This is a genomic window from Aeromonas finlandensis, assembly GCF_000764645.1.
Taxonomy (GTDB): Bacteria; Pseudomonadota; Gammaproteobacteria; order Enterobacterales; family Aeromonadaceae; genus Aeromonas; species Aeromonas finlandensis.
In genome coordinates, this window is sequence record NZ_JRGK01000031.1 from 1 (window position 1) to 114,652 (window position 114,652).

General features: G+C 58.3%; 112 protein-coding genes (1 of these 112 cut by a window edge). 51 read left to right on the plus strand and 61 right to left on the minus strand.

Annotated elements, in window-relative coordinates:
* Positions 1-193 precede the first annotated feature (193 nt).
* The 13 genes from ybgF to ruvA form a co-directional block, all read right to left on the minus strand.
* Positions 194-997 (minus strand): tol-pal system protein YbgF, encoded by an 804-nt coding sequence (gene ybgF, locus LD28_RS0103580; protein WP_033135652.1) that lies wholly within the window; start codon positions 995-997, stop codon positions 194-196.
* Between the two features lie 158 nt (positions 998-1,155).
* Positions 1,156-1,680, minus strand: a complete 525-nt coding sequence (pal, locus tag LD28_RS0103585) for a peptidoglycan-associated lipoprotein Pal (protein WP_033135653.1) — start codon at positions 1,678-1,680, stop codon at positions 1,156-1,158.
* A gap of 49 nt (positions 1,681-1,729) precedes the next feature.
* Positions 1,730-3,055, minus strand: a complete 1,326-nt coding sequence (tolB, locus tag LD28_RS0103590) for a Tol-Pal system beta propeller repeat protein TolB (protein ID WP_033135654.1) — start codon at positions 3,053-3,055, stop codon at positions 1,730-1,732.
* Between the two features lie 95 nt (positions 3,056-3,150).
* On the minus strand, positions 3,151-4,284 hold the full coding sequence (gene tolA / locus LD28_RS0103595; protein WP_033135655.1) for a cell envelope integrity protein TolA: 1,134 nt from the start codon (positions 4,282-4,284) through the stop codon (positions 3,151-3,153).
* Between the two features lie 5 nt (positions 4,285-4,289).
* A complete protein-coding gene (gene tolR, locus LD28_RS0103600; RefSeq protein ID WP_005354757.1) occupies positions 4,290-4,736 on the minus strand; it encodes a protein TolR in 447 nt (148 codons plus the stop codon).
* The gene (gene tolQ / locus LD28_RS0103605) at positions 4,736-5,428 is read right to left on the minus strand and encodes a protein TolQ (protein ID WP_033135656.1); all 693 of its coding nucleotides are present in this window, start codon (positions 5,426-5,428) and stop codon (positions 4,736-4,738) included. Before tolQ ends, tolR begins: the two co-directional genes overlap by 1 nt.
* Positions 5,418-5,825 (minus strand): tol-pal system-associated acyl-CoA thioesterase, encoded by a 408-nt coding sequence (ybgC, locus tag LD28_RS0103610; protein ID WP_033135657.1) that lies wholly within the window; start codon positions 5,823-5,825, stop codon positions 5,418-5,420. Before ybgC ends, tolQ begins: the two co-directional genes overlap by 11 nt.
* 105 nt (positions 5,826-5,930) lie before the next feature.
* Positions 5,931-6,242 (minus strand): cyd operon YbgE family protein, encoded by a 312-nt coding sequence (locus LD28_RS22100; protein ID WP_075113178.1) that lies wholly within the window; start codon positions 6,240-6,242, stop codon positions 5,931-5,933.
* Entirely contained in the window at positions 6,229-6,345 is a 117-nt protein-coding gene (cydX, locus tag LD28_RS22105) for a cytochrome bd-I oxidase subunit CydX (protein WP_005304933.1), read from the minus strand. Before cydX ends, LD28_RS22100 begins: the two co-directional genes overlap by 14 nt.
* Before the next feature lie 14 nt (positions 6,346-6,359).
* A complete protein-coding gene (gene cydB / locus LD28_RS0103625; protein WP_033135659.1) occupies positions 6,360-7,496 on the minus strand; it encodes a cytochrome d ubiquinol oxidase subunit II in 1,137 nt (378 codons plus the stop codon).
* An 11-nt stretch (positions 7,497-7,507) separates the two neighbouring features.
* The gene (locus LD28_RS0103630; RefSeq protein WP_033135660.1) at positions 7,508-9,064 is read right to left on the minus strand and encodes a cytochrome ubiquinol oxidase subunit I; all 1,557 of its coding nucleotides are present in this window, start codon (positions 9,062-9,064) and stop codon (positions 7,508-7,510) included.
* 934 nt (positions 9,065-9,998) lie between these two features.
* Positions 9,999-11,009 (minus strand): Holliday junction branch migration DNA helicase RuvB, encoded by a 1,011-nt coding sequence (gene ruvB, locus LD28_RS0103635; RefSeq protein WP_033135661.1) that lies wholly within the window; start codon positions 11,007-11,009, stop codon positions 9,999-10,001.
* 8 nt (positions 11,010-11,017) lie between these two features.
* Entirely contained in the window at positions 11,018-11,632 is a 615-nt protein-coding gene (gene ruvA / locus LD28_RS0103640; RefSeq protein WP_033135662.1) for a Holliday junction branch migration protein RuvA, read from the minus strand.
* 260 nt (positions 11,633-11,892) lie between these two features.
* Between ruvA and LD28_RS0103645 the strand changes: the two genes are divergently transcribed.
* Positions 11,893-13,902, plus strand: a complete 2,010-nt coding sequence (locus LD28_RS0103645; RefSeq protein ID WP_033135663.1) for a methyl-accepting chemotaxis protein — start codon at positions 11,893-11,895, stop codon at positions 13,900-13,902.
* A gap of 72 nt (positions 13,903-13,974) precedes the next feature.
* On the opposite strand, the gene lysE is transcribed toward LD28_RS0103645, so the two are convergent.
* Together lysE and LD28_RS0103655 are read right to left on the minus strand one after the other, a co-directional pair.
* Positions 13,975-14,583, minus strand: coding sequence for an L-lysine exporter (lysE, locus tag LD28_RS0103650; protein ID WP_033135664.1), 609 nt, complete (start codon positions 14,581-14,583; stop codon positions 13,975-13,977).
* A gap of 201 nt (positions 14,584-14,784) precedes the next feature.
* On the minus strand, positions 14,785-15,561 hold the full coding sequence (locus LD28_RS0103655) for a helix-turn-helix transcriptional regulator (protein ID WP_033135665.1): 777 nt from the start codon (positions 15,559-15,561) through the stop codon (positions 14,785-14,787).
* Positions 15,562-15,623: 62 nt separating this feature from the next.
* Between LD28_RS0103655 and LD28_RS22110 the strand changes: the two genes are divergently transcribed.
* From LD28_RS22110 to LD28_RS0103685, 6 genes are all read left to right on the plus strand, one after another.
* Complete coding sequence (locus tag LD28_RS22110; RefSeq protein WP_081959406.1) at positions 15,624-16,262, plus strand: acyl-homoserine-lactone synthase; 639 nt, start codon at positions 15,624-15,626, stop codon at positions 16,260-16,262.
* 222 nt (positions 16,263-16,484) lie between these two features.
* The gene (locus LD28_RS0103665; RefSeq protein WP_033135667.1) at positions 16,485-17,384 is read left to right on the plus strand and encodes a LysR family transcriptional regulator ArgP; all 900 of its coding nucleotides are present in this window, start codon (positions 16,485-16,487) and stop codon (positions 17,382-17,384) included.
* A 100-nt stretch (positions 17,385-17,484) separates the two neighbouring features.
* The gene (locus LD28_RS0103670; protein WP_033135668.1) at positions 17,485-19,521 is read left to right on the plus strand and encodes an exoribonuclease II; all 2,037 of its coding nucleotides are present in this window, start codon (positions 17,485-17,487) and stop codon (positions 19,519-19,521) included.
* Positions 19,522-19,766: 245 nt separating this feature from the next.
* Positions 19,767-21,407 (plus strand): sensor domain-containing diguanylate cyclase, encoded by a 1,641-nt coding sequence (locus LD28_RS0103675; RefSeq protein WP_033135669.1) that lies wholly within the window; start codon positions 19,767-19,769, stop codon positions 21,405-21,407.
* A 4-nt stretch (positions 21,408-21,411) separates the two neighbouring features.
* Positions 21,412-22,515: an EAL and HDOD domain-containing protein gene (locus tag LD28_RS0103680; RefSeq protein ID WP_033135670.1), complete on the plus strand. Its 1,104-nt coding sequence runs from the start codon at positions 21,412-21,414 to the stop codon at positions 22,513-22,515.
* A gap of 65 nt (positions 22,516-22,580) precedes the next feature.
* Positions 22,581-23,180, plus strand: coding sequence for an HAD family hydrolase (locus LD28_RS0103685; protein ID WP_033135671.1), 600 nt, complete (start codon positions 22,581-22,583; stop codon positions 23,178-23,180).
* Between the two features lie 140 nt (positions 23,181-23,320).
* Here LD28_RS0103685 and hfq read toward each other — a convergent pair whose 3' ends face one another.
* Complete coding sequence (gene hfq, locus LD28_RS0103690) at positions 23,321-23,680, minus strand: RNA chaperone Hfq (RefSeq protein WP_005335772.1); 360 nt, start codon at positions 23,678-23,680, stop codon at positions 23,321-23,323.
* Between the two features lie 176 nt (positions 23,681-23,856).
* On the opposite strand from hfq, the gene LD28_RS0103695 reads away from it, so the two are divergent.
* Genes LD28_RS0103695 through LD28_RS0103705 form a run of 3 tightly spaced genes read left to right on the plus strand, consistent with a single transcriptional unit; the run spans position 23,857 to position 27,336 of the window.
* Entirely contained in the window at positions 23,857-25,128 is a 1,272-nt protein-coding gene (locus tag LD28_RS0103695; RefSeq protein ID WP_033135672.1) for a paraquat-inducible protein A, read from the plus strand.
* Positions 25,121-26,770 carry an intermembrane transport protein PqiB gene (gene pqiB / locus LD28_RS0103700; RefSeq protein ID WP_033135673.1) on the plus strand — a complete coding sequence of 550 codons (1,650 nt, stop codon included), beginning with the start codon at positions 25,121-25,123 and terminating at the stop codon, positions 26,768-26,770. Before LD28_RS0103695 ends, pqiB begins: the two co-directional genes overlap by 8 nt.
* Complete coding sequence (locus LD28_RS0103705) at positions 26,767-27,336, plus strand: PqiC family protein (RefSeq protein ID WP_033135674.1); 570 nt, start codon at positions 26,767-26,769, stop codon at positions 27,334-27,336. Before pqiB ends, LD28_RS0103705 begins: the two co-directional genes overlap by 4 nt.
* 172 nt (positions 27,337-27,508) lie before the next feature.
* On the opposite strand, the gene rlmD is transcribed toward LD28_RS0103705, so the two are convergent.
* On the minus strand, positions 27,509-28,861 hold the full coding sequence (gene rlmD / locus LD28_RS0103710) for a 23S rRNA (uracil(1939)-C(5))-methyltransferase RlmD (protein WP_033135675.1): 1,353 nt from the start codon (positions 28,859-28,861) through the stop codon (positions 27,509-27,511).
* 582 nt (positions 28,862-29,443) lie between these two features.
* On the opposite strand from rlmD, the gene LD28_RS0103715 reads away from it, so the two are divergent.
* Positions 29,444-31,168 (plus strand): proline--tRNA ligase, encoded by a 1,725-nt coding sequence (locus tag LD28_RS0103715; RefSeq protein WP_033135676.1) that lies wholly within the window; start codon positions 29,444-29,446, stop codon positions 31,166-31,168.
* A 92-nt stretch (positions 31,169-31,260) separates the two neighbouring features.
* Here LD28_RS0103715 and LD28_RS0103720 read toward each other — a convergent pair whose 3' ends face one another.
* The 3 genes from LD28_RS0103720 to LD28_RS0103730 all read right to left on the minus strand — a co-directional run bounded on the left by LD28_RS0103720 (position 31,261) and on the right by LD28_RS0103730 (position 33,150).
* Positions 31,261-31,941 (minus strand): SDR family oxidoreductase, encoded by a 681-nt coding sequence (locus tag LD28_RS0103720; RefSeq protein ID WP_033135677.1) that lies wholly within the window; start codon positions 31,939-31,941, stop codon positions 31,261-31,263.
* Positions 31,942-31,972: 31 nt separating this feature from the next.
* On the minus strand, positions 31,973-32,605 hold the full coding sequence (locus tag LD28_RS0103725) for a TIGR04219 family outer membrane beta-barrel protein (RefSeq protein ID WP_033135678.1): 633 nt from the start codon (positions 32,603-32,605) through the stop codon (positions 31,973-31,975).
* A 95-nt stretch (positions 32,606-32,700) separates the two neighbouring features.
* On the minus strand, positions 32,701-33,150 hold the full coding sequence (locus LD28_RS0103730) for a copper chaperone PCu(A)C (protein WP_033135679.1): 450 nt from the start codon (positions 33,148-33,150) through the stop codon (positions 32,701-32,703).
* 90 nt (positions 33,151-33,240) lie between these two features.
* Between LD28_RS0103730 and LD28_RS0103735 the strand changes: the two genes are divergently transcribed.
* Entirely contained in the window at positions 33,241-33,990 is a 750-nt protein-coding gene (locus tag LD28_RS0103735; protein WP_033135680.1) for an enoyl-CoA hydratase-related protein, read from the plus strand.
* 18 nt (positions 33,991-34,008) lie between these two features.
* Here LD28_RS0103735 and LD28_RS0103740 read toward each other — a convergent pair whose 3' ends face one another.
* Complete coding sequence (locus tag LD28_RS0103740) at positions 34,009-34,437, minus strand: DUF2753 family protein (RefSeq protein ID WP_033135681.1); 429 nt, start codon at positions 34,435-34,437, stop codon at positions 34,009-34,011.
* Between the two features lie 284 nt (positions 34,438-34,721).
* Here LD28_RS0103740 and LD28_RS0103745 point away from each other — a divergent pair, with 284 nt between their 5' ends.
* Positions 34,722-35,381 (plus strand): CatB-related O-acetyltransferase, encoded by a 660-nt coding sequence (locus LD28_RS0103745; RefSeq protein WP_033135682.1) that lies wholly within the window; start codon positions 34,722-34,724, stop codon positions 35,379-35,381.
* A gap of 102 nt (positions 35,382-35,483) precedes the next feature.
* Here LD28_RS0103745 and LD28_RS0103750 read toward each other — a convergent pair whose 3' ends face one another.
* Positions 35,484-36,185 carry a ParB-like protein gene (locus tag LD28_RS0103750; protein WP_033135683.1) on the minus strand — a complete coding sequence of 234 codons (702 nt, stop codon included), beginning with the start codon at positions 36,183-36,185 and terminating at the stop codon, positions 35,484-35,486.
* Positions 36,186-36,368: 183 nt separating this feature from the next.
* Between LD28_RS0103750 and LD28_RS0103755 the strand changes: the two genes are divergently transcribed.
* Together LD28_RS0103755 and LD28_RS22115 are read left to right on the plus strand one after the other, a co-directional pair.
* Entirely contained in the window at positions 36,369-37,973 is a 1,605-nt protein-coding gene (locus tag LD28_RS0103755) for a peptide ABC transporter substrate-binding protein (RefSeq protein ID WP_033135684.1), read from the plus strand.
* A 129-nt stretch (positions 37,974-38,102) separates the two neighbouring features.
* Positions 38,103-38,402, plus strand: a complete 300-nt coding sequence (locus LD28_RS22115) for a hypothetical protein (RefSeq protein ID WP_081959407.1) — start codon at positions 38,103-38,105, stop codon at positions 38,400-38,402.
* A 94-nt stretch (positions 38,403-38,496) separates the two neighbouring features.
* Here the strand turns inward: LD28_RS22115 and dusA are convergent, their stop codons facing one another.
* The 5 genes from dusA to LD28_RS0103785 form a co-directional block, all read right to left on the minus strand.
* On the minus strand, positions 38,497-39,549 hold the full coding sequence (gene dusA, locus LD28_RS0103765; protein ID WP_081959409.1) for a tRNA dihydrouridine(20/20a) synthase DusA: 1,053 nt from the start codon (positions 39,547-39,549) through the stop codon (positions 38,497-38,499).
* 507 nt (positions 39,550-40,056) lie between these two features.
* Positions 40,057-40,923, minus strand: coding sequence for a patatin-like phospholipase family protein (locus tag LD28_RS0103770; RefSeq protein WP_033135686.1), 867 nt, complete (start codon positions 40,921-40,923; stop codon positions 40,057-40,059).
* 208 nt (positions 40,924-41,131) lie between these two features.
* A complete protein-coding gene (gene cfa, locus LD28_RS0103775) occupies positions 41,132-42,280 on the minus strand; it encodes a cyclopropane fatty acyl phospholipid synthase (RefSeq protein WP_033135687.1) in 1,149 nt (382 codons plus the stop codon).
* Positions 42,281-42,631: 351 nt separating this feature from the next.
* On the minus strand, positions 42,632-43,342 hold the full coding sequence (locus tag LD28_RS0103780; protein WP_033135688.1) for a CBS domain-containing protein: 711 nt from the start codon (positions 43,340-43,342) through the stop codon (positions 42,632-42,634).
* Positions 43,343-43,374: 32 nt separating this feature from the next.
* Positions 43,375-44,598, minus strand: coding sequence for a CynX/NimT family MFS transporter (locus LD28_RS0103785; protein WP_033135689.1), 1,224 nt, complete (start codon positions 44,596-44,598; stop codon positions 43,375-43,377).
* Positions 44,599-44,747: 149 nt separating this feature from the next.
* Here LD28_RS0103785 and LD28_RS0103790 point away from each other — a divergent pair, with 149 nt between their 5' ends.
* From LD28_RS0103790 to LD28_RS0103830, 10 genes are all read left to right on the plus strand, one after another.
* The gene (locus tag LD28_RS0103790) at positions 44,748-45,530 is read left to right on the plus strand and encodes an AraC family transcriptional regulator (protein ID WP_033135690.1); all 783 of its coding nucleotides are present in this window, start codon (positions 44,748-44,750) and stop codon (positions 45,528-45,530) included.
* Between the two features lie 266 nt (positions 45,531-45,796).
* A complete protein-coding gene (locus LD28_RS22835) occupies positions 45,797-46,213 on the plus strand; it encodes a pyridoxamine 5'-phosphate oxidase family protein (RefSeq protein ID WP_156120097.1) in 417 nt (138 codons plus the stop codon).
* 301 nt (positions 46,214-46,514) lie between these two features.
* A complete protein-coding gene (locus LD28_RS0103795; protein ID WP_033135691.1) occupies positions 46,515-47,423 on the plus strand; it encodes a metal ABC transporter substrate-binding protein in 909 nt (302 codons plus the stop codon).
* Positions 47,424-48,239: a manganese/iron ABC transporter ATP-binding protein gene (locus tag LD28_RS0103800; RefSeq protein ID WP_420911698.1), complete on the plus strand. Its 816-nt coding sequence runs from the start codon at positions 47,424-47,426 to the stop codon at positions 48,237-48,239.
* A gap of 10 nt (positions 48,240-48,249) precedes the next feature.
* Positions 48,250-49,107 carry an iron/manganese ABC transporter permease subunit SitC gene (sitC, locus tag LD28_RS0103805; RefSeq protein ID WP_033135692.1) on the plus strand — a complete coding sequence of 286 codons (858 nt, stop codon included), beginning with the start codon at positions 48,250-48,252 and terminating at the stop codon, positions 49,105-49,107.
* Positions 49,104-49,952 (plus strand): metal ABC transporter permease, encoded by an 849-nt coding sequence (locus LD28_RS0103810; RefSeq protein WP_033135693.1) that lies wholly within the window; start codon positions 49,104-49,106, stop codon positions 49,950-49,952. The genes sitC and LD28_RS0103810 overlap by 4 nt, the downstream gene beginning before the upstream one ends.
* Before the next feature lie 530 nt (positions 49,953-50,482).
* Positions 50,483-51,856: an AmpG family muropeptide MFS transporter gene (locus LD28_RS0103815; RefSeq protein ID WP_033135694.1), complete on the plus strand. Its 1,374-nt coding sequence runs from the start codon at positions 50,483-50,485 to the stop codon at positions 51,854-51,856.
* Positions 51,857-52,441: 585 nt separating this feature from the next.
* Positions 52,442-52,900, plus strand: coding sequence for a zinc uptake transcriptional repressor Zur (zur, locus tag LD28_RS22120; protein ID WP_005335805.1), 459 nt, complete (start codon positions 52,442-52,444; stop codon positions 52,898-52,900).
* Positions 52,890-53,351: a chemotaxis protein CheX gene (locus tag LD28_RS0103825; protein WP_017411205.1), complete on the plus strand. Its 462-nt coding sequence runs from the start codon at positions 52,890-52,892 to the stop codon at positions 53,349-53,351. Before zur ends, LD28_RS0103825 begins: the two co-directional genes overlap by 11 nt.
* A 4-nt stretch (positions 53,352-53,355) precedes the next feature.
* Positions 53,356-53,586, plus strand: coding sequence for a hypothetical protein (locus LD28_RS0103830; RefSeq protein ID WP_033135696.1), 231 nt, complete (start codon positions 53,356-53,358; stop codon positions 53,584-53,586).
* Between the two features lie 87 nt (positions 53,587-53,673).
* Here LD28_RS0103830 and brnQ (LD28_RS0103835) read toward each other — a convergent pair whose 3' ends face one another.
* The 3 genes from brnQ (LD28_RS0103835) to LD28_RS0103845 form a co-directional block, all read right to left on the minus strand.
* Positions 53,674-55,005 (minus strand): branched-chain amino acid transport system II carrier protein, encoded by a 1,332-nt coding sequence (gene brnQ, locus LD28_RS0103835; protein ID WP_081959411.1) that lies wholly within the window; start codon positions 55,003-55,005, stop codon positions 53,674-53,676.
* A gap of 412 nt (positions 55,006-55,417) precedes the next feature.
* Complete coding sequence (gene brnQ, locus LD28_RS0103840) at positions 55,418-56,722, minus strand: branched-chain amino acid transport system II carrier protein (protein WP_033135759.1); 1,305 nt, start codon at positions 56,720-56,722, stop codon at positions 55,418-55,420.
* Between the two features lie 191 nt (positions 56,723-56,913).
* The gene (locus LD28_RS0103845; RefSeq protein WP_033135698.1) at positions 56,914-57,624 is read right to left on the minus strand and encodes a tRNA1(Val) (adenine(37)-N6)-methyltransferase; all 711 of its coding nucleotides are present in this window, start codon (positions 57,622-57,624) and stop codon (positions 56,914-56,916) included.
* A 118-nt stretch (positions 57,625-57,742) separates the two neighbouring features.
* On the opposite strand from LD28_RS0103845, the gene srmB reads away from it, so the two are divergent.
* Complete coding sequence (srmB, locus tag LD28_RS0103850) at positions 57,743-58,966, plus strand: ATP-dependent RNA helicase SrmB (RefSeq protein ID WP_033135699.1); 1,224 nt, start codon at positions 57,743-57,745, stop codon at positions 58,964-58,966.
* 286 nt (positions 58,967-59,252) lie between these two features.
* Here the strand turns inward: srmB and LD28_RS0103855 are convergent, their stop codons facing one another.
* The 4 genes from LD28_RS0103855 to rnr all read right to left on the minus strand — a co-directional run bounded on the left by LD28_RS0103855 (position 59,253) and on the right by rnr (position 63,627).
* Positions 59,253-59,708 carry a GNAT family N-acetyltransferase gene (locus LD28_RS0103855; protein ID WP_033135700.1) on the minus strand — a complete coding sequence of 152 codons (456 nt, stop codon included), beginning with the start codon at positions 59,706-59,708 and terminating at the stop codon, positions 59,253-59,255.
* A gap of 204 nt (positions 59,709-59,912) precedes the next feature.
* Positions 59,913-60,485, minus strand: a complete 573-nt coding sequence (locus tag LD28_RS0103860; RefSeq protein WP_033135701.1) for a Crp/Fnr family transcriptional regulator — start codon at positions 60,483-60,485, stop codon at positions 59,913-59,915.
* A gap of 2 nt (positions 60,486-60,487) precedes the next feature.
* Positions 60,488-61,237, minus strand: a complete 750-nt coding sequence (gene rlmB / locus LD28_RS0103865; RefSeq protein ID WP_033135702.1) for a 23S rRNA (guanosine(2251)-2'-O)-methyltransferase RlmB — start codon at positions 61,235-61,237, stop codon at positions 60,488-60,490.
* Positions 61,234-63,627 carry a ribonuclease R gene (rnr, locus tag LD28_RS0103870; protein WP_033135703.1) on the minus strand — a complete coding sequence of 798 codons (2,394 nt, stop codon included), beginning with the start codon at positions 63,625-63,627 and terminating at the stop codon, positions 61,234-61,236. Before rnr ends, rlmB begins: the two co-directional genes overlap by 4 nt.
* Positions 63,628-63,761: 134 nt before the next feature.
* On the opposite strand from rnr, the gene LD28_RS0103875 reads away from it, so the two are divergent.
* Positions 63,762-64,784, plus strand: a complete 1,023-nt coding sequence (locus LD28_RS0103875) for a GGDEF domain-containing protein (RefSeq protein ID WP_033135704.1) — start codon at positions 63,762-63,764, stop codon at positions 64,782-64,784.
* A gap of 125 nt (positions 64,785-64,909) precedes the next feature.
* Here LD28_RS0103875 and ompA read toward each other — a convergent pair whose 3' ends face one another.
* Together ompA and LD28_RS0103885 are read right to left on the minus strand one after the other, a co-directional pair.
* Positions 64,910-65,953 carry a porin OmpA gene (gene ompA, locus LD28_RS0103880; RefSeq protein WP_033135705.1) on the minus strand — a complete coding sequence of 348 codons (1,044 nt, stop codon included), beginning with the start codon at positions 65,951-65,953 and terminating at the stop codon, positions 64,910-64,912.
* A 266-nt stretch (positions 65,954-66,219) separates the two neighbouring features.
* Positions 66,220-67,245 (minus strand): SGNH/GDSL hydrolase family protein, encoded by a 1,026-nt coding sequence (locus LD28_RS0103885; protein WP_033135706.1) that lies wholly within the window; start codon positions 67,243-67,245, stop codon positions 66,220-66,222.
* Between the two features lie 254 nt (positions 67,246-67,499).
* Between LD28_RS0103885 and LD28_RS0103890 the strand changes: the two genes are divergently transcribed.
* Positions 67,500-67,886, plus strand: coding sequence for a YgiW/YdeI family stress tolerance OB fold protein (locus LD28_RS0103890; RefSeq protein ID WP_033135707.1), 387 nt, complete (start codon positions 67,500-67,502; stop codon positions 67,884-67,886).
* 85 nt (positions 67,887-67,971) lie between these two features.
* On the opposite strand, the gene mltC is transcribed toward LD28_RS0103890, so the two are convergent.
* From mltC to mutY, 3 genes are all read right to left on the minus strand, one after another.
* On the minus strand, positions 67,972-69,075 hold the full coding sequence (mltC, locus tag LD28_RS0103895) for a membrane-bound lytic murein transglycosylase MltC (protein ID WP_033135760.1): 1,104 nt from the start codon (positions 69,073-69,075) through the stop codon (positions 67,972-67,974).
* Between the two features lie 118 nt (positions 69,076-69,193).
* Positions 69,194-69,466, minus strand: coding sequence for an oxidative damage protection protein (locus tag LD28_RS0103900; RefSeq protein WP_033135708.1), 273 nt, complete (start codon positions 69,464-69,466; stop codon positions 69,194-69,196).
* Between the two features lie 8 nt (positions 69,467-69,474).
* Entirely contained in the window at positions 69,475-70,527 is a 1,053-nt protein-coding gene (gene mutY / locus LD28_RS0103905; protein WP_033135709.1) for an A/G-specific adenine glycosylase, read from the minus strand.
* Between the two features lie 237 nt (positions 70,528-70,764).
* Between mutY and LD28_RS0103910 the strand changes: the two genes are divergently transcribed.
* The gene (locus tag LD28_RS0103910; RefSeq protein ID WP_033135710.1) at positions 70,765-72,003 is read left to right on the plus strand and encodes a multifunctional CCA addition/repair protein; all 1,239 of its coding nucleotides are present in this window, start codon (positions 70,765-70,767) and stop codon (positions 72,001-72,003) included.
* A gap of 119 nt (positions 72,004-72,122) precedes the next feature.
* On the opposite strand, the gene LD28_RS0103915 is transcribed toward LD28_RS0103910, so the two are convergent.
* Positions 72,123-73,721: a BCCT family transporter gene (locus tag LD28_RS0103915; RefSeq protein ID WP_033135711.1), complete on the minus strand. Its 1,599-nt coding sequence runs from the start codon at positions 73,719-73,721 to the stop codon at positions 72,123-72,125.
* Positions 73,722-73,730: 9 nt separating this feature from the next.
* Positions 73,731-74,258, minus strand: a complete 528-nt coding sequence (locus LD28_RS0103920) for a hypothetical protein (RefSeq protein ID WP_033135712.1) — start codon at positions 74,256-74,258, stop codon at positions 73,731-73,733.
* Between the two features lie 163 nt (positions 74,259-74,421).
* Here LD28_RS0103920 and LD28_RS0103925 point away from each other — a divergent pair, with 163 nt between their 5' ends.
* The gene (locus tag LD28_RS0103925; RefSeq protein WP_033135713.1) at positions 74,422-74,901 is read left to right on the plus strand and encodes a MarR family winged helix-turn-helix transcriptional regulator; all 480 of its coding nucleotides are present in this window, start codon (positions 74,422-74,424) and stop codon (positions 74,899-74,901) included.
* Positions 74,902-74,972: 71 nt separating this feature from the next.
* On the opposite strand, the gene LD28_RS0103930 is transcribed toward LD28_RS0103925, so the two are convergent.
* The gene (locus tag LD28_RS0103930; protein ID WP_033135714.1) at positions 74,973-75,554 is read right to left on the minus strand and encodes a YjaG family protein; all 582 of its coding nucleotides are present in this window, start codon (positions 75,552-75,554) and stop codon (positions 74,973-74,975) included.
* Between the two features lie 162 nt (positions 75,555-75,716).
* On the opposite strand from LD28_RS0103930, the gene LD28_RS0103935 reads away from it, so the two are divergent.
* On the plus strand, positions 75,717-76,661 hold the full coding sequence (locus LD28_RS0103935; RefSeq protein ID WP_033135715.1) for a D-2-hydroxyacid dehydrogenase: 945 nt from the start codon (positions 75,717-75,719) through the stop codon (positions 76,659-76,661).
* Positions 76,662-76,742: 81 nt separating this feature from the next.
* Here LD28_RS0103935 and mepM read toward each other — a convergent pair whose 3' ends face one another.
* Entirely contained in the window at positions 76,743-78,080 is a 1,338-nt protein-coding gene (mepM, locus tag LD28_RS0103940; protein WP_033135716.1) for a murein DD-endopeptidase MepM, read from the minus strand.
* A gap of 260 nt (positions 78,081-78,340) precedes the next feature.
* On the opposite strand from mepM, the gene LD28_RS0103945 reads away from it, so the two are divergent.
* A complete protein-coding gene (locus LD28_RS0103945) occupies positions 78,341-79,639 on the plus strand; it encodes a LapD/MoxY N-terminal periplasmic domain-containing protein (RefSeq protein WP_033135717.1) in 1,299 nt (432 codons plus the stop codon).
* Entirely contained in the window at positions 79,636-80,577 is a 942-nt protein-coding gene (locus LD28_RS0103950) for a TAXI family TRAP transporter solute-binding subunit (RefSeq protein ID WP_033135718.1), read from the plus strand. Before LD28_RS0103945 ends, LD28_RS0103950 begins: the two co-directional genes overlap by 4 nt.
* Here the strand turns inward: LD28_RS0103950 and LD28_RS0103955 are convergent.
* Both LD28_RS0103955 and znuA read right to left on the minus strand, forming a co-directional pair.
* Positions 80,572-81,246 (minus strand): transglutaminase-like cysteine peptidase, encoded by a 675-nt coding sequence (locus tag LD28_RS0103955; protein ID WP_033135719.1) that lies wholly within the window; start codon positions 81,244-81,246, stop codon positions 80,572-80,574. The two genes, LD28_RS0103950 and LD28_RS0103955, sit on opposite strands and share 6 nt — an antisense overlap.
* 67 nt (positions 81,247-81,313) lie before the next feature.
* Positions 81,314-82,309 (minus strand): zinc ABC transporter substrate-binding protein ZnuA, encoded by a 996-nt coding sequence (znuA, locus tag LD28_RS0103960; RefSeq protein ID WP_033135720.1) that lies wholly within the window; start codon positions 82,307-82,309, stop codon positions 81,314-81,316.
* 93 nt (positions 82,310-82,402) lie between these two features.
* Here znuA and znuC point away from each other — a divergent pair, with 93 nt between their 5' ends.
* A complete protein-coding gene (znuC, locus tag LD28_RS0103965) occupies positions 82,403-83,167 on the plus strand; it encodes a zinc ABC transporter ATP-binding protein ZnuC (RefSeq protein ID WP_033135721.1) in 765 nt (254 codons plus the stop codon).
* 21 nt (positions 83,168-83,188) lie between these two features.
* Positions 83,189-83,968 carry a zinc ABC transporter permease subunit ZnuB gene (gene znuB / locus LD28_RS0103970; RefSeq protein WP_033135722.1) on the plus strand — a complete coding sequence of 260 codons (780 nt, stop codon included), beginning with the start codon at positions 83,189-83,191 and terminating at the stop codon, positions 83,966-83,968.
* A 130-nt stretch (positions 83,969-84,098) separates the two neighbouring features.
* On the opposite strand, the gene LD28_RS0103975 is transcribed toward znuB, so the two are convergent.
* The gene (locus LD28_RS0103975; protein WP_033135723.1) at positions 84,099-84,989 is read right to left on the minus strand and encodes a LysR substrate-binding domain-containing protein; all 891 of its coding nucleotides are present in this window, start codon (positions 84,987-84,989) and stop codon (positions 84,099-84,101) included.
* A 91-nt stretch (positions 84,990-85,080) separates the two neighbouring features.
* Here LD28_RS0103975 and LD28_RS0103980 point away from each other — a divergent pair, with 91 nt between their 5' ends.
* Entirely contained in the window at positions 85,081-85,938 is an 858-nt protein-coding gene (locus tag LD28_RS0103980; RefSeq protein WP_033135724.1) for a DMT family transporter, read from the plus strand.
* Positions 85,939-85,942: 4 nt separating this feature from the next.
* Here the strand turns inward: LD28_RS0103980 and LD28_RS0103985 are convergent, their stop codons facing one another.
* Positions 85,943-86,530: a uracil-DNA glycosylase family protein gene (locus LD28_RS0103985; protein ID WP_033135725.1), complete on the minus strand. Its 588-nt coding sequence runs from the start codon at positions 86,528-86,530 to the stop codon at positions 85,943-85,945.
* Positions 86,531-86,629: 99 nt separating this feature from the next.
* On the opposite strand from LD28_RS0103985, the gene rarD reads away from it, so the two are divergent.
* Positions 86,630-87,520 carry an EamA family transporter RarD gene (rarD, locus tag LD28_RS0103990; protein ID WP_033135726.1) on the plus strand — a complete coding sequence of 297 codons (891 nt, stop codon included), beginning with the start codon at positions 86,630-86,632 and terminating at the stop codon, positions 87,518-87,520.
* Here rarD and LD28_RS0103995 read toward each other — a convergent pair.
* Positions 87,502-88,236: a substrate-binding periplasmic protein gene (locus tag LD28_RS0103995; protein WP_033135727.1), complete on the minus strand. Its 735-nt coding sequence runs from the start codon at positions 88,234-88,236 to the stop codon at positions 87,502-87,504. The two genes, rarD and LD28_RS0103995, sit on opposite strands and share 19 nt — an antisense overlap.
* Before the next feature lie 44 nt (positions 88,237-88,280).
* On the opposite strand from LD28_RS0103995, the gene LD28_RS0104000 reads away from it, so the two are divergent.
* Positions 88,281-88,625: a GIY-YIG nuclease family protein gene (locus LD28_RS0104000; RefSeq protein WP_033135728.1), complete on the plus strand. Its 345-nt coding sequence runs from the start codon at positions 88,281-88,283 to the stop codon at positions 88,623-88,625.
* 91 nt (positions 88,626-88,716) lie between these two features.
* Here LD28_RS0104000 and pspG read toward each other — a convergent pair whose 3' ends face one another.
* From pspG to LD28_RS0104020, 4 genes are all read right to left on the minus strand, one after another.
* The gene (pspG, locus tag LD28_RS0104005; RefSeq protein WP_033135729.1) at positions 88,717-88,935 is read right to left on the minus strand and encodes an envelope stress response protein PspG; all 219 of its coding nucleotides are present in this window, start codon (positions 88,933-88,935) and stop codon (positions 88,717-88,719) included.
* A gap of 48 nt (positions 88,936-88,983) precedes the next feature.
* Positions 88,984-89,190, minus strand: coding sequence for a PspC domain-containing protein (locus tag LD28_RS0104010; protein WP_005335873.1), 207 nt, complete (start codon positions 89,188-89,190; stop codon positions 88,984-88,986).
* A gap of 2 nt (positions 89,191-89,192) precedes the next feature.
* Entirely contained in the window at positions 89,193-89,855 is a 663-nt protein-coding gene (pspA, locus tag LD28_RS0104015; protein WP_033135730.1) for a phage shock protein PspA, read from the minus strand.
* A gap of 209 nt (positions 89,856-90,064) precedes the next feature.
* Complete coding sequence (locus LD28_RS0104020; RefSeq protein WP_033135731.1) at positions 90,065-90,793, minus strand: 1-acylglycerol-3-phosphate O-acyltransferase; 729 nt, start codon at positions 90,791-90,793, stop codon at positions 90,065-90,067.
* A 186-nt stretch (positions 90,794-90,979) separates the two neighbouring features.
* On the opposite strand from LD28_RS0104020, the gene LD28_RS0104025 reads away from it, so the two are divergent.
* Genes LD28_RS0104025 through LD28_RS0104040 form a run of 4 tightly spaced genes read left to right on the plus strand, consistent with a single transcriptional unit; the run spans position 90,980 to position 94,727 of the window.
* Entirely contained in the window at positions 90,980-91,357 is a 378-nt protein-coding gene (locus tag LD28_RS0104025; RefSeq protein ID WP_033135761.1) for a hypothetical protein, read from the plus strand.
* Between the two features lie 52 nt (positions 91,358-91,409).
* Positions 91,410-93,452: a protein-disulfide reductase DsbD family protein gene (locus LD28_RS0104030; protein WP_033135732.1), complete on the plus strand. Its 2,043-nt coding sequence runs from the start codon at positions 91,410-91,412 to the stop codon at positions 93,450-93,452.
* Positions 93,453-93,461: 9 nt separating this feature from the next.
* Positions 93,462-94,205: a DsbA family protein gene (locus tag LD28_RS0104035; RefSeq protein ID WP_033135733.1), complete on the plus strand. Its 744-nt coding sequence runs from the start codon at positions 93,462-93,464 to the stop codon at positions 94,203-94,205.
* Between the two features lie 3 nt (positions 94,206-94,208).
* Positions 94,209-94,727 (plus strand): protein disulfide oxidoreductase, encoded by a 519-nt coding sequence (locus LD28_RS0104040; protein ID WP_033135734.1) that lies wholly within the window; start codon positions 94,209-94,211, stop codon positions 94,725-94,727.
* A gap of 63 nt (positions 94,728-94,790) precedes the next feature.
* On the opposite strand, the gene LD28_RS0104045 is transcribed toward LD28_RS0104040, so the two are convergent.
* Positions 94,791-95,615, minus strand: coding sequence for a LysR family transcriptional regulator (locus LD28_RS0104045; RefSeq protein WP_033135735.1), 825 nt, complete (start codon positions 95,613-95,615; stop codon positions 94,791-94,793).
* A gap of 130 nt (positions 95,616-95,745) precedes the next feature.
* On the opposite strand from LD28_RS0104045, the gene LD28_RS0104050 reads away from it, so the two are divergent.
* The 7 genes from LD28_RS0104050 (at position 95,746) to LD28_RS0104080 (ending at position 102,485) form a co-directional block, all read left to right on the plus strand.
* Positions 95,746-96,624, plus strand: a complete 879-nt coding sequence (locus LD28_RS0104050) for an NAD(P)-dependent oxidoreductase (protein WP_033135736.1) — start codon at positions 95,746-95,748, stop codon at positions 96,622-96,624.
* Positions 96,621-97,361 (plus strand): SDR family NAD(P)-dependent oxidoreductase, encoded by a 741-nt coding sequence (locus LD28_RS0104055; protein WP_033135737.1) that lies wholly within the window; start codon positions 96,621-96,623, stop codon positions 97,359-97,361. The genes LD28_RS0104050 and LD28_RS0104055 overlap by 4 nt, the downstream gene beginning before the upstream one ends.
* Positions 97,362-97,665: 304 nt before the next feature.
* Positions 97,666-97,950 (plus strand): cold adaptation protein ActJcold adaptation protein ActJ, encoded by a 285-nt coding sequence (atcJ, locus tag LD28_RS0104060; protein WP_033135738.1) that lies wholly within the window; start codon positions 97,666-97,668, stop codon positions 97,948-97,950.
* A gap of 26 nt (positions 97,951-97,976) precedes the next feature.
* Positions 97,977-98,507 (plus strand): cold adaptation protein AtcA, encoded by a 531-nt coding sequence (atcA, locus tag LD28_RS0104065; protein WP_033135739.1) that lies wholly within the window; start codon positions 97,977-97,979, stop codon positions 98,505-98,507.
* A 12-nt stretch (positions 98,508-98,519) separates the two neighbouring features.
* Positions 98,520-99,284 carry a cold adaptation protein AtcB gene (atcB, locus tag LD28_RS0104070; protein ID WP_033135762.1) on the plus strand — a complete coding sequence of 255 codons (765 nt, stop codon included), beginning with the start codon at positions 98,520-98,522 and terminating at the stop codon, positions 99,282-99,284.
* An 11-nt stretch (positions 99,285-99,295) separates the two neighbouring features.
* Entirely contained in the window at positions 99,296-100,201 is a 906-nt protein-coding gene (gene atcC / locus LD28_RS0104075) for a cold adaptation protein AtcC (RefSeq protein WP_033135740.1), read from the plus strand.
* Positions 100,202-100,988: 787 nt separating this feature from the next.
* Positions 100,989-102,485 carry a peptide MFS transporter gene (locus LD28_RS0104080; protein ID WP_033135741.1) on the plus strand — a complete coding sequence of 499 codons (1,497 nt, stop codon included), beginning with the start codon at positions 100,989-100,991 and terminating at the stop codon, positions 102,483-102,485.
* 207 nt (positions 102,486-102,692) lie between these two features.
* Here the strand turns inward: LD28_RS0104080 and LD28_RS0104085 are convergent, their stop codons facing one another.
* Positions 102,693-103,115: an ester cyclase gene (locus tag LD28_RS0104085; RefSeq protein WP_033135742.1), complete on the minus strand. Its 423-nt coding sequence runs from the start codon at positions 103,113-103,115 to the stop codon at positions 102,693-102,695.
* A 154-nt stretch (positions 103,116-103,269) separates the two neighbouring features.
* Between LD28_RS0104085 and LD28_RS0104090 the strand changes: the two genes are divergently transcribed.
* Together LD28_RS0104090 and LD28_RS0104095 are read left to right on the plus strand one after the other, a co-directional pair.
* Positions 103,270-104,193 (plus strand): LysR family transcriptional regulator, encoded by a 924-nt coding sequence (locus tag LD28_RS0104090; protein WP_033135743.1) that lies wholly within the window; start codon positions 103,270-103,272, stop codon positions 104,191-104,193.
* Between the two features lie 845 nt (positions 104,194-105,038).
* Positions 105,039-106,034: a hypothetical protein gene (locus LD28_RS0104095; protein WP_033135744.1), complete on the plus strand. Its 996-nt coding sequence runs from the start codon at positions 105,039-105,041 to the stop codon at positions 106,032-106,034.
* A 66-nt stretch (positions 106,035-106,100) separates the two neighbouring features.
* On the opposite strand, the gene parC is transcribed toward LD28_RS0104095, so the two are convergent.
* From parC to LD28_RS0104130, 7 genes are all read right to left on the minus strand, one after another.
* Positions 106,101-108,395 carry a DNA topoisomerase IV subunit A gene (parC, locus tag LD28_RS0104100; protein ID WP_033135745.1) on the minus strand — a complete coding sequence of 765 codons (2,295 nt, stop codon included), beginning with the start codon at positions 108,393-108,395 and terminating at the stop codon, positions 106,101-106,103.
* Between the two features lie 143 nt (positions 108,396-108,538).
* The gene (parE, locus tag LD28_RS0104105) at positions 108,539-110,434 is read right to left on the minus strand and encodes a DNA topoisomerase IV subunit B (RefSeq protein WP_033135746.1); all 1,896 of its coding nucleotides are present in this window, start codon (positions 110,432-110,434) and stop codon (positions 108,539-108,541) included.
* Positions 110,435-110,550: 116 nt separating this feature from the next.
* Positions 110,551-112,560, minus strand: a complete 2,010-nt coding sequence (locus LD28_RS0104110) for an FUSC family protein (RefSeq protein WP_033135747.1) — start codon at positions 112,558-112,560, stop codon at positions 110,551-110,553.
* A 1-nt stretch (position 112,561) separates the two neighbouring features.
* Positions 112,562-113,428: an efflux RND transporter periplasmic adaptor subunit gene (locus LD28_RS0104115; RefSeq protein ID WP_033135748.1), complete on the minus strand. Its 867-nt coding sequence runs from the start codon at positions 113,426-113,428 to the stop codon at positions 112,562-112,564.
* Positions 113,421-113,663, minus strand: a complete 243-nt coding sequence (locus LD28_RS0104120; RefSeq protein ID WP_033135749.1) for a DUF1656 domain-containing protein — start codon at positions 113,661-113,663, stop codon at positions 113,421-113,423. The genes LD28_RS0104115 and LD28_RS0104120 overlap by 8 nt, the downstream gene beginning before the upstream one ends.
* Positions 113,664-113,789: 126 nt before the next feature.
* On the minus strand, positions 113,790-114,413 hold the full coding sequence (locus LD28_RS0104125) for an NUDIX hydrolase (protein ID WP_033135750.1): 624 nt from the start codon (positions 114,411-114,413) through the stop codon (positions 113,790-113,792).
* Positions 114,414-114,415: 2 nt separating this feature from the next.
* Positions 114,416-114,652, minus strand: partial view of a YqiA/YcfP family alpha/beta fold hydrolase gene (locus tag LD28_RS0104130; RefSeq protein ID WP_033135751.1) — the 3' end only. The gene runs 351 nt beyond the window's last position; the window shows 237 of its 588 coding nt (coding positions 352-588); its start codon lies beyond the right edge, outside the window; the stop codon is at positions 114,416-114,418.

Genomic DNA, 114,652 nt, shown 5'->3' on the forward strand with positions numbered 1-114,652 from the left:
CCGACTGAGCTAACGACCCTCACCACGACCAGTTCCGACTGCATTACTGCTTCGGCTCTGACGGCGGCCTATATTACGGATTTAAATTTCCGGTGCAACAGAAAATTCGTAATTTAAATCCGTTTGCTCACTGTGCGTACAAATACGGGCTGTTTTTACAGTAGCGTTACGAAAACAGTGACATACAGCAATGTTACAGCTTGGCCAGACTCTGTTTGGCCAACTGGGCCGGCGAGGTGTTGGGATAGCCCTTGATCACCTGCTCATAGAAGGATTTGGCTTCCGCCTTCTTGCCATCCAGCTGCGCCAGCATACCCAGCTTCAGCAGCGCATCGGCACGCTTGGGGGATTTGCTGTATTTGTTGGCCACGGTCGAGAACTGGGCCGAGGCGCCGGCTCTGTCACCCTTGTTGAACAGCAATTGGCCGAGCCAGTAGTGTGCATTGGGAACATAGCCTGAATTGGGGTACTGCTTGATGAAGCCCTGGAAAGCCGGAATGGCTTTGTCGTAGTTCTTCTCTTTGAGCACCATGTTGACCGCTGCATCGTAGGCCTGATTCTCATCCTGATTGGTTGAGTAATTGGCTGCGGCGGCAGGTGTAGCGGCAGCAGCAGAGGCCGCGGCAGCCGGAGCAGCCTGCTGGCTGCTGGCGACCTTGTCGAGCTCCTGATAGAGCTGACGCTGGCGTTCTTGCGACTGTTCCATCTGGTAGGTCTGCTGCTCCAGCTGACCACGCAGCTCGGAGACCTCCCCCTGCAGGGAGTCGACCTGTTGCTGCAATTCAGCTTGCAGCCGCAGACGGGCATTGAGGGTGCGCTCCAGCAGGGCAACCCGATCTTCCAGGCTACCGGTGGGCACGATGGCGCCGTTGTTGCCGCTAAGGACAACCCCACCACCCGAGTCACCGCCCAGATCGCTGACAGGGGCCGCCGCATGCGCATTCAGAGCAACCAATACGGCCAGCGCAACAACAGCTTGCTTGTACACAGATTTCATTCGGATCAAACCTTAGCGTTTAGTGCAAATAAAACGGCCAGCGCCATAGTCGCTCGCTTATACAGATTTCATTCGGATCAAACCTTGGCGTTTAGTGCAAATAAAACGGCCATCGAAATGGCCGCTTGCATATAAACGAACTTCGTTCGGTTCAAACCTTAGTAAACCAGAACCGCGCGGCGGTTTTTGGCAAAGGCATCCTCGGTGTGGGACATGTCCAGCGGCTTCTCTTCGCCATAGCTGACGATGGAGAGCTGCTCGGCTTGCACACCCAGGGTTTGCAGATACTTGGCAACAGCCTTGGCACGACGCTCGCCCAGGGCGATGTTGTACTCCGGAGTACCGCGCTCATCGGCGTGACCTTCGATCAGGACTTTAACGCTCGGGCGCTCGCGCAGGTAGCTGGCGTGGGCATCCAGCAGATCAGCGTACTGACCCTGGATATCGTAACCGTCGAACGGGAAGTAGATGACGTTGTCACGCTGCAGCGCTTCGAACTTCTGACGCATCTGCTCTTCCGGGGACAACATGCCGTTGGCGCCGCTGGTTTGTACACCGCCCATGCCGTCGGTCATACCTGATTCGGCGCCAGCGGCGTCAGAATCAGAAGAGGAACTACAAGCGGCCAGGGTGAACAGTGGCAGTGCGATGGCCAAACCCTTGAGCAGTTTATTGAGTTGCATGCTATTTCCTTAAACCTTTATAACAAAACAAAAAACAATTGGATTTTTATCAATTCAAGAAGGGCGACCAAGCTGGTGCACGAATTTCACCGCTACTGGTCGGAAGCACAGCCTTGAAGCGACCATCAGTCGACACCAACGCGAGACTCTTACGACCCTGATAGATGGTGGCATAAATGATCATGCTGCCATTGGGAGCCACACTTGGGGACTCGTCAAGCGCGCTCTGAGTCAGGACCAACTGGGCATTGTTTTCCATGTCCTGACGGGCAATACGGTATTGCCCCTGAACACGGGTCACCATCACCATGATTTTGCCATCAGGAGTAATGGATGCACCCTGGTTGGATTCACCTTCCCAAGTCATCCGGCGAGTCATACCAGTCGCCAAATTTACGCTATAAATCTGGGGTTTGCCACCACGTTCAGAGGTGAACAACAAATTTTGCCCATCCGGCAACCAGGAGGGTTCGGTGTCGATCACACGGCTGGTTGTAACACGGGTCAGCTGCTTGCTAGCGACATCAACCACATAGAGGTTTGGCGAGCCATCTTTGGAGAGAACGATAGCCAGACGACGACCATCCGGAGACCACTCCGGCGCCCCGTTGATACCACGGAAACTGGTGATCAGGCTGCGTTGCTGGGTGTAGATATCCTGCACATAAATTTCAGACTTCTGGTTCTCGAAGCTCACGTAAGCCAGCTTGCTGCCATCCGGCGACCAGGAGGGAGACATCAGCGGCTCGCGGGAGCGCAACAGGGTCTTCTCGTTGTAACCGTCGTAGTCAGAAATACGCAGCTGGTACGGGAACTGGGTGCCCTGCTGTACGGAGACGTAAGCCAGACGGGTCAGGAAGGCACCGCGCTCGCCAGTCAGACGCTCATAGACGATATCGGAGATGCGGTGGGCAAACTGGCGCATCTGGGCACCCGGGATGGTGGCCATGCGGCTATCCAGGATGTAACCGTTGCTCTCGCCACCTTGCGCCTTGGCCAGCTGGCCTTTCAGCACATCGACCAGTTCGAAGTTGATCTTGTAGGTGCCGTCACCGACTGCCGAAATGGAACCCACCACCACGGCTTCAACCCCTTGGGAGGCCCAGGGAGCGAAGTTGATCTCACTGCTGCTGCTCGGGGTCTGCGGCATCTGGCCACGGGCCAGCGGCTTGAACTTGCCGCTGCGCATCAGGTCGTTGGAGACCACTTCCGCGATGTCCTGCGGCAGCTGCCCGTTGCCTTCCCACTTGAAGGGAGCGACGGCGATGGGGCGTGCGCTATCAATACCGCCAGTGATGACGATGTCCAAGGCCGCCTGGGCACTCTGGCCCAGCAACAAACAGCCAACCAAAGCAAAAAATACTTTTCTGATCATGGCTTAAATACTCGGTTCCAATATAGATGAGAGGTTAAATTCCTTTCTCGGCGAGAGGTTGCCAACCAGAGGCAAGCAACCTCGTTTTATCACGCTTAGATACTCGGTTCTAACTTCAGGTTAAATTCCTTCAACATCTCGAATGCCGCAGGATCCTTGGGCACTGGCAGTTGATTGGCTTTCAGAACAGCCGCCTTACCGGAACGACAAACCGCCGGGTCACCCTGGCCGTTATCTACCGATATGACAAAGCCGCTGCTCGCAAGACGTACGCCGATAGTACATGTTTTGCCCCGCATGGTGGGATCCAAAATCATATACCGCTCAACAGTGGCCTTGATGAGCGCCGCATATTTGTCGACTTCGCCCTGCGCTGCTGCCGATGCTGCCTGGCTGCGGGCATTGGCCTCAGCCGACAGCTGCTGCTGCATCATCTCTTCCATCTCTTTTTGCAGCTTGGCCTGCTCGGCTGCTTTACGCTTGCGCTCAGCCGCGATCTTGGCCTGCTTGTCGGCCTCAGCCTTGGCTTTCTTCTCTGCGTCAGCTTTTGCCTTTTTGTCAGCCTCTTCCTTGGCCTTCTTCTCGGCATCGGCTTTGGCTTTTTTCTCAGCTTCGGCCTTGGCTTTCTTCTCGGCTTCGGCTTTAGCCTTCTTGTCGGCTTCCGCTTTCTTGGCCTTGGCTTCTGCCGCCTTGGCCTTCTCTTCGGCCTCTTTCTTCTCTTGTTCCTTTTTCTTCTTCAGCGCCAGCGCCTTGCTCTCGGCTTCCGCCGCTTTACGCTCGGCTTCGGCCTTCTTGGTCTTCTGCTCTTCCAGCTTGCGGGCTTCCTCGGCTTTTTGGGCCTTCTCTTCCGCCTGCTTCTGCTCGGCAACTTTCTTCTGCTTCTCGGCCTCAGCCTTGCGGGTGGCCTCTTCGGCCTGCTTGCGCTTGGTCTCGGCGATGCGAAGCTGCTCCTGTTTCTGAGCCAGCTCACGCTTGGCGAGATCCGTGTCTTCCTTATCCTTCTCTTTCTCTACCTTCTGAGGCTTGGGCTGAGATTTCTGCTGCTGGATCTGCTTGGCCTGTTCGTTGAGGAAATTTTCATCGAGCATGACGGCATTGACGATCTGCCCCTTCGATTCGGGTCGTTTCGGTTTGCTGAAATCGAGCCCGACAAACAGGATGATGCCGATGATCAGGTGCAGCAGAAACGACGCGATGAGATAACCGGAAATACCACGCTTCACATCCATCTCCGTTAGTTCACCGGATCTGTCATCAGGCCAACCTGAGGCACACCCGCTTTCTTGAGGGCCACCATCAACAGGATCACCTCTTCGTAGCGCACGGCCTTGTCACCCGCGACCACCACGGGGGCATTCTGGTTGATCGCCAGATAGCCCATGGCTTTTTCGGTGATGTATTGCTGCATCGCCTCTGGCGTGCCGCTTGGCACCGGCTCATCATCGGCTTCGCCAGCCTTGATGACATACTCGCCTTCGGTATTGACGCTGACGATGAAGGGCGGCTTGGCATCTTCCGGCAACTGCTCGGACTCAGCCTGTGGCAGATCCACCTTGACCCCTTGCGTGATCACCGGCGTGACCGCCATAAAGATGATAAGCAGCACCAGCATGACGTCGATATAGGGAACCACGTTGATCTCGGCCACCTTCTTGCGCCGGATCCGCTGATAGGTTTGCATTACTGATCACCCTGCTGCTGCTGTGCAATTTGACGGTTCAGGATGGTGGTGAACTCGTCCATGAAGTTGGCGTAGGCGTTCTCCAGCCGCTCAACCTTGTTGGAGAAGCGGTTGTAGAAGATAACCGCCGGGATCGCGGCAAACAGACCCATGGCGGTCGCGATCAGCGCTTCCGCGATACCCGGTGCCACCATCTGCAGGGTGGCCTGCTGAACCTGACCCAGGGCGATAAAGGCGTTCATGATGCCCCATACGGTACCGAACAGACCGATATAGGGGCTGATGGAGCCGATGGTCGCCAGCACCGGCAGGTTGGATTCCAGATCATCCACTGCACGGGAGAGGGAGACGCGCATGGCACGGTAGGTACCATCCATCACCGCATCCTGACCACGGGCACCGGCCTTGAGCAAGCGGGCATACTCCTTGAAGCCGGAGTAGAAGATATCTTCCATGCCTTCGATATCATCGCGGCGGGAAGAGGACTCCTGATAGAGGCGATTGAGATCAACCCCTGACCAGAAGCGATCTTCAAACTGTTCCGATGCGAGATTGGCAGCCTTGATCGCCTTGGAGCGCTGGATAATCAGCGCCCACGAGACAATAGACATGCTCATCAGGGTCATCATGACCAGTTTTACCAACAGGCTGGCTTGCCAAAACAGGCCAATAAACGAAATTTCAGCGTGCACTTAACAGCACTCCCTTGATTTTTTCAGGTATAGCTACAGGTTTCATTTGCGGATGACTGACACAGGCTATCTGTACCATGGCCTGGGTGACGAGTCGTCCATCAGCCGCCAGGATCTGCTGCGAAAAGCGCAGGGATGCGCGTTTCACTTCAATCACTTGCGTTAATACATTCAATAGTTCATTAAAACGGGCCGCCGAGCGGAAATCGATCTCAGTTCGGCTCACCACGAAGGCATATCCCTCCTGCAGCAAGACGTCCTGTTCGACCCCTTTGGCACGAAGAAACTCGGTGCGAGCACGTTCCATAAACTTGAGATAATTGGCGTTGTAGACGATGCCCCCGGCGTCGGTATCTTCGTAGTAGACTCGCACCGGAAACTCAAAGACTTCCCCCATAACAATCTGTGATCCATTCGACAGTCAGATGGGGGGCTATCATAGCGCAGGGCTGAATAGGAAAGAAGCAGGGGGAGACAGGGAAATCCTGCCTCCCCCCGTTTTTTATGAAAGGAAATATGAATGTGTCAGCCAGAGGCCATACAACAAACTGGGCCAGGCGAGCCAGGGGTTGAACAGCACACGTCCGGGCAGACTTTTCAGATGAAAGCCAAGCCCGTTAAGTACGCCACAACAGACGGCCCACATCAGCCAGGGAGCAAGCCAGTGACCATGCTCGCTGGTATTGGCCGCGATCAGATTGGGGGCCTGTAAAATAGCGACGGCCAACAAGGCCGCCGCGAGTAACATCAACCCCTGCCACGGCTGGCGCTCCAGTGGAGCGGCCAGCCTGGCGAGTCGATCACTTGTTTTCATCGATCTGACGATCCATGTTCTCGGTGTGTTCCAGCCACAGCGCATTGATGATGCCAAATGCACAGGCCAGCAACAGCCCCAGGATCCAGGTGAAATACCACATTGTCAGCGCACCTCTTAATAGAGAGATTGTTGGTTATCTTCGATGTGCTTGTTGGTTACCCGGCCAAACATCTTGATGTAAGTCCAGATGGTGTAACCCAGCACAATCGGTACGAAGATCGCTGCAGCCACAGTCATCACCTGCAAGGTGTTGAAAGAGGCGGTAGCATCCCACATGGTCAGACTCAATGACGGCTCAAGGCTTGAGGGCATCACGAACGGGAACATGGAGAAACCGGCAGTGAGGATGACCCCGGCAATCGCCAGCGAGGAGCTGGTAAACGCCAGCCAGCCGATGTTCATTCTGGCAAACAGCGCAGTCAGCAGGCTCATGGCCAGACCCAGTACAGGGGCAGCCACCATCCACGGATAGAGGGTGTAGTTGTTCATCCAGGCACCAGCCTGCAGGACAACTTCCTTGTTCATCGGGTTGGATACCGCGTCTGTCGCGGCAGCCTTGACGATGACATACCCTTCCATACCGCTTACCCACCAACCCGCGGCAGCAAACAGCACCAGAGTCACCAGTGAGCAGATCATGGCGGCAGTGCGGGAACGCGCCAGCACTTCACCGTCGGTCTTCATCATCAACCAGGTTGCGCCCTGGGTGAGCAGCATGAACAGGCTCACCAGACCAGCCAGAATGCCGAACGGGTTAAGCAGGCCAAAGAAGTTGCCGTGATAGGTCAACATCATGAACTGGTTAAACTCGAACGGAACACCTTGCAGCAGGTTGCCAAAGGCCACACCAAAGACGATGGGCGGAACGGCACTACCGGCAAACAAGGCCCAGTCCCAGTTGCTGCGCCATTTGGCGTCAGCACGCAGCGAGCGGTACTTGAAACCGACCGGACGCAGGAACAGCGCCATCAGCGTCAGGATCATGGCGATGTAGAAGCCGGAGAAGGTCGCGGCATACACCATCGGCCAGGCAGCGAACAAGGCACCACCGGCAGTGACCAGCCAAACCTGGTTTCCTTCCCAGTGCGGCCCCATGGTGTTGAGCATCACGCGGCGCTCGACATCTTTCTTGCCGACGAACGGGAGCAGTGCGCCTACCCCCATGTCGAAGCCGTCAGTGATGGCAAAACCGATCAGCAGTACGCCGACCAGAACCCACCAGATGACACGCAGAGTTTCGTAATCAAACATGGTCACTCTCCTTATGCCTTGATCTGTTCAAAGTGATACTTGCCAGTCTTCAGGCTGCTGGGGCCAAGACGGGCATACTTGAACATCAGGTACATCTCGATAACCAGAAGTACGGTATAGAACAGGCAGATACCAATCAGAGAGAACCAGATTTCAGATGCAGCCAGGTTGGATGCAGAGAGGGAGGTCGGCAGCACCTCTGCAATGGTCCACGGTTGGCGACCATACTCAGCAACAAACCAGCCAGCTTCGATAGCGATCCACGGCAGCGGGATACCCCACAGCAGACCCTTGAGCAGCCACTTGCGCTGGCCGATCTGGTGACGGGCACTGTCATAGAAGGCCATACCAATCAGCACCAGCATCAGCATGCCAACGGCAACCATGATGCGGAAGGCGAAGAACAGCGGCAGTACCTGCGGGATGGAGTCATCCACCGCGGCCTTGATCTGCTCGTCAGTGGCATCGGTCACGTTGCTGGTGTAGCGCTTGAGCAGCAGACCATAGCCCAGATCCTGCTTCACTTCGTCGAAGCGAGCGCGGGTCTCGTCAGACTTGTCACCAGATTGCAGCTTGGTCAGCAGGTCGTAAGCGGTCATACCGTTACGTACGCGCAGTTCGTGCTCGCTCTTCAGATCCTTCAGACCGGTTACCTGACCGTCCAGAGAACGGGTCGCGATAATGCCCAGTGCATAGGGGATCTTGATGGCGTAGTCGGTGCGCATCTCTTCCTGATTCGGAATACCGAACAGGGTAAAGGCGGCCGGAGCGGGTTCAGTTTCCCACTCAGCTTCGATAGCGGCCAGTTTCACCTTCTGCACTTCACCGGTCTCGTAACCGGATTCGTCACCGAGGATCAGCACGGACACGATGGAAGCCATACCGAACGCGGCGGCAATGGCGAAGGAGCGACGGGCAAACGCCACATCACGATTCTTCAGCAGGTAGTAGGAGGAGATACCCAGTACGAACATGGCGCCACAGGTATAGCCAGCCGCCACAGTGTGGACGAACTTGACCTGAGCAACCGGGTTGAGCACCACGTCAGCGAAGCTCATCATCTCCATCCGCATGGATTCGAAGTTGAACTCGGCACCGACCGGGTTCTGCATCCAGCCGTTGGCGACCAGGATCCAGAGGGCGGAGAGGTTGGTCCCCAGCGCCATCAACCAGGTGGCAACCAGATGCTGATGCTTGCTCAGACGATCCCAACCAAAGAAGAACATACCGACGAAGGTGGACTCCAGGAAGAAGGCCATCAGCCCTTCGATAGCCAGCGGGGCCCCGAAGATATCGCCGACATAATGGGAGTAGTAAGCCCAGTTCGTCCCGAACTGGAACTCCATGGCCAGGCCTGTGGTGACCCCCAAGGCAAAGTTGATACCAAACAACTTACCCCAGAATTTGGTCATGTCCCGGTAGATGGTGTTGTTGGTCATCACATAGACAGATTCCATGATCGCCAGGAGAAAGGCCATTCCCAGCGTCAGGGGTACAAACAAAAAGTGATAAAGGGCCGTCGCAGCGAACTGGAACCGCGATAGGTCTACCACATGCTCAGCAATCATGATGTTTCCTCACCGATTATTGGCACGGCTATTTTAAGTTTTAAGGACAAAGCTTCCGTTGGGGGTTATCGAATGGGCCCCATTGAGACGCATCACAACAAAACACGTTCAGTAACCATCAATATTAACAACAAGGCAATACAGGAACACAAATAAAGCTAATGTTTAACAATTGCAAAACAATCAGCTTGAATTTATTCCCGCCTATGATGACCGGGTTTTTATATCACCTTTATTTGATTGAAATCAATGTAAAAGGGCTGGTCATACATGGCCTTGAAAGCCATCTTTAATCTATTTCACGATTATTGGCGCGAGCCGGATCACAAAACATGATAAAGCGTAAAACATTGATTTAAATCAATTTAACAATTTAACATCCCGCCACCCTGTTTAATTTGAAAAGCGTGGATGAGGCTCCTTTTTCCATGTTATCCGGGTCAGGCAATCTGATTCGAAAACTCAATTTAAAACTGCAAAGAATGCATACTCATGCGAACCAATTTCATCAATCAAGACATTAGATAAACTAATTTGAAAAGTGCAATTTTTCTTGTTTGCCCGGGTCGATTCGAACTCCTACAATGCGCCTCGCAGTGAGGGCATACCCTTGGATACAGGCCGGTTAATCTGGGTTCACGGTACGTATTCGACGATCAATTTGAACCTGTCTATTGGAATCGAAGATGAAAAAGTTTGTTGCTAAAACCATCCGTTACTACAAGCTTTCCTTTGTTCAGCTCTATCAACTGAATCGACTCTGAGAGCTCGCGACGGCTCACCTGTTTATTTTCCGGTCTGTGTCCAGACGCACTCACTGTCTGTGAACATCCATCCTGAATTGTCTTTGCCCACCGCATCCGCCGTGGGCTTTTTTTTGCCCGGATAATAAAAAACCGCCTTTGACGGCGGTTTCATATTCAAACGACTGTTTTTACTTCTCATCTGGTCGCTGAAGACCGAAATGAGCATAGGCTCGTGTGGTCGCAATCCGTCCTCTGGGTGTACGTTGCAGATACCCTTGCTGGATCAGATAAGGCTCCAGCACATCTTCGATAGTATCTTTCTCTTCCCCGATCGCGGCGGCCAGATTATCGAGACCCACCGGGCCCCCCATAAACTTGTCTATCACAGCCAACAATAACTTGCGGTCCATGAAGTCAAAACCTTCGTTATCGACATCCAGCATATCCATGGCGCGGGCCGCAATGGGGCCGTCGATCCGGCCATCGGATTTCACCTGGGCAAAGTCGCGCACCCGCCTTAACAAACGGTTAGCAATCCGTGGCGTACCGCGGGAGCGACGCGCGACCTCAATGGCTCCATCCTCCGTCATCTCGAGCCCCAGACAACGGGCGCTACGGGAGACGATATCGGTCAGATCCTTGACGTTATAGAACTCAAGCCGCTGGACGATGCCGAAACGATCTCGCAGCGGACTGGTGAGTGAACCGGCCCGGGTGGTAGCTCCGATCAGGGTGAAGGGAGGCAGATCCAGCTTGATGGAGCGGGCCGCAGGCCCCTCCCCGATCATGATGTCGAGCTGGTAATCCTCCATCGCCGGATAGAGCACCTCCTCCACCACCGGGCTGAGGCGGTGGATCTCGTCAATGAACAGCACATCGTTCGGTTCGAGGTTGGTGAGCAGCGCGGCGAGATCCCCTGCCTTCTCCAGCACCGGGCCGGAGGTGGTCTTGATATTGACCCCCATCTCGTTGGCGACGATGTTGGCGAGGGTGGTCTTGCCCAAGCCCGGCGGGCCGAAGATCAACAGGTGATCGAGCGCTTCGCCCCGCTGGCGCGCCGCTTCGATAAAGATCTCCATCTGTTCGCAGACGGTATCCTGACCGGTGTAGTCAGCCAGCTTCTTGGGGCGGATCGCCCGGTCGATAATGTCATCCTCACGAGCGGCGCTGGCCGAAATGAGGCGGTCTGCTTCAATCATCAACTACCTCACACCAGGCTACGCAGGGATTCACGGATGATATCTTCCACCGACATCCCATCGACGGCGATCTTGCTGACAATCTGGCTTGCCTGCTGCGGCTTGTAACCAAGGGCCACCAGCGCGCTGGCCGCCTCTTCGGTCACATCCGGGGCCCGCAATTCGGGCCCATTGGCTGGCAGGGTGACCATGGCCGGCGAGAAGAGGTCGTGACTGACCCAGCCCTTGAGGCGATCCTTCATCTCCACCACCAGCCGCTCGGCGGTCTTCTTACCGACACCCGGCAGTTTGACCAGGGAGCTTATCTCTTCACGCTCGACGCAGATGACAAACTGGCTGGCAGTCATGCCGGAAAGAATGGCCAGCGCCAGCTTGGGGCCAACCCCGTTGGTCTTGATCAGCTCGCGAAACAGCGCCCGCTCCTGCTTGTGGGTGAAACCATAGAGCAGTTGGGCGTCTTCCCGCACCACGAAGTGAATATGGATGGTCGCCTCCTTGCCGATCTCCGGCAGATCATAGAAGCAGCTCATCGGCATCTGCACCTCGTAGCCAACCCCGCCCACTTCCAGCAAGACCTCAGGGGGCTGCTTTTCAATGACAATGCCTCTCAAGCGACCGATCACGGCTCTCTCCTCACCAATACAGCTATTCGTAAATTGGCTCATAGCATAAAGAATAACTGGATAAGTATCCAGCATAGGGCCTGAAGCAAAGAGTGGTCAGAGCGGCTTTTTATGCAATTAGCCACCATGCTTGATCCCGTGCTACCAGTGCACGGGATATTCCGGCACCAAACAAAACTCTGAGCGGAGCATAAGCCACTAAACTAAATCCGTTCGGAACCAAAATTTGTGCCACTGTCGATACCAAGGAAGGCCATCACATGAAAATTGTTACCACCTCCAATCTGGGGCTTGCCATCTTGCTCGGCTGCACACTGGGCATGGGGGTCGTGGGCTGGTATGGCAGCCAGCGACTGGCTGATCTGCTCTCCTACGTACTGGGGGCCGCCTGGCAGACCGCCGACGGCGCCATGGAAGGCTCCATCGAGCTGGGCCATCAACAGCTTCATATTCAAAAGATGCTCAACGGGACCCCGCTCGACAGCGGCAAACTGAATGAAGCAAAAACAGCAACCGCTGATGCACTGCAGCGGGTCGCTCAGGGAAACCTGATCAATCCGCCAGCCATCACCGCCATGAACCAGCAACAACAGGACTATCAACAGCAGCAAGATGCCTTGCTGACGCTCTATCGCAGCTATACCGATGTGGATCAATCCTTGCGGGACAATGCCGATCGCCTGGCACGCCTGTCGGCCCAGCTGGAGGTGATCGGGGATGGAGCCGTCGAAACGCTGACCCAGTCTCCAGATCAGCCCATCAGCTGGAACGGCGGGCTGGCAACCCGCTGGGAAGCGGCCGACGGCGGCATGGAGGCCAATATCGGCTTTTTACGGCAACTCTATGCGCTGGAGAAGATGCGCAGACTCGGCATTTCAGATGCCATCAATAGCGAGTTGCAAGAAGCCAGCGACTTCTATGAAAGTGCCGTGAGCCGGATGCTGGCCACCGGCCTGTTCGATGTGGATGGCAGCGGCGAATTCAGCGGCCATACCTTGGCAAGCCAATACCGTGAACTGCTGGCGCGCCACAAGCAATTGCTGGGCAACTGGCTGACTGCCCTCGCCAACTACCAGACCCAGCAAGCGATCTATGAAAAGAGCGCAGATCAACTGCAACAACAGCTGATCGATGTCGAAGCCAAGGGCGACGCCACCGTGGAAGATCAGGTGGCACAGCTCAATGAGATCATCAGCCACACCAACACCCAACTTTTCAGCGGCCTGCTCATGAGCCTGCTGATCGTCACCCTCTGCGGCCTCTGGCTGACCCGCAAGCTGGTGACCCCGCTACTGCAGGTGGACAAACGGATGCAGGACATTGCCGCTGGCGAGGGGGATCTCAACGCCCGCATCAACCTGCGGCGGGATGATGAGATAGGTTCGCTGGCCAACAGCGTGGATCGCTTCATCGAGAAATTGCAGAAGATGATCAGCTCCACCATGGACAACAACCAGCACATCAGTGAACACGTTCACACCTCGGTCAACCGGGTCGAAGCGATCAGCCAGAGCAGCCGCCAGACAGCCGAACACGCACTGGCCCTGCACCACGACAGTGAACAGATGGTGCAGGTCGCCACCGGTATCTCGGACAACTGCAGCATGGCGGCCCACAATGCCAACGAGGTGCGCCAGCTGACCACCGAAAGCAGTCAATACGTCGCCTCTGCCAGCGCGGGCATGCAGCGGGTGGTGCAGGAGGTGAGCGAGTGCGCCATCGCCATCAACTCCCTCAAGGAGCAGGCGGGTCAGATTGGCCAGATCATCTCCACCATCAGCAGTATCTCGGAGCAGACCAACCTGCTGGCCCTCAATGCGGCCATCGAAGCTGCCCGCGCAGGCGAGATGGGGCGCGGCTTTGCCGTCGTGGCTGACGAGGTGCGTACCCTGGCCAACCGCACCGCCACCTCCAGCGCCGAGATCAGCCAGGTGATCAGCAGCATCCAGCAGCAGACCGAGACCGCCTACCTGATGATGCAGCGCAACCTCAAGACGGTGGAGTCCGGCATGCAGGACTCCGAGAACACCAAGCAGATCCTGTTCAAGGTGGAAGGCGCCATCGACCAGCTGGCCGACATGGTGCAACAGGTGGCCGTGGCTACCGGTCAGCTGTCACACACCCTGAGCCACTCCTCTGACAAGGTCTCCGGTATCAGCCTGCAAGCCAGAACCGGCGAACAGGAGGCGCAGGAGTGCCTGCAGCTCGCCTCCTCGCTCCATCAGGCCAGCCTGCTGCAACAGCGCCTGCTCTCCCAGTTCCGGGTCTGACCCCCTTCAATAGCAAAGATGCCACTCATGTGAGTGGCATCTTTTTGTTACCGGGCGCTCAACCCGGCAGCCTTAACTTCCTCTGGCCAGCTGAACAGCCAGGCTCAGCATGATGATACCGACCAGCAGATCGATTCCCCGCTGTACCCGTCCACGAGCCAACCAGGGCGCCAGCGCCGCCGCCCCCAACGCCAGCGAGTAGAACCACACCAGCGAGGCAAGCATGGCCCCCGCCGCAAAGGCCGGGCGCAGGGACTCGCTCACCTGACTGCCAAGGGAGCCGAGCAGCATCAAGGTATCGAGATAGACGTGGGGATTGAGCAGCGTAACCCCCAGCGTCATCGCCAGCACGCTTTTGGCCCCCATCAGCCGGGGAGAGTCGGCAAGCCCCTCCCCCTGCCCGTGCCAGGCACTGCGCAGGGAGCGAACCCCGAACCAGCCGAGGAATAGCACGCCACCCCAGGTGAGCAGTGCCATACCAATGGGGTTGGCAGCCAGCAGGTTGGCCCCGCCAAATACCCCGATCCCGATCAGCACCAGGTCACAGAGACTGCAAAGCGTGGCGGTCAGAAGATGGTGATTACGATGAATGCCCCGGCTCAGCACAAAGGCATTCTGGGCGCCGATGGGAATAATCATGGCCAGACCGAGGGTAAAGCCTTGCAGGGTAGTGGCGAGCATAAGAGTACCGTTCAACGTGATGAATGGACGGCACTATAGCGAGGGCTGACGATCCAGAGAAATTCATTGATTTACTAATTGATTCATTTTGCTAATAAGCCGGACTCGCCCCTGCAGGGCTAAGCCCCATCCGAAACCAATAGTCAATAGCAGGATCTGACAATTGAGAGTCCGCCGCTCAGCCCCGAAAATCAGCAGGTTCTATTGCATCAGCTTGGGGAAGTTGGTGACAACCACCTGTTCAAGATTCGGCATCAAGATGCCACTGCTAACCCCCTTGGCAATGGCCTGATAACGATTCATTGAGCCGGTTTTGCGAGTGACCTGATTGAGGTGGTAATTCACCGTACGCTCGGTGATCCCCAAAATGCAGGCGATCTCTCCCGACGTTTTCCCCTCACTGGCCCAGAACAGGCATTCGGTCTCACGATCCGTCAACGCGGCTTGTTGATCCGAATCCCTCAGGCGCACAACCCGAATAGCCGCCTCGAAGATGTAATTAGACATCCAGGAGAGGATGGGCGAGGACTCCAGCAGCAGATCGCTCGAAGCCCGCTCGGACGTGATGAAGGAGAGGATACCGGTCTCCCCGGCGGCACCGTGCAGGGGGAAGGAGATGCCATTGCGCAGCCCGAACTCGGCGGCCAGTCCCATCACATCCATGCTTCCCTCTTGCAGAAAGCGGGCTCTCTCATCGAGGCGGTTCCAGTAGATGGGCAGCGTCTGCTTGCGGGCCAGCTGAATCACAGGATCGCACGCCAGCATGTTGTTATCGGTATAGGTCTGTACCCAAGAGATAGGGCACTGATTAAACAGCACCACTTTGGGTCTTTGCATAGACATCGGAAGGATCAGGGTAAAGCCGTAATAGTCATAACCCATATCGACCGTGAAGCGACCAATCAATCCGGCAAGACGGTCACCATCCGTCACCGAAGTGAAATGTTCCAGATACTCAAACAGTTGCTCTTGTTTCATATGCTAGCCCCCCTGGCCAAGCTTCTGATTATAACGGCGAACAGGCAGAGAGAGAGTTCATAATGTTGGTTTTCAAAGGAAAATTGAGAGATCACCCACGAAACGCCGTAGAGAACGAACTCTATCAATTTCGAAATCGCGTCTTTTCCGACCGGCTAGGCTGGGACGTCGAGTCTTACCACGGTTTGGAACGCGACAGCTTTGACACGCCGGACACTCATTGGGTGCTGATCGAGGATGAACAAGGGGTCTGCGCCTGCATCCGTCTGCTCAGCTGTGCCAACGCCTATATGTTGCCCACCATTTTTCCCACCGCCCTTGCCGGTGAAAGCGCGCCACGCACTCCCTATATCTGGGAACTCACCCGTCTGGCTATCGATGCGACCCGCGCTCCGTGCATGACCAATGGTGTCAGCGAGCTGACCTGCGTACTCCTTCGCGAAGCCTATGCGTTTGCGACAGCCAACGGCATCAAAGAGTTTGTTGGTGTAGCCAGCCTGCCCGCAGAACGCATTTTCCGCCGTCTCGGAATACCAATGGCTCGTCTGGGCCACCGCCAAGCGGTAGATCTCGGTGCGGTGAAGGGTGTCGGCCTGCGCTTCCATCTGGATGAGCGATTTGCTCGCGCGGTCTCGCAACCGCTCATCGGTCACTATCAAACGGATACTCCTCGCTCGCGCGAACTGGCCGCCCAGATATAAAAAATCCCGGGACAACAGACCCGGGATAAAGATGTCGCTACGATCTGCGCAGGGCTGCCCCATGCGGCACCAGAGAGTATCCTCCCTCAATGGCCTGACCACTACTGTCAAAAATCACAGCCGGGGAGATATCGGGTATCCCTTGACCATGAGCCTCCGACCATTGTTGTCCCCACCCGACTGACGTAGAGTCAGCCCTGATGCACCGGGAGGGGAAAGAGGATGAAAGAGCTGGACTACAAACTGCTGCGAGCGCTGGATGCGGTACTGCAGGAGCAGAACTTCGATCGGGCAGCCAAATCGCTGCACCTCACCCAATCGGCCATCTCCCAGCGGATCAAGCAGCTGGAGCAGCAATTTGCCGAGCCGCTGCTCATTCGCAGCCAGCCGTTGCAGGCCACCCCGCTGGGAGAGAAACTGCTGGCCCACTACCGTCAGGTGCAGCAGCTCGAGATCGAACTGGCGGGCGAGCTGGCCCCCGACGAGCCACAAGGGCCGATCCGGATCAGCATCGCCGTCAACGCCGACAGCCTGGCCACCTGGTTTCTGCCCGCCATCGCCCCCTTGTTGCAGCAGCACCCCATCGAGCTCAACCTGCTGGTGGATGACGAGAGCCGCACCCTCGACAAGGTGCGCGAGGGTCAAGCCTTCGGCGCGGTCAGCCTGCACCCCCAGCCGCTGGCAGGTTGCTGCGTCGACGAGCTTGGGGAGATGAACTATCTGCTCACCGCCAGCCCCGCGTTTGTAGCGCGCCACTTCCCCCACGGCCTGACCCGGGAGGCGCTGGCCAAAGCACCGGCGGTGGCGTTCGATCAACGCGATGACATGCATGTGAGCTTTATGAGCCGCCACTTTGGGCTGGAACCCGGTGGCTACCCCTGCCATACCGTCCACTCATCGGAAGCCTTCGTCGCCATGGCCGAACAGGGACTGGCCAATTGTCTCATCCCCGAATTACAGATCAGAGACCAGCTGGAAGCCGGGTCACTGGTCAATCTCAGCCCCGAACACACCTTGATGGAACGACTCTACTGGCACCGCTGGGTACTGGAGAAAGGGGTGCACAAACAACTCTCCTTACGGCTCATCGACCATGCACACAGGTGGCTGAAACCACGCTGAGCAGGCCATTCACCTTGGCTTTGGAGGGGTAAAAACGTATAGTGCTGGGCGATCCTTCATCAGGTCTCCACCCAGGTTTTTCACTTCAGGTTCCTCACTTATGTTCCAAGACAATCCGCTGCTGGCCCAGCTCAAGCAACAAATCCGCGAAAACATCCCGAAGAAAGAGGGTGTTATCCGCGCCTCGGACCGGGGCTTCGGCTTTCTGGAAGTCGATGAGAAGACCAGCTATTTCGTGCCGCCTCCCTACATGAAGAAGGTGATGCACGGTGACCGGGTGACCGCCCTGATCCGCACCGAAAAAGAGAAGGAAGTGGCCGAGCCGGATACCCTGCTGGAGCAGTCCGTCACCCGCTTCGTGGCCCGGGTCAAAATGTTCCGTGACCGCCTCAACGTGGTGGCCGACCACCCGCTGATCAAGGATGCCATCAAGGCCCGCGTCAAGAAGGGTCTGGATGAGAAAGAGTTCAAGGAAGGGGACTGGGTGGTGGCCACCCTCAAGCGCCATGCGCTGGTCGACGGCAACTTCTCTGCCGAGATCATCCAGAAGATCGCCGCCCGGGAAGATCACAATGTGCCCTGGTGGGTGGTGCTGGCACGCCACAATCTGGCTCAGGTCGAACCGGCTGACTTGCCGGAGTGGAGGGTGATCGAAGAGGAGGAGCTGCCCCGCACCGATCTGACCGAGGTTCCCTTCTTCACCATCGACGGCGCCAAGACCAAGGATATGGATGACGCCCTGGCCATCCGTAAGCTGGACAACGGCTGGGAGCTGCTGGTCGCCATCGCCGACCCGACCGCCTATGTGGCCGAAGGGAGCGAGCTGGACAAAGAGGCCGCCCAGCGCGCCTTTACCGTCTACATGCCGGGCCGCAACGTGCCGATGATCCCGCGCACCCTCTCCGACGAGCTCTGCTCCCTGAAAGAGGGCGAGGAGCGCAATACCCTGTGCGCCCGCCTGCACATCGCCGAAGATGGCCTGCTGATGGAGGAGACCGAGTTCTTCGCCGCCCGCATCTGCTCCCACGCCCGCCTCAGCTATGACGACGTCTCCGACTGGGCCGAGCATGGCAAAGCGCTGACCATCGACGCTGGTGTACTGGCCCAGCTGCCGCTGATGAAGGCGATGACCGAAGCGCGCATCGCATGGCGCACCGAGCACGCGCTGGTGTTCCCGGATCGTCCCGACTACGACTTCGAGCTGGGCGAGAATGGTGAAGTGCTGGCCATCCACGTCGAGCCGCGCCGCATCGCCAACCGCATGGTGGAAGAGTCGATGATCGCCGCCAACATCTGCGCCGGTCGCGTGCTGGGCAAGAGCGTCGGTTACGGTATCTTCAACGTCCACACCGGCTTTGACGAAGAGTCCCTCGACGGCGCCATCGACCTGCTGAAAAGTGCCGAGGCCCCGTTCGAGCGTGACGAGATTGCCAGCCTGACCGGCTTCTGCGCCCTGCGCCGCTGGATCGACAACCTCGACACCCGCTGGCTGGATGGCAAGATCCGCCGCTTCCAGAGCTATGCGCTGATGTCCTCCGAGCCGGGCGCCCACTACGGCCTGGGTCTGGATGCCTACGCCACCTGGACGTCACCTATTCGCAAATACGGCGACATGGTCAACCACCGTCTGCTCAAGGCGGTTATCGCCGGCAAGACCCCGGGCGAGCGCCCGAGCGCAGAGCTGACCGAGCATCTGACCGCCTGCCGTCGCCTGCACCGCATGGTGGAGCGCGACATCGGTGACTGGCTCTATGTCCGTTATCTGAAAGCCGATGCAGGCACCGATAAGGTGTTCAACGCCGAGATCATCGACGTGATGCGTGCTGGCCTTAAGCTGCGTCTGCAAGAGAACGGCGCCGTGGTCTTCATGCCCGCCCGTCATATCCTCGACAACAAGGATCGCCTGGAGTGCAACTGGGACAACGGCCGCGTCTATCTGGACAAGACCGAAGTGGTCTACGAGCTGGGCCAGATCATCGAGGTCAAGCTGAGCGAAGCGGTGGAAGAGACCCGCTCCCTCATCGCCAAACCGGCGGTCGCGCTGGTGCCGGGCCCGGCACCGGAAGCGCCGGTTGCCGAGAGTGCGCCAGCCGATAGCAGTGAGACAGCTGCGGACGCTGCCCCCAAGGCAGAATAAGCCGCGCAGAGCAGTCTGCCCGAGAGCCCGCCATCGTGCGGGCTCTCTTTTTTGCCCCCCCCTAACACCCCGCCATTAACGATGCCGCGGCACGCCGTTCTCACCACGATTGGCAGAGCCAGCAGTGAACGCTGCCACGAATAGACCTGAAAGAAACCATTTTGTGCGCTGCCTCTCCTTTTTGACATATTAATCAAAGAGAAATATCTCTATACTCGCTTGGGTACAACCCAAGGGATATTGGTATGCAGGAATGGGACCCGGAACACTTCACCAGCTTCGCCCAGCTATGCGAAGTGAGCCTCGCCACCATCCGTGAAAAGACCGATGCCGAACGCCTTTACCTCTGGCTGAAAGCCCCCGAACCGCAGCTCTACAGCTTTCAGCTGGATCAGGGGCTGACCACGCTGGACCTCGCCCATCTCGAGCAATTGACCCTACCCCACCACCTGATCGACAAGGCGATGGGCAAAGGACAGCTGGTGATCGAGCAGATCACGCCACCGCCAGATCCCGGCGAAAATGTGGAACCCGCCCAGCCGCAGCTGCGCGCCTGCTTTCCCCTCAAACGCCACATGAAACTGGAAGGGGTCATCTATCTGGAGACCCGCCGCCGCATCGACCGCCTCTCCTCCCACCAGCGTCAGGGCATCCAGCTTCTTATCCACTATCTGACCGCCGAATTGAGCAATCACCTGCTCTCCTGCCAGGTCGATCAGGAGCGGGACCAGCGACTACACACCCAGACCGATCTGGTACAGAGTCAGGCGCTGCAAGGCTCCTTCCTCACCATGTTGCAGGCGCTGCACATGGTCAGCGTCACCCTCTCCCGCAGTCGCAGCGAGAACGATCTGCTGCGGGACGCCGTGCAGCTGGCCCGCCAGGAGCTGCAGTTCGACCGGGTCGCCATCTTTCTGATCGAACCTGATGGCAAGACCATGCGCGGCACCTGGGGCACCAGCGAAGAGGGTGAGCTGATGGATGAGCACAACTTCATCAGCCCCATTCCGGATCACCCCACGGTGCAGGAGGCGCTCAAGCGCAAGGATTACGTGCTGGTGCTGGAAGATACCCCCCTCTACTACGAGAAGCAGCAGGTGGGCCGTGGCTGGAACGCCATGGTGTCGTTGTGGGATGGCGCCACCCCCATCGGTTGGATTGCCGCCGACAACCTGCTCTGGCACCGGCCACTCAAGGCCTATCAGAGCGAGATCTTCAAGCAGTACGCCGCCATCCTGTCGCAACTGTTGATCCGCCAGCGCACTCAGGAGCAGCTGGAAACCCTCAACCGCCAGCTGGAAGCCCGGGTCGCCGAGCGCACCATGCAACTGGCCGAGACCAACCGGGCGCTGGAGGAGGCCAATCACCGCCTCTCCCTGCTGTCGCTGGAGGATCCCCTCACCGGCATCGCCAACCGGCGCCAGTGGGACATCACCATGCAACGGGAGTGGGAGTGGGCACGGCGCACCCAGAACCTGCTGGCGGTATTGATGATCGACGTCGACGAGTTCAAGGCCTACAACGACCACTTCGGCCATGCCAAGGGAGATCTCTGCCTGCAACAGGTGGCCCATGTGCTGCGGGATGCGGAGCGACGCGGTACCAATCTGGTGGCCCGTTACGGCGGGGAGGAGTTCGTCATCCTGCTCTGCGCCCCCCAACCCGGTGAGGCCGAACAACTGGCCCGGCGGATCCACGACCGGCTGGCTCAATTAAAACTGCCCCATCCCACCTCGCGGGTTGCTGATTTCATTACGGTTAGCATAGGCTTTAGCTATCTTGTCCCCTCCCAGGACGGAGCATGGCAGACCCTGACCGAACAGGCTGACCAGGCGCTCTACCACGCCAAGTCACAAGGGAGGGCACGCACTCTGGCCTATCGGTGATCCCATGCTGTTGCGTCGCTACCCCATCTTCAATCGTCGCCTGGCCCTGGTAGCCTACGGCATCGACTATCAGCTCAGCTCACCGGCCGAGTGGCCCTCACTGGCCCAACATTGCCGCCTGCTGGCGCAGGGGCGCCAATATCTGGTGCCCTTCACTCATGAACAGCTCGATGAACAGCGCCCCCTGCTGCTGGATCAGGATGCGATCCCGCTGGTTGAAGCATCGAGCGAAAGGTTGCCCAGCTCGTTCCCGGTGCTGGAGCAGTGGCGTGACAGTCGGCGCAGACTGGCGGTGCACGGTGCGACGCGGGATCCGCGCTGGCTTGGTGCCAGCCGCCTGCTGGTGTTCTGGATGGGGGAAGAGGGGATCTGCCAGCCCACCGACCACAAGCGGATGGCGCTGGATATCGAAACCTGGGAGGATTTTCTTCCGCTGCGGGAGGCGGGTGTCGACTTCTTTGCCGGCGGCTTTCTCGCCCGCCCCGAGCTGGTCAACCAGCGGGCCAACCAGCCCGACATGGCGCTGGTACAGCAGATCCTCCAGCTCATTTGCCATGAGGAGTTCTCCTTCGCCCAAGTTGCTCGCTTGCTGGAGCAGGATGCCTGGCTACCCGGTCTGCTGCTCACCTACGTCAATGCCCCCGGCTTCGATCATGCCGCCCCCATCACCTCGGTGCCCCGCGCCCTCTCCTATCTGGGAGAGCAGGAGATCCGCAAGTTCGTGCTGATCAACGGTCTGGCCAGGGTGAGCCAGCATATGCCGGAGGCCTGCACCCGCATGGCCATCGCCCGCGGCCGCTTCTGCGAGTTGATTGCCCTCACCGCCCTCGGTAAAGCGGAGGCAAGCTGGGCCTTTCTGGTGGGACTGGTGCTCGATGGCGCCATGCTGTCGGAACCGCTGATGGCTCACCTGCCAAAGAATGTGAAGCGCGCCATCGAATTGCGGGAAGGGCCACTGTTTCACCTGTTCCAGCTGGTCAGCACCTATGAACAGGGTAACTGGCCCCTGCTGGCGCAGTTGGCGCCCCAATACCAGCTCGATCCGGCCAAACTCACCCCCATCTATTTTCAGGCACAAATGTGGGGGCAAGCGTTTCTCACCAGCTAGGTGATGGCGAGCCGGGGAGCCACTGGCTAGAATGGGCTCCCTTTTTTCAGAGACAGACCCGCACCATGACCCTTTCCGGATTCCAAGGCCTGGTCTTTGACCTTGATGGCACCCTGGTCGACTCCATGCCGCTGCACCTCGCCGCCTGGGAGCACACCGCCCGCGAGTTTGGCTTTCACTTCGATGCCGACTGGTTCTATGAACTGGGCGGCATGCCGAGCCGCAAGATTGCCCTGCTGGTGGCACAGGAGCAACAGCTCCCCCTCGATCCTGTCGACGTGACCCGCTGCAAAACCGCCCACTATGTGGCCAACCTGCACAAGGCGACCGTCTTTCCGGCCATGCTGGCGCTGGTCGAACGCTATCACGGTGTCATCCCGATGGGGATCGGCACCGGCTCACCCCGCGTCAACGCCGAGGCGGTACTGCGCAACACCGGGCTGGATCGCTACTTCTCCGTGGTGGTCACGGCGGACGATGTAGAGCTGCACAAACCCAACCCGGATACCTTCCTGCTGGTCGCCAGCAAGCTGGGGGTCGCGCCGTCAGGCTGTCTGGTGTTTGAAGATACCGGCATCGGCGTACAGGCGGGCGAGGCTGCCGGGATGCAGACCTGCATGGTCAAAGAGGGCAAACCGGTTGGCATAACGGACCGGTTGGCATAACGGAGTAGTGCGGAAAAAAATATCGCCCTGCAAGGGGCGATAACCGGAACCGGCTCTCATACGGGACATGATTGAAAATGAGAGCAGGTTCCGTCAGCCGCTGACGCAGGGCGCGTCAACGGGGAGTGCGGAGCAGACGATTACTCGTTGTTGCCGCCGCCCTGATTGTCGTCATAGCGACCCGGCGCACCGTGGGGGCGCGGCGCCATGGAGACGCGCGGCTTGCGGGCGCGCTGGATGTTCACCTGCGGACGGCCAGTGTGCATGGCGATGGTGGAGATCTTGGCCTTGTAGACCAGCTGCTGGTTGCCATGGGCGTCCGTCAGCAGCACGCTGTACTGATCAAACCCGCTGATGGTGCCTTCCAGCTTGATGCCGCTCACCAGAAAAATAGCAACCTGACTGCGGTTCTTGCGCAACCAGTTGAGGGCAGAATCTTGCCCGTTCCCGAGGGAGAAGGCTTGCTCAATGGTGGAGTAGCTTGGGGATTCAGTTGTCATAAATTATTGTCCCGCTGAAAAAAAGTGGCGTTTGATTGTGCTAAATGGTCACTGGCTTGTCAAAGTCATTCTCACTCCCGCCAGCAATAGCGGCCTCCGGGGGCTGGTCGCTGACCAGTACAACTGCGATAATTGCCAATTCTGGCTCCTCTACGGGCCTTATCTGGGGTTTTATCTTGCATCCGGTTTCACACCAACACCACACCACCTATGTCCATGATGCCACTGCCTGCGAAGAGTGTGACCTGCTGATCCCGGCCACCCCGCTCGAGGTGGGGCAGGCCAGCTGCTGTCCCCGTTGCGGACACACCTTGAGTCGCCACCTGCCACAGCAGGAGTTGCGGCCGATCGCCTACGGGTTCGCGGCGCTCATCATGTTCGTACTCGCCAACGCCTTCACCTTTATGTCCTTCTCGGCCAAAGGGGTGGGTCAGGAGATGACTTTTCTGCAGAGCATCACCACCCTGGTGGATGAGGGCTATCTGTTTCTCGGCGCGGTACTGAGCCTCACCCTGATCGGCCTGCCACTGGTCTACATGGGCTCCATCATGCTGGTGCTGTGGCGAGTCGATAAAGATCTGCACAGCAATGCCCTGCGCTCCCTCGGCCGTCTGCTCTGCCGGATCAAACCCTGGCTGATGGTGGATGTCTTTCTGGTGGGGGTACTCATCTCGCTGGTCAAGCTGATGGGGATGGCCGACATCAAGATGGGGCTGTCGTTCTGGGCCTTCGTCGGCTACACGGTGCTGCTCATCAAGATGATCTCCTCGCTGGATCAGATGTGGCTGTGGCAGCGGCTGTTCGGCCCCACCGCACCGCGGGAGATCGACCCGGACGCGGGCGCGCTGGAATCCGGCCTGGTGGGCTGCCACATCTGTGGCGCCCTGAGCGAGGTGGGCAGCCACAGCTGCTCCCGCTGCGGCGGTCACCTGCATGCCCGCAAGCCGGGCGGCCTGAACCGCACCTGGGCGCTGCTGTTTACCTCCGCCATTCTCTATGTGCCCGCCAACCTCTATCCCATCATGGATACGGTGTTTCTCGGCGATGACAGCCCCTCCACCATCCTTGGCGGCGTGGTGCTGCTCTGGGCCATGGGCTCCTACCCCATCGCGGCGGTGATCTTTTTCGCCAGCGTGGTGGTGCCGCTGGTGAAAATACTGGCGCTATTCTGGCTTTGCTATATGGTGCAGCGCGGCAATGTCACCTCCCCCCTCGGCAAGCTCAAACTCTATCGCATGACTGAATTTGTCGGACGCTGGTCGATGATCGACGTCTTCGTGGTGGCCATTCTGGCGGGCCTGATCCGGCTCGACAATCTGATGACCATCTACCCCGGCCCTGCGGCCGTCGCATTTGCAGGTGTGGTGCTGATCACCATGGTCGCCGCCATGAGTTTCGACTCCCGCCTGATCTGGGATTTACAACAAGGAGAACGCGAACGTGAGTGAGCGTAAAAAAAGGTGGAAACCGGGCTCTGACTTTCTGAGCTCTGCTGCCGCAATCTGGATGGTGCCCCTGCTGGCGCTGTTCATCGGTCTCTGGATGCTGTTCCAGCACTGGTACTCCCAGGGCCCCAGCTTCACCCTGACAGTCGCCACCGCCGAAGGCATCGTCGCTGGCAAGACGGTGATCCGCTCCCGCGAAGTGGATGTCGGCCGCATCGAAGCCGTCGAGCTGAGCGAAGACTACAGCCACGCCGTGCTGAAGGGGCGGCTGAGCAATGCCGCCTCCGGCATGCTGCGCGGTGACAGCCAGTTCTGGGTGGTCAAACCCCGGGTTGGCCGTGACGGGGTCTCCGGCCTCGGCACCCTGCTCTCCGGCGCCTACATCGAGCTCTCACCCGGCAAGAAAGGGCGGGCGCGGGACGAATACGCCATGCTCGACAAGCCGCCGCTCGCCTCGCTGGATGCCAAGGGACTACGCCTCACCCTCAGCAGTCGCGACACCCGCGCGCTGGGGGAAGGCTCCCCCATCAACTATCAGGGCTTCACCATAGGTCAGGTGGAAGAGGCGAAGTTCCTGCCGGAAAAGAGCGAGATGCAGTATCAAATCTTCATCCACGCCCCCTATGACATTCTGGTGAGCAGCAACTCCCGCTTCTGGATGACGCCGGGCTTTGAAGTCTCCATGAGCAGCGAGGGGATGAAGGTGAAGATGGATTCGCTGGAGAGCCTGCTCGACGGCGGCATCACCATGGGTCTGCCACCCGGCTGGGCGCCTGGCGAGCCGGTCAAACAGATGGAAGGGTTCACCCTGTTCCAGGATGAGGCGAGCGTGCTGGCCGGTAGTCTGGATCAGTTCATCGACTACGTCTTCCTGTTCGATGACAACGTGGGTGGCCTGCATCCGGGCGCGGCGGTGCAGTATCGCGGCATCCGGGTCGGTACCGTCATCTCTGCCCCCTACCTCATCGAGGACAAGGGCGTGCAGATCTTCAAGAACCGTCAGATCCCGGTGCTGGCCCGCATCGAGGTGCAGCGCCTCTCCCACCGCTATGCCAAGGCGGAGAAGGATCAGTGGCGTGCCCTGTTCGGCAAGCAGTTCAAGGAGGGGTTGCGTGCCAGCCTCAAGACCTCGAGCCTGCTGACCGGCGGCAAGATCATCGATCTCAACTTCTATCCGGACGCGCCGCGCTTCGAGCAGGCCAAGCTGGCCGGTTATCAGGTCTTCCCCACCGTGCAGGGCGGGCTGGATCAGATCGAGCGCAAGGTGAACCTCATCCTCGACAAGTTTGTCGACATGGACATGGCGGCCACCCTGACCAAGGTCAACGGGTCACTCACGACGCTGGATGGCACCCTGAAGAACATCAGTGCAGTCAGCGCCAACCTGAACAAGCTCACCGCCAAGGATTCTACCCAACAGTTGCCGGCCTCGCTCAACGAGAGCCTCAAGCAGTTGCAGGAGACCTTGCAGGCCTATGATGCCCAGTCGCAGACCAATCAGGACCTGCGTCAGTCGGTGCAGACCCTCAATCAGTTGATGCGCGAACTGCAACCGTTGGTGCACTCCCTCAACGAGCAGCCCAGCTCGCTGATCTTCGATCGCGCGCATCCATCGGACCCTGAGCCCAAGCGAGGCAAACAATGAAAAAAGAGATCCTGACGCTGGCCCTGCTGGGCCTGCTGGCGGGTTGCAGCAGCCAGCCAAGCCTGCACTACTACTCGCTCGATGCCGACAGCCAGCAACCCGTTGCTGCTCCGGCCCAACCGCAGCACCAGCTGGTGCTGCGCCCGGTGGCGCTGGCCAGCCAGCTCGACCGGATCAGTCTGGTCTATCAGCTGGAAGGGCAGGAGCTGCACTTCACCGAGTACCATCGCTGGGCCGGTGCGCTGGACGATCAGCTCAACCAGCTCACCCTCAATGGCCTCTCCACCCGCCTGCCGGGCTGGGTGGTCCGGCAGGATGGCGCCCGCAAGGGACCGGTGCTGACCATTCTGGTGGAGCGCTTTCAGGGCCGTCATGACGGCAGCGCCGTGCTGAGCGGTCGCTGGCGCCTGCTGGCGGAAGATGGCACCGTGCTGCGTGATGCCCCCTTCCGTCAGGAGCGGGTACTGCCGGCCGATGGCTACAACGCACTGGTGAACGAGCTGGGTCAGGGCTGGCAACAGCTGCTCGACCAGATCGCCGCCGAGGTACGCCAGAGCGCCAGCTAATCGCCCATCCGCCGATTGCAGAGATAAAAAAACGACGCCAGCTGGCGTCGTTTTTTTATGGGCGAATGTCAGGCGATGACTCACGCCTTGGCGGGCAGGCTCAGACGGGCAACCGCTTCTACATGCATGGCGTGGAGGGGGAACATGTCAATCGCTCCGCGCCAATGCCCGATCACGCTTTCGCTGGCAAACTCAGGCGAGCGACAGCCTCGACATGCATGGAGTGCGGGAACATATCGACCGGCTGCACCTCGTCCAGCACGAAGCCCTGCTTGACCAGCCAGGCAAGGTCGCGGGCCAGGGTCTGCGGGTTGCAGGAGACATAGACCAGACGACGGGGCGCCATGGCGACCAGGGTCTGCAACACTGCCTTGTCACAGCCTTTGCGCGGCGGATCCAGCACCACCACGTCAGCGGTCACACCCTGCGCGTGCAGCTCGGGCATCAGCAGCTCGGCCTTGCCGACGTGGAATTCGGTGTGCTCGATGCCGTTGAGGGCGGCGTTGCGGCGGGCATCGCTGATGGCGCTCTCCACCGACTCAATCCCCACCACCTTGGCGGCCTTGCCAGCCAGGAACAGGGAGATGGTGCCGATACCGCAATAGATGTCGAACACCGTCTCGTTGCCGGTCAGTTCGGCATACTCGAGGGCGCTGGAGTAGAGCACATCGGTCTGGGTCGGGTTGTTCTGGAAGAAGGAGAGCGGCGAGATCTCGAACTCGAGCTCGTGGATCTTGTCGCGGATCACCCCTTCCCCCAGCAGCACCCGGTTGGTGGCGCCCAGAATGCGGTTGGTGCGCTCATCGTTGATGTTCTGGACCAGGGTAGTGACCGGCAGATCGCTCAGGGCGGTCAGCAGCTCGGCTTCGAACGGCAGCGCCTCGCCCAGGGTCACCAGCACCACCATCAGCTCGCCGCTCTTGAAGCCCTTGCGGGTCATCAGGTTGCGCACGCAGCCGGTGTGGTTCACCTCGTCATAGGCGGCGATGTCATGCTCGCGCATCCAGTTGCGCACGCGAGCATTGAGCTCGACGTGGAGCGAGTCCTGCACCGCACAGTCATCGGCGGTGATGAGATCGTGGGAGTGCTTGCGATAAAAACCGATCTCGGCACCGGCGTCGCAGCCGCGCACCGCATATTGGGCCTTGTTGCGATAGGCGAACGGACTCTCCATGCCAAGGATATCCTTGACCGGCGTGTCACCCAGCCCGGCCTGCTCCAGTGCGCTCTGCACCAGTGCCTGCTTGAGCTTGAGCTGGGCCGGATAGGCCAGCGGGCGCACCTGACAGCCACCGCACTCGGTGTTGGGGCAGAAATCGGCAACCCGATCGGCAGAGGGCTGGAGCAGCTCGGTGACCTTGCCGTGCAGATAGTTCGGCTTGACCTCGGTCAGCTCCACCAGCGCCTGCTCACCGGGCAGCAGACCTTCGACAAACAGGGGGCGATCGAACAGGCGTCCTTTGCCATCTCCTTTGTCGGTCAGTTCCAGGATCTCGATCTGGTGTTGATGTCCCACTAACGGCATGAGCGGCTCCAAAAGTACTAAAAAATGGGGGGTGATGGACGCGGCACAGCCATGCCCATCGAGAAAAGGTGGCAGAGTTTAGCGGAGATCCGGCCAAATTGCAGGCATTAAAAGCCCAATGGTTGTAGTGCTACCCGAGCCAGCTGGCCACGCCCCGATCCAGACCCGCAATGGGAAGCAGGCATGGCGGGGCGATCACCCCGTGGTGGCAGGCGGGCGGCGGCCAGCTCGGGCATCCTTTCAGACCGGCCAACCCTCTTGCAGGGCCTGCGGCGACCACCCACGAGCCAGCCACAGGGCAAATCGGCCGCCATAAATTTAATTTATGGATTTTGCTGAAATGACCCAATTTTAACTTATACCAAGTCAGTGGCGGCCCCCGCAGCCCCGCCGGGTTGCTCTTTGGCCGCCAGCGGGCCACCGCCGATCCTTGCGAGTCGATCCTGCAGAGATTGCACGGCCAAGCCCACCCTTTCCCTGTTGCGGCAAATTTAGCCCTTGGGCCACAACGCCCAGCCTGTTAAAATTCCGCCCTTGAAATTATCCTGGGCCCCGCGCCCGTTCTAGCTAAGGTCTACCGCGATGCGTACCAGCCAATATCTGCTTTCCACTCTCAAGGAAACCCCCTCCGACGCTGAAGTTGTCAGCCACCAGCTGATGCTGCGCGCCGGGATGATCCGTAAACTGGCCTCCGGCATGTATGCCTGGTTGCCAACCGGTCTGCGGGTACTGAAAAAAATCGAGAACATTGTTCGCGAAGAGATGAACAATGCTGGTGCCGTCGAAGTCTCCATGCCGGTGGTGCAGCCCGCCGAACTGTGGCAGGAGTCCGGCCGCTGGGATGACTACGGTCCCGAGCTGTGCCGTCTGACCGACCGCCACAACCGCCCCTTCGTGCTGGGCCCGACCCACGAAGAGGTGATCACCGCGCTGGTGCGTTACGAAGTGAACAGCTACAAGCAGCTGCCGCTCAACCTCTACCAGATCCAGACCAAGTTCCGCGACGAAGTGCGCCCCCGTTTCGGCGTGATGCGTGGCCGTGAATTCCTGATGAAGGATGCCTACTCCTTCCACATCGACAAAGAGTCTCTGGTCGATACCTACGAGAAGATGCACGCCGCCTACTGCAAGGCCTTCACCCGCATGGGTCTGAACTTCCGTCCGGTGCAGGCCGATACCGGCTCCATCGGTGGTACCGGTTCCCACGAATTCCAGGTGCTGGCCGAGAGCGGTGAAGATCTGATCGCCTTCTCCGATACATCAGATTACGCCGCCAACATCGAGATGGCCGAAGCGCTGGCGCCGGCTGGCGAGCGCGCTGCCGCAACCAAAGCCCTGACCAAGGTCGCCACCCCGGCCGTCCACACCATCGACGAAGTGGCCGCTTTCCTGAACGTGGCACCGACCGCCATCGCCAAGACCCTGCTGGTACTGGCAGAGGAAGACGAGCACGGCAAGCAGGCCGTCATCGCGCTGGTACTGCGTGGCGACCACGAGCTGAACGAAATCAAGGCCGAGAAGCTCTCTGGCGTTGCCAACCCGCTCACCTTCGCCAACGACGAGCAGATTAAAGCGGCCGCCGGTTGCGATGCAGGCTCCATCGGCCCGGTCGGCTTTGCCGGTCGCATCATCGTCGATCGCAGCGCCGCCCATCTGGCGGACTTCGTCTGCGGCGCCAACGAGACCGGCTTCCACCTGACCGGTGCCAACTGGGATCGTGACATCGCTACCTACGAAGTTGCCGACCTGCGCAACGTGGTGGAAGGCGACCCGAGCCCGTGCGGCCAGGGCAAGCTGCTGCTCAAGCGCGGTATCGAAGTGGGCCACATCTTCCAGCTGGGGACCAAGTACTCCGAAGCGATGAAGGCGAGCGTGCTGAACGAAGGCGGCAAGTCCGTCACCATGGAGATGGGTTGCTACGGTATCGGGGTTTCCCGTCTGGTGGCTGCGGCCATCGAGCAGAACAACGACCAGTACGGCATCATCTGGCCGGACGCCATCGCTCCGTTCGAGGTGGCCATCGTGCCGATGAACATGCACAAATCCGAGCGTGTGGCCGAGCAGGCACAGCAGTTCTACGCCGAGCTGAAAGCGGCCGGTGTGGATGTGCTGTTCGACGACCGTAAAGAGCGCCCGGGCGTGATGTTCGCCGACATGGAGCTACTGGGCATCCCGCACGCCATCGTCATCGGCGATCGCGGTCTGGACAACGGCGTGGTGGAGTACAAGTGCCGCCGCACCGGCGAGAAGCAGGAAGTGGCCATCAGCGACATCATCGCCATGCTCAAGGCCAAGCTGGGCCGTTAATTCCGCCCTCTTCCCGATATAAAAAAGCGCGCCATTTGGCGCGCTTTTTGTTTCTGTGTGCTGACGACGGCAACCGGATGGCTGGCTTCGCCTCAGGGATTGCGACCGATAAAGAGGTCGGTCACGTGGCAGCTGCTTCTGGCTTCCAGCGCGTCGAGCATATAGGCCGCCGCATCTTCCGGGGTCATGAAGCCACTCGGGTCCACGTGATCCGAGTTGTCCCAGAATTCGCTGCGGATCCCGCTCGGGTAGAGGTTGACCAGCCGCAGTGGCGAGCCTTTCAGCTCGGCGCGCAAGGATTCGAGAAAGCCGCGCATCCCCCATTTGGAGGCGCAGTAGAGGCTCTCGTTGGCCTTGCCCATCTGCGCGGCGGAGGAGAGCACGTTGGCCAATACCCCGCCTTGCTCGCCGATAAGCCGCACCGTCTGCTGGGCCACCAGAATGGTGGAGATAAGATTGCTCTCCACCACCCGGCGGATCTGCTCGGCGGTGTAGACACCGACCGGGCCAAACTCGCCGACCCCGGCGCAGTGGATCACCATGTCGGGCAGGCCGCCCCACTCCACCGCAGCGGCGAAGGCGACGTCGACCTCTTCATGGTGCGCCAGATCGGCAGCAATGCCGATCACCGCGCTGCCGAGCAGTTGCTCCTGCTCCTGCAGTCGCTGATAACGGCGTCCCATCATGGAGACCCGATGGCCCCGCTCAACCAGCCCGATGGTCAGGGCCCGGCCGAGACCAGAGCCAGCGCCTGTCACTATGATGTGGCCCATGATCACTCCTCGTCGTCAGCTGACGCTCAGATTAGAAAGTGAATTCACCACCCATGAACCAGCCGTCTACAGACTGGTCGACGTTGGCGAAGTCGATCTTGGCTTCACGCCAGCCAGCACGCAGCTTGACCGGCACGGAGGAGAACTTGTAGGCACCGCCCAGACGGTAGTCATAGTTGTCCGCATCGTGAGTGCGCAGATCACCGAAGAAGGAGATGCCGGTACCCGGGATCTTCACTTCGCTGCCGGCATAGGCCATCAGGGTGTTTTCGTCATAGCCCTTGCGACCGACGTAGACCTGCTCGCCATCGTAGTGACGACCGGTCAGACCCAGATCGATCTTGAACAGATCGTTGTTGAACAGACGATAGTAGAGGCTCAGATCGTAGGCGGTCAGGTCGTTCTTGAAGTTGCCGCCGGAGGTGCTGAAATCGGAGACTTCAAACTTGGCGTTCGGCAGGAAGATGATGCCGTGTTCCAGTTGCAGATAGCCGTTCCAGTTGTAGCTGTCGTCATAACGGCCATCGGCACTGTTGCCGTAAGCCTGACCACTGCCCTGAGCAGCCCATACATCGGCACCGGCGGCAAAACGCCAGTCGTCAGCGGCCATGGCACTCTGGCTGCACAGAGCCAGTACAAAACCGGCAATCAGCGTCTTTTTCATCACTTCACTTCCTCTTGCATGCATGGAAAAGAGCACTATTTTACTCGGCGCAGCCAAAATACCCAGCGGGAATGCTGAACAAACGACGACAAATGTCAGTGCTTCATATGCTTCATGCCTGCCATCGGCTCAATCGGCTTCACCGGCAGCGACAGATCCAGTTTCTGGCCATCGTCCATGGTGAGGGTCAGCGGCATGGGAGTCTGCTCGGAGAGGGTGCCCACCTCGAACAGCATGATATGGAAGCTGCCGGGCTGCAGCGCCACTTCGCCCTTGGCCGGGATCTCGATGCTCTCGACCTGACGCATTTTCATCAACCCATTCTCGTGCAGGTGAGTGTGCAGCTCGGCGCGTCCTACCGCCGGTGATGCCGCGGCCATCAGCTTGACCGGCTTGTCGGCATCATTCTTGAGCACCATGAATGCGGCGGTGTTGGGAGAGCCCGGCGGCAGCAGTCGCACATAGCCATCAACCGCCTCTACCTTGGCCAGCGCTGGCGCCGTCATGCCCAGCACCAGCAGAGAATAAAACGCACGTTTAAACATGGTTGAAATCCTTTTATGATGTTGTTAAACGGCTCCAAGGTTACCCCAACGGCAACCTTGTTTGCACCTTTCAATAACAAGGATTTAGACATGGCCCCCATTCTCATCGCTGAGCAGCAGGATGGCTTGCTCACCCTGACCTTCAACCGCCCCGACAAGCGCAACGCCCTCAATACCGAGCTGTATGAACAACTGGTTGCCGCGCTGCGAGAGGCGGCGGCCGATGACGCGGTGCATGTCCTGTTATTGCAGGGGCAGCGCGACTGCTTCACCGCCGGTAACGATCTCGCCGACTTTATGGGCAAGAGCGCGCTGGAGCCCGACGACCCCATCCTGCAGTTCCTTCACACTCTGGCCGACTTTCCCAAACCGGTGATCGCGGCGGTCGGTGGCCCGGCGGTGGGGATTGGCACCACCATCCTGCTCCACTGCGATCTGGTCTATCTGGCGGATAACGCCCGTCTGCAGCTCCCCTTTGTCGAGCTGGGGCTGGTGCCGGAGTTCGCCTCCAGCCTGCTGTTGCCGCGTCTGGTGGGTCACCTCAAGGCGGCCGAGCTGTTGCTGCTGGCCGAGGCGATCGATGCAGAGGAGGCGCTGCGACTCGGGCTCGCCAACAAGGTGGTGGCGGCCGATGGATTGCTCGCCTTTGCCCGCGAGCAGGGGCTGACGCTGGCGGCCAAACCGCCCAGGGCACTGCAAAAGAGCAAGGCACTGCTGAAACAAGAGCTCAAACAGGCGGTCCACTTCGTCATCGATCTGGAGGCGCGCGCCTTCGCCCAGGCGCTGCAAGGGGAAGAGGCGCAGCAGCGCATTGCCCAGAAACTCAAACGGCGGGGCTGAGCGGCCGCTCACACCCGGTCAGTTGAGACGAAAACGGCCGATTAGTTCGCAGCCCTGCACCTTGTCCTGTAGCTGGATCAGCCGGGCAATCTCCGGATTGGGATGACGTTTGAGAAAAGCGAGCAGGGCGCCGCGACAGCAGCCCAGTTCGCTGATCAGTGCCTCGCACTCCCGGTTGGGGCATTGCGGCACCAGCGCCGTCACCAGCTCGGAGGCGAGCTTCAAATAGCGCAGCTCATAGGCCGGTTCACCCATCGCCCGCCAAAAATCGGCCAGCCGGTGACAGGTGGCGACCCGCATGGTGGCCAGCTCCGGCAACTCGACCTGGGTCATCTCGTAAACATCCCCCAGCGCCTGCTGATAAAAGCAGATCGCCGCCCCCAGCGAACCAGCCTGCCAGGCTCGCTCCGCCTCCAGCATGTACTGTTGCCAACGTTGTGGTGTCATCTCGCTCTCCCGAGTCCGTCAGAGTGGGAGTGCTATCATGGCTAATTGAGAATAAATATCAACTAGAGAGTGGGGGCAGGATCGCTCCTCACCTTGGCAAACCGGATGCCCGACCTTATGATCGTGCCCTTCCCCCCTTCTTTGGAGCACACCACAATGCGACCTCGTCTCCCGCAGATGCTGGGCTGCTCCCTGCTCTGCGTGCCCCGCATGCTGGTCTGGATCTATTAGCTGCGCTTCATCGAACGCAACCAATCCGATCCATTCAGCAAAGGAGTACCAGGATGAACACCTGCCAGCACTGGTCACAGGTCGAATACCTGCACCTGACGGTGACCAACCCCAACATCTGCCTCAAGGGGCAGCACAGCTACTACTCGGGCGCCTGGGATGGCCCCTTCGAGGAGGTGGTGGTGCGCTACCTCCATGGCGACCGCTTCAGCCGCAGCCCCGATACCGGCTGGGAGCCGCTGTGGCATATCGACCGGCTCCATATCGGCGACTATGTGCAGATTGCCGCCGGGGTGAAGATCATCATGGGGGGCAACCACACCCACAACACCGCCTTTATCAGCACCTATCCGTTTGCCGATCTGGCGGCGCTCAAGCGCAGCTACCGCCCCGCCGGTGATACCCGCATCGGCAACGATGTCTGGATCGGCATGGAGGCGATGATCATGCCCGGTGTCACCATCGGCGATGGTGCCATCATCGCCGCCCGGGCGCTGGTCACCAAAGACGTGCCGCCCTATGCCATGGTGGCAGGCACCCCGGCCAGGGTGGTGCGAATGCGCTTTGACGAGGATGAGATTGCCCGGCTTCAGGCTCTCGCCTGGTGGGATTGGCCAAACGAGCAGGTCAACGCCCTGTTGCCGCTGATCCAGCAAGGGGACGTGGCACTACTGGAGCAGGCGGCCGCCCGCTGGCATCAGCGCCATGGGTGACCACAGCTCACCATCCGTCAAACATCGGACAGCAGAAGGGCGACCCACGGGTCGCCCTCTTTCATATCCGCCATGTTTGAGATGGCGTCATCGCTCATCCGGTCACTGCACCGCTTTGGATTGACTGCACTGCTTGCCGGGATAGCCGGGCAGATCCTTGGCATCGCTGCCACAGGCGAGCCGTTTGGCCTGTTGCAACCGGGCGGCCAGATTGGCGCTGTCCACCGGCATCCACTGCATCTGTTTGCCGAGCCAGCTGGCCCAGGCAAACTCGACAAAATAGACCTGATCGCTCTTGCCAAAGTAGCCCGCATCCTGCAGTAGCCCGGCCAGGGTACGATAGGGGTAGTCGGGCAGCTTGTCGATGCGGGTCGGCAGCTGCTCAGGTGTGAGGGGCTGGCCCTTCTCATCCTTGAGCCAGGCCCAGTGGTTGTTCTGCATCTGGCTCCAGAAGTTGTCTTTATCCTGCAGGCGACCGATCACCTTGACCCGGGCCTGCTTGACCCCCTGTTGCCACAGTGCCTTGGTCAGATGGTGCCTGTCCACCAGCCAGTAACCGCCATCGGGCGCAATCACTACGGGGATCTCTTTCTTTTTCATCAACTTGTCGAGCTGCTTTGCGCTCATGCCAGCCAGGGCGGCCTGCGTTTCATCAACCTGGATCTGGCCAACACCCCCCTGAGTCGGGTGCAAGGCATCGATGCCGATCTCGCACCAGTTGCCCACCGCAGTGTCGCGCTGGCACGGGGCCAACGCCCAGGCGCCCTGGCTCAAAACACAGGCCAGCAATAACCATGCTTTCATCGTTTGATACTCCTCGCCACATTGAACTGCAGGGTCGCCGACAGCTCCCCTCCCCGCGATGGGAGATGAGAGCCGAATGCTGGCGGTCAGACCAGTAAACGGGATATCATGATTTCCCGTCTGTCGGCGACATTTTCTCGCCGAGTTTTCTCCCCGCTTCACACTATTTGAAGGATCCGACCCATGAAAGGATGGAGCCCCTTGCTGGCCCTGTTGGGCTGCGCCGCTGTCCATGCTGCCGATATTCCCGCCGGAACACAACTCGCCGCCGAACAAGTGGTGGTTCGCCACCTCAAGGACGAACCTGCGAGCCTGAGCCCGCTCAAACTGGTCGGCTTGCCCGAATTGCAGGTATTGCGGGATCTGTTCGAGGGGCTGCTGACTCAGGGGCCGGATGGCAAACCGGTTGCCGGAGTCGCTGCGAGCTGGGAGAACAAGGGCAACCAGTTCTTCACCTTCCACCTGCGCCCGGATGCCCGCTGGTCCAACGGCGATCCGGTCAAGGCTGGCGACTTCGTCTACGGCTGGCGCAAGCTGGTCGACCCGAAAGAGGCTGCTACCTTCGCCTGGTTTGCCCAGCTGGCCCGGTTCGACAAGGTGGACGAGATCGTGGCTGGCAAATTGCCCGCCAGCGAGCTGGGGGTCAAAGCTATCGATGACCATACCCTGCAGGTGACCCTCTCCCAGCCGGTGCCCTACTTCCTGAGCCTGCTGAGCCACCCCAGTCTGTCGCCGCTGCATCAGGCTAGCATCGAGCGCTACAGCAACCAGTGGACCCAGCCCGGCAAGCTGGTGGGCAACGGCGCCTTTGTGCTGAACAACCGGGTGGTCAACGAGAAGCTGGAGCTGACCCCCAACCCCTACTACTGGGATCGGGCCCATACCGTGCTGACCCGGGTGATCTTCATACCCATCAATCAGGAGACTGCAGCCACCAACCGCTATCTGGCTGGCGATCTGCACATCACCGAATCCTTCCCCAAGGAGCAGTACGACAAGCTGAAGCAGCAGATCCCGGGTGAGGTCTACACCCCGGAGCAGCTCGGCACCTACTACTACGCCTTCAATACCCGGCAGGCGCCGCTGAGCGATGTACGGGTGCGCAAGGCGCTCTCCTACACCATCGACCGCGCCCTGATCGCCGACAAGGTGCTCGGTACCGGCGAGAAACCGGCCTACCACTTCACTCCGGATGTAACGGCAGGCTTCGAACCCAAGGCCAACCTGCTCTCCGCCAGCACGCAGCCGGATCTGGACAACAAGGCCAGAACACTGCTGAAAGAGGCCGGTTATGGCCCGGGCAAGCCACTCAAGCTGACCCTGCTCTACAACACCGCAGAAATTCACAAGAAGATGGCGCTGGCCATCGCCAGCATGTGGAAGCAGAAGCTGGGCGCCGAGGTCGAGCTGACCAATCAGGAGTGGAAGACCTATCTCGACAGCCGCCAGAGCGGTCAGTTCGAGGTGATCCGCTCCTCCTGGGTGGCTGACTACAACGATCCGTCCGCGTTCCTTGGCCTGTGGGGCTCCCACCACAGCGGCAATATGGCGGGCTTTGCCGATACCGGCTATGACCGTTTGCTGGCTCAGGCGGCCAATACCCGGGATGAGGCGGAGCGCAGCCGCCTGTTCGATCAGGCGGAGTCCATCCTCACAGAGCAGGCCCCCATCGCCCCCATCTACCAGTACACCAATGCCCGGCTGATCAAGCCCTGGCTCAAGGGGTACCCCATCAACAATCCGGAAGATGTGGCTTACAGCCGCCAGCTCTATCTCGTCAAACACTGAGTCAGACCCGCTCGCTGAACCGGACAGGGCCGCCTCGGGCGGCCCTGCTTATTGAGCCCGCACATGCTCAAGTTTTAGGCATGAACTGCCGCCATTCTACTGAATTCCCCCTCTCATCCCCGGTTTCCAATGCGTTATCTGTTCCTGCTCCCCCTGTTGTGGAACCTGCCCGCTCAGGCCAATAACGAATCCCAATGCCAGCAAGAATTTGTCGACTGGATGCTGCACCAGCAGCAACAACTGAGCGATCTCACATCCGACAAGATGACCCGGCGAAGAGCCCAGCGAGCTATCGAACTCGCCCGGCAGGAGCATGAAAAGGCGGGTAGCTTCTGCCAAACCATGCTGCAAATAGAGGAGTATCGCGACAGCGACCCACTCTTGACCCCGAGCGAGGGGGAGATCCATAACGTCCATCCCGCCAGCTGATCCTCACCAGCACCCCTTCCACCCATCAGGCGATGAAGATGAAAAAAGCGCGTCAACTGACGCGCTTTTTGTTGTTCTTGCAGCAGACTGCGGCTTATTCGGCGGTCTCGCTGCTGGCGAACTCCGGCACCTTGGCCATGGCATCCAGCACCACCTGAATACCGGCGCCCGGTTTGCAGGCGTTCTCGCTGAGGTGACGGCGCCAGGCGCGGGCCCCCTGCATGTTCTGGAACAGCCCCAGAATATGGCGGGTCATGTGGGAGAGGTAGTTACCCTTGGCCAGCTCCTGCTCGATATAGGGCAGCATCATCCGCACCACCTCGTGGCGGCTCGGCACGGCATTGTTCTGGCCGAACACCATATTATCCACCTGAGCCAGAATGTAGGGGTTCTGATAGGCTTCGCGCCCCATCATCACGCCATCCACGTGCTGCAGATGCTCAAGGGTCTGCTCCATAGAGGTGACACCGCCGTTGAGGGCGATGGTGAGATCCGGGTAATCCTGCTTGACCCGATAGACGCGGGGATAATCAAGCGGCGGGATCTCGCGGTTCTCCTTGGGGCTCAGGCCGCTCAGCCACGCCTTGCGGGCATGGACGATAAAGGTGTCGCAACCGGCATCGCGCACCTGTTCGATAAAGGCCTGCAAAAATTCGTAGGAGTCCTGATCGTCGATACCGATACGGGTCTTCACCGTCACCGGGATATCGACCACATCGCGCATCGCCTTGACGCAGTCAGCCACCAGCGCCGGTTCACCCATCAGGCAGGCGCCAAAACGGCCATTCTGCACCCGATCGGAGGGGCAGCCGACGTTGATGTTCACCTCGTCATAGCCACGCTCCTCGGCCAGCTTGGCACAGCGCGCCAGATCGGCCGGATTGCTGCCACCCAGCTGCAGGGAGATGGGGTGCTCCTGCTCGCTGTAACCCAGATAATCCCCCTTGCCGTGGATGATGGCACCGGTGGTCACCATTTCGGTATAGAGCAAGGTCTGGCGGCTCATCAGTCGATGAAAGTAACGGCAATGCCGATCAGTCCAGTCCAGCATGGGGGCAATCGAGAATGTCTGGCGGTGGGCAGGCGTGCCTGAGACGGCCTCAGAGCCTGATTTCACGGGGTTTTCACTGATTTGTTGCTGAGTCATTTGCAGGTGTTTCCAGACATTTGTTGATTGGATCTGCCCCATATCTGCCCCCCATTTCATGGGGCAGTTGTACTCCACGAGGTATCTATGGCTGGCTACACAATAGAAATACGTAAGGCCAGCAAAGGCGAGTTACGCTATCGCTGTACCATCAGGGAACATAAAGGCGAAGAGGTAGTATACCGAGAATCCCGGACCTTTGGCAGACAGTCAGACGCCAAGAGCCGGAGAATGCTGAGGGTTGCGATGATCGCGCGAGATGGTTTGCCAGGCCAGGTACCACCCGCCCCCACCATCCGCGAACTGATTTTCCTCTACCGCACCCAACCAGCCATCAGCCACACCACAGGCAGAATTGCCTCGACCCGGTTGCCGATTGCGATATCGCCAAACACAGTACAGCTCTCATCATCACCTTGGGGTCACTCAACAACGTCAAGGGCGGTCACATATATCGTCAGTGGGAACCTGTATTCACCACATTGGCACTTCAGAGACCATTTCGGGTTAAGCGGCCCCCCTTTGACGCTCTCTTCGTGCCCGCAGCAAGCTCTGGCGACCCTGCCAGTAGCCCTGCAGATAACCGGCATCAAGCTTGGCCGGATCCTTGGTGAACCGGGATACAGCAAAGTCACCGGGCGGAGCTATCACCTCGATGGTGCAATCCGCCGGGGGATTGGCAATGAAATCGAGCGCACGGTTGTAGCTATCTGCTCGCATCAACATGGCGTTGGCCAACGCAGGCTGAGTTTTGAGCAACGTTCTCACCATCCAGCAGAATCGCACCGGCTTCTTTCGATAACCCCAGGGTTCGGACAGGATGACCGTGAGCTGGCGGGCGCCCCGGCGATAAGCTTCGATCACCGGAATGGAGTCACTTAGGCCACCGTCCGCCATGGGGCGCCCTTCAACACAGGGGGTATCATGCTGCACCACAGGTAAGGCACAGGTGGCTTTCAGCACCTCATCCATATTGTCATGGTGCACAGGCTGGTAGGCGGCACGGCCCGTCTCCACATCGGTGGTTACCGCATAGAAGGGGATCGCCCGCTCACGTAAGGTATCGAGATCGAGCGGGAAACGATGACAGCTGGTGCGCCACAACCAGTCGATATCCACCAGATCACCGCCTCGGGCAAAGCGCAGTGGATCGAGGAATTGCGAGCTGCAGGCGAGCTCGGTAATGATGTGGTAGCTACGACGGGTCTGCCCGCTCAGGTAGGAGAGCAGGGTGGTCGCACCGGCCGAGACGCCGATGGCAAAATCAAAGGGGAGATAGTTGCTCTCGATGAAGGCATCGAGAACGCCGCTGGCAAAGATGCCGCGCATCGCCCCTCCCTCGACGATAATGGCCGACATATTGCCAGCCGTCATCGCATGCTCCCCAGATATGATTCCCAGCTGGACACGAGTATCCGAAATAGATCGAGTTGCTTGCTGCAATTTATTTTGGTGGAACATTGATAACATCCGTCGATAGATTTGCCATTTACATAGGCGGCCATACGAAGGCCACAGATCATGGGACGAACCATTTTTAAATGGTTGGTCTGGGTTGATAATACAGATAATAAAATCTGATTTACCGAGGCACCCTGATCCCGCCTCTCACTCCCTTCGGACTAAATACAACTTGCCAGAGCTGAATATCCCGAGCCCGAAAAGCACCCGCACATGCATTCAGGTAATAACTGAACATCAGATAAAACCGTTCGCTGTATTTACTTTTTAGTCTCGGCCAACTTTCAACAAAGCGCTCATACCACGCCATCAAAGTACGATCGTAATCTGCCCCGAAATTGTGCCAATCCTCCATAACAAAGTGTTTTTCACTATAGTTAGCAATATGCGCTACAGAGGGAAGGCAGCCATTAGGGAAAATATATTTATTGATCCAGGGGTCAACATTTAAGTCTGTTTTATTGGAACCGATACTGTGTAATAAAAACAGACCATCATCTGCCAGGCATCGCGCCGCCACCGCAAAATAAGTAGCGTAATTTTTGGGCCCTACGTGTTCGAACATACCCACAGAGACGATGCGATCAAATTGTTCATTCAGATCACGATAATCTTGCAGACGAATATCTACTGGCAGACCCGTGCAGTTGTCTTGTGCCAGCTTCTGCTGCTCTTCCGATATTGTAACGCCGACCACTGACACCCCGTAGTGGCTCGCGGCGAAGCGTGCCAGGCCACCCCAACCACAACCAATGTCCAGTAATCTCATCCCCTTCTTGAGCTGCAGCTTCTCACAGATCAGCCGTAGTTTGTCGCTCTGCGCCTGTTCAAGCTGATCTGTATCAGCCCAGTATCCGCAAGAGTATTGCATATAGGGATCAAGCATCTCTTCAAACAAATCATTACCGAGATCGTAATGCTCTTTACCGACCTGCCAGGCTCTCTTGCGAGTTTGTTTGTTAAATATCTTGGCTGACAAGGCATAGATCACATCGCCAAACCGACGAGGCATGCGCTGCTCCAAACCAGCACTCAGGATACGGTCAAACAACATATCGAGTCGATCGCAAGTCCACCAGTTATCCATATAGCTTTCGCCAAGACCCAGTGATCCCTCTTGTAATACTCGCTGGAAAAATAATGGATTAATCACCCGGATATCATATGGGCGACTACCATTGATGGTAATGCCCGCATAACCAAGTAACTCTTCGACAATATTGTAATAACGATCTTTTGTAACATCTAGGGTTGCAACTTGAACCGACATACGACTATTCCTTGACGTATAGGAAATTTAAACAACATTTTCGATTATACGTGTGCCTGATGCTTCCATATGGAAACAAGGCGGTAAATCATCAAACTATAGTTTATTTATATTGCAGACTGGATTGCCATAAAACCTCCGACGTGTAGATAAACACTGACCATCTATTTATTTAAATGCAGCGATACGTTCATATCACTCTCATCGATTTAGCGCATCCAGAGAGTATCAATAGTATCTCTGAGGCGTGAAAGGATAACAGTCGAGTTCTGAACAATTCACTTTCGTGAGGGGCAGAGGAAAATCATCTGCCCCATTATTGTCAAAAAGCATCTACGTAAATATCAGGTATCACCCATTTTTGGGAAGAAAAAGCCCTGTTATTGGCTCTACGAAAACCAGGTGATCCTGCACATCACAGTTGCCAGTCACCTCTTCGATTAGAGTAATCAAAGCCGTTCTTAAATTTTCATCCAAAATAGTTCCATAGATCTCTACGACACCATTTGTGACGTTAACCCTGATACGGCTCTTGGGCGCCCAATGTTGATTGTGTATTCGATGAATTATTTCTTTTTTAATATGATAATCATCAGCATGTTCTGGACTGTGGTCACGGACCAAAATAGTGCGCAGTGCCTTTAAAATGTCTGCGCGGGTAATAATACCGACTAATTTCCCCTCCCTCACCACGGGCACACGCTTGATCTTGTTGCTTTCCATCAAACTGATGACTTCATCAAGTGGCATCTCAGGAGTGACAGTTAACGGTTTGGTGGTCATAACCTCATTGGCATAACAAGCATGACTCTGGACGTACTCTTTAGCGAGTTCTCCCGGGCTATAAAAGAGTTCTTTCCAATGTGGCCGCTTTATCTCCGTCCCTAGTTCACTTCGACGCAGCAGATCGCCCTCGGTAACAATCCCAACCATTACGCCATCACCATTAAGCACGGGTAAGCCACTTATTTTCAAATTGAGGAGTAGACTGACCACCTCAAGAATAGGAGTGTGTTCGTTTACTGTGACGGGTGCAGTCGTCATCACATTTTCAGCGATCATGGTTATCTCCTGACGTTAAGGTTTCCAATTAGTCAACTAGTTGCGTCTAATGAAGTCATCACAGGGAGCAGGCGCGATCTGCCTGCCATATATCCGAATATCATCAGGATCAATGCCAGAACAGCACAACCAGCAAGCGGCAGCGTCCAATTGCCAATCCTGTCGTGGATCATGCCGGCAATAGGAGGGCCAATTGCTGCCAACAGATATCCCACACACTGTGCCATTCCAGATAATGACGCTGCTTGGGTTGAATTGGCTGAACGTAAACTAATAAATGCCAGACCAAGAATAACGCCAGCACCGGTACTGATCCCGAGCAGCACCACCCAGAGCGTTGCAAGGGAAGGAACAGCCATTAATCCAATCAGGCCCACAAAGCCCAGTAAGGCAAACAAGACTCCGAGCGCGCGCTGATCACGAAGCCGGACGAGTACAGGGCCAATGAAGAAACCTGGTACTGCAGTTGAAAGCTGTAACACCCCATGAAGTGAACCCGCTTCGGTCACACTGAAGCCAAGGTGCTGCAACATGGAAGGCAGCCAGGCAACGATGATGTAATAGACAAAAGAGTTAATGCCAAAATAGAGTGAAACCTGCCAGGCCAGCCCCGCTCCCCACACGCCAGTCTTGGGCTGAGTGTTTATAACGCCCGGATTATCTTGCTTAACCTTGTTACGTGTTATTTGTGGTAACCACACCGCCAGCGCAACCAGCGGAAATATCAGGGTAAATAATATAGAGTTCTGCCAACCCGTATGAAAATATTGCGTCAATGGAATAACAGTGGCGGATCCCAGTGCTGCAGCCAGTCCCATAGTTAACGCATAAAACCCTGTCAGACTTGCTGCTTTATGGGGCAAATCACGTTTTAAAATACCAGGCAGCAATACATTTCCTATCGCTATCCCAAGCCCCACCAGCAAGGTACCACCGTATAAACCGGTCAGACCCGCAAAGGAGCGGATACACACACCGAGAGCAATGGTTATCAACGCAAGAAATAACGCCTTTTCCATGCCGATTTTATGTGCCAATCCTGCCGCGCAGGGTGAGAACATGGCAAAAGCCAGCAGCGGCAATGTCTGCAACAGTCCAGCCTGAGCGGCAGTCAACTCAAAGCAGCTTCTAACCATATCCAACAGGGGGGACAAACTCGTGAAAGGGGCACGAAGATTCGTTGCAATAAGCAGTATGCCAGTGATTAATAACAAATTTCTTTTTTTAACAATTGGTGATTCTGGTACTTCACGCATCGTTTACTACTCTAAATTAAATTTCGGAGGCACTATAACCCTTTGTCTTTCTGGCCTTATATCGACATAATAACAATCAATCTCTAAATTTCGCCAAAAGCACTAATTCATGCTTCCATCAGCAAAGAAAAAAGAGGCCATCGCAGCGCATGTCATTGTCCAAGTCATTGAAAAATTTCGATATTGATCTAAATACAAACCCAGTTGTGGCCATGAAGGTTCACTCGGGAGACGGTGATGAAGAGCTCCCATTACATGTGCACAGAAAAGGGCAGCTGATATTGACCCTGCATGGCGGTGTTACCTGTCTTGCGCCCAATGCATACTGGATGGTCCCTGCAAACTGTGCCGCCTGGATTCCAGCAGGGCAGCCGCATAGCAATAGAGTGACAAGTAATGCCAAAGTATTGTTTTTGTATATTGAGCCCAATGTTCCAGGTATGCCGCAGGAATGCTGTACGCTACACATAAGCGCAATGCTGCGTGAGATGATGAAACATTTTGAGAGTTTTTCTCAGGATTACTCCAGTACCAGTTATAGTGCCCAATTTGCCCAGATCATGCTCCATGAACTCACCCTTATGCCTGTTGAACGACTAAGCCTGCCAATCAGTGACAATGCCAAGATAAGACTTCTTGCGGATAGCCTGATGAATTACCCGGGGGATAGAAGCTCGCTTGAAATATGGGCCAGTAGGCTAGCCATGAGTAAACGTACTTTTGAGCGATTTGTCCTGAAGGAAACCGGAATGACGTTCGGAAGATGGCGGCAACAGCTGCAACTTTTGGTGGCTATACGACTGCTTGTCACTGGTAGCTCAGTCCAGAATACAGCCTATGAGCTGGGTTATGACTCGGTCACGGCATTTATTACCATGTTCAAGAAAATGCTTGGAACCACGCCTGGACGTTATCTTGAAAATAAAGAGTGATTATTACTCTGTGATAGCACACCATCAACCAGATTGTCATAATTTAGCGATAATCTGGCGATACTGAAATACAACTCCCCTACGAACACATGCCAAAATCCAGCTACTGGACAGTTGAGTCATAGAAAGACCAATAAGTTCTTAGCATTATATGATGAAGCATGATGGCAGTGTCATCACAGATACTTGACTAAAGTTCCAGGGGGCATCAATGAATGGCGCATTGAAACATCATAAATTACATAGAATATGGATGTTGCTGGACAATGCAGTTAAAGAAAGAACATCTTATAGTTTATATGAAACTCGCAACAGCACCGATAGTCAACACACTAAATTTCAGAACTGTGCTTCTGCATAGCTTTGATAAAGAGCTTGGGGTTATTTCGTTTGTGACGAGCTCGCGTTCACAAAAAAATGGCGTGATAAATAACAACACCCATGTAAGCATGACAGCTATCGATGACACCAATTGTTCCGGAATAGTTTTATCAGGGATTACGTATCCATATCATGATGCAGAACCACTCCCATTGGAACCTGTTGGATATTTTTGTGTTATCAATGTAAAAATAACCAAAGTGGAATGGTTGGAATTTAATTCCGAGCCACAAAAAATAGAATCTTATATGAAAGTGGCCAATGAGTGGATTAGTAGCAATACCGCCCAATCGTTAATGTGATTTTTATGAAAAATAATGAGATGGCTTGTGGTCGATGGAAATACACCATCAGGTGTACCGATAACTATCTCGGAGCCCACCCCTTGCCTATCACACCTCATTCCCCTCAGAAATAACACTTAACATTGCTGACGTTGATTTTGCACACTCGCCCTGTCACAAACAAAGCATTCATTGAATGAATAGAAATATCGATGACTGGCGTTGTCACACCAATTTCACGAGCCTTTCGCCGGGAATAACCCCCCAAACAATATTGATTTTCAGCGCGACAGATTTAATCACCTCATAGGTATGTCATATGCATCCTTCTACCGTCAAAGCGATGATCCTTGGGGTCGCCCTTGGTTCAGCCTGGTCACTTCCTGCCTGGGCCCAGGACAAGCTCAAGGTGATAACCACCTTCACCGTCATTGCCGATATGGCAAAAAACGTGGCCGGAGAAGCCGCAGATGTCAGCTCGATAACCAAACCCGGGGCAGAAATTCATGAATATCAGCCCACGCCCGGCGATATCAAGCGCGCCCAGGATGCACAACTGGTCCTCACCAACGGCCTCAATCTGGAGCTGTGGTTCCAGCGTTTTTACCAGAACCTTCAAGATGTGCCCGAAGTCGTGGTGACTACGGGGATCACCCCGATTGGTATCACCGAGGGGCCATATAACGGTAAGCCGAATCCCCATGCCTGGATGTCGGCCGAGAACGCCATGATCTATGTCGACAATATTCGCGATGCACTGATCAAATATGATTCCCCCAACGCAGATACCTATAAACGAAACGCGGATGTCTACAAAACCAAGATCAGCCAAACCATTGAGCCATTGCGCCAGCAGGTTGCCAATATCCCGACCAACCAGCGCTGGCTGGTCTCCAGCGAAGGCGCCTTTTCCTATCTCGCCCGCGACCTCGGATTGAAAGAGCTGTACCTGTGGCCAACTAACGCCGATCAGCAAGGCACTCCCCAGCAGATACGCAAGGTGGTGGATACCGTGCGCAAGCATCAGATCCCGGCCGTGTTCAGTGAAAGCACCATTTCAGACAAACCGGCACGCCAAATAGCCCGCGAAACCGGCGCTCATTATGGCGGCGTACTCTATGTTGACTCGCTGAGTGCTCCGGACGGCCCGGTCCCCACCTATCTCGATTTGCTGAATGTCACCACCCGTACCCTGATACAGGGGCTTACAGATGGCATGAAGGAGTAAATGATGACGCACACGACAGGTATCGCAGTCTCTGATGTCACCGTCACCTACCGTAACGGCCACACGGCATTGCACGACGCCACCTTTGATGTACCGCGAGGCTCGATTGCCGCACTGGTGGGGGTTAACGGTTCCGGTAAATCCACGCTGTTTAAAGCGGTGATGGGCTTTGTCCACCTCTCCGCTGGCGACATCTCTATTTTGGGAATGCCTACCAGACAGGCACTGGGCCGAAGCCTGGTCGCGTACGTGCCACAGTCAGAAGAGGTGGACTGGTCATTCCCGGTGCTGGTGGAAGATGTGGTGATGATGGGGCGCTACGGGCATATGGGCATGCTACGCATCCCCAAAGCAGAGGATAGACGCCTCGTCACCGAGGCACTGGAGCGAGTCGATATGGCCCAACTCCGGCATAGACAGATTGGCGAACTTTCCGGTGGCCAGAAAAAGCGCGTATTTCTGGCGCGCGCCATCGCTCAACAGGGAGAAGTCATCCTGCTGGATGAACCGTTCACCGGCGTTGATGTGAAAACAGAGGCCAAAATTATCAGCCTGTTGCGTGAGTTGCGCGACGAAGGCAAGACCATGCTGGTGTCGACGCACAATCTGGGCTCGGTGACCGAATTCTGTGACTACACGGTCATGGTCAAGGGCTCTGTGCTGGCAAGTGGCCCGACCAACACCACCTTTACGGCAGAAAATCTGGAGCGAGCCTTTGGTGGTGTGCTGCGCCCCGTCTTGCTGGGCAATCCCGGGGAGAAGGTCGCCACCAGCGATGTGCAACCTTTGGTCACTCGTCGTCTGTCGGCAGGTTAACGGAGGTCTCATGAACGTGCTACTTGAACCCTTTGGCTATGAGTACATGCTAAACGCCATGTGGGTCTCTGCCATGGTGGGAGGGCTATGCGCTTTTCTCTCCTGTTACCTGATGCTCAAAGGTTGGTCGCTGATTGGCGATGCACTCTCCCATTCGATTGTGCCGGGGGTGGCGGGAGCTTATATGCTCGGCGTACCGTTTGCGATCGGCGCTTTTATATCTGGTGGGCTGGCAGCAGGTAGCATGTTGTATCTTAGCCAGCGCACCAAGCTGAAAGAAAATGCCGTTATCGGTCTGATCTTCTCCTCCTTTTTCGGGCTGGGGCTGTTTATGGTGTCCCTGAGCCCGACCTCCGTAAACATTCAGACCATAGTGATGGGCAATATTCTGGCCATCTTGCCCGAGGATATTGTTCAGCTGGCGATCATCGGGCTGGTCTCGATTGTCGTGTTGTTTTTCAAATGGAAAGATCTGATGGTCACCTTCTTCGATGAGAACCATGCGCGCGCCATAGGTTTGCAGCCGGGACGTCTGAAGTTCCTGTTCTTTACGCTGCTGGCCATTTCAACGGTGGCAGCACTACAAACCGTGGGGGCCTTTCTGGTGGTATGTCTGGTGGTAACGCCCGGGGCGACCGCGTGGTTGCTCACCGATCGTTTCCCTCGCCTGCTGCTGATTGCCGTCATCATTGGCAGTCTCACCAGCTTTCTTGGTGCCTGGATGAGCTACTTTCTGGATGGCGCGACCGGCGCCATTATTGTTGTGGCACAGACGTTATTGTTCCTGCTGGCATTTATCTTTGCACCAACCCACGGCCTGCTGGCAAGCCGTCGCCGCGCACGCCAAGTATTGGAGGTGCAGCCATGATGGCCCTGTTGTTTGAGCCACTCCAGTTTGGCTTTATGCAAAATGCGCTGCTCATTTCGCTGGTGGTCGCCATTCCTTGTGCGCTGCTATCGGTATTTTTAGTCTTGCGAGGCTGGGCGCTGATGGGTGATGCCATGAGCCATGCGGTGTTCCCCGGAGTGGTACTGGCGTGGATGGCAGGACTACCACTGGCGGTAGGCGCATTCATTGCCGGACTCGCCTGCGCGGTGGCAACCGGATATCTGAAAGACAACAGCCGGATCAAGCAAGATACTGTCATGGGGATCGTTTTTTCCGGTATGTTCGCCACCGGACTGATCCTGTATCTGGCCGTTAGGCCGGAGGTGCATCTCGACAACATCCTCTTTGGCGACATGCTGGGCATCAATACTGCGGATATGGTGCAAACGGGCATTATTGCGGCGGCGATTATGCTGGTCATCGGCACAAAATGGCGCGACCTCTTGCTTTTTTGCTTTGATTATCAACAGGCACAGGTCTGCGGTTTACACACCCGCTGGCTGCACTATGGCCTGCTGTGCATGGTCGCACTCACCATAGTGGCAACACTCAAAGCCGTTGGGATTATTTTATCTGTCTCCCTGCTTATCGCCCCCGGAGCAATAGCCATATTGCTAACCCATCGTTTTCATATCGCGCTGCTGGTGGCCATGACGGTTGCGGCACTGGTATCGGTGAGCGGTGTCTGGTTGTCGTTCTTCATCGACAGCGCGCCCGCCCCAACCATCGTTGTGCTTTTTGCCGCAGTCTTTATCGTGGCCTTTGTGGTCTCCAGCCTTAAAGCGCGAGCGCAGGAGCAGAAACTGTTCAAAAATGCACAGTGAAGGCATTGCGCAGAAAGTCTGGCACCCTAAATGGTCAAGTCGCACGGACTTGCCAGACACTCAGGGAGTGGAGGCGGTGCTCTTGGATGCGGTCGTCTTGAGCTGATGAGCTCCAATACCGTACCACTCCCGTTAACGTCAAGATCATCGCAACATGGCAACGCGGCTCATCGGCCGGGCCAAAAGGTCAATGGGGATGTGTTGCAAGGCATCTGGTTAACAACGCCGTCCTTCATCTGCAGCAATGGCGAGGGCTTGCGACAAGATACATCAGGAATACGCGTTCGTTGGTGGCAGCAGTGCAGATGTGCTGCACGTACTCGTGGGCATCGATATTATGACGACAGCCCCTGGAGTCAGCCTAAAAGCATTGCTTGTCTGCTGATATAGCCGGTCAACAATATGAAGTTCAAGAGCGGTGTACCGGTAGGGCAAGCGTTAGACAGCATTATTTACAGGCTCGATCTTGTTTCACTTTTGCCAATAACTTCATCAATCTGTCCGGGATGATTAGACCATATATCAGGTAGTTGAACATGATGCGCAAACCAAGCTGGAGAGACTCCCTTGCCTTCTATCTAGATTTTCGGGTGTTTATTCTTTTTGCCATGGGGTTTTCATCGGGTCTCCCATTGTTACTGTTATTTGGAACCCTGTCATTCTGGTTGCGCGAGGCTGATGTCACCCTGACCAATATCGGTTACATGAGCTGGGTAGTGCTGCCCTATGGTTTCAAGTGGTTGTGGTCTCCACTGGTAGATCGTCTGCCGCTGCCGCTGATGTCTACCCTGCTGGGGCGCCGTCGTAGCTGGATGATCTTCTCTCAGATCCTGATCTCCTGTGGTCTGGTGGGTATGGCGTTTTGCGATCCCAAGAGTGGCTTGACCCATCTAGTGTGGTTTTCCCTGCTGGTAGCCTTTGCGTCAGCGACTCAGGATATCGTTATCGATGCCTATCGCATCGAATCGGCACCGGAGAGTCTGCAAGCTGCCATGGCTGCATCCTCGATAGCCGGTTACCGGCTGGCGATGATTACTGCGGGTGCCGGTGCGCTGGCGCTGGCGGCCTGGTTTGGCAGCAACAGCGGATATGACTATCGTGGCTGGCAGATGACCTATCTGGTGATGGCGGCTCTGATGTTGATCGGGATGCTTACTACCCTGTTTTGCCACGAGCCAGATATCGATCTGGAAGGTCAGCATCTGCAGCAGGCAAAACGTAAGTCATTACTGCTGAATAGGGGATGGCCGAATTTGTGGGCGAGTGTGGGAGCCTGGGGCTACGAAGCGGTCTGGTGCCCCTTTGCTGATTTTTTTCGCCGTTATGGTCGTTCCGCGTGGCTGATCCTGGCGTTGATCGCCTGTTATCCGCTAGCCGATGTGGTGATGGCCGTGATGTCTAACAGCTTCTATGTGGATATGCAGTTTAGCAAAACGGAGGTTGCCGTCATTACCAAAGCATTTGGCGTCATCATGACGCTGGTTGGGGCGGGAATGGGCGGAGTGTTGGTCATGCGCTTTGGCACGCTGCGCATTTTGTTTCTTGGCGCGTTACTCACGGCCAGTACCAATTTACTGTTTGTCCTGCTCAATCAGGTGGGTCACAACCTGGAGCTGCTGACAGTGATCATCTCGCTCGATAACCTCTGCTCTGGTATTGGAACTGTGGCATTTTTGACTTATCTCTCAAATATTACCAATGTCGCATTTTCGGCGACCCAATATGCCCTCTTTAGTTCAGTAATGCAGTTATTACCAAAGTTTCTGACTGGTTTTTCGGGGCAGATTGTGGAGCAAGTTGGCTACAGTGCTTTTTTTGTCGGAACCAGTGCATTGGGTTTACCGGTATTATTACTGATTGTACTAGTGACCAAAAAGGTAAAGGACTTATCGAGGGGGGCGTGAATATTTTGTGAGGGGCAGTGTCAATAATTTCGCCACATATACACCACAAACAAGACCCGCATATTTTAATATTTCATTACTCCTCAATTATGGGTTGTCATCTTGAGCTGATGGCCCCAGTAAAATACCAGCTCCGTTACCGTAAAAATGATTACTTCATGCCAACACCAGCTTATCGCCACCATGATCTCTCCGACCGTGTGTGGGCCTTACTCGAACCTCATCTACTGGGCCAAAAGGTCGATTAGGAGGATGCGGGCTTCCAGTTTGACCCCGGCAGTCAATGAACGACGTCATCTTGCCATTAAACACCTCAGGTCATGGTGGCACCTAACATGGAGTCAGGGGTGATCGGACCACGGCATATCCACCCCATAAAAATGAAGATCACGCCTGATAAGGGTTAGAGAAAACATCTCACCACTCCCGCATGGGGCTACTCCGGCATAAAAATCATCCGGGTTGGCCAAAGAAAGGGGCAGTTCTTATCACAACGTGAAGCAGCCCCAGAAAATGAATTTTGTCACCGCGCCATGCGAGGCCCTGTGATAGTATCCGGCTAATAGAAAGGGTATCTGCGCGATCATGAATCAAGACCAACTTTTACAACGAGCCGAGCGACTCTGTATACAGCGAGGGATCCGCTTCACCCCGACCCGACGTCAGGTATTTCGCCTGCTGGCGGCACACGGCAACGCCATCAGCGCCTATGATTTGTTAGCCCAGCTGCAACAAACCGAAGCCAATGCCAAGCCGCCAACCGTCTATCGGGCACTCGATTTTTTGCTCGAACAGGGCTTTGCTCACAAGGTGGAATCTCTTAACGCGTTTATCTTCTGCTGCCACTTCGATCACGCGCACCCGATGCAGCTGCTGATCTGCGACGAGTGCGGGGATGTGGTCGAGCTTCACGATACGGCGATCGATAGCGCGTTTTCCGAGCAGGCCCACTTGCATGGTTTTACTATTACCAATAAGACGATAGAGGCACATGGCCAATGTGCTCGCTGTACGCCCACTGTAGGAAGTCATCATGAAGGCTGATTTTGTAAATCCGTTCCTGCTATCCCTGCTCAATGTACTCTCGACCATGGCACAGCTGGAACTCAAACCCGGCAAACCGAAACGCAAAATGGATGAGCTGGCGCGCGGCGACGTCTCCGGCCTGATCGGCATGGTCGGCCCACAGACCCGTGGTTCCCTCTCCATCAGCTTCGAGAAGGGGCTGGCGCTGGAGATCATGCGCCGCATGCTGGGGGAAGCCCCTGCTTCCATCAACGAAGAGGTAACCGACATGGTCGGTGAAATCACCAACATGGTGACTGGTGGTGCCAAGCGGATGCTGGGTGAGAAAGGTTACGAGTTTGACATGGCAACCCCCATCATCGTCTCCGGCCCCAACCACACCATCACCCACCGTGCCGATGGCACCAAGATCATGATGCCGTTCGAATCAGATTACGGTCGCGCTACCATCGAAATCTGCTTCGAGTAACCCTATGTGGAAAGCATTGAAATGGATTTTCATCTGCTGGGCCCTGCTGTTGATCCTGTCGGATATTCAGATCAGCACCTCAATCTACAAGTACGAGGGTAACCGGGTCCTCATCAACTTCCCTCGCTGGGAAGCCAAACAGCCCTGGGGCACCTTCGAGTGGCATGCCGGGCGGGTAGAAACCCACTGGTACGGTCTGGATGGCAAACCCAGGCAGGAAGGGCCGCAAATCTGACCCGTCAGAGCGTTCAAAAAAGTCAGCGCACCAGAAACAGAAGAGGCCAGCAGATGCTGGCCTCTTTGCTATTCCGTTGACTCGGGATCAGGCCGCTTCTGCTGCCATCTCGGTCGGACGCACCACCATGCCGACGACGCAGGCCAGCAGGGTCGGCATCAGCCAGGCGAGCCCCTTGTCAAACAGCGGCAAGAAGGCGAATGCATCCATCTTCATACCGGCAGCCCCCAGACCATCGAGGCAACCGAACAGGAAGGCCACCACCAGCACGGCACGGAACACCAGACGAGGACGCCCGAAGTAACCCTTCAGGAAGGTGACCAGTACCAGCGCCACGGCAACCGGATAGATGGCCACCAGCACCGGAATGGAGAGGCTGATCAACTGGCTCAGACCGACGTTAGCCACCACTGCACAGAGCCCCCCCAGCAGCAGCACCCAGTTGCGATAGGCCCAACCAGTCAGACCGTGGAAGTAGTCTGCGCCCGCACAGAGCAATCCGACCGCACTGGTAAAACAGGCCAGGGTGATGATGGCAGCCAGAATGAACTGCCCCGGTTGACCAAACAGGCTCAGGACGTAGGCATTGACGATGGCGCCGCCATTGCTGATATCGCTCGCCACCCCACCGGCGCTGTTGCCCAACTGAAAGAGCGAGACATAAACCGCCGACAATCCGACCGCCGAGATCAAGCCCGCAATGGTGAGGTATTTGAACTGGCTGCGATAATCCTCGATCCCCTTCTGGCGCAGCAAACCGATGATCAGGGCGCCAAACATCAGGGAGGCCAGAGTATCCATGGTGTTGTACCCCTCCAGCATCCCCTTGGTGAGCGGCGCAATAATGTACTCGCCGCTGGCTTCAGGCATGGTGCCCTGCGGCGCCATAAAGACCCCGACCGCCAGAATGATCAGCATCGCCATCAGCGCCGGCGTCAGGTACTTGCCGACCGCATCAAGCAGCTTGCCGCGATCGAGCGCCACCAGGATCACCAGTGCAAAGAAACTCAGGGTATAGATCAGCAACCCCGCATGACCGGCATCGCCGAGCCAGGGTTTGAGCCCCATCTCGTAGGCGACCAGACCGGTGCGGGGAATGGCGAAGGCGGGCCCCATGATGATGTAGATGGCGATGGCCAGCGTCGTCGCCGCCCCGGCGGGCAGATAACGGGTCATCCCGGTCCAGCCACTCGCGCCGCCCCCCGAACTCCCCTTGGCCACCGCAATCAGGGTGATCAGTGGCAAGCCCACCGCCGTCAGCAAAAAGCCGCACATGGCGGCCAACAGATGCTCACCGGCCATAAAACCGGCCAGCGGCGGAAAAATGATATTGCCTGCCCCCAGATAGAAGGCGAACGTCATAAACCCCAATCCGAATACGTCGGACAACTTCAATGATTTCGTCAAACTCAACCTCATCTGCCTTATCAGCTTGTTATTGATTGCACCCACTGCCTGGCAGATAACCGGTAACAATACCTCTCGCTCCCACACGGCCCGCTGGCCGGATGAAGAGCACCACCTTTAGGATAAAGAAGAGGAGTCAGATCTCAATCACCAATTAATATCTTGAAACAATTTACCCATGCGGAATTAATCACCGAATGGCTCGGCTATCCAGAAGCAGGTGTCGCATGTAGCGTGCGCGATGAAAGGTGAGAACGGGCAGCTGAAGGGTGGAACGGGCGAAAGCGGCAAGATACGGCTGGTCTGATGCTATCTCTGCATACAGTGACAATTACGGCAGTGCAAACCGGGGTGAAAAGCGAGGCACACAGAAACAAAAGAGCCTGCACGGGGCAGGCTCTTGGCAACATCACATCGGGCGTGATCAGGCAGCTTCGGCGGCCATCTCGGCCGGACGTACCACCATGCCTACTACGCAGGCCAGCAGGGTCGGCATCAGCCAGGCGAGGCCCTTGTCAAACAGCGGCAGGAAGGCAAACGCATCCATCTTCATACCGGCCGCACCCAGACCATCCAGGCAACCGAACAGGAAGGCAACCACCAGCACGGCACGGAACGCCAGACGGGGACGGCCGAAGTAACCCTTCAGGAAGGTGACCAGCACCAGCGCCACGGCAACCGGATAGATGGCAACCAGCACCGGAATGGAGAGGCTGATCAACTGGCTCAGGCCCACGTTGGCAACCACGGCGCAGATGACGCCCAACACCACCACCAGCTTCTTGTAACTCATGCCAGTGAGATTGTGGAAGAAGTCGGAACAGGCGGAGATCAGACCCACAGCGGTGGTGAAGCACGCCAGGGTGATGATGGCGGCCAGAATGAACTGACCCGGCTGACCAAACAGGCTCAGTACGTAGGCGTTGACGATGGCGCCACCGTTGCTGACATCCGTCGCCACACCGGCAGCGGTGTTACCCAGACGGAACAGAGAAACGTACACCACGCACAGACCAATGGCAGAGATGAGACCGGCAATGGCCAGATATTTGAACTGGCTCTTGTAGTCGTTGATGCCTTTCTTGCGCAGCAGATCGACAATCAGGGCGCCAAACATCAGGGACGCCAGGGTGTCCATGGTGTTATAGCCTTCCAGGATCCCTTTCACGAAGGGGCTGTTTTGATAGTCACCGGACGCATCAGGCATGGTGCCCTGCGGCGCCACGAATACCCCGACCGCCAGAGTCAGCAGCAGCAGCATCAGTACCGGCGTCAGGTATTTGCCGATGGCGTCCATCAGCTTGCCCTGGTTCATGGAGACCAGCATGGCGATACCGAAGAAGATCACGGTATAGACCGCCAGACCCGCCTGACCCATATCACCGATAAACGGCTTGAGGCCCATCTCATAGGCAACCAGACCGGTACGGGGAGCCGCAAAGGCCGGGCCGATGATGATATAGATGGCAACCGCCAGCGCAGTCGCCACACCGGCAGGCAGCAGTTTGGTCATGCCAGCCCAGCCGTTACCGGCCTTGGCGACGGCAATGATGGTGATGAGCGGCAGGCCCACGGCAGTCACCAGGAAGCCCAACATCGCCAGGGAGAGGTGCTCACCGGCCATGTAACCGGCCAACGGCGGGAAAATGATATTACCGGCGCCCAGATAGAAGGCGAAGGTCATAAACCCTAATCCGAGTACGTCGGACAATGTGAGTGATTTCGTCAAGTTCAACCTCGTCTGTCTTGTAAATTATTGCTTGTTATAGTTTTTATCGGTCGCTGACCGGGTGTATTCAGGGGGGATAAAAAAAGAGCCCCGCGTATTTTTTCATCGCGACCAGTGGTTTTGGCTGGTCTGGAGCGGGCGCTCAATCTGGAACCAGCATAATGGCGCGAAAAAATAGTTCAAGACGAAATTTACATCTTCAAATAGAAGGGGTTGGTCAGATGGATATATCTGTTGGAATAGCCTCCTTCAGCAGAATGGATCACAATCTCCCCCCTCTCACACCTGCTTAATCCTCTGCCAAGTAGCAATAAAACACGATTTGCCGCTTTCCCCTCTCTGGTGATAACAGCTGTATAACAAATGCCATGCAGATCATAATTCGCCGAGATGCATAAAATTTCATCTGCCATCGCCGTCGGCAGCACCAGCGCCACCTGCCCCGCTGGAGTCAGCAAACGATTGCAGGCCGCCAGTAGCGCGTGACTGTCGAGGGCACCGGTATGACGCGCCAGCGCCCGCGCCGGATCGCTAAATGACTGGCCTGCCACAAAATAGGGGGGATTGGAGACGATGAGGTCGTAGGGGGCGGCCTGATAATCCTGAATAGCGCTCTCTATGATGGTCACCCGATCGGCCCAGGGGGAGGCCGCGGCATTCTCCCGCGCCTGACTGGCCGCATTCATATCCAGCTCGACCCCATCAAGACGGCAGTCAGATCGGCTGCGCTGGGCCAGCATCAGGGCGATCAGGCCGCTGCCGGTGCCGATATCGAGCACCCGACGCGCCGGTTCGACCGGCGCCCAGGCGCCGAGCAGAATGCCGTCGGTGCCCACCTTCATGGCGCAGCGATCGTGATTGATATGGAACTGTTTGAAGGTAAATCCGCGACTACGTCCCATCTGGCCCCCGTCATCTGAAAAAATGGTTGGCGATTATAGCGGCTAAGGCACACTCGCCATAGGAGCCGACGAGATAATCGCCTATAATCTGCCGTTTCCTTAATGACCGAGTATTGCCATGAGCCAGTCCTTTGATGATTTCGACCTGCACCCCGCCCTCAACCGGGCCTTGGCCGAGATGGGATTCACCCGCCCCACCACCATCCAGCAGATGGTGCTGGAGCCAGCCCTGGACGGCCGCGATATTCTGGCATCCGCTCCAACCGGTACCGGCAAGACGGCCTCCTTCCTGCTGCCGGCACTCCAGCACCTGCTGGACTTCCCGCGCCGCAAGCCGGGCCCCTGCCGCATGCTGATCCTGACCCCGACCCGCGAGCTGGCGCTGCAGGTGACCGCCCACGCCAAGGCGCTGGCGGCCCATACCAACCTCAGCATCGAGACCATCATCGGCGGCGTCAGCCATGAAGAGCAGCTGCCTGCCCTGACCAAAACCACCGACATCGTAGTGGCCACCCCGGGTCGTCTGCTCGAGTACATCGAGAAAGAGGAGTTCGAGAGCCACGACATCGAAGTGCTGGTGCTGGATGAAGCGGACCGCATGCTGGACATGGGCTTTATCAAGGATGTGAACCGCATCGTGGCCGAGGCGCGCTACCGCAAGCACACCATGCTCTTCTCCGCCACGCTGGAAGGGGCAGGCCTTGAGAAGTTTGCCAACGAGATCCTCAACGATCCGGTCGAGCTGCACGCCGAGCCGCCCCGCAGCGAACGTCGCCCGATCACCCAGTGGGTGCATCTGGCCGATGATGCCGCCCACAAGCTGGCCCTGCTGATCCATATCCTGAAAGATCCGGAAACCCAGAAAGCCATCGTCTTCGTCAAGACCCGCGAGCGTCTGGCGGAGCTCTCCGGCCAACTGCAGGCTGCCGGGATCTCCTGCGCCTGGATCCGCGGCGAGATGGAGCAGAGCAAGCGCGTCGAGTCGATCCGCAAGTTCCACGAAGGTGAAGTCCCCTTCCTGATCGCCACCGACGTCGCCGCCCGTGGTATCGACCTGCCCAATGTCAGCCATGTCATCAACTATGACATGCCCTACGGCACCGACGTTTACGTCCACCGTATCGGTCGTACCGGTCGTGCAGGCAACCGTGGCTGCGCCATCAGCCTGGTAGAAGCCCATGACATGGCGATGGTTGCCAAGATCGAACGCTACACCGAAGAGCGCCTCAAGCGCCGGGTGATCGACGCCCTGCGTCCCAAGCACAAGGAAGCGCGGGTGCCGGTGAAGAAGAAAAAGCCGGTCGACAAGAAGAAGTCCGCCAAGAAGAAAAAGAAGAAGTGATCGCTGAGTGATAAAGAGAAGGGCCATCCCACGGGATGGCCCTTCTGCATTCTGTGCATCTGGCAAATCGGAGTAGTGTCGCCCCGGGCTCGCTACAGCCGTTACAGGGTCTGTTTCAGCCAGAACGGCTCACTATAAATTTAATTTATGGATTTTGGCTAAATGCCCTAACCAAAACTTATAGTGAACCCAATCCGGTCATCTGAGCATGAATTTGCCCGTCAGACGCCCTGCCGGGCCATCGCCCGATCTCGCGGTGAATTACGCCAGATAGGCTGCCGGTCTGTCAGGCTACCGCCTTGCGCATCCCGATATGGGGGATATCGTCCTCGACATATCCCTCCCCTTCGGCCACGAAGCCGTGCTGGCCGTAGAAGCCTTGCAGGTGAGCCTGAGCACCGAGCCAGATGCTGTGGGTCGGCCAGCGCGCCTCGCACGCCTTGACCGCCTCGCCAATCAGCTGGTGACCGAGACCACCGCCGCGCGCCTTGGGTGAGGTCACTACCCGGCCGATGGCGGCGCCGCTCTCGTCGCCGATGCCGGGCGCCATGATCCGCGCATAGGCGGCCAGCAGTTCGCCCTGATAACCGAGCAGGTGCCAGACCCCCTCGCGGCGATCGAGCCCGTCCAGATCCTGGAAGGGGCAGGTCTGCTCCACCACGAACACCTCGGCCCGCAGTGCCAGCAACTCATACAACTCGTCAGTGGTCAGTTCAGACCAGGGTTTCAGGATCCAGTTCATCGGCGACTCCTTATCAATTCGGCCTGCCAGCATAATCGTGGCGCCAGCGCCCTGCATTAACCTTTGTTAAGTTCTTTCAGTCGCTTGTGAATATGGCTCTGGCTGGGGATACGGCTTGCTGTCGGGGTAGAGAGAGGGTGAGAAGTGGGAGTCCAGCGGCAGAACCCACCTCTTTTCGCGAAATCGGGCGGTAAAGAGAGGGCGTTAGCCCTCGCCAAGCGCTTTCAACCGCTTGCGAATGCGGCTCAGACTGATGGGAGTGATACCGAGATAGGCGGCGATCTGGTGGTCGGGCACTCTGGCATCGAGCGCGGGAAAGCTGTCGAGGAAGTGCTGATAGCGGGCCTGCGGGCTGCCGGTCAGCAGCAACTGCTCCTTCTCCTCCTTGATGCGCAGCTGCACCTCCAGCAGGTGCTGGTACCAGCGCGGCCAACCGGGCAACTGGCGCAAGTCGGCCAGCTGGAACAGCTGCAGACGGCAGGGCTCCAGCGCCTCCACACTGTAGCGGGCTGGCTCGCCACTGAGCAGGTGGTGAAAGTCGAGAAACTCGTCCCCCTCCCAGTAGAACTCCTTGATGTACTCGCGGCCATCCTCCAGCACCAGCTTGGCCCGCAGCAGCCCCTGATCCACCCTGACCAGCAGATCAGGGCTGTCACCAGCGTGCCAGAGGCAGCTTTTCGGGCTGAGGGTCAGCGGGCGGGCAAAAGAGAGGAGGCGCGCGGCCTCCTCTTTATCTGCGACCTGCGCCCAATCGAAGGGGGGTCTGTCAGTCAGCATGGTTAAACGCGGCGCTGACGCACGGCTTCAAACAGGCAGACGCCGGTCGCCACCGAGACGTTGAGGCTGGATACTGCCCCCGCCATCGGGATGCTCACCAGCTCGTCGCAGTGCTCGCGGGTCAGACGGCGCATCCCCTTGCCCTCGGCGCCCATCACCAGCGCCATCGGGCCGGTCAGCTTGGCCTGATAGAGGTCGTGATCCGCCTCGCCAGCGGTGCCAACCAGCCAGACACCACGCTCCTGCAACTCGCGCAGGCTGCGGGCCAGGTTGGTGACCTGAATGAGCGGCACCACTTCGGCCGCGCCACAGGCAACCTTGCGCACGATGGGGGTCAGGCCGGTGGCCTTGTCCCGCGGCACGATGACCGCATGGACCCCCGCCGCATCGGCGCTGCGCAGGCAGGCGCCGAGGTTGTGCGGGTCAGTCACCCCGTCCAGCACCAGCAGGAAGGGCTGCGCCTTCTGCTCCTGCAGGCTATCGAGCAGGCTGGCCAGATCGTGCTCGGCCAGCTTGGGCGCTTCGATCACCTTGGCTATGATGCCCTGGTGATTGTTGCCTTCCGCTTTGTCATCAAGGGTCTTGCGGTTCACGCTCTGCACCTTGAGACCGAGGGATTCCAGCTCGGCCAACAGGGGTTGCAGCCGGTCGTCATCCCGCCCCTTGAGGGCCCACACTTCGATGAAACGCTCCGGGTTGCGCTCAAGCAGCGCGGATACAGCGTGAATGCCGTAGATCAGTTCAGTACTCATTTAGTGCTCTTGGCCTTATCACGAGCCTTTTTGCTCGGTCGTCTGTTGCTCGGTTTGGCGCGGCCACCCTTGTCGGATTTGCCGATATCCTTGCCCTCTTTACGTTTTTCGTGGCGCTGGGCGCTCTTGGCCTTCTCTTTCTTGATCTCGGCCTGCTTGCGCGCCATCTCTTTGGCGTTCTTGCCGGTGGCCTTGAGCGGCTCTTCGACCATCACGAAGTCGATCTTGCGATCGTCCAGGTTCACGCCCATCACCTTGACCCGCACCTTGTCACCCAGACGGTAGCGACGGCGGAAGTTCTCGCCGATCAGCTGCATGTGCAGGGGATCAAACTGGTAGTAGTCGTTGGTGAGGGTGCTGACGTGCACCAGACCATCGATGTGGATCTCGGCCAGCCGGACGAAGAAGCCAAAGCCGGTGACGCTGGCGATGACGCCGTCGAACTCGTCACCCACGTGATCCAGCATGTACTCGCACTTGAGCCAGTCGGCCACGTCGCGGGTCGCATCGTCGGCACGGCGCTCGGTCATGGAGCAGTGCTCACCCATCGGGTCCACTTCTTCCAGCTGGTAGTGATAACCACCGCTCGGAGTCCACTTGTTGCGCAGGTTGCCCTGTTGCTCCTTGGCCGTCTGATACTTGATGGCTCGGTGCAGGATGAGGTCAGGGTAGCGACGGATTGGCGAAGTGAAGTGCGCGTAGGACTTCAACGCCAGACCGAAGTGACCGATGTTGTCGGCCTGATAGATGGCCTGACGCATGGAGCGCAGCAGCATGGTAGAGAGCAGCTCTGCATCCGGGCGCCCTTCAAACTTGGCGGCCAGCTCGGCAAAGTCTTTCGGCTCGGGCTCGAGGCCACCTTTGAGCTCCAGACCCAGTTCGGCCAGGAAGTCACGGAAACCGGTCAGACGCTCTTCGCCCGGACGGTCGTGCACCCGGAACAGGGCGGAGGCTTCGTTCTTCTCGATATAACGGGCCGCGGCCACGTTCGCCTGGATCATGCACTCTTCGATGATCTTGTGGGCATCGTTGCGCACCAGCGGCACGATCTGGTCGATCTTGCGCTGGGCGTTGAAGATGAAACGGGTCTCTTCGCTCTCGAACTCCACCGCACCGCGCTGATGACGGGCATGTTTGAGCGCCTTGTAGAGGTTGTTGAGCTCTTCGATGTGGCCGACCAGCGGATCATATTGCTGACGCAGCTTGGGCTCGCCATCGAGGATCGCGGCAACCTTGCTGTAGGTCATCCGCGCGTGGGAGTTCATCACCGCTTCGTAGAACTTGTAACCGGACATGCGGCCAGCGGCGGAGATGGTCATCTCGCACACCATGCAGAGACGGTCAACTTGCGGGTTCAGGGAACACAGGCCGTTGGAGAGTACCTCCGGCAGCATGGGCACCACGAACTCGGGGAAGTAGACAGAGTTGCCGCGCTGGTACGCTTCGGCATCCAGCGCCGTGCCGGGCTTAACGTAAGCGGAGACGTCCGCAATCGCGACCCACAGACGCCAGCCGCCACCGCGCTTGGCTTCACAGAAGACGGCGTCATCGAAGTCACGGGCATCTTCCCCGTCGATGGTGACCAGCGGCAGGGCGCGCAGGTCGATGCGGCCCTCTTTGGCCTTCTCCGGCACCTGTTCGCCGAGACCGGCAACCTCTTTGGTCACCTCTTCCGGCCAGGTGTGCGGGATACCATGGGTACGCAGGGCAATTTCGATCTCCATGCCCGGCGCCATGTTCTCGCCCAGCACTTCCAGTACGGTACCTACGGCATTGATGCGGGAGGTGGCGCGCTGATTGATGCGTACAACCACGACCTGGCTCTGGCGAGCCCCTTTGTTCTCCCCTTCCGGGATGATGATGTCCTGGCCGATACGGCTGTCATCCGGCACCACGAAACCAACGCCATTCTCGACGAAGTAACGGCCGACAATGTCTGCCTCACGGGACTTGAGCAGGCGCACCAGACGCGCTTCCTGACGACCCTTGCGGTCGATCTCGGTCGGTTGCACTAGCACGTAATCGCCATGCATCAGGCGTTGCATCTCTCGGTTGTTCAGATACAGATCCGGACCACCACCTTCCGGACGCAGAAAACCGAAGCCATCCTTGTGGCCGATTACATAACCTTTGACCAGATTCAGGCGATCCGGCAGGGCATAACATTGGTTGCGAGTGAATACCAGTTGTCCATCACGCTCCATGGCGCGCAGACGACGACGCAAGGCTTCCAACGGCTCTTCATCTTTCAGCTTGAGGACCTTGGCCAACTCTTCACGAGACATGGGCTTTTCGTGGCCCTTGATGAGTTCCAGGATCAACTCGCGACTGGCGATGGGGTTATCGTATTTTTCGGCCTCGCGTTCGAGGAAAGGATCTTTTTGAGACATAAGCAGGCCTTAGGGTAGGTGGTAACGGTGCCATTATATCGGAGGGGGGGGCGAATGGCATCCATCGGCTGCCTTTTGGCCAATCTCTCTGTCATACTATCTTCAGTTCGCTGGCATGATGAGACACAGAACTCATGAGTAAGGACACTTTTGCCCAATCGGCCGCCTATCTCAAACAGGCGGTACCCTTGATGATCAAGTACCAGATCCCCACAACGCCGGACAATTACCACCTATGGTACAACTATGTCGCGGCGAGCATGCCCGAACTTAACCAAGCGATCGATCAGGCCGTCAAACTGCAAGGAACCTGCTCGCTCACCACCTGCGAACGGATCTATCACCAATATCTTGCCGCTCAGGATGAGAAGCAGATGGAAGCGATGAAGCTCAATCTTGCAGCCATGGCCAACGAACTGGGCCACTCCATGCAAGATGCCATCTCCGATACCGGCATGTTTCAGGAGATGCTCGACAAGAGTTTTGACAAGCTCAGCCGCATCGATGACGAAGGCTTCAGCCTGGAAGACACCATGGGGATCCTGCGGGATCTGGTACGCGAATCGCGGGATGTACGGATGTCCACCATGCACTTTCGCAACCAGCTCAGCAATGCCGAGAAAGAGATCAAGGAGCTGCGGGCTGCGCTCAACGAGACCCGCAAGCTGGCCAACGAAGATGCCCTCACCAGCCTGCTCAACCGCCGTGCCTTCGATCTGGAGCTGGAAGGGCTAATCCGCAGCCATCACCCCTTCTCGCTGATCCTCGCCGACATCGACCGCTTCAAGAATTTCAACGACGAGTATGGCCACCTGCTCGGCGATCAGGTGCTGCGCGCCTTCAGCAAGCGGCTGCGCGATGCCTGCAAGGAGGGGGTCACTGCCTATCGGCTGGGTGGGGAAGAGTTCGCCATGCTGATCCCCCATCGCACTCTGGCACTGGCCAGACAGATGGCAGAAAGCATGCGTCGCGCCATCGAGCGGATGTCGATTCTGGATCGCAAATCTGGCCGCCGTATTGACCACATCACCGCCTCGTTTGGCGTGGGTGAATATAACGGTCAAGAGAGTGGCGACTGCCTGGTCGAGCGCACCGACAAACTGCTCTACAAGGCCAAGGAGCTCGGTCGTAATCGGGTCATGCCGCTGCCGTCCTGATCCCCCCCCTGAATGCCTTGCCCAGCGCAACGAAAAGGCCAGTCAGATAATCTGACTGGCCTTTTTGCATTTCACAACCAACGAGGCGGCCTTGTCACCGCCCCGCAAGGGGCTGGATCAGCAGATTATTGCTGAGCCTCGGCAACCCCTTCCACCTTCACTTCAACGCGACGATCCGGAGCCAGGCAGACGATCAGCTCACGTTTGGACTTGCTGACGCAGCTGTCGCCAGTGACGGGTGAGGATTTGCCACGACCTTCCACATTGATCTTGGCAGCCGGGATCCCTTTGCCAACCAGATAGTTGGCAACAGTCTGGGCACGCTGCTCGGAAAGTTTCTGGTTGTAGGCGGCAGAGCCGATGCGGTCAGTGTGACCAATCACGGTCGCTACGCCGTCCTTCGGTCGTGCAGCCTCAATCTGGCTATAGAGACTATCCAGTGCCTGACTGGCCTGCGGCTTGAGGGTCGCCTTGTTGAAGTCGAACAGCACATCGGAGCTCAGGGTAAACTGTTTTTCCACCATCACCGGCTCGGGAGCAGGTGCGGGGGCTGGTGCAGGCACCGCAACAACCGGAGCAACCTGACCGAAGCGATAGACGGCAGCCAGCGAGAGCAGGCCATTATCCATGCGCAAACCAGTATCATCACGGCTGCCATAAGGTGTGGAGTACTGATACTCGAGGCGAGCAGCCCAGTCGAGGTTGAACGCATACTCTGCACCGAGAGCCCCGACTACGACAAAGCGGCTGTCATCCTTGTAGACATCGCTCTTGGTATCAGCCCAACCATAGCCGCCACCAACACGGCCATAGAGATCCAGGCTGTCAGTCACCGGGAAACCCAGCTTCAGGGTCAGTTGTGCCAGCTGTGCGGTCACTTCATCACTGAATGCAGCACCACTCTTCACCGCATCGTATTTATATTTGCCCAGATAGTCGTAACCCAGCTCCACTCCCAGATTCTTGTTGATCTGATAGCCACCGAACACGCCAGCCCCCAAGGCATCATTGGTCTCATTGCCAAGAGTCAGGGCGTTGCTTTCATCAATGCCGTAGAAGTTGGACCAACCCAGTTTGGCACCGCCATACCAGGTGTTATCTTGACCGGCAGCCTGGGCATTGGCCGCGAGCAAACCGGTAACCAGCAAGGTAATCAATGATTTATTCATGTCTGAGCCTCTGCAACTTTATGTAGGAGGAGGTTGATTGATATCACCTCGTCTTATAGGCGCAACCACCCAAAAGCGATCGCTGCATATAAACGTTAGCCTATTTTCAAGTCACTGATATCAATTAACAAAAAACACTCTAACGCAACCACGTTACAAAAACAGCAACAAACGTTGGTTATTTGAACTAAATGTGACGCAAAAAGACGCATCGATGGGAGAGCTGGCGGGAAACAAGGGCCAGCAGAACGCTGGCCCAAGAAGTATCAATGACGGATGAACTCGTAGTTTTGTTCGATAAAATCAGCCACGCGCTGGCTCAATGCCTTGTGCACGGTTGTGGTGGGATGAACCTGATCCCAGAACATGTGGTTATCACAATTGGCCGCCATCGCCACTCGCATCAACTGAGGACTGACAACCGCCTGAGCCAGGATCGGGCTGCTGGCAATGGCCAGCTGCTCCGGTATCGTCAGCGCAGCCGCTTTCGGCACCTTGGCAGCAAAAGGCGTCCACAGGTAACCCCCCTCATAACAGGCGTGATCAATGTCGTACAACCCGAATCGCAGCGGCTCGCGCACCATCTCGTCAAACTGCTTGTCCACCTCGAACAGCTTCACGATGCCGAGCGGAGCCAGCTCCCGAGTGAGATTGAGCATCCGCTCGTTGTGGTAATGGGCGATGTGACTGACCTTGTCCGCAACATTCTGGCTACGGGCGGAAGGACTTCTGCCCAGATCGGGCATGTTGAACAACAGGATCTGCTGCGCACCGTTGAGCACCAGCCGGTTGGATGCCAACCTGATGGTATCGATCACCCGATCCGCATCCTGTTCTTTGTTCCAGCCATAGGCCAGATAGTCATTGGCACCGACCCAGATCACCACCAGATCATCAGGGCGGAACTTGTCCTTTTTCAGGAACTGATCGATCTCGTAGTCGAGGTTGTTGATCACCTGATATTTGGGATCCCAGGACCAGAAACCGAGCCAGCCGTTCAGGGCGCCCAGATGGTTATAGGCCACCGCCGTTGCACCGCCTTCAGCCTCGTTGGCCAGCTTAAGCCCCGGGAAATGCTCTTGTTGCAACACTTCCAGCCAGATCGGCCCATTGCTGAAACGCCCTTCGGAGTAAGGCGGGCTTGAAGGGAGATACCCCCTCATCTTTTTGTACATTTTTCCGGTATCGGAGAGGCTGTCACCAAACATCACGATCCGGGAAAAAGCCGGACGCTCGACCGCCTGGGCGGTCAACGCCATCAACCCCAATAAACAAACAAGCCATTTTTTCATATTGTTATTCTCATCTATGAAGCAGGTGATACCTGCGGACTTCCCCTCGAATAGCGGCAATCACGGGAAGAGTTTGCCGCCACTGACTTCTGGTGAAAACGACAGATTACCGAGCCTGGTGTAATCACACATGCTTCGTTCCTGATGAAATCGTTTGCGCTCACAAAATAGACAGTTATATATGGTCATTTCTTTCACGCTTGTTTCACGCGCCCCCCTGCACAATGCCCTCATACCAACGACAGGAGTATGAAATGAACAAAGTAAGCGCAAGCGTAATCGGACTGTTGACCCTGATGTCTGTCTCTTCTTTCGCCATGGCGGCCTATACCGGTCCGCAAGAGCAGAACAAAGTCTCGGTAGCACAACTGAAAGATCTGGCCGATGACAGCTGGGCGACTCTGGAAGGCAAGCTGGTCAAACATCTGGGTGGTGAAAACTATCTGTTCCGCGATACCAGCGGCGAAGTGGAAGTCGAGGTGGATCAAGATGTGTGGCGCGGTACCGAAGTGGGCCCGAATGACCTAATCCGCATTCGCGGTGAAGTGGACCACAGCTGGAATAAAACCGAAGTCGAAGTGAAAACCCTGGAAAAAGTAGGCGCGGCCCCGCAGACCAAGGGCGGCTTTATCGCTAAATAAGGCCACTTCCGACACAAACCGGCCAGACGTAAAAAGGGCGCTTGATATCAAGCGCCCTTTTGCATGGTTAACGTTCAGTCACCGCTTAACCTGCCCGGCTGGCAAAGGTTCGTTTAAACCCCTTCTCGGCCTGATTGACCTTGTAGAGGTAACGACGGGCCTCCGCCTTGGGATGCTGCTCGGTCAGTACCTGATAGACAGCCTCCGGGGAGAGCTGGTTGATCATGCCGGGCGCCGCCTTGCGATCGCTGGAGAAGGTATTGAGCACCCCACCGGCACCGCCGTTGTAGGCGGAGATCACCGCATAGCGACGAGAACGGGGATCCTCGATATCTGCCAGATAGACGGTCTGCAGCAGGTGCAGATAGGCGGTGCCGACATCGATGTTGTAGGCAGGATTGAAGAGATCTTCCCGGGTCGGCTGACCGTTCCTGCCCTTGACCCGCACATAGACGTCACGCCCTGCCGTCGCCGGAATGACTTGCATCAGACCGTAGGCGTTGGCATGACTCACTGCATAGGGGTTGAAGCTGCTCTCGGTCTTGATCACTGCGTAGATCAGGCTCTCCGACACCCCGTACTTGCGAGAGGCTTCCCGGATAATTCCCGCATACTTGTAGCCCCGCCGATCTTCATGGTTGGCCACCATGGCAATATCGACGAAGAAGATGGTACGAATACCGAGGGTACGCTTCTTCATCGCGGTGTTGAGCAGGTAATCGGCATAACGCTCGGCGCGCCAGGATGCACGAATAGGCTGGCGCTGATTATCGAGCACCTGACCGTAGAGGAAGGGCTCGCCGCCAGTAAGAATTTCCCGATCGGAGTAAAGATCCACCTCGGCCGGGTCGTCTGGTGTTAGCAAGGTCTCGATGATGGCGCGACGCAGGTGAGCGCGCGGGTCAACGCCGGAGACCGTCTCCACCATGATATGGCCATTGGAGAAGTCGATGTGGGCCCGGCTCTTGTACTGATCCGTGTATTTCACGTAGTCAAACTTGCCCGCAAACAGCGCCTCTCGCCCCCATATCTCGTTCACATTATGGGAGAGCGCGCTGATCATATGTTCAAAACCGCGGATGTCCTTGCCGTTGACCAGATCGTCATCCTCACTCCCGCTGGGCTTGGGGGAGGATGAGCAGGCGGAGAGAAACAGCAGGGTGCACAGCAGCCAAAAAATTCGGCCCATAGGATCCTCAAACCGGGCAGCCGGGCTGCCCATCATTCATTTGCAGCGACTTAAGGAGCGGTATCACCATCTATGACACCATGCCCGCTCCTGTTCACACGTACAACCGCCGGAGAGCTTACTGGCTGGGAGGGGTGTAGCCGTCTATCTGCACTTCACCTGCATCAAACAGGTAGCTGACCATCTCTTTTTCCAGCAGTTGGCGATGCTCGAGATTCATCATATTGAGCTTTTTCTCGTTGATCAGCATCACCTGCTTCTTCTGCCACTCGGCCCAGGCTTCCTTGCTGATGTTGTCAAAAATCCGCTTGCCGAGCTCACCGGGATAGAGTTGAAAATCCAGACCCGGGCCCTCTTTTTTCAGGCGTTGGCAAAATACAGTACGGCTCATGTTGACCTCTATGGTTGTAACTCTGGATAGGCAAGCAGGCGGGCAGTGGCGGCCGCCAACCCCACCTCGGCAGGATGGCGTAAGTTATACCAGAGTCGGTTATCTGCTTCCATGAGCCGCAGCGGTTGCGCCCCGTCAATATCAATCAGCAACGGCTGAATATCGAGATGGAAGTGGCTGAATGTATGGCGAAAACCGGCCAGCTCTCGATAGCCGTGGTGCGCTAGCCCCAGATTTGCCAGCAGACCCTCCACCTCCGCCAGCGAGGCCACCTGCGGGAAGCAGTAGAGCCCGCCCCAGATCCCCTGTGGCGGCCGCTTCTCCAGCAACAGCTCGTCACCGTGGCGGATCAGCAGCATGATGCCGTCCCGTGCCGGAATGCTCTTCTTCGGCTTGCTGTTGGGGTAAGCCGTCGGGTTGCCTTGCGACAGCCCCTGGCAATCGGCTCGCACCGGACAGCGCTCACAGGCAGGCTTGCTGCGGGTGCAGATAGTGGCCCCGATATCCATCATCGCTTGGTTATATTGCGCCACGCCCAGCTTGGGGGTCAGCCGGATGGCGATCTCCCACAGCTCGTTCTCCACCTGTTTCTGGCCGGGCCAGCCCGGCAGCGCCAGCCAGCGGGTGAGCACCCGCTTCACATTGCCATCAAGAATGGCGTGGGGCTGACCCAGAGAGAGCGACAGCACGGCACCGGCGGTAGAGCGGCCAATCCCCGGCAGCGCCATCACCTCATCAAAGCGCTCGGGAAAGAGGCCGTGGTGGTGATCGCGGATCTGCTGGGCCGCCTTGTGCAGGTTGCGGGCCCGGGCATAGTAACCAAGCCCGGTCCAGTGGTGCAGCACCTCGTCGACGGGGGCATCGGCCAGCGCCACCACATCGGGGAAGCGCGCCATAAAACGCTGGTAATAGGGGATCACGGTGGCGACCTGGGTCTGCTGCAGCATGATCTCCGAGACCCAGACCCGGTAAGGAGTCTTCTCCTGCTGCCAGGGCAGGGTTTTGCGGCCATGAAGCGCATACCACTCCAGAACCCGGCTTGCGAAGGTTGATTGATTCACGTTGTTCTCATGTCGTTGATATAAGGGGAACTCTGCGGTTCCTTCGGCTCATCTGGCCAGCGCGGGCATAACGTCATCCCGCAGCACAGCGCCAGCTGTCTGGTGCGGCAGCGTACGGCCTCGTCACGCCCAAGTCAAAGCCGCGCTGACTGGCGCTGCGGGCTAGCCGTGGTCAGGCAGCAAAGCGGTAACAAAGACGATATACTCGGCCCCACGATTGATGATGGGAGAGACGGTTTGCAGACTTATCTGGTTGGGGGGGCAGTGCGGGATCGCCTGCTGGGATTGCCGCAGGGCGACAGGGATCATCTGGTGGTCGGCGCCACCGTGGAGCAGATGCTGGCGCTGGGTTTTACCCAGGTCGGTCGCGACTTCCCGGTCTTCCTCCACCCCAAAACCCAGCAGGAGTATGCCCTCGCCCGCACCGAACGCAAACAGGGTCAGGGCTACACCGGCTTTGTCTGCCATGCCGCCCCCGATGTGACGCTGGAACAGGATCTGCTGCGCCGGGATCTCACCATCAACGCCATCGCCGAGGATGATCAGGGCCAGCTCCATGATCCCTACGGCGGCATTGAGGATTTGCAAAAACGGCTGCTGCGCCACGTCTCCCCCGCCTTTGCCGAAGACCCGTTGCGCATCCTGCGGGTCGCCCGCTTCGCCGCCCGCTTCCACACCCAAGGCTTTGCCATCGCGCCACAAACCCTCGCCCTGATGAGCGAGATGACGGCAGCCGGCGAGCTGGCCCACCTTACTCCGGAGCGGGTCTGGAAGGAGCTGGAAAAAGTGCTGCTGGGGCCGACCCCGCAGATCTTCTTCGAGGTGTTGCGCCAGTGTGGCGCCCTCAAGGCGCTCTTCCCCGAAATCGATGCCCTGTTCGGCGTCCCCGCCCCGGCCAAGTGGCACCCGGAGATCGACACCGGCATCCACACCCTGATGGTGCTGGAGCAGGCGTGCCGGATCTCCCCAGAACTGACCGTCCGCTTTGCCGCCCTCTGCCACGATCTTGGCAAGGGGATCACCCCCAAGGAGTTCTGGCCAAGCCATCATGGTCACGGCCAGAAGGGGCTGCCACTCATTCGCGCCCTGTGCGAGCGGTTCCGGGTACCCAACGAGTGCCGGGATCTGGCGCTGCTGGTGAGCGATCTGCACACCCACATCCACATCGCCTTTGAGCTCAAGCCCGCCACCCTGCTCAAGGTGTTCGACAAGGCAGATGCCTGGCGCCGCCCTGAGCGCTTTGCCCAGCTGCTGGATGCCTGCCGCGCCGATTTCCACGGCCGTACCGGTTTCGAGGAGCGGGTCTACGCCGAGCCGGACTATGTGGCTGAAGCGCTGGCTGCTGCCCAGGCGGTGCCGGTAAAAGAGATAGTGGCCGCCGGTTACAAGGGAGAAGAGATCAAGGAGCAGCTGGCCAGGAAACGGACTGATGCCATCAGCCGGGTCAAGGATGAGTGGACCTTTATCGAAGAATAAGTTTGGCCCCATAACAGACGGCCGCCCTGATGATGAGCTCCGCAGGGAGAGCATCGCCAGGGCGGCCGTTTTGCATCCTGGTTTACCTAGGAAGGGGTGCTAGCCCCCTGCTGATGCCGTTATGCCGGACCAATTCGCTCCATCAGGCTCATATGAGATGAGCCATCGTGGCGCTTGAGGTTCTGGCGATACTCGAACTGGCGCTGGCTCTCCTGCTTGAGCCCCAGCATCAGCGAATAGCACATCGCCAGCATGATCACCGAGAAGGGCAGCGCCGCTATGATGCTGGCTGCCTGCAAGGCCGCCAGGCCACCTGAGACTAGCAAGATAGCGGCAACCAGCCCCTGTCCCAGACCCCAGATGGCGCGGTGCAACACCGGCGGCTCCTGGTCACCGATGGAGAGCAGGGTCGTGATGACCAGCGTGCCCGAGTCACTGGAGGTGATGAAGTAGGTACAAATGAGCAGAGTCAGCACCCCTTTGGCGATCCAGCCGAAGGTCTCCCAGTGCAGCAGATCCACCGTCTTGTAGAGCGCCAGCGTCACATCCTGATTGACCGCAGCCACCACGCCGCCGCCACCAAACAGCTCCAGATTCATCGCCGTGCCGCCAAACACGGTGAGCCAGAACATGCCAAGCAGTGAAGGCACCAGTAGCACACCAAGCACGAACTCGCGGATGGTTCGCCCCTTGGAGATGCGGGCGATAAACATGCCGACAAACGGCGCCCAGGCAATCCACCAGCCCCAGTAAAACGCCGTCCAACTCGACTGCCAGGCCGAAGTGCCATTGGCCTCGGTGTTGGTCCAGAAGCTCAGTTTGACGATGTTCTGCAGGTAATCACCGATGTTCTGCACATAGGCGTTGAGGATATAGGTGGTCGGCCCCAGCACCAGAAAGAGCGCGAGCACGAAGACGCTCAGCCAGATATTGAGCTCGGAGAGGATCTTCACCCCGCGCCCGACCCCGGAGACCGCCGACAGGGTGGCGATCAGGCTGATGCCACCAATCAGCCAGAGCTGGTTGGACTGCGATACGTCCATGCCAAACATCTGGCTGAGACCAGTATTCATCTGGGAGACACCCAGACCGAGGGAGGTCGCCACCCCGAACACAGTGCCAAACACCGCCAGCACATCGGCCGCATGGCCCCAAAAGCCGTAGATCCGCTCGCCGAGGATGGGGTAAAGCACAGAGCGAATAGCCAGCGGCAACTTGCGGCGATAACTGAAGAAGGCCAGCGACAGGCCAACGATGACATAGATGGCCCAGGGGTGCAGACCCCAATGGAAGAAGGTGAGACGCATGGCGATCTGGGCCGCTTCCGGGGTCATCCCTTTGGTAATGAACGGATTGCCCTGCAGATGGTTCATCGGCTCGGCGATGCTCCAGAACACCAGACCAATACCCATGCCCGCGCTAAAGAGCATGGAAAACCAGGCGAAGTAGCCGAACTCCGGTACCTGGTCGTCGTCACCCAGCCGGATGCTGCCAAAGCGGCTGAACATCAGGTAGACAGCGAAGAACAGGAACAGGGCGACCACCAGAATGTAGTACCACTTGAACCCGGCAATGATCTGATCCTTGGCACCGACAAACCAGGCGGCCGCGGTATCGGGAACAAATACGCCAAACAGCAAAAACAGGGTGATCACGGTGAGGGCCGTCATGGCCATGGTGGGGTTGAGGCCTTTCAATAGCCCTTTGCTTGCTCGCATCCAGCCTCCTTAGTCGTTGTTGAAAAACTCTTCGCCTACGTGATCACCGGCACCGCCGATGGCGCGATAGACCAGTTTTCCGGCCGCCTGTTCGCGGTGATCCACCAGCGAAACCGAGGGCTGGCCGTTCACTGCATGGCGCTTGCCAAGGAAGATGGCCATCGGCACTCCCACATTGGATACACCGCTGGTGATCCAGAGCCGGTTGAAATCGTAAGAGCCGCCGATGAACTCCAGCTGGGCCAGGCCGGTATCGAGGCCGGTCAGATAGAAGTTCATGGCACTTTCGTCAGGAAAGAGGTGCACCAGCACATAGGCGTAGCGCAATTCATTCACCAACTCCTTTAGGTTGAAAGTACCTGTCTCACTGCAAGAGAGGGGCAGCTCACCATCATAGTGGTGCACCTTGAGGGTGTTGGGGTCCTCTTCGTAGGCGGGCTGATAGCGCACGAAAGCCGAGGTATCCGGCAGTTCATAGCGCACTCTGACCATACGTAACTCGGCCACCAGAGACTTGATATCCAGCTCGTCGTTCATCATTTCGCTCCTCAAATGTCAGGGTGAACTCCGTGAAATGCCCGACAACCTAACACAAAATTAATTAGAGCAGAAATGATTACAACAAAAACCATATTGACCTTGTGAGGAATTAGGCGGAAAATTTTGCGCCTCTCCATAGCACTCCAATGACGCACACCCCATGGAAAAACATGATGAAGTGCTGGTCGCTCTGCGCCAGATTATTCGTGCCATCGACATGCACTCCAGGCGCTTGATCAAAGAGGCCGGGCTCACCTCCCCGCAACTCTTGTTGCTCAAAGGGATCGACGAGCTGGGACAGATCTCCATGCGCCAACTGGCCGATCACACCAACATGAGCCAGGCCACCGCCACCACCATCATGGACCGATTGGAGAGCCGCCAGCTGGTACAGCGCATTCGCAGCAATACCGACAAACGCAAGGTTCACGCGACACTCACCGACGCAGGCCGCGCCCTGCTGGCCCAGGCCCCCACCCCGCTGCAAGAGCGCTTCATTCAGCGTTTTCAGGCGCTGGAAGCGTGGGAACAGACCCTGCTGCTCTCCTCCCTGCAGCGCATCTCCTCCATGATGAATGCCGACGAAATCGACGCCGCCCCGGTGCTGAGCGTCAGACCCCTCACCGAAGAGCAGGCATAAGCTGCTGAACAATTTCAGGCATAAAAAAAGCTCCCGAATGGGAGCTTTTGTCTATCAGGAGCCAGAGAGGATTACTCTTCCAGGCTGATCCCGATATTGGAGACGCCATCCTGGGAGGCGAATGCTCTGATAGCCAGGATACGATCGCTGTCGCGTTCATGGGCAACCCGCTTGAGCAGTTCGACCTGGAACTCCAGCTCGGCTTCCATGTACTCGTGCTCGTAGAGCTCCTCTTCGGTCAGATCCCGCTCTTCCAGCAGTTCGATAAAACCGGCCACGGTACCGACTGACGCATGGCTGGCATCGTTGGCTTCTTCGCCAACCCGGCAGATCACCGAGTTGTAGGCGCAGCCCAGCGCAACGCAGGCATCCAGCGCGGGATAGGCGCCGTAGGATTCAAACTTGCGGGGATCCGGAATGTGAGACTCGAACTCTTCGAGAATGGCACCCAGATTGACCCGGGATCCCTTGACGGTGAGGTAGACCCACATCTGATCCAGCGCATGCCGGAAAGCGCCAGCATTGCCAAAGCCGGAGGCCTGGCTGAACAGGGCATAGTTGGGGTACATGCGCTCTGCCAGCGCCAGGGTGTAGACGGTCTGTTGCCAAGGCTGTAGCTCGGCCAGTCGCTTATAAAACTTGTCACCAAACACTGGAGTCGGATCCTTTGCAAAATGTGGGGCAGATTGTAGCCCACGAGGGGCGTGGCGAAAACGAAAAAGCGCCCTGGTCGGCTATGTTGCGATATGAAGTCAGGTAAGATGGGTCGAGAGCGGCATCTTGTTGCGCCGCAAATTCTGATAAGGAACAAGAGTATGAGCCAACGTACCCTTCTTTTGCTCAGCCAGGATAATGCTCACTACGAACGGCTGCTCAAGGCCGCCAACCTCCCCCATCTGCGCATTCTGCGGGCCGATAATCCGGGCGATGCCGAAAAACTGATTGGCGAAGCCCATATTCTGATGGCCGAACCGGCCCGCGCCAAACCGCTGCTGCCCAAAGCCAACAAGCTGAGCTGGTTCCAGTCCACCTATGCGGGAGTCGATGTGCTGCTCGACCCTGACAGTCGCCGCGACTATCAGCTCACCAATGTGCGCGGCATCTTCGGCCCGCTGATGAGCGAGTACGTCTTTGGTCATCTGCTCAGCCTGATGCGTCAAATTCCCCTTTATCGGGAGCAGCAGAAACAGCGGCTGTGGCAGAGTCACCCCTATCAGGGCCTCAAGGGGCGCACCATGCTGATCCTGGGGACCGGCAGCATTGGCCAGCATATCGCCCACACCGGCAAACATTTTGGCATGAAGGTGCTGGGCATCAGCCGCAGCGGTCGGGAGCGGGCCGGGTTTGATCAGGTTTATCAGCTGCCAGCGCTCAACAAGATGCTGGCGCAAGCCGATGTCATCGTCAGCGTGCTGCCAGCCACCCGCGATACCCGTCATCTGTTCAATGCCGCGCGCTTCGAATATTGCAAACCGGGCGCCATCCTGTTCAACGTTGGCCGCGGCAGCGCCGTTCACTCAGGCGATCTGCTCACTGCGCTGCGTACCGGCAAGCTGGCGATGGCGGTGCTGGATGTGTTCGAGCAGGAGCCGCTGCCCGCTGACAGTCCGCTGTGGGGACAACCCAACCTCATCGTCACCCCCCACAACAGCGCCTACAGCTTTCCAGAGGATGTGGCCCAGATCTTTGTGCGCAACTACATCCGCTTTATCGATGGTCAGCCACTGGATGGCAAAATCGACTTCGACAAGGGCTACTGACTCTCATTGCGCACATTGCGCATGCAAAAAGGCCCCGCCAATCTGGCGGGGCCTTTTCATTTCAGGCAGTGACGACAGGTATCAACCTGCGGCCAGCTCCTTGCGGTAGCTCTTCACCTTGGCCAGGAACTGACGACGCTCCTTGCCGCTCAGCGGTTCAGCCATCGGCAACTTGGCGGTCATGGCATTGACCGGGCGGTTGTTGATCCGCAGCTCGTAGTGCAGGTGGGCACCGGTCGAGCGACCGGTGTTGCCGGAGAGGCCAATCTTGTCGCCCATCTTGACCCGCTGGCCCGGCTTGACCAGCAGCTTGCTCAGGTGCAGATAGCGGGTCGCCAGGGTGCGGCCATGTTTGATAACCACATAGGTGCCTGCCAACGGGTGGCTGGTCGCCTTCTGGACGACACCATCACCGGTCGCCAACACCGGCGTGCCGATAGGCAGAGCAAAGTCGGTCCCCTCGTGGGGGCGAATGGCGCCGGTCACCGGATGCTTGCGCGCGGGGTTGAAATTGGAGCTGATCCGGTAGCGACTGTGGGTCGGATAACGACGGAAACCACGCTCCAGACTGTTACCCTGACCGTCATAGTAGTTGCCGTCCTCAGAGAGCCAGGCCGAGACAGTTTTGCCCTGACTGGTCACTTCAACCCCCAGCAGCTGACTGTTGCCGGTGCTCTTGCCCTCGACCGTCTCCTGACGCACCAGTACCTCGAACTTGTCACCCTTCTGCAGGTCCTGGGCAAAATTCATCCGCCACTGGAACAGGTTGGCAATTTTCTGGATGTGAGTGGCCGGAATGCCAGCATTGCGGGCGCTGACATAGAAACTGCCATTGATCACCCCGTTGTAACGCTGTGGCTGCCACTCCACCTTCTCGTTAATCATCGAGGAGGTATAGGCATCATCACTGCGTGCCATCACCAAGGTCTGTTTGATGTTCAAGCGGATCTTTAGCTGTTGCAGGATGTTGTCCTGATCGATCAACAGCTCGATGTTCTGTCCCGGCTTGAGACTCGCCAGATAGTTCTTGTTGTCCGCATCCAGCACCTTGTAGAGGGTGGTAGTTGATAGCCCCAGATTGTTGAAAATAGCGGTCAGGTTTTCGCCATTGCGAACCCGATAATCCTGCCACTGCGGGGTGCTATCAACCGGAATGTCATCCTCGGTGGCACTTTGGTCGACCAGTTCATGGTCGGGGATTTCGTTAAAATCGGTGTTGTTTTCGTTGGTTGCGGTACCGGCGGTATCGATGGGCAACTCAAGACGCAGCGGCCGCTCCAGGATGTCACCCGGAGCTGGCAATAATGCCACTGCTGACAGGGTCATGGCCGTCAGCATCAGCATGGCGTAGAAGTGTTTGCGGGGAACCGGTGGTTCCCAATTGGTAGCCTGTACTACCAAGGGACGGAGACGTTTCATCCGCTATCCTGTATTTAGCTCTAAAGAATGTAAGTTGCGATGTCAGTTGTGACAAAAGCGTATAAGACTGTTTTTTGGACAAACAAAGTTACAAATAGTTCATTGCAATCTGCATGAACCTCACATTTTATGCATAACCTGTCCAGATGGGCAGAAATGATCGTCTTTTTTAACCATTTTTTCCTATTTTTAAGAACCTAGTCGGACTCAATGCCGCATTAAAAATGCAAATGTTGCGATAATTTTTCCATGGAGTGGATATGACGTTATCAAAACTGTTACGCAGGATAATTCTTGTTCTGTTTCTGATTGGTGCGGTTCTGCTCTTCGCTCTGGAGGTCTCAACTGTCCGTCAGTCCATTCTCGATCAGATGTCAGCCAATCTGGAAACCGCCATCACTGCCCTTGGCCTGGTCTTGCAAGGGACCTTGTTAAATGACGACAAGGTGCTGGCAGAGACCATCGTCAATGCCATGTTTGATGGCGGCTTCGTCAGCTCGGTCACCCTGATTGATCCCGATGGCCAGTTGCTGTTCCAGAAAGTGTTCCACTCTGCCCAGCAAAATGTTCCAGGCTGGCTTCCCTCGGTTATCGGCATACCTCCGGTCAAGGTTGAACAAGAGTTGACCGATGGCTGGCGTATGTTGGGCACTCTGACGCTGGAAGGACATAGTGGTTACGCCTACCAGCATCTATGGAATGCCATCAGCCGCACCGGGCTGGCCCTGCTGACAGGGCTCGTCGTGTTCACCCTGATCATCTCCTGGATCTGCAAACGCCTGCTGCAACCACTGGAGCAGATCAACCTGCAGTTGATCCGGATCCGCAAACACCAGTTCAACAGCACTCTGCCCACCCCCTGGCTGCAGGACCTCAAAGAGGTGGCTCTCTCCATCAACCAACTGGTCTCTGAACGCAAGCGGGATCTGTTGCAACAACGACTCAAGATCACCCAGCTGGGAAAACAGCTGTCACTGACTACTCCGCAGCCGCTGCAAGGGCTAAGTCCGTTGCCGGAAGGGGGACAACTACAAAAATTTGTCTCAACCCAAGGGGATATAGCCCTCTATCAGCGCTTTTTGCCCAACCAGCCCCTCGGTGCCGACAGTGATCTCGCGACCATCCAGAGCGCTCTGCAACAGTGGCAGCACTCCCACATAGAGGGGATCTTGCTGCCACTATCCCTGCTCAATCACCCGCAATGGTCAGAGATCGCCCCCCTGCTGAGCCAGGGCCGAGGTAAAATGCTGGATTGGCGCTGGGATGTGGCCACGTTCCCCTCCCACGGCCAGTCCACATTGGTTGCGCTACAGGAACAGGGGTGTGAGCTCGCCTTCAGCGCCATTCCTCTGAATACAGACACTTTCAATCAGCTCGACCCGCTCAATCCCATCTTTATCAGCTGCCAACTGACTGATGCGCCGCTCTACTGGAATCTGCTCTCCCAGACCATGCATGCCGCAGGTTATACCCTGCTGGCGGAGTCAGGAGAGTGCAGCGATATCGACAAACTGCGGACCTGGGGCATTGATGGTTATGCCAAGGAGATTTCGTTATGACAAAGTGCGCTTTGCTGTTGGCTCTGTTTTGGCAACCCGCCCTGATGGCCGAGTCCATCACCATTGGCACCGGAGGTGAAAAGGGGATCTATCACCAGATAACCAAAGAGTTCTGTCACCTAGCTCATGATGTCGACCCACAACTTGCATGCAAGTTACAAGCGACATCGGGCTCAATAGAAAATCTGCAACTGCTGAAAAACGGCGAGGTCTCCTATGCCATGGTGCAGTCAGACTGGCTATATCAAGCCCACCAGGGGACAGGCCCCTTTACCGGACAACAGCAGCCCGAACTACGCGCGTTGTTTGCCTCCCATGCAGAACCCTTCACCATCGTGATCCGTGCCGACGGCGATATCACCTCACTGGAACAGCTCAAACTCGCCCCCATCGACATGGGGTTGAAGGGGTCTGGCACTCGCCAAACCGCGCTGGCACTGTTCAAGATACTGGGAGCGAAAGAGCCAGACCTCGACCTGAAGAGCATGGCCAACCTGCCGGATGCGCTCTGCAGCAAGCAGATCGACGCATTTGCACTGGTGATGGGGCACCCGAACCGGATCGTGCTCGACACTGCCAAACGATGTGCCATTAGCTTTCTCCCCATCGAAGGGGCTGTTCGAGATGAGTTGCTCAAAGGGGTCAAATACTACCAGCGCAGTCAGGTTCCCGCCCGAATCTACCCTGGCAATCTGAAAGCCACTCCGACCTTTGCCATCGCCGCCACCCTGGTCACCAATGCAGCAACCCCGGATGAAGCAGTCTATCGCCTGACCAAAGCTATGCTGACCCAGCAGACCAAGTTCAATGAACAAACCTACGGTTACGCCAACATGTTTCACCGGGCACGCAATAAAACCGGCCCGGTGCTGAGCATTGAACAGCATCCGGGCGCGGCGAAATATTTCGAGGAGTTGAAAGCGGCGGGCAAGCTATAGCTGACGACGGGGAGAGCGCAGTTGCTCGCTGGAGAAACGGGTCTTCATCGATGTCCACTGCGCCAAACGATCAGCACTCCCCGCCAGGGTCCCTTCCCGGCGTGACTTCATGATCCAGATGCTCTTGGCATCAAAACTGTAAACGGGAATGAGATCGGTACGCTTGCTGCCGGGCAGGATCCGGCTGTTGATATTGTCGAGCACCAGCGGATCAGCCTTGGGAGTCGGGAAGTAGAGCGTCACCATGTGGAACTGGTTGTAACGCACAGCCTTGACGTAGGCCAGCCGCAGCTTCTTCTCATCCACCCCCAGCTCCATCAGGGTGTAGTACTTGGAGATGCTGTAATCCTCGCAATCCCCACCCCGGGCACCGATGAATTCCAGCGGATTGGCCCAGTAGTCCTCATCCCCCCACAGCTTGGGATCCTCGCTGTAGGTCAGATTGTTGAAGTAGTTGTTCACCAGCTCGACCTTCTGCTGGTCGGTAGTGCCGGCTCTGGGGGTCAACAGGCGAGAGAAGGCCTCGGCTCGCTGAATGGCGCGGCCGCCATACACTTCCTGCAGTTTGGCCCGCAGATCCGGGCTGGCAATATATTCAGAGAGGCGAGAGGCCTGCACGCTGGCACAACATAGCGCCATCGTGCAGGCAGGGATCAACAACCATTTCATAGCTGACACTCCATGTCAGATGCTGGAGGTCAGTATAGTCTGTCTCGATATCAGCCTCAGCCAGACATCAGCGACACTGCGCAAAAGCGGCTGCCAGCTGATCCATAAACTGGGGATAACCATCCGGACCGAGCGGTACCTGCTCACCCACCTCGTCCAGCAGCAGCACCTTGGCACCGGTATTACGGGCAACCGACTCAATCACTGCGGGGGAGAATTGCGGCTCGGCATAGATGCAGCTCGCCTGCTTCTCTTCCAAAGCCTTGCGAATATCCACCAGCGTCTTGGCGCCTGGGCGACGCTCCGGACTCACGGTGAAGTGACCTTTTGAACTCATGCCGTAGTGGCGCTCCCAGTATCCATACGCCTCGTGGAATACAAAGTATCCCTTCTGGTTCACCGCCTTCATCTGGTCGGCAATCACCTTGTCCTTGGCATCCACCTTGGCATCAAAAGCCGCCAGGTTGGCGTCATAGCGGGCCTGATTGGCCGGATCCAGCTTGCCCAATTCGCTCGCGATCGCCTTGGCAATCACCTTGGCCTGCGTCGGGCCAAGCCAGATATGGGGATCGACCCCTTCGTGATGATGTCCCTCATGCCCTTCATCATGATCATGGTCACCGTGCTCGTGGGCGACATGGCCATGATCGTGATCATCATGATCATGGTCACCGTGCTCGTGGGCGACATGGCCATGATCGTGATCATCATGATCATGGGAGTCATGGCTATCCTGAGTCGCGTAGTTGAACAGCGGCATCCCCTCAACCTGAGTCAGGGTCAGTTTATGTGGATGATTGGCCAGCGGCTTGGCCATAAAGCCTTCCAGCTCAGGGCCAACCCACACAACCAGATTGGCACTGTTGATGCTGCGAATATCGGAGGGACGCAGGGAGAAATCGTGAGGAGAAGCGCCGGTCGGCAGCAATACCTTGGGCTCGCTCACCCCGTCAGTGATCGCAGCTGCGATGAAACCGAGTGGCTTGATGGTGGTCAGCACCTCAAGAGCTCGGACAGGCAAACTCACCGCCAGCAAGGCAGTGAAAAACGCAATTATTCTCATTGATGAATCTCGTCAGGGGGTGAGTATGTGATAATATAACAGTCGCTTTTTGTTATATTATAACTCTCACTGGCTGTAAACCCCGGAGTTGTCATGAGCCAATTGGTGGAGCTGAAAGAGGTCTCTCTCTCGTTTGATGGACGTTCTGTGCTCGACAAGGTCTCCTTTACCCTCAATAAAGGCAAAATTACCACCCTGGTCGGCCCCAACGGGGCGGGCAAGAGCACCCTGAGCAAGCTGGTGCTGGGTCTACTCACCCCGGATTCTGGCAAGATCACCCGCAGCCGCGATCTGCGGGTCGGCTATGTGCCTCAGCGCCTCTATCTGGATCCCACCCTGCCGTTGACGGTACGCCGCTTCCTGCAACTGGGCAAAAACAGCCGCCTCTCCATCGAGGAGGCGCTGGCCCGGGTGGGCGCAGAGGGATTGCTGGAGAACCGGATGCAAAAACTCTCCGGCGGTGAGATGCAGCGTGTGCTGCTGGCTCGCGCCCTGCTGGTGAAACCCGAGCTGCTGGTGTTGGATGAACCGGTGCAGGGGGTGGATATCAACGGCCAGATCGAGCTCTATGCCCTGATCGGCAAACTGGCCGCCGAATTCAATTGCGCCGTGCTGATGGTCTCCCACGATTTGCATCTGGTGATGGCCAGCACCCACGAGGTGATCTGCCTCAATCGCCACGTCTGCTGTCATGGCGAGCCGGAAAGTGTGGCGCGCCACCCCGAATTTGCCCGCCTGTTCGGGCGACCGGAGCAGGAGGTGCTGGCGGTCTATACCCATCATCACCACTGCGACGGCGAACACCATCATCATGAACCGCAGGCCCCCGTCATCCGCCTGCCCTCCCGCAATCAATAACGTACCCGACAGGATCATCAAGTGGACAGCTTTCTGTTATACGCCCTCGCGGCCGGTCTCGGCATCGCCCTGCTGGCCGGCCCCCTCGGCAGCTTCGTGGTATGGCGCAAGATGGCCTATTTTGGCGATACCCTCTCCCATGCCTGCTTGTTCGGCATCGCGCTGGGCATCCTGCTACAGGTCGATCTCACCTTGGCGGTAGTGGTCTGCTGCCTTGCCATGGCTATGCTGCTGGTGATCATGAGCCGCAACCAGCAGGTGGCAACCGATACCCTGCTCGGCATTCTGGCCCACAGCGCCCTGTCCCTCGGTCTGGTTACCTTGAGTTTTATGGATAACGTGCGGGTGGATCTGATGGCCTACCTGTTCGGCGACCTGCTCTCGGTACAACCGATGGATCTGATCTGGATCTACGGCGGTGGCGCGCTGGTGCTGCTCACCCTGTGGCGACTGTGGGATCCCCTGCTCTCCATGACCATCTCGGAAGAGCTGGCGCGGGTAGAAGGGATCCGGGTCGATGTGCTGCGCTGCGTACTGATGCTGCTGATCGGGCTGGTGATTGCCGTGGCGATGAAGTTTGTCGGCGCGCTGATCATCACCTCCCTGCTGATCATCCCCGCCGCCACCGCCCGCCGCTTCAGCCAGACGCCGGAGCAGATGGCCGGTTTTGCCGCGCTGATTGGCTGCCTCGCCGTACTCGGCGGGCTGACGCTCTCCTGGTATCAGGACACCCCGGCTGGCCCCTCAGTGGTGGTCTGTGCCACCACTCTGTTTGTACTGAGCCAATTCAAGCGCGCTTGATCCTCAAATATCCTGATAGCGGTGGTTTCTCCGACGCTATCAGGACACTCCCCTGACCAGCCCCTCTGTGGTGGTCTGCGCCACCCGCCTGTTTGTGCTGAGCCAGTTCAAGAGAGTGTAACGACGCAGGCTAGAGCGGCATGCTCTGGCGTGTCTCCATCATCAGCCACTGGCGCAACCGGCTGATGGCGGGCTCATGGGCCCGCGAGCGCTTGCAGGTGAAGTAGAACGCATCTCCCGTCTCCAGCTGGTGTACCGGCAAGGCAACCAGCTGGGGATCATCGGGCCGCAACATGTAGTCGTTTACGAACGCCACCCCCTGATCCCAGGCCGCCGCCTCCATCGCCAGCAACACATGGCTGAAGTGGTGCATCCGCGCCTCCTCCGGAATAACCAGCCCGCCCGCCTTGGCCCAGCGCTGCCAATCCTCCCCCCGCGCCTTGTAGATGGACTGCACCGACAGCAGCGGCAACTGCCAGATGGCCTCAGGCCACTCCCCGCTGACCTGTTGCAACAGGCGGCGACTGCAGACCGGAAAGAGCCGCTCCTGATAGATGAGATCGTGACAGTAGCCGCGCCCGTGGGGGGACACAGTGATAAAGCAGTCGGCCACCCGATCGGAGAGCTCGGGATCTTCCGCCACCATCTCCAGACTCAGATCCAGCTCGGGGTAGAGCTGGCGCAATCCGGCTAACCGCGGGATCAGCCACTTCACCGCAAACGAGCTGTAGACCGCAAGGCGCAGCCGCATCTCGCCGCCACCACGCAGTTGCTCGCTGCTCTGGGCAATCTGGCTGAGCCCGGCGGCAATCCCCTCAAAGTAGCTCTCCCCCTGCGGCGTCAGCGAGAGTAGCCGCCCCTGACGCAGCAGCAAGCGCTCACCCAGAAAATCCTCCAGCAGGCGGATCTGGTGGCTGACCGCACTCTGGCTGACGTTCAATTCAAGGGCGGCGCGGGAGAAGCTGAGCAACCGGGCAACCACTTCAAAATATTGCACGGCACGAAGAGGAGGCAGCTTCATTATCTAAATATCTCATGTATGGTCATTTTTTATCATTTTACTGGATAACAACCCCCGCGCTACCCTCCCCTCATCTGAAGTGGGAGGTGGTATGAATGCAGTAGGGATCGGCATCCTTTATCTGGTGCTGGGCAACATGGTGGCGGTCTTTTCCGATGCACTGGTCAAGGTACTGGAGCCGAGCCAGCCCATCTTCCAGTTTGTCTTTTTTCGCCAGCTCTCCGCCGCCATTCTGCTGATGCCCTGGCTGCTCTGGTCATGGCGCCGCAACCCGCCGGTGGCTATCAAGTGGCACCTGCTGCGGGCTCATATCTGGGCGGTTGGCGTCTGCCTGATGGTGGTCGCCCTCACCCGCTTGCCGCTCGCCACCGCCAATGCCCTCTTCTATGCCGCCCCGCTGATGATGGTGCCGCTGGCGGTGTGGATGGCGGGGGAAGCGATCTCGCGCCAGAAGGTACTGACCGCGCTGATCGGCTTTATCGGGGTACTGATCGTGCTGCGACCGACCGAGGTGAACTGGGCCGCGCTGGCGGCACTCGGGGTGGCGCTGTCGATGGCACTCAACAATCTGCTGATCAAGCGGATCCCGCTCAAACAGCCCATCGCCCAGACCCTGTTTTTCACCAACGTGCTGAGCATGCCCTTCATTCTGGCGCTGGCATTGTGGGAAGGGGGCGACTGGCAGTGGCAGATGTGGTGGCCCGCCTTCGGCTCCTCGGCGCTGATCATGGTCTACGCGGGCTTGTGCGTGGTGGCCTATCGCAAGGCGGAGGCTAGCAAGATCGCCTCGGCGGAGTACACCGGCCTGTTGATGGCGGTGGCCATCGGGGTGTGGCTGTTTGACGAGCAGCCGGGCTTGCCGCTGCTGCTGGGGTGCCTCTGCATCATCTTGCCGCTGGTCGCCATGGCGCGCAGCAAACCCAAACCGCTGGCCGAACCGGCGGTTTAAGCGCTCAGGGTCGTTCCAGCAAAGGGGCGACCCTTTGCTGCAGATGGGGGACGATCTCCTGCTCGAACCAGGGGTTCTTCCTGAGCCAGAGGGTATTGCGCGGGGAGGGATGCGGGAGCGGCAACCAGCCGGGGCCATAGTCGGCCCAGCAACGCACCGTCTCGGTCAGCGATCCCTTGGCCGCCCCCCGCAGGTAGTAGGCTTGCGAATATTGGCCGATCAGCAGGGTCAGTTCGATGTTCGGTAGCAGCATCAACACCTTGTCGTGCCAGGTGGGGGCACATTCGGGTCGTGGCGGCAGATCCCCCGACTTGCCCTTGCCGGGATAGCAGAGCCCCATCGGCATGATGGCGATGCGGGATTCGTCGTAGAAGGTGGCCTTATCGACCCCGAGCCACTGCCGCAGCCGGTCACCGGAGGGGTCATCCCACGGGATACCGCTGGCATGCACCCGGGTGCCGGGCGCCTGACCGATGATCAGCAGGCGGGCACTCTCGCTCCCGCGGATCACCGGACGAGGCCCCAGCGGCAGATGAGCCTCGCACAGACGGCAAGCCCTGATTTGCTCAAACAACTTATCGATTCGCTGCATGATGTTGATAGTACCAGCATTTCCCTGTTTTCCCTCTTGTGGAAAAAGGGCGTGCGCCCTACTATCGCCATGGGTGTTTAATTTAATAAACGGATAATAATGAAAAACTGGCTGGGTACAGGTACGACTGCCTTGGCATTCATCGTTTGGGGTCTATTGCCACTCTATTTTCAGTTCATGCCAGGCGTGCAGATGTGGGAGTTGATCTCGCACCGAATCCTCTGGTCTGTGGTGCTGCTAGGGGGGCTGTTTCTACTGCTGGGTCACAAAGTGCCCTGGGCAAAACTGCGCAGCGAACCACGCCAGCTCGGCCTCATTCTGCTGGCGGGCCCCGTCATGACCATCAGTTGGAGCATGTTTACCTGGTGCCTGACCACCGGACAGGTGCTGACCACCAGCCTTGCCTACTTCATGACACCGCTGTTTAATATCGTATTCGCGGTCATCTTCCTGAAAGAGCGCCTTACCCCACAAAAGCACCTGGCGGTCGCACTGGCACTGGCGGGACTGGCCTACATGCTCTTTTGCTATGGCCAGCTCCCCTGGTACTCCCTCATCATGGGGGGAGTCTTTGCCTGTTACGGCCTGATCAAGAAGATGATCCACTATGACACCGGCACCAGCCTCTATCTGGAAGCCATGGTGCAACTTCCCATCGCAATCTTGCTCATCGGCTGGCATACATGGCATGGAGAGGGGCTATTCGTTGCTGGCGAGGTAAGCGACAAGCTACTACTGATTGGGAGCGCCATTGCCACCCTGTTGCCAGTGGGGCTGTTCAGCTATGGCGTCAGCAACACGCGAATGAGTACGGTCGGGCTGTTGCAATATATCGAACCCAGCCTCGCCTTCCTGCTCGCCATCTACTGGTTTCATGAGGCCCCGGATCCCATCAAGACGGTCGGTTTCGCCTTTATCTGGGCGGGTCTGCTGGTGAGCCTGCTGCCGCTGCACCGGCTCAAACGCCGCCCTCAGGGGGTGACGCGATAGGACTCCAGCACCTTGTGCCAGCGGGGGTCCTTGTCCATCTGCTCGGCAATGCGGTTGAGGCGAGCATGGAGCTCGGCACGGGATTTGGGGACCAGAATATGGCGGGTATAGCTGGATTGGGGAAAGGGCGAGATAAACAGCTTGCCCTGATAGTGGGATGACCCGATGAAGAATCCCAGCGCCGACCCGCTCACCAGGGTCACATCGATGCGGCCGCGCAGCAGCAGATCGAGATTGGTCTTCACCTTCTTGGCATCGTGGCGCTCCAGCTCACCCCGGCCTGCCGCATCGTCGATGCCCTGATAGCGATACCCCTCTACCCCGCCAAATACCAACCCCTTGAGGGAGTCAGGCCCGCGATAGGTAATCGGGTTGTCGATGCTCGAGATCAACTCGTTGGTGTCGCGCATCACCGGGAAAGTCCAGAGATAGCGCTCTCGCTGGGGATCCCCCACCCAGGCGGGATTGACCCAGGCGACCAGACCATCGAAGGCGGGATCCGACATCTCCAGTCCCAGCCGGGCACGATTGACCAGCCAGAGTTCGATTCTGGGTTCACCCCCCAGCTTTTCATTGAGATACTTGACCAGCTCACTGCTCAGGCCTGCATCCACCGCGGTATTGAAGGGCGGATGCTGATGGTAATCATAGAGACGGATCGTCTCCCCCAGAGCAGGGACCGACAACAGTAACCACAACCAGAACCAGACTCTCATCGCACCTCCTTGGGCTGCCTCTGAGTTTGGCACAGAGAGTTCGAATGAGAGAACCTGCGACAGCTACCCCCGCGCCACAATCCCCTTCGCCTGCCCGCTGGTCTGTCTATATGGTGCGCACCGCCACCGGCCTGCTCTATACCGGGATCAGCATGGATCCGCTGCGCCGCCTGCGCCAGCACCAGAGCGGCAAGGGCTCCCGCGCTCTGCGTGGCAAGGGACCGCTGGCACTGGTGTGGCAGCAAGCAGTCGGCGAGAAAGGGGCGGCCCTGCGCATCGAGTACCGCCTCAAGCAGCAACCAAAATCCTTCAAGGAGCAGCTGATCCACAGCCCGGCACTCTGGCAGAGCTGGAGCCCGCAGTGGCTCGCCGCAGCCACCCAGCCCTGAGGGTTACAGGCAAAAAAGAGGCCACTCAATGAGTGGCCGGAAAGGGGAAATCAGGGAGCATCACACAACGTATTGCACAACTACAGGTAAGTTACAGATAGGTATTGGAACGCTTGCTGCGGTGGCTGATCAGCCAGCAGACCGCCAGCACCAGTAGCAACCAGGGGGCCAGCTTGATGATCAGAGCAAGCATGCCGCCAAGCGCCCCCAGCAGCACAAACAGGCCGCTCACCAGCAACATGGCTACCAGGGTAAAACCGGTCAGTGCCATGACCAGCAGCACCACCAGCAATATGAAAAATTCCAGCATAACTTGCTCCTTATCAGTACCTTGTCTGCCGGCTGGTCCACCACTCGGTCAATCCAGCCAACGCTTCAATTCATAACGGGGCGGCATCACCAGCACCGCCAGCAGATAGGCGGCCAGTGCCAGCGGCGGCATCAGGATCAGGGCGAGCAGGGCCACCACCCGCACCGTGACTCTGGAGACCCCCAACCGCCTGGCAATACCGGCACAGACCCCGGTCAGCTTGCGATGCACCAGATCCTTGGGCCAGGGGCTCATGGTTACACCTCCGCCTTCTGGCCTTTGAGACGAGCCAGCTCGCGCTCGATCTCGTCATTGAGCTCCAGCTCGCGGAACTGGGCCTCCAGCGAGGGATTCTGCCCCAGCGTGGCCGCCTCCAGCTGGGCTTCCAGCTGATCGACCCGGCCCTGAAAACCGTCAAAGCGGGCCATCAGCTCATGCATGCGCTGGTTGTCCACCTGGGCGCGGGCACGAATGCGGCTGTGGGCCGTCTGCTCGCGCAGGGTCAGCAGTTTCTGCTTCTCGCGGGCCTCGGTCAGCTTGGCCGCCAGTCGCTCGCTGTCGGCGGTGAGCTGGGCCAGCACCTCGGCCACCCGGGCCTTGTCCTGCTCCAGCTGTTCGCATTTCCTGGCCTCTGCCAACTTCTCGGTGAGGGCAGCACGGGCCAGATCCTCACGCCCCTTCTGGATGGCGAGCTCGGCCTTGGCCGACCACTCCTGGATCTGCACCAGCAAAGCCTGCTGGTGACGCTCCAGCTGTTTCTGTTCGGCAATCACACGGGCGGCCTGGGTACGCATCTCGACCTGCACCTGTTCCATCTCTTCGATCATCAGGCGCAGCATCTTTTCCGGCTCTTCACTCTTGTCGAGCAGGCTGTGCAAGTTGGCATTAATCACGTCGGTCAGGCGGCTGAATACGCTCATGGTCTGGCTCCTTGTTGATGGGATGGCTATCTCTCCCCATTGCATTACAAGAGCCGTGCCAAGAAAAATTATCGTTGTTTTACAGATAGATGAGGTTTTTTAGAGGAAATTCAAGAAGGGTTTATTGGTGAAAAAAGCCAACGAGGTGGTGATTTTCACCAACAAAAAGGGAGCCAGTGGCTCCCTTGTCGATTCATCGGCGATATCCGTCAGGCAGCGCGGTTGTGACCCAGCTTGCTGTCCAGTTCGGCCAGCTTGGCCTCCATCCGGGCACGGCAGGTCTCGGAGAGATCGCGAATGCCGCTGGCGCCGTGCTCCTTGCTGCAGACCGGAGCCATCACCTCCAGCAGCACCTCGCCGTTATCCCAGCGGTTGAGGTCGATCTGACCGAAGTAGCTGGAGCAGACGATGGGCACTACCGGCACTTCAGCCTGTACCGCTGTGTGGAAAGCGCCCGCCTTGAATGGCAGCAGACCGCGCCCCTGGGAGCGAGTGCCCTCCGGGAACATCCAGATGGAGGTGCCGCGATTCTTGATGCGATCCACCACCTGACCGATGGTGCCAATGGCACGGGAGCGGTTGGAGCGATCGATCAGCACGTTGCCGGAGAGCCAGAAGATGAGGCCGAAGAAAGGCAGCCAGAGCAGGCTCTTCTTGCCGACCGCCACCACACCGGGCTGCACCGCACCGGTCACGGTGAAGATGTCGAAGTTGCTCTGGTGGTTGCAGACGTAGACCGCCGGGCCGACCGATTTGACCTCGTCGGCCACCGTCACCTTGACCCGCAACCCGATCAGCGGGCAGACCGCGTGATACATGCGGGCGAAGACATAGACGTTGTTGGGATGGCGCGGACGAACCAGACAGAGCAGCAGGCCGAACAGGAACCAGAAGATGAGCAGCAGACCAAGCAGCAGCACACGGGCAATTTTGAGCATCGAACACCTCGAGTTTTAACTCGGCGCAGTATACTGATCCCCCTTTTAGCGAACAAGCGTTCGCCAAACAGAACCGACCACCTTGCCCTATCGCACCACCCACTGCGCTGCTCATAAATACGGCGCTGACTTGCCCCACCCGCCATTGGTCGTTAGGATGGCCCCATCTTGATGGACGGGGCGAACATGATTTTGCAACAACGGGTAGCGAAACATCTCCTGCTGCTGGTCTGCCTGCTGGTGCTCAATTGTGCGGCCCAGCCGCTGGCCCGGCTGGCCCTGCTCGATCACGCCCTCAGCTGTCAGGCACTGCCCGTCCCAGGCGCTACGACAGATCAGGGAGATGCCAAACCGGCCAGCCTGCAGCCCACCAGTTGCCAGCTCAACGGCAAGTGGCTGAGCGCCGCCACCCTGCTCTGCGTCGAACAACTCTTCTTTGCCGTGGCCATGCTGATCGCCCTGCTGGCCCCCCTTTGGCGCTACACACCGCCACTGCCCCCTCCCAGAGTCATCTCGCCGCCCGAACGGCGTCTGCACCTCACCCTCTGCGTCTGGCGGGAATGAGTTCGGCTGCGCTCTTTCGTTAGCTGTCACTCATTTTTGCGAGACCAAAAAGATGTCGAATCTCTTCAAGGCGGCCCTGCTACTGGGCGGTCTGCTGTGGCAATCCATGGGATTGGCCAGCGACACGGGCTGGCTCACCAGCCCACAGAATGATCACGCCAGGGTACGGCTGCAAGCCGACCGCAGCACGGCAGATCAAACCCGCATCCTGCTCGATGTCGAGCTGGAGTCGGGCTGGAAGACCTACTGGCACAGCCCGGGCGAAGGGGGGATTGCACCCCAGATCCTGTGGCATGAGCCCATCGCTGCGCTGCAGTGGCACTGGCCGGTGCCGCGCCACTTCGAGGTAGCCGGGCTCAGCACCCAGGGTTATCAGGGGGACGTGACCTTCCCCCTCAGCCTCACCTATCCGGCAGAGCAGGCGCTCAAGGGGACTCTACGCCTCTCCACCTGCAGCAATGTCTGCATCCTGACCGACTTTCCCTTCACCCTCGCGGTGGATAGCGCCGCCCCACCCGACTTCGATTTTGCCTGGGCGAAGGCGATGAGCACCCTACCCCAACAGTTGCCCGCCGAAACCCGGGTCGAGCTCGGTTATCAGCACAACCAACTGCAACTGCGCGCCGAGCGGGCAGAGGGCTGGCAATCACCAGCGCTCTTTATCGACGCTCTGGAGGGGGCCGAGTTTGGCAAACCGGCGCTTGAGGTCGAGGGCAACACCCTGATCGCCCGGGTGCCGGTGAGCGATGGCTGGCAGGGGGATGCGCCGGATCTGCGCGGTCAATCCCTCGGCCTGCTGCTCACCAGCGGCGAACAGGCGTGGCAAAGCAAAGGCTCGATTGGCGAAGCGCTCGTATTGCCAGCGCCGAGCCAGTCCCTTTTCTGGTTGCTGGGGGCGGCGCTGCTCGGCGGCCTTATCCTCAACCTGATGCCCTGCGTGCTGCCGGTGCTGGCGCTCAAGCTGGGAACTGTGCTGCAACATCAGGCGCGTGAACAGGGAACCGTACGCAGGCAGTTCCTCGCTGCCAGCGCCGGGATCATCGCCTCCTTCTGGGTACTGGCGGCCATGAGCAGCCTGCTGCGCGCCACGCAAGGTACAGTCGGCTGGGGCATCCAGTTCCAGAGCGCCGGTTTTATCGGCTTTATGGTGCTGGTCACCCTGCTGTTTTGCACCAACCTGCTGGGGCTGTTCGAGATCCGTCTGCCCAGCGCTCTCAGCACTCGCCTCGCCACCTGCGGCGGCAACGGCCTCGGCGGCCACTTCCTGCAGGGGAGTTTCGCCACCCTGCTCGCCACCCCCTGCTCAGCACCGTTCCTCGGCACTGCGGTCGCCTTTGCGCTGGCGGCGCCGCTCGGTCAGCTGTGGCTGATCTTCACCGCCCTCGGCATTGGCATGAGCCTGCCTTGGCTGCTGGTAGCGGCCCTGCCACGACTCGCCCTCTGGTTGCCGAAACCGGGGCGCTGGATGAACCATCTGCGCATCCTGCTCGGTCTGATGATGCTGGGCTCCAGCCTCTGGCTGACCAGCCTGCTCGCCAACCATCTCGGCAGCTATGCCACCGGATGGTTAATGACGGCCATGGTGCTGGGGCTGATCCTCGCCATCGTCTGGCGTTACGGCATGCGCGGCTTCACGCTGGCGATCTCCCTCGCCGCCCTGATTGGCAGCGCCCTGCTGCTGAGTGGCGCCTTTAGCGCACAAGGTACGGCCAGCGTCGACAAGGTGGTCTGGCAGCCGCTCTCTGAACGCGCCATCACCGATGCGCTAGCCCAGAACAAGCGGGTCTTTATCGATGTCACCGCCGACTGGTGCGTGACCTGCAAGGCCAACAAATACAACGTGTTGCTGCGCGATGAGGTGCAACAGGCCCTCTTGGCCCCCGATGTGGTGGCCCTGCGCGGTGACTGGAGCAAACCGAGCGACACCATCGCCGCCTTCCTGCGCCAGCGCGGGGCGGCTGCGGTCCCCTTCAACCAGATTTACGGCCCGGACTTGCCGCAGGGGGTCACGCTGTCGCCCCTGCTCGACAAGGACGAGCTGCTGACCACGTTGCACAAGGCTGGCCTGCTTCAGGCTGGCACTACCCGATTTTAAGGAGTACCCATGAAACCGACTCTGAGCGCCCTGACCCTGCTGGCCTCCCTTTCCGCAGCCCTGCTGGCTCCGACCCTGCACGCCGCCCCCTTCACCCCGGAGCAGGAGGCGCGCATCAAGGAGCTGATCCGCGAAACCCTGATCGCCAACCCCAAGATCCTCGATGAGGCGGCTGAATCCTGGGAGAAGCAGAACGCGGCGGCCCAAGAGGCGCAGCTTGGCAACTTCATCAAGGGCAACAAGGATGTGCTGTTCAACAGCGCCACCAGCCCGCGCCTCGGCGCCAAGAATCCCAAGCTGACCCTGGTGCTGTTCACCGACTACAACTGCCCCTACTGCAAGCAGTTCGATCCCCAGCTGACCAAGCTGCTCAAGGCCTATCCGGACGATCTGGGGCTGGTGATCAAGCTGCTGCCGTTCAAGGGGCAGACCTCCGCCAAGGCGGCCCAGTACAGCCTGACCCTGTGGCAGCAGGATCCTGCCAGCTTCCTCACCCTGCACGACAAGCTGATGAGCAAGCAGGGGATGCTGACCGAAGCGGATATCAACAAGGCGCTGGCCGCCACCGGCAATACCGCGCTCAAACCGGCCGCCAAGGCGACCGAGGAGCTGCGCAACAGCCTGCGCATCGGCACCATCCTCGGGGTACAGGGCACTCCGGCGACCCTGATTGGCAACCAGCTGGTGCCGGGCGCCGTTCCCTATGAGGAGCTGGAGCAACTGGTGAAGGCCGAACTGGCCAAGCTGGGGTAAGGGATGGCAAGCACCCACCCTCAACCCCGCTGGCGACGCTGGGGCAAGGAGGCGCTCTGGCTGCTGCTGATGGCGCTGGTCATCTCGACCCTGCTGGATCTGTGGCGCAGCCCGACCCTGCCTGAAGGGGCGATGAGCGCCCCCGTCACCCTGCAGGACGGCACCAGCACGGATCTCGCCACCCTGAGCCGCGGCAAGCCGCTGCTGGTCTACTACTGGGCCAGCTGGTGCGGGGTGTGCCGATTCACCACCCCGACCGTGCAGCAACTCTGGCAGGAGGGGGACAACGTACTGACGGTGGCGCTGCGCTCCGGCAATTCCGAGCAGTTAGGCAAGGGGATGGGCAAGAAGGGGCTCACCTTCCCGACCCACAACGACGAATCGGGAGAGCTGGCCGCCCAGTGGCAGGTGGGCGTAACGCCGACTTTCCTCGTCATCAGGGATGGCGAGCTGGTGAGCAGCACCACCGGCTGGAGTTCGAAGTGGGGCTTGCAGCTGCGGCTCTGGTGGGCGTCGCTCTAGCCACGCAATATCATTGCCTTCAACAGGGCCATCCCAACCGGATGGCCCTTTTTTATGCCGACATCAGGCGGGGAGCTGCATCCCGCGTAGCTGCTCCAGCAAGGCGACCACCGCCGCCGAGCGCAACGCATCGGGGGCGTAGCAGAGCCCTACTCGACGCTTGAAGGAAGATGCCGCCAGCTCGGCCACCGTACAACCGGGTGGACAGAGTGAACGGGGCAACCAGCCGATACCCGCGCCAGCAGCCACCATGGTAGCTGCCAGTCGCAACGACCCCGCCCGCCGTGGGTAGAGCGGCGCCTGATTTCCGAGGATGGCGATCAGCCGCAGGTGGGAGTCATGGCGCGGGCAGGTAACCCAGGGCTGGTCCGCCAGCGCTGCCGGGGTGAGCGCCCCCTTGCCCGCCAGCGGGTGATCCGGCGGCAGCACCAGCACGAACTCCTCCTCCAGCAGGGGGATAAAGAGCTCGTCGCCACAGCGCAGGGATTCACAGCCCAGCCGCACATCGCCACAGCAGCCCTCCTCCAGGGTCAGCAGGATCTCCTCGTGGGCGAGCGCCCCTTGCACCAGCGCACCCACCACGCCATCACCCAAATCTGCCTCAATTCCCACCGTTACTTCGAGGCAAGGGGAGGTTTCACGAAACTCGCGGGCGAGGGAGTCGGTATCGGCAATCAGCCGCTTGGCACGGGGATAGAGCCGGTGCGCCGCTTCGGTCCCCTCCACCCCGCGCGCCTGCCGCACAAACAGGGTCACCCCCAGCTCATCCTCCAGCGTCTTGATGGTGGTGGAGAGGGTGGGCTGGGTAATGAAGAGGCGGGTGGCGGCGGCCGTGATGTTGCGCTCCTCAAAGACAGCAACAAACGCGCGCAGGGTTCGCACATCCATAGAATTCACCTATACCAGACAGTCATAAAAGCCATTTTTCACGGCGACACGGGGCAAATATAGTGGCTTACCTGCCACAAGGCATCCCAATTTTCTATATCAGTGTCTATCAACACAGCCAGGAGCCATCATGCGCCATCTCTCTGTCATCGGCCTCGGGGCCATGGGCTCCGCCCTCGCCACTACCCTGCTCAAGGCGGGCCATCCGGTCACCGTCTGGAATCGCAACGCCGCCAAGGCGGCCCCGCTACAGGCACTGGGTGCAACACTCGCCCCCTCGGTTGGCGCGGCCATTGCCGCGAGCGACATCACCCTTGTCTGCGTCGATAACTACGCCGTCAGCCAGCAGTTGCTGGACGAGGCGAGCGACGCCGTGGCGGGCAAGCTGCTGGTGCAGCTCTCCACCGGCAGCCCGCAGGGGGCCAGAGCGCTGGAAAGCTGGAGCCACGCCCGCGGCGCCCGTTATCTTGATGGCGCCATCCTCTGCTTCCCGGATCAGATCGGCACCAGCGATGCCAGCATCATCTGCTCGGGGGCCAGCGTAGCCTTTAGCGAAGCAGAGCCGGTGCTACGCCTGCTCGCCCCTACCCTCGACCACGTGGCCGAGGCAGTGGGCGCCGCCGCAGCGCAAGATTGCGCCGTCGCCGCCTACTTTGCCGGTGGTCTGCTCGGTGCTCTGCACGGCGCGCTGATCTGCGAGGCGGAAGGGTTGCCGGTAGCCAAGGTGTGCGCCCAGTTCAGCGAGCTCTCCCCCATTCTCGGTGGCGATGTGGCCCACCTTGGCAAGACGCTGGCGAGCGGCGATTTCGATCACCCCTACGCCAGCCTGAAAACCTGGAGCGCCGCCATCAGCCGCCTCGCCGGTCATGCCACCGATGCCGGGATCGACAGCCGCTTCCCGCGCTTTGCCGCAGAGCTGTTTGAGGAAGGGGTGGCGCAAGGGTTTGGTCAGCAGGAGGTCTCGGCGCTGATCAAGGTGCTGCGGGCTCGCAATGGAGCGGCACAATGAACGGTAAACAAATCGCACTGGTCACCGGCGCCGCTGGCGGGATTGGCCGCCAGCTCTGCATCGGGCTGGCCGAGGCAGGCTATCGGGTGATCGCCACCGATCTGGCCCCGCACTCTTTCGACCATCCCGAGATCCACTTTCACCCGCTCGATCTGCGGGACGAGCAGGCCATCGCTCGGCTCTTTGCGGAGGTGCGCGCGCAACACGGCGGCATCCATCTGCTGATCAACAACGGCGCCATCAGCAAGTTCCACACCCGCTTCGAGGATCTGAGCGCTGCGCAGTTCGATCAGGTGATGACGGTCAATGTGCGCGGCGCCATGCTCTGTGCCCGCGCTTTTGTGCAAGCCAATCGCGGGCAGCCCTATGGCCGCATCATCAATATCGCCTCCACCCGCTGGCAGCAGAACGAACCGGGTTGGGATGCCTATGGTGCCTCCAAGGGGGCGCTGGTTGCCCTCACCCAATCCCTCGCCAACTCGCTGGCCGACGACCCCATCACGGTCAATGCCATCAGCCCGGGCTGGATCCAGGCGGAGGATTACCACACCCTGACCGAGGCGGATCACCGCCAGCACCCGAGTGGCCGGGTCGGTCGTCCCGACGACATCACCCGCGCCTGCCTGTTTCTGGCCGATCCCCGGAACGACTTTATCAACGGCGCCAATCTGGTGGTCGATGGCGGGATGAGCAAGAAGATGATCTACCACACCTCCGCCTCCTTCTGGGAGGAGTAACCCCTGCGGCGGCAGCCCGATTTGCGCTGCCGCCGCCATATCCCGTCAATATCCCATCAAGCTCACCCCTGACCATTTTTTCATCGTCTTCCCGTGCGCGCCCCTTGCACTGGCCAGAGCGACTGGCAACAATAGACGCTCAACTGACACCTCTTCATCCCGCCCCTTAATTCGTCGCCCAATTCATCGCTTTGGGGGGCCGTTTCCGTTAAAATGACGGGTTTTTGCCGTGCCTGGTTTGCCAATCCCCACCATCAGGCACCCGCAGTGTGAATCCGATGATGCCAGTGATGCAGGATCTGCCATGAACAACTACTTTCGGGTGCTGGGCGTCAAGTCCAACGCCAACGAAAACGACATCAAAAAAGCCTATCGCCGGCTGTCGAACCAGTACCACCCCGATAAGCTGTTAGGGGCGAGCGAAGAAGAGCGAGAGCTGGCAGCCATCAAGCTGCACCAGGTAAAGCAGGCCTATGAAGTGCTGTCCGATCCGAAGCAGCGCGCCGCCTTTATCAAGGATTTCAACAACGTTATCGTGACCGATCCCGCTGCTGCCATGCAGGAGATGTGGGATCAGTTCTACCCCTGATGCCGACGCAGGAAACAAGAGCCACTATGCAAAAGAAATGGGATCAGGCGCGGATCAAAGCGCTGATAAGTGACGCGAGCGAGAACATCGAATCCTACCGGGATCAGGACGACCCCAAGGCGCTGGAACAGTTCACCGGCCAGATGAAGACCCTGCTGCTGGCCGATATGAGCATGCTGGAGTTTATGCCGGAATACCTGCCGCTGGCCCTCTATGGCCGGGTGCAGTTTCCGGCCAAGGCCAAGCCCGAGTGGAACAAATGGCTCACCGGCGGCGTACAACCCTCATGGGACGAGTTCAAGGTGTCGGTGGCGTTCAACAATGCCGACCTGCCGCTGGTCAAGGCGGTACGGGCCCAGAGCGAAGATCAGCTGATCGAAGCCTGCGCCGTGCTGTTCCAGCTCGACAACCCGCTGCCGCGCGGTGGCCGCCGTGCCGATGACGACTACGAGCTGCGTGACGACGAAGATGAAGACGGGGAAGATGCCGACGCCGACTACAACGGTGATGGTGACGACGACGGCGATCAGGATATGTACGACGAAGTACGTTTCTAATTGGGGCAACGCATGAACAACAGTCTGATAGAAATTACCGCCATCGAGATCAAAGAGCTGGCCGTTATCGAGCCGAAGCAGGCCAGCGAAAAGTTCGAGCTGATCGCCAAAACCATGTCCGATGAGCAGCTGGGCGAAGTCATTGAACAGATCGATATCGTCACCCTGACCCAGATCAACGGCCAGCATGACATGTCATTCCCCTCCATCATCGCGGAGCTGATGACCCCGGAGCGGATCCGCGACATCGTCTGCCAGCAGCCCCTCTACTGGGAAGAGGCGATCAAGAACAACGCCGAAGAGCTGCAACAGCACACCTTCGACTTCCTCAACTACCTGATCCGCACCCAGGAGAGCGAAACGAAGCAGCGCGAGATCCTCGAGTGCGTCGCCGACGATCCGGCCGGTCTCTTCTACCTCGCCATCCCCTTTATCGAGTTCTACCGTGGCGATCGCTACGAGGATGACGAAGGGTTCCACGACCCCCTGCATGCGGAAGAGGAAGATCTGGAAGAGGCGCTCTCCTACAGCAACCGCCAGCAGAGCGAAGATGCCCACGACTACGCGCTGGATGACCCGCGCAGCCTGTTGATGCTGATCCGCGAGCTGACCCCCGAGGTGGAGAAATCCATCAAGGCACTGCTGCGCAACGAGCACTCCAGCTGGGAAGGGATCATCAACAAGTTCGCCAGCGAGCTGGTGATGCAGGCCAAAGAGAAGAACAAGGTCGAGGACGAGTACGCCGAAGTCGACGACATGTTCAGCTTTCTGGATTGAGGAACCCCGCAATGCAACTAGTGATACGCGACGTCAATCAAGGCCCCTTTCTCACTCAGGTGCTGCGCTTTGGCCGCGAAAACGAACGGCTGACCGACCAGCAGCTCGCCGCCATCAAGGGCAAGGCGGTGCTGATGAGCCTGAAGTTCGCCGACAAGTACTACAACAAGTACAAGATGCACCTGCTGGAACAGGCCGCCCACGACGTCATCGGCGTGGTGAGCCTCGGCCTGCAGGAGCTCTCCCAGCGCGACACCGCCAAAGCGCTCGCCCTGCTGCAAGCGCCGGAAGGGCCCATCAAGCCGTTCCAGAAGGGCTGGTCGATGCTGATATCCGTCAGCAGCAAGCAGCCCGGCGGCAACAACCTCTTTGGGGATGTGGACGCTCGTCTGCTGGACAAGATCTCCAGCCCGCCGGACGTAGAAGAGTGGCAAGGGTGGCAGGAGTACGAAAAAGCACTGGCCGAGCATAACAAGGCTCGCCTGATGACCCTGCTGGATCAGCACTGCTTCGCCTGCGAAAACGACCACCCGACCATGGAAGACAAACTGGCCGAAGCGCTGCTCTACCGCATTCTCTGCGGTAACGGCAGCGGCGCCGCCAAACTGAAGGTGAAGCAGGATCTCAAGCGCAAACTGGCGCGGGAGATTGAGCTCAACGAGGAGTGGTACGACACCGACTATCTGGCTGCCCAGCTGGAGCTGCTGCTGGCAGAGCTGCCGGGCGAGCTGATCGCCGGTCTGCGTCAGGATCTCAGCAAGGGGTTTGTCCCCAACCTGCTGCACACCCTCGGCTTCGTGCGCCAATACCAGCTGCTGCAAAAAGAGAACGCCTCGCCGGAGAAGCTCGACAACTTCGAGATGCGCGCCGGTCTCAAGCACCCGCTGCTCGGCTGGCCGCTCTACCACGACTTCTAAGGGGCGTTTTCACCGCCATCCTGTCGCACCACAACGCCCGGCCAGCCGGGCGTTGTTATATCTGGCGACCAGCACCTCCCCTCACCCAGCCCCCCTCCCAAGGGGAGAGGGAATACGCGCAAGCCCCCCTCGGGCCGCCGCGTAACACGTAGGGTGCAATAAGCGCAGCGCATTGCACCTGCAAGCAATAAGAGTGGAATCAAGTAGGGTCGATTAGCGAAGCGTAATCGGCCGCACCGCAACCATCAGTGGCTACGGAAATAGAAAGAGCAGATGGATTGCCCGCAAAATGGCGGCCCCCTGTTTCGCGATCGTCTGATTACGCTGCGCTAATCAGGCCTACAGCCCTCCATTCATTCATTTCACCAGCGACACAATCAAGCCCCCCTCTCCCCGATATTTATTCACCCAACGCCCACAGATGAATAAACAACCTGCGATACAACGGCCGGGCTATCGCGGCGTGACGGGGTTAAAAACGGGATGGGGATCTCACTATTGAGCCAAAATCGACACAAAATGGCCAAGCTGATCACATCAGACGTACCGCAACTGCGTGGAAAATCGGGCTGACACCACGGAGAAATGCGCATAAAAAGGCGGAATGGATCAATAAAAAGCAATTAATCGCGCCGGATTAAATTTAAGGTCTGGCAATTTGATCGGGCTGGTCGCTAAATGACAGACCAGCCTTGAAACCAGCATGGAAGCGCCAAAGGCTAGCCGGCAGCAGACCGGTACGCTCTCAGGATGAGTTGTGATTCTCTCTTCTCACAGGAGACAAACCGTGAGCGCTTCGACACCACACCCTCATCACGCCGCCGTCCCACCCGGCTCAGGCGCCCTGTTCTTTATCCAGACCTTCGCCACCCTGGGTTTTGCCGTGCTCTACTCCACTTTGGTGCTCTACGCCACCAAGCGGCTCGGCTTTAGCGAATCCCAGGCCAACGCCATGATGGGGATCTTCGGTGCCTTCAACTACGGCCTGCACCTGTTTGGCGGCTATCTGGGCGGGCGTTACCTCAGCAACCGCAACCTGTTCGTGATGGGGATGGTCTTGCAGGTGATCGGCTGCTATCTCATCGCCGAGATGGGGATCACCGGCCTCTACTGGGGGCTTGCCATGTTCCTCACCGGCAGCGGCCTCAACGTCACCTGCCTCAACATGATGCTGACCCAGCGCTTCGCCCCGGACGATCACCGCCGCGAGAGCGCCTTCCTGTGGAACTACGCCGGGATGAATCTGGGCTTCTTTATGGGCTTCTCGGTGGCGGGTTACTTCCAGCTCACAGAGGATTACCGCACCCTGTTCCTGTTCGCCACCCTCGGCAACGTGCTGGCCATCATCGCCACCCTGTTCTTCTGGCCCATTCTGGCGGATATCAACACGCCGCTGCGCCACATCAAGGGGCGCGCCTTCTACCTGCGGATGCTCGGCGGCCTCGCCATTCTGGCGCTGCTGGTGCCCGCCCTGCGCCTGCTGCTGACCCACGCCAGCTTCAGCGGCAGCTTCGTGCTGATCCTGGGGGCCGTGGTGCTGGTGCTGCTCTGCGTGATGACGGCCCGCCACCCGGACGCTGCCGAGCGCAGCCGCATGGTGGCCTACCTGATCCTCGCCCTTGGCTCGCTCATCTTCTGGTCGCTCTACCAGCTGGCGCCCATGGGGCTGATGCTCTTCTCCGAGCACAACATCAACCTCAACGTGTTCGGGCTGCGGGTCGCCCCCCAGTGGATCCAGAACATCAATACCCTCGTCATCGTCATCGGTGGGCCGCTGATGGCGCTGCTGTTCAAGCGGCTGCGCGAGCAGGGGTGGAATATCGATATCCCCTCCCAGTTTGCCGCCTCCCTGTTCTGCATGGGGCTGGGGATGCTGGTGCTGCCCATCGGCATCCATCTGGCGGGCGCCGACGGGCTGGTCGCCTTCAAGTGGATCGCCATCAGCTATGTGCTGCAGAGTCTGGGCGAGCTGCTGATCTCCCCCATCGGCTACGCCATGATTGGCAAGCTGGCCCCCGCCAGCCTGCAAGGCTTGATGATGGGCTGCTGGATGATGGTAACCGGCATCGCCTCGGTGCTGGCGGGGTATGTCTCCGGCGCCATGCCGCAAAATATCGGCAGCACCCCGGTCGCCACCAACCCGGGTTACAGCTCGGTATTCAATATGCTCGGCTGGGGCTCGCTGGCGGGCGGCGTGGTGTTGCTGCTGCTGGTGCCCCGCCTGCGCCAACTGATCGCCTCGAAAATCACCCCGCCACCGGCAGGGGCTGCCATACCCGTCTGATCGGGCTCGGGTCTGCCATTTAGCTGGCCCTTGCCAGACCAAAGGGTCTAAGCCGCGACTCGAGCGATAACACAAAGGACCCCGCAACGCTGGTTGCGGGGTCCTCTCTTTCAGGTGGGTTGGCAGGATAGGCCACGCAATAGCAAGGCCGCTGTCATCTCGATTCCCCCTGACACGGCTCCCTTGGTATCAACATCCGCGCCGGTTTCAGGCGAAGTCAACGATCCCCAACTGCTTGGCCATAGCCAGCTCGTTGCGCTCGACAATCTCCTCCACCACCTTGCCCTCGGCATTGAATCTGAAATAGGTCAAGGCACTCCAGGTCACATCCTTACCGGTAACATCGAATCCTTTCCAGGTATTTGACCCTTTGGCGACGTGAGTCAATGCAACAAATACCTCGTCTTCCGAACTCATTATTTTCTGAAAGGAGGTCTCAATAGACTCATAACGATCGACCACACAGGCTGACAATGACGTTTTAAATTGCGCAAGGGTCGTAATAGGCTCTGCACAGTCAGGTCTGAATATACAAAGATCCTCCGAGAAATATTCACTCACCCGTTCAACATCCTTGCCATCCACGCAATATTTAAAGTAATTAATGACTGTATCGACGTTATTGTTCACAGGCGACTCCCGTTTTATTAATTGACATCCAATTTAACTAGAAAATATGATGCATGGAATATCTGTTACTGCCAGACGGGGCCATAGTACAAATCCGGCAGGAGATGATAAATGCAATAACAGGAAATCTCTTTTATAAAATCAGGAAGAATCCATGGATAGATGGACTGAATATGAAGTCTTTGTGCAGGTGGTCGAATTGGGGAGCCTCAGCAAGGCCGCCGACGCACTGGGCTTGTCCAACCCAGCAGCCAGCAGGCATCTCGCCGCACTGGAGCTGCGACTCAATGCACGACTCGTCGAGCGAACGACCCGGCGGTTGTTTGTCACTGAAATAGGCGAGCACTTCTATGCCCGCTGCAAAGTAGCACTGAATGAGATGAGAGAAGCCATCGACGAAGTCAGTATCAAAACGGGAATGCCAACCGGGGTCTTGAAATTGACGGCTTCGCTGTCACTGATGCTGAATGTCATCTCCCCCTTGATACCGAAATTTATGGCGAAATATCCCGGCATTCAGGTCGAGCTGATTGCCAACAATCGCTATCTGGATATTATCGAAAACAATATTGATATCAGTATTCGTTCAAGAGAGTCAGAGCCGGACTCCAGCCTGATTATTCAACCTCTGGCAGCTGCACCACGTATTCTGGCAGCCTCTCCGGAATATATTGCACGTTATGGCGAACCGGAAACACCGCACGATCTCAAAAAACACCAGCTGCTGCTCTACAGCCATCACAATCCCGGAGAGCTGACCATGATGAAGGGCTCGATCAAATTGCGGGTGCCCACCACTCCCACCATTGAGTCCAACGATGCCCAGATCCTGATCGCCAATGCCAAAAACGGGATGGGTATCCTGGCGCAGCCCACTTATGCCATTTATGACGAATTACGCAACCGGCGCCTTAAACCTGTGCTCAGCGACTGGGCATTACCCGCGCTCTCCATCGGCATGGCCTATGCGAACCGAAACTTTATTCCGTCCAAGACCAGAGTGTTTATCGAGTTTATCAAGGAGGAGTTTCAACAACTGGATTATGAACAGCGCTGGGGCGAGGTAGTACCTCAGTAACCATCCCCCCCATCAAGGCCCACCACAGGTTATCAGCTAACAAGTTGGAGGATCAGTCGTTCAGGCGATGGTGCAGAGGCCCCGCAATGAGGAATGGCAGGGCCTCTCTTTATGGCGGGATTGACGGCACGTTTCTGGTTGGTGGATGGGCACCAGTGACGATTTTTGCACCAAAACAGCCAATCAATTTCTAGCTGTCGCACCAATGAAACAATCCAGGGCATAGGGGGGAAAATGCACACTCCATTGCGCCAATACCTTCGCGGGCTGAATCACGGTGCAATAAGCACAGCGCATTGCACCGGCAACCTCGCGGGGTCAATCACGGTGCAATTTCATTGCACCCTACGGTTACCTCCCCTCACCCTGGCCCTCTCCCAAGGGGAGAGGGGATCAGCGCCTGCCAACCTGTAGCCATAGCTGTCACCCTTAGCTATCACGCCATACCACGGTCACTATCAATGGCTGCGATCTCTGCTCCCTTCTCCCCTTGCGGGAGAAGGGTCGGGGATGAGGGGGAGCAAGCCATAGACAACCAGCAGAGCGTTAAATCAAGCAGGATCGAGTAGGGTCGATTAGCGAAGCGTAATCGTCCGTACCGCAATCCCGGTGGCGATGGACATAGAGAAGAGATCAGCTGGAGCACCAGCAGAATTACGGCGACCTGTTTTCGCGATCGTCTGATTACGCTTCGCTAATCAGACCTACGGCCCTTATCTATGACCGCTTGCATAAAAACATTAAATCACCATCTGAATCCGATATCATCCAGCCCATCGCATTGACAATAAAGTCATTAGCGTTTTCGCCTTATTTAAAAATAAACAACACGGACTTTAAATAACATGGGAAAAGTAATTGAAGTAGTTGACAATGATAATTCTGGATTAATAAAGTATGATGACGCGCAGATAGATTTATTTTTTAAAATGCATCAAAAAATAAACTCCAAGAATGAAGAGATATCAAAATCTTATAGCAATGACATTCTCGTCACGTTAGATGATATCAAAGAACTTCATTTTAAAACCATTCAGTCCATTAATTCACTATACCCGTCAAAAAGCGATATAAATGTTCGAATTGCAGTATCACATCACGAAGGTGAATCTGAAAAATTCAACTCTTTCGAAGCTTTTGAGGAGCGAAATCTAACAAGCCCAAATCCCACCTCAGATATTAATATGGCTTATATGTTTTCCATCTACGATCAGAAAAATGATGAACTAGAAAACTATAAGGTAATTTGCCAAATAAGATCTAGAGTTGCCGATATTTACCAAATTGAGAAAGAAGCGCCCCCCTTTATTTCATCTGCATTAGTTGCCAGCATGGTGACAACAACAGCTAAAATAACAATCCATTACTCAGATTATGTCAAGGCTCGCCATTTCACAGCAATGTTTGATGAATGGATTAAAGGCTGCGATGAATCACACAGCATTAATATAATTAACAAAATTAAAAGCATTTCACATCTGATAACGAAATTCGGTCGTTTAATAATTTATGCAGCACTGGGCATTTTCACAACAAATGCAATTGATAGCGCTATGCTCCCACCCAATTCAATTGTTAAGTTTTTAATAGTTTACTCATCATTATTTGTAGTTGTAGGTGGAGTATCTGATATTTTTTTGAGAAAATTAGAAATATCGATTGATAGCTATCTCCCCATATCATATTTAAACATAAACAAAGGTGATGCGAAGTTAATATCTGATTTTTCGGGGCGAAACAAGAAATCTATTTTATGGTCTGTCTTTGGCCTTATTGGTACGATAGCAATTGGATTAGCCACTAGCGCTGCTTATGATTTAATTAAATGGCTGATATTATAGCCAGTTAGAGTGCAAGTAGCTCAATATTCTAAAATTTAAAGGGCGCTTTCGCGCCCTTTCTGTTAATTACCCTTCCTGACTTTCCTCCGCGACCGGTTCGGCACCGGCGGCGGGTTCAATCTCGATGCGATCGACGCGCTGCAAACCGCGGGGCAACTTGGCGCCACGGCGGCCGCGCTCGCCGCGGTAGTAGTCGAGATCGGACGGCTTGAGGGTCAGCTTGCGCTTGCCGGCAAACAGGGTGACATATTGCCCCTGCGGGATAATGGCGGCCATCACCATAAACTCTTCCCGCGCCTTCACGCGCGCCGACGGAATGCTGATCAGCTTGTTGCCCTTGCCCTTGCCGAGTACCGGCAGGGTGTTGAGCGGGAACAGCAGCATGCGCCCTTCGTTGGAGATGGCCATGCAGAGATCAGTCTCTGGCGAGCCAATCTTCTGGGGTGCCATCACCTGACCCCCTTCCGGCACGGTGAGCAGCGCTTTGCCGTTCTTGTTCTTGCCGATGAGGTCGTCATAGGTGCAGACAAAGCCGTAACCGGCATCGGAGCAGATGAGATACGGCTCACCCTCGTTGCCCATCACCAGATGGCGCACTTCCTCCCCTGCCCCCAGCGCAAAACGGCCGGTGAGCGGTTCGCCCTGACTGCGCGCGGATGGCAAGGTGTGGGATTCGAGGGCGTAAGTTCTTCCCAACGTGGAGAGGAACACCGCCTGCTGGTTGCTGCGGCCGCAGGCGTGGGCCAGATAACTGTCCCCCGCCTTGTAGGAGAGCCCCTCGACATCCACGTCGTGGCCCTTGGCGGCGCGCACCCACCCCTTGTCGGAGAGGATGACGGTGACCGGTTCGCTCGGCACCAGCTCTTTCTCGGTCAACGCCACGGCGGTGGCACGCTCCACCAGCGGGGTGCGGCGATCGTCGCCGTACTTCTCGGCATCGGCCAGCAGCTCTTTCTTGAGCAGGGTGTTGAGGCGACGCTCGGAGCCCAGGATCAGCTCCAGCTTGTCGCGCTCTTCGGCCAGTTCGTTCTGTTCGGCGCGCAGCTTGAACTCTTCGAGCTTGGCCAGGTGGCGCAGTTTCAGCTCGAGGATCGCTTCGGCCTGGGTTTCGCTGATATTGAAGCGCTCCACCATCACCTTGCCCGGCTCATCCTCGGTGCGGATGATCTCGATCACCTCGTCGATGTTGAGGTAGGCAATCAGCAAGCCTTCGAGGATGTGCAGGCGAGCCAGCACCTTGTCGAGGCGGAATTGCAGACGGCGACGCACGGTCTCGCGGCGGAAGATGATCCACTCGCTGAGGATGGTCTTGAGGCACTTCACCTGTGGCCGGTTGTCGAGGCCAAGGATGTTGAGGTTGACCCGGTAGTTCTTCTCCAGATCCGTGGTGGCGAACAGGTGGGCCATCAGCCCCTCCACATCCACCCGGTTGGAGCGGGGGATGATCACCAGACGGGTCGGGTTTTCGTGGTCCGATTCATCGCGCAGGTCGGTGACCATCGGCAGCTTTTTCGCCACCATCTGGGCGGCGATCTGCTCCATGATCTTGGCGCCGGAGGCCTGATGGGGCAGCGCGGTGATGACGATGTCGCCATCCTCCTCGCTCCAGACCGCCCGCTGCTTGATGGAGCCCTTGCCGGTCTCGTAGATTTTGCGGATATCGTCACGCGGGGTGATGATCTCGGCGTTGGTCGGGTAGTCCGGCCCCTGGATGTGCTGCATCAACACATCCAGCCCCGCATTGGGGTTGTCGAGCAGTTCGGCACAGGCGTAAGCCACTTCCCGCGCGTTGTGGGGCGGAATGTCGGTCGCCATCCCCACCGCGATACCGGTCACCCCGTTGAGCAGGATGTGCGGCAGACGGGCGGGCAGCACCACCGGCTCTTTCATGGTGCCGTCGAAGTTCGGCGTCCACTCCACCGTACCCTGGCCGAGCTCGGAGAGCAGCAGCTCGGAGAAGCGCGACAGCCGCGCCTCGGTATAACGCATGGCGGCGAAGGATTTGGGATCGTCCGGCGCACCCCAGTTGCCCTGACCGTCCACCAGCGGGTAGCGGTAGGAGAAGGGCTGGGCCATCAGTACCATGGCTTCATAGCAGGCGCTGTCGCCGTGTGGGTGGTACTTACCCAGCACGTCACCCACGGTACGGGCGGATTTCTTGTGCTTGGAGAGGGCCGACAGACCCAGCTCGCTCATGGCGTAGATGATGCGTCGCTGCACCGGTTTGAGGCCATCGCCGATATGCGGCAAGGCCCGATCCATGATGACGTACATGGAGTAGTTCAAGTAAGCCTGTTCGGTAAAGGTGCGCATTGGCTGGCGCTCTACCCCGTCCAGACTGAGCTCGATAGCATCACTCATGTGGTTTTCTCTTTCGGTTCGGGAGCCGCCACAGGGCGACTCCGGCTAAATGCTTGCTGGCCCTGTGCGGGCCAGCCGACGGCTTAGATGATGGCAAGGTTGCCCGGATCGATCAGCCACTCCTCATCGCACAGAGGAGTGACCTAGATGATGGCAAGGTTGCCCTTCTCTTCCAGCCACTCGCGGCGATCACCCGCCCGCTTCTTGGCCAGCAGCATGTCCATCAGCTGCAGGGTCTCATCCCCCTCGGCCTCTGGCCCCATGGTGAGCTGCACCAGACGGCGGGTGTTGGGATCCATGGTGGTTTCCCGCAGCTGTTTCGGGTTCATCTCACCCAGACCCTTGAATCGGGTCACCATCACCTTGCCCTTCTTCTTCTCGGCCTCGACCCGCTGCAGCACGCCGTTCTTCTCGTCCTCGTCGAGGGCGTAGTAGACCTCTTTACCGATATCGATCCGGTAGAGGGGCGGCATGGCGACATAGACGTGGCCCTTGTTGACCAGGGTGCGGAAGTGCCTCACAAACAGGGCGCAGAGCAGGGTGGCGATGTGCAGACCGTCCGAGTCCGCATCCGCGAGGATGCACACCTTGCCGTAGCGCAAGCCGCTGAGATCCTCGGAGTCGGGATCGAGCCCGATGGCCACCGAGATATCGTGCACTTCCTGCGAGGCGAGCACCTGACCGGCCTCCACTTCCCAGGTGTTCAGGATCTTGCCGCGCAGCGGCATGATGGCCTGAAACTCGCGATCCCGCGCCTGCTTGGCACTGCCGCCCGCGGAGTCACCCTCCACCAGGAACAGCTCACCCTGCATGGGGTCGGCGCAGTTACAGTCGGTCAGCTTGCCGGGCAGCGCCGGGCCCTGGGTAATCTTCTTGCGCACCACTGTCTTGGCGGCGCGCAGTCGGCGCTGGGCGCTGCTGATACAGATCTCGGCGATCTGCTCCGCCAGCTCGGTGTTGCTGTTCAAGTAAAGGCTGAAGGCATCCTTCACCACGCCGGAGACAAACGCCGAGCTCTGACGGGAGGAGAGCCGCTCCTTGGTCTGACCGGCAAACTGCGGGTCCTGCATCTTGATGGAGAGGATGTAGGCGCAGCGATCCCAGATATCTTCCGGGGTCAGCTTGACCCCCCGCGGCAGCAGGTTGCGGAACTCGCAGAACTCGCGCATGGCGTCGAGCAGCCCCTGACGCAGACCGTTGACGTGAGTACCGCCCTGCGCGGTGGGGATCAGGTTCACATAGGATTCGGCGAGGCATTCGCCCCCTTCCGGCAGCCAGCAGAGCGCCCAGTCCACGGCGGACTGTTCGGTGCTGAAGGCACCGATAAAGGGCTGCTCCGGCAGGCAGGTGAACTGCTTGACCGCATCGACCAGATAATCCTTGAGGCCATCTTCGTAGCACCACTCCAGCTTGATGCCGGTGTTCTTGTCGAGGAACTTGATGGTGAGGCCAGGGCAGAGTACCGCTTTCGCTTTCAGCAGGTGCTCCAGCTTGGTGACCGAGAAGCGGGGCGAGTCGAAGTAGCTCGCCTGCGGCCAGAAGCGCACCCGGGTACCGGTGTTGCGGCGGCCGCAGGTGCCGGTGATGGTCAGCTCCTGCACCTTCTCGCCACGCTCGAAGGCGATGTCATAGACCTGGCCGTCGCGACGCACCGTCACCTCGACCCGATCGGAGAGGGCGTTCACCACCGAAATACCCACCCCGTGCAGACCGCCGGAGAACTGGTAGTTCTTGTTGGAGAATTTGCCGCCCGCGTGCAGCTTGCAGAGGATCAGCTCCACACCGCACACCCCTTCCTCCGGGTGGATATCGACCGGCATGCCGCGGCCGTCATCGATCACCTCGAGGGACTGGTCTTCATACAGGGTCACCTCCAGGGTACGGGCGTGGCCCGCCAGCGCTTCGTCGACGCTGTTGTCGATGACCTCCTGGCCGAGGTGATTGGGCCGGGTGGTGTCGGTGTACATGCCGGGGCGACGACGCACCGGTTCAAGGCCATTGAGGACCTCAATGGCATCCGCATTATATTGAGTGGACATGGAGGGCCTTGCGAATTGACGTTTGGGGAGAATCTTACTCGTTGGGAGGGTGTTGGACAAACCCGACGGCGGGAAAGGGTGATCCAGAGGGGGGCTGACCGCCCCCGAGTGGCCAATCAGGTTGCGCCTGACTCCACCGGCAGCGCCTGCTGCAGCTGGGAGAGCGAACTGTGCAGCCGCCACACCATGCCCGCCAGCTCCCGCGCAGCGCTGTCGTTGTGGTCGGCCAGCCGCTGGCTGATGCGGGCCAGCTCCGCTAGCGTCTTGTCGAGGGAGGCGTGCTGCACACCGCCCTCGGTGAGTATCCCCTTCAAACTGCGGATGCAGTTGTCCCGCACCAGATAGAGGGGCTGCTCGTCGCCCCGCCACTGGCGCAGTTGCCAGACGATATGGCTGCAGTTGAGCAGCACCACCCCCCAGCGCAGCACCCAGAGCCGGGCGGTCTGATCCTGACTCAGGCTGAGCTGGCTGATGCAGTGGTAGATACGCGACTCAAACTGGCTCTCGCTCTGCTGCGGCCGGGGCTCCAGCTGATCGATAAAATGGCGGCGCAGGGAGTGAATGATGCGACGACTCTTGCGCCGATCGGAGCTCGGTCGCAGCAACTGGAACGCCAGCCCCGCCACCATCACCCCCAGCACCTGACCGATGCTGCCGTTGATGAACTGCTGGTAGTCGTAGCTGGGCGGATTGGTGATGGCGAGAAAGGAGCCGAGCAGCACGATCATCTGGCCCCAGAGACCCGCCTGCCGTACCTGCTGCTGTTTGCAAAGCTGCATGGTGAGCAGCGCCGGAAAGAGCAAGATGCAGAAGATCCAGAAGTCGTCGATGCGGATCATCAGGCCAAACTTGACCGCAAAGCAGATGAGGCTCAGCAGCAGGATCGCCTTGAGCATGGTGTTGGCCCCCTGCGCCGGGGCCGGGGTCGCCGAGTAGAGCACGCAACAGATGGCGATCATGGTGAGTGCCGAGCCGCCCGCATCCCACTGACTGTTTATCCAGAAGGTGCAACCAAGCAATACGCAGAGGAAGGTACGCCCGCCGTTGTAGGCAGCCTCCAGCGTGTCGGTATGGCTGGTGAGGGAGGTGTGATGGAGCGGCGCCGGCCACTCCTGATCGTCATAGCGGGTCAACCGGTCAAGCCAGCGCTGGCACTCCAGATAGCTCCAGCAGAAGTGGCGCAACCGCAGCAAAAAGGTGCGCAGCCGATAATCATGCTCGCTGGTCGGCATCAGGGGCGCCAGCAACCTCGCAACCCGATACTTGTCGCACTCCGGCTTGCCGAGCTCGCAGATCAGGGTGGCGAGCAGCGCCTGAATACCCGCCGGTTGCTCCGGCCAGTTGTGCAGCATCCGCCGCTGGCTGGAGATCAGACTGATAAGCCGCAGTTGGCGGTGCAGCAGGAAGTTGAGCAGCTTGTTCTGGCGGCGCAGCCGGTGGTGACTCCAGACCGCCTGAATGCGCAGCACATTCATGGTGAGGATCTGGCCGATCAGCCCCTCGTGGGCGCTGCGCACATCGGGATTGGCCTCCCCCAGCCAGAGCAGCTGGGCATGCTCCAGCAGGCGGGTCTGACTCTTGCGCAGGGACTGGAGCAGGGTCTCGCTGTCGGAGGTGCTGGGCAGGATCATCATCATCAGACCGCCGCAGAGAATGCCGATGATCACCTCGCTCACCCGCGCCTGGGCGATGTCGAAGATGTGTTGCGGGTCGGTCACGTTGACACTGGAGAACGCGATGATAGCGGCGGTGTAGCCACCGAGGGCAAACGCGTAGGAGACGTTGTTCTGGTAGTGGTTGGAGATGTAGGTGCACAGGCCCAGCCAGAGGGCGATGAGGAAGCTGAACAGCCAGGGATCGCTGATGCCAAGACCGGTGATCACCACCGCAGCCATCGCCCCCATCAGGCTGCCAACCACCCGCCCCAGGCTTTTGCTGATGACCCCGCCCACGGTGGGAAAGCTCACCACGGCGGCCGAGCTCATCGCCCAGTAGGGGGAGTCGAGCTGCAGCACGAAGGCCAGCCAGAGCGACAGGCACATGGCCAGCGCGTTGCGCAGGGCATAGCGCCACTGACCGCCGTTGGCCTTGCCCCAGGGGGTCTGACGCCAGAGCGAATCGCTCACCCTACTCCCCTATGGTGATGGTGCAGGTGGTGCCCGCAATCAGCGCCAGCTCCGGCGGCACATCCAGCAGTTTGATCCGCACCGGCACCCGCTGGGCCAGCCGCACCCAGGGCACGTTCGGTTTGACGTCGAGCAGCAGGCCGTTGCCGCCATCAACGCTCTGGTCGTGAATGGCGCGCCCTATGCTCTCCACCTCGCCGCGCAACCGCTGCTCACCGCTGTAGAGCACCACTTCGGCCGGTTTGCCCGGCGCAATGTGGCCGAGCTTGGTCTCTTCAAAGTAACCCTGCACATAGAAGGAGTGAGTGTCCACCAGCGCCACCAGCGGCACACCGGCGCTGGCATAGTTGCCGACCCGGGTCTGCAGGTTGGTGATGTAACCGTCGGTGGAGGCGTGCACCCGGGTCTTGGCCAGCGACCACTCCGCCTTCTCCAGATTGGCCTGTGCCACCTGATAGGCGGCCTGCATCGCCTGGGCATTGAGACGCGCCTCGTCCACCGTTTCGGCGGAGATGACGCTGCGCGACAGCCCGCTACGGCGGTTCGCCTCATGCTCTGCCTTGTCGAGATCCGATTTTGCCTTGGCGAGCGCCGCCCGGGCGTTATCGAGGGCGATGCGATAGGGCTCGGGGTCGAGCGTGAAGATCTCCTCCCCCGCCTTCACCAGCTGGTTGTCCTTCACCGCTATCTTGATGATCTTGCCCGACACCTCGGGGGTAATGCTGACCAGCTCGGCCCGCACCTTGCCATCCCGGGTCCAGGGTCCCTGCATGTAGTAGTTCCACAGCCACCAGCCCGCCGCCAGCGCCAGCGCGCAGACCAGCAAGGTGGAGAAGTATTTGAGGGTCGCGAGGGGTGATTTAGCCATGAAGCAGTATCCAGAGAGCGCCGCTGACGGCGAGGACAAAGAGGGAGAGATCCATCAGCAAGGGGTGCCAGACATCCCCGCTATAGAGCCAGTCGCGCAGCAGATGATGCACCGGCAGCCAGCAGAGCAGACCGAGCAGCACTGCCTTGAACAGGGGCGGAAAGTAGAGAGAGGCGCCCAGTACCAGATCCGGCAGCGCTGAAGGGGTCGTCACAGGCGTGCTCCCTATTGGCAGAGAAGTTCAGATGGGTTCGGCCAGCAGCAGCGCCAACGCGCGGCGCAGCAGGCCAATCAAGGTTAACACAGCCATCCCAACCGCTACAGGAGCAGATGGAACCGGTCAGCAATCAGTAGAAGGCGTTCAGTCAAACAGGGTATCGCGCCGCCCTTGCTGCAGATGGGCGTGAAGGATGCGCATCTGGGATTCCACCACCCGATGGCGGGAGAGCGGGGGCAAGGCGTCGATGGGGAAGTAACCTGCCCCCTGTGTTTCGTCGGTCTCGCCCAGCAGCTGGCCACCGGTCACCTCACACAGGAAGAAGGCTTTGTGGGCGTGGGGCAGTTGGGGCGGATGGGGGTGCTTGAGCTTGTCGAACAGGGCCAGCAGTTGCACCGCCCGGCACTCGAGGCCGCTCTCCTCCTCCACTTCGCGCACCACGGCATCCGCTGGCGAGTCGCCGATATCGCACCAGCCACCGGGCAGGGTCCAGCAGCCGTCGCTGCGCTCCTGCACCAGCAGGATATGGCCCTCATCGTTTTGAATAAACGCCCGTACATCGAGCTTGGGGGTGGGATAACCGCGATCGAGGGCAATCCAGTCGCTAATGGCTTCCGGCGCCAGCTCGCTCTGGCTGGCAATCAGGGCCACAGTGGCCGCTCTGAGCGTCTCGAATCGACCGATATCGAAGGGGTCTTTGGAGTAGGTGAGGCCCGCTTGCGCCGTGGCCAGCACCTGTTCCAGAAAGGCGGCCAACGGCGGTTGCATGATTAAAGCCCGAGGAAGCGGATGATTTGGGCGGGATAGCGCTCGAACGCCACAAAGGCGTGGTCGCCACCGCACTCCAGCGAGAGACGGGCAAAGCGGTACTCGTCCAGCGCCTTACGATAGTCGAGCACCTCATCCCCCTGCTGTTGCAGGATCCAGTGTCGCTCGGGAGCGGTCACCGGCACTGCCAGCGCCCGCAGCTCGTCCATATGGGCAGGCAGCAGTTCGTACTGCTCCCC

Coding starts and splice junctions, on each gene's coding strand:
- ybgF (WP_033135652.1), bottom strand. CDS start 997: ATGAAATCTGTGTACAAGCAAGCTGTTGTTGCGCTGGCCGTATTGGTT.
- pal (WP_033135653.1), bottom strand. CDS start 1,680: ATGCAACTCAATAAACTGCTCAAGGGTTTGGCCATCGCACTGCCACTG.
- tolB (WP_033135654.1), bottom strand. CDS start 3,055: ATGATCAGAAAAGTATTTTTTGCTTTGGTTGGCTGTTTGTTGCTGGGC.
- tolA (WP_033135655.1), bottom strand. CDS start 4,284: ATGGATGTGAAGCGTGGTATTTCCGGTTATCTCATCGCGTCGTTTCTG.
- tolR (WP_005354757.1), bottom strand. CDS start 4,736: ATGCAAACCTATCAGCGGATCCGGCGCAAGAAGGTGGCCGAGATCAAC.
- ybgC (WP_033135657.1), bottom strand. CDS start 5,825: ATGGGGGAAGTCTTTGAGTTTCCGGTGCGAGTCTACTACGAAGATACC.
- LD28_RS22100 (WP_075113178.1), bottom strand. CDS start 6,242: ATGAAAACAAGTGATCGACTCGCCAGGCTGGCCGCTCCACTGGAGCGC.
- cydX (WP_005304933.1), bottom strand. CDS start 6,345: ATGTGGTATTTCACCTGGATCCTGGGGCTGTTGCTGGCCTGTGCATTT.
- cydB (WP_033135659.1), bottom strand. CDS start 7,496: ATGTTTGATTACGAAACTCTGCGTGTCATCTGGTGGGTTCTGGTCGGC.
- LD28_RS0103630 (WP_033135660.1), bottom strand. CDS start 9,064: ATGATTGCTGAGCATGTGGTAGACCTATCGCGGTTCCAGTTCGCTGCG.
- ruvB (WP_033135661.1), bottom strand. CDS start 11,009: ATGATTGAAGCAGACCGCCTCATTTCGGCCAGCGCCGCTCGTGAGGAT.
- LD28_RS0103645 (WP_033135663.1), top strand. CDS start 11,893: ATGAAAATTGTTACCACCTCCAATCTGGGGCTTGCCATCTTGCTCGGC.
- lysE (WP_033135664.1), bottom strand. CDS start 14,583: ATGCTCGCCACTACCCTGCAAGGCTTTACCCTCGGTCTGGCCATGATT.
- LD28_RS0103655 (WP_033135665.1), bottom strand. CDS start 15,561: ATGAAACAAGAGCAACTGTTTGAGTATCTGGAACATTTCACTTCGGTG.
- LD28_RS22110 (WP_081959406.1), top strand. CDS start 15,624: ATGTTGGTTTTCAAAGGAAAATTGAGAGATCACCCACGAAACGCCGTA.
- LD28_RS0103665 (WP_033135667.1), top strand. CDS start 16,485: ATGAAAGAGCTGGACTACAAACTGCTGCGAGCGCTGGATGCGGTACTG.
- LD28_RS0103670 (WP_033135668.1), top strand. CDS start 17,485: ATGTTCCAAGACAATCCGCTGCTGGCCCAGCTCAAGCAACAAATCCGC.
- LD28_RS0103675 (WP_033135669.1), top strand. CDS start 19,767: ATGCAGGAATGGGACCCGGAACACTTCACCAGCTTCGCCCAGCTATGC.
- LD28_RS0103680 (WP_033135670.1), top strand. CDS start 21,412: ATGCTGTTGCGTCGCTACCCCATCTTCAATCGTCGCCTGGCCCTGGTA.
- LD28_RS0103685 (WP_033135671.1), top strand. CDS start 22,581: ATGACCCTTTCCGGATTCCAAGGCCTGGTCTTTGACCTTGATGGCACC.
- hfq (WP_005335772.1), bottom strand. CDS start 23,680: ATGACAACTGAATCCCCAAGCTACTCCACCATTGAGCAAGCCTTCTCC.
- LD28_RS0103705 (WP_033135674.1), top strand. CDS start 26,767: ATGAAAAAAGAGATCCTGACGCTGGCCCTGCTGGGCCTGCTGGCGGGT.
- rlmD (WP_033135675.1), bottom strand. CDS start 28,861: ATGCCGTTAGTGGGACATCAACACCAGATCGAGATCCTGGAACTGACC.
- LD28_RS0103715 (WP_033135676.1), top strand. CDS start 29,444: ATGCGTACCAGCCAATATCTGCTTTCCACTCTCAAGGAAACCCCCTCC.
- LD28_RS0103720 (WP_033135677.1), bottom strand. CDS start 31,941: ATGGGCCACATCATAGTGACAGGCGCTGGCTCTGGTCTCGGCCGGGCC.
- LD28_RS0103725 (WP_033135678.1), bottom strand. CDS start 32,605: ATGAAAAAGACGCTGATTGCCGGTTTTGTACTGGCTCTGTGCAGCCAG.
- LD28_RS0103730 (WP_033135679.1), bottom strand. CDS start 33,150: ATGTTTAAACGTGCGTTTTATTCTCTGCTGGTGCTGGGCATGACGGCG.
- LD28_RS0103735 (WP_033135680.1), top strand. CDS start 33,241: ATGGCCCCCATTCTCATCGCTGAGCAGCAGGATGGCTTGCTCACCCTG.
- LD28_RS0103740 (WP_033135681.1), bottom strand. CDS start 34,437: ATGACACCACAACGTTGGCAACAGTACATGCTGGAGGCGGAGCGAGCC.
- LD28_RS0103745 (WP_033135682.1), top strand. CDS start 34,722: ATGAACACCTGCCAGCACTGGTCACAGGTCGAATACCTGCACCTGACG.
- LD28_RS0103750 (WP_033135683.1), bottom strand. CDS start 36,185: ATGAAAGCATGGTTATTGCTGGCCTGTGTTTTGAGCCAGGGCGCCTGG.
- LD28_RS0103755 (WP_033135684.1), top strand. CDS start 36,369: ATGAAAGGATGGAGCCCCTTGCTGGCCCTGTTGGGCTGCGCCGCTGTC.
- LD28_RS22115 (WP_081959407.1), top strand. CDS start 38,103: ATGCGTTATCTGTTCCTGCTCCCCCTGTTGTGGAACCTGCCCGCTCAG.
- dusA (WP_081959409.1), bottom strand. CDS start 39,549: ATGACTCAGCAACAAATCAGTGAAAACCCCGTGAAATCAGGCTCTGAG.
- LD28_RS0103770 (WP_033135686.1), bottom strand. CDS start 40,923: ATGACGGCTGGCAATATGTCGGCCATTATCGTCGAGGGAGGGGCGATG.
- cfa (WP_033135687.1), bottom strand. CDS start 42,280: ATGTCGGTTCAAGTTGCAACCCTAGATGTTACAAAAGATCGTTATTAC.
- LD28_RS0103780 (WP_033135688.1), bottom strand. CDS start 43,342: ATGATCGCTGAAAATGTGATGACGACTGCACCCGTCACAGTAAACGAA.
- LD28_RS0103785 (WP_033135689.1), bottom strand. CDS start 44,598: ATGCGTGAAGTACCAGAATCACCAATTGTTAAAAAAAGAAATTTGTTA.
- LD28_RS0103790 (WP_033135690.1), top strand. CDS start 44,748: ATGTCATTGTCCAAGTCATTGAAAAATTTCGATATTGATCTAAATACA.
- LD28_RS22835 (WP_156120097.1), top strand. CDS start 45,797: ATGCAGTTAAAGAAAGAACATCTTATAGTTTATATGAAACTCGCAACA.
- LD28_RS0103795 (WP_033135691.1), top strand. CDS start 46,515: ATGCATCCTTCTACCGTCAAAGCGATGATCCTTGGGGTCGCCCTTGGT.
- LD28_RS0103800 (WP_420911698.1), top strand. CDS start 47,424: ATGATGACGCACACGACAGGTATCGCAGTCTCTGATGTCACCGTCACC.
- sitC (WP_033135692.1), top strand. CDS start 48,250: ATGAACGTGCTACTTGAACCCTTTGGCTATGAGTACATGCTAAACGCC.
- LD28_RS0103810 (WP_033135693.1), top strand. CDS start 49,104: ATGATGGCCCTGTTGTTTGAGCCACTCCAGTTTGGCTTTATGCAAAAT.
- zur (WP_005335805.1), top strand. CDS start 52,442: ATGAATCAAGACCAACTTTTACAACGAGCCGAGCGACTCTGTATACAG.
- LD28_RS0103825 (WP_017411205.1), top strand. CDS start 52,890: ATGAAGGCTGATTTTGTAAATCCGTTCCTGCTATCCCTGCTCAATGTA.
- LD28_RS0103830 (WP_033135696.1), top strand. CDS start 53,356: ATGTGGAAAGCATTGAAATGGATTTTCATCTGCTGGGCCCTGCTGTTG.
- brnQ (WP_081959411.1), bottom strand. CDS start 55,005: ATGAGGTTGAGTTTGACGAAATCATTGAAGTTGTCCGACGTATTCGGA.
- LD28_RS0103845 (WP_033135698.1), bottom strand. CDS start 57,624: ATGGGACGTAGTCGCGGATTTACCTTCAAACAGTTCCATATCAATCAC.
- srmB (WP_033135699.1), top strand. CDS start 57,743: ATGAGCCAGTCCTTTGATGATTTCGACCTGCACCCCGCCCTCAACCGG.
- LD28_RS0103855 (WP_033135700.1), bottom strand. CDS start 59,708: ATGAACTGGATCCTGAAACCCTGGTCTGAACTGACCACTGACGAGTTG.
- LD28_RS0103860 (WP_033135701.1), bottom strand. CDS start 60,485: ATGCTGACTGACAGACCCCCCTTCGATTGGGCGCAGGTCGCAGATAAA.
- rlmB (WP_033135702.1), bottom strand. CDS start 61,237: ATGAGTACTGAACTGATCTACGGCATTCACGCTGTATCCGCGCTGCTT.
- rnr (WP_033135703.1), bottom strand. CDS start 63,627: ATGTCTCAAAAAGATCCTTTCCTCGAACGCGAGGCCGAAAAATACGAT.
- LD28_RS0103875 (WP_033135704.1), top strand. CDS start 63,762: ATGAGTAAGGACACTTTTGCCCAATCGGCCGCCTATCTCAAACAGGCG.
- ompA (WP_033135705.1), bottom strand. CDS start 65,953: ATGAATAAATCATTGATTACCTTGCTGGTTACCGGTTTGCTCGCGGCC.
- LD28_RS0103885 (WP_033135706.1), bottom strand. CDS start 67,245: ATGAAAAAATGGCTTGTTTGTTTATTGGGGTTGATGGCGTTGACCGCC.
- LD28_RS0103890 (WP_033135707.1), top strand. CDS start 67,500: ATGAACAAAGTAAGCGCAAGCGTAATCGGACTGTTGACCCTGATGTCT.
- mltC (WP_033135760.1), bottom strand. CDS start 69,075: ATGGGCCGAATTTTTTGGCTGCTGTGCACCCTGCTGTTTCTCTCCGCC.
- LD28_RS0103900 (WP_033135708.1), bottom strand. CDS start 69,466: ATGAGCCGTACTGTATTTTGCCAACGCCTGAAAAAAGAGGGCCCGGGT.
- LD28_RS0103915 (WP_033135711.1), bottom strand. CDS start 73,721: ATGCGAGCAAGCAAAGGGCTATTGAAAGGCCTCAACCCCACCATGGCC.
- LD28_RS0103920 (WP_033135712.1), bottom strand. CDS start 74,258: ATGAACGACGAGCTGGATATCAAGTCTCTGGTGGCCGAGTTACGTATG.
- LD28_RS0103925 (WP_033135713.1), top strand. CDS start 74,422: ATGGAAAAACATGATGAAGTGCTGGTCGCTCTGCGCCAGATTATTCGT.
- LD28_RS0103935 (WP_033135715.1), top strand. CDS start 75,717: ATGAGCCAACGTACCCTTCTTTTGCTCAGCCAGGATAATGCTCACTAC.
- mepM (WP_033135716.1), bottom strand. CDS start 78,080: ATGAAACGTCTCCGTCCCTTGGTAGTACAGGCTACCAATTGGGAACCA.
- LD28_RS0103945 (WP_033135717.1), top strand. CDS start 78,341: ATGACGTTATCAAAACTGTTACGCAGGATAATTCTTGTTCTGTTTCTG.
- LD28_RS0103950 (WP_033135718.1), top strand. CDS start 79,636: ATGACAAAGTGCGCTTTGCTGTTGGCTCTGTTTTGGCAACCCGCCCTG.
- LD28_RS0103955 (WP_033135719.1), bottom strand. CDS start 81,246: ATGAAATGGTTGTTGATCCCTGCCTGCACGATGGCGCTATGTTGTGCC.
- znuA (WP_033135720.1), bottom strand. CDS start 82,309: ATGAGAATAATTGCGTTTTTCACTGCCTTGCTGGCGGTGAGTTTGCCT.
- znuC (WP_033135721.1), top strand. CDS start 82,403: ATGAGCCAATTGGTGGAGCTGAAAGAGGTCTCTCTCTCGTTTGATGGA.
- LD28_RS0103975 (WP_033135723.1), bottom strand. CDS start 84,989: ATGAAGCTGCCTCCTCTTCGTGCCGTGCAATATTTTGAAGTGGTTGCC.
- LD28_RS0103980 (WP_033135724.1), top strand. CDS start 85,081: ATGAATGCAGTAGGGATCGGCATCCTTTATCTGGTGCTGGGCAACATG.
- LD28_RS0103985 (WP_033135725.1), bottom strand. CDS start 86,530: ATGCAGCGAATCGATAAGTTGTTTGAGCAAATCAGGGCTTGCCGTCTG.
- rarD (WP_033135726.1), top strand. CDS start 86,630: ATGAAAAACTGGCTGGGTACAGGTACGACTGCCTTGGCATTCATCGTT.
- LD28_RS0103995 (WP_033135727.1), bottom strand. CDS start 88,236: ATGAGAGTCTGGTTCTGGTTGTGGTTACTGTTGTCGGTCCCTGCTCTG.
- LD28_RS0104000 (WP_033135728.1), top strand. CDS start 88,281: ATGAGAGAACCTGCGACAGCTACCCCCGCGCCACAATCCCCTTCGCCT.
- pspG (WP_033135729.1), bottom strand. CDS start 88,935: ATGCTGGAATTTTTCATATTGCTGGTGGTGCTGCTGGTCATGGCACTG.
- LD28_RS0104010 (WP_005335873.1), bottom strand. CDS start 89,190: ATGAGCCCCTGGCCCAAGGATCTGGTGCATCGCAAGCTGACCGGGGTC.
- pspA (WP_033135730.1), bottom strand. CDS start 89,855: ATGAGCGTATTCAGCCGCCTGACCGACGTGATTAATGCCAACTTGCAC.
- LD28_RS0104020 (WP_033135731.1), bottom strand. CDS start 90,793: ATGCTCAAAATTGCCCGTGTGCTGCTGCTTGGTCTGCTGCTCATCTTC.
- LD28_RS0104025 (WP_033135761.1), top strand. CDS start 90,980: ATGATTTTGCAACAACGGGTAGCGAAACATCTCCTGCTGCTGGTCTGC.
- LD28_RS0104030 (WP_033135732.1), top strand. CDS start 91,410: ATGTCGAATCTCTTCAAGGCGGCCCTGCTACTGGGCGGTCTGCTGTGG.
- LD28_RS0104035 (WP_033135733.1), top strand. CDS start 93,462: ATGAAACCGACTCTGAGCGCCCTGACCCTGCTGGCCTCCCTTTCCGCA.
- LD28_RS0104040 (WP_033135734.1), top strand. CDS start 94,209: ATGGCAAGCACCCACCCTCAACCCCGCTGGCGACGCTGGGGCAAGGAG.
- LD28_RS0104045 (WP_033135735.1), bottom strand. CDS start 95,615: ATGGATGTGCGAACCCTGCGCGCGTTTGTTGCTGTCTTTGAGGAGCGC.
- LD28_RS0104050 (WP_033135736.1), top strand. CDS start 95,746: ATGCGCCATCTCTCTGTCATCGGCCTCGGGGCCATGGGCTCCGCCCTC.
- LD28_RS0104055 (WP_033135737.1), top strand. CDS start 96,621: ATGAACGGTAAACAAATCGCACTGGTCACCGGCGCCGCTGGCGGGATT.
- atcJ (WP_033135738.1), top strand. CDS start 97,666: ATGAACAACTACTTTCGGGTGCTGGGCGTCAAGTCCAACGCCAACGAA.
- atcA (WP_033135739.1), top strand. CDS start 97,977: ATGCAAAAGAAATGGGATCAGGCGCGGATCAAAGCGCTGATAAGTGAC.
- atcB (WP_033135762.1), top strand. CDS start 98,520: ATGAACAACAGTCTGATAGAAATTACCGCCATCGAGATCAAAGAGCTG.
- atcC (WP_033135740.1), top strand. CDS start 99,296: ATGCAACTAGTGATACGCGACGTCAATCAAGGCCCCTTTCTCACTCAG.
- LD28_RS0104090 (WP_033135743.1), top strand. CDS start 103,270: ATGGATAGATGGACTGAATATGAAGTCTTTGTGCAGGTGGTCGAATTG.
- LD28_RS0104095 (WP_033135744.1), top strand. CDS start 105,039: ATGGGAAAAGTAATTGAAGTAGTTGACAATGATAATTCTGGATTAATA.
- parC (WP_033135745.1), bottom strand. CDS start 108,395: ATGAGTGATGCTATCGAGCTCAGTCTGGACGGGGTAGAGCGCCAGCCA.
- parE (WP_033135746.1), bottom strand. CDS start 110,434: ATGTCCACTCAATATAATGCGGATGCCATTGAGGTCCTCAATGGCCTT.
- LD28_RS0104115 (WP_033135748.1), bottom strand. CDS start 113,428: ATGGCTAAATCACCCCTCGCGACCCTCAAATACTTCTCCACCTTGCTG.
- LD28_RS0104125 (WP_033135750.1), bottom strand. CDS start 114,413: ATGCAACCGCCGTTGGCCGCCTTTCTGGAACAGGTGCTGGCCACGGCG.